This window comes from Burkholderia anthinoferrum, assembly GCF_002925705.1.
Lineage (GTDB): Bacteria > Pseudomonadota > Gammaproteobacteria > Burkholderiales > Burkholderiaceae > Burkholderia > Burkholderia semiarida.
The window spans coordinates 1-97,342 of the sequence record NZ_LFZP01000006.1 but is presented as its reverse complement, the minus strand read 5'-3'; the positions used below and the strand labels follow the sequence as shown (position 1 = coordinate 97,342).

87 protein-coding genes and 5 pseudogenes are annotated in these 97,342 nt (G+C 68.5%); 56 read left to right on the top strand and 36 right to left on the bottom strand.

Translation table 11 applies throughout. The features are described 5' to 3' along the window. The 5 genes and pseudogenes from C5F75_RS03010 to C5F75_RS02985 all read right to left on the bottom strand — a co-directional run. A pseudogene (locus C5F75_RS03010) lies at window positions 1-160 on the bottom strand (ferritin-like domain-containing protein); the annotation flags it as partial. Window positions 161-626: 466 nt separating this feature from the next. Next, on the bottom strand, window positions 627-1,853 hold the full coding sequence (locus C5F75_RS03000; RefSeq protein WP_059641366.1) for a patatin-like phospholipase family protein: 1,227 nt from the start codon (window positions 1,851-1,853) through the stop codon (window positions 627-629). A gap of 24 nt (window positions 1,854-1,877) precedes the next feature. Then, window positions 1,878-2,624 carry a PhaM family polyhydroxyalkanoate granule multifunctional regulatory protein gene (locus C5F75_RS02995; protein ID WP_104011856.1) on the bottom strand — a complete coding sequence of 249 codons (747 nt, stop codon included), beginning with the start codon at window positions 2,622-2,624 and terminating at the stop codon, window positions 1,878-1,880. A 78-nt stretch (window positions 2,625-2,702) separates the two neighbouring features. Then, window positions 2,703-3,530 carry an enoyl-CoA hydratase/isomerase family protein gene (locus C5F75_RS02990; protein WP_059837340.1) on the bottom strand — a complete coding sequence of 276 codons (828 nt, stop codon included), beginning with the start codon at window positions 3,528-3,530 and terminating at the stop codon, window positions 2,703-2,705. Between the two features lie 118 nt (window positions 3,531-3,648). Further along, a complete protein-coding gene (locus C5F75_RS02985) occupies window positions 3,649-4,641 on the bottom strand; it encodes a fumarylacetoacetate hydrolase family protein (protein WP_059585383.1) in 993 nt (330 codons plus the stop codon). Between the two features lie 129 nt (window positions 4,642-4,770). Here C5F75_RS02985 and C5F75_RS02980 point away from each other — a divergent pair, with 129 nt between their 5' ends. From C5F75_RS02980 to C5F75_RS02950, 6 genes are all read left to right on the top strand, one after another. Continuing rightward, entirely contained in the window at window positions 4,771-5,637 is an 867-nt protein-coding gene (locus C5F75_RS02980; RefSeq protein WP_059585384.1) for an IclR family transcriptional regulator, read from the top strand. A gap of 114 nt (window positions 5,638-5,751) precedes the next feature. Further along, window positions 5,752-6,999 (top strand): DUF3108 domain-containing protein, encoded by a 1,248-nt coding sequence (locus C5F75_RS02975; protein ID WP_104011859.1) that lies wholly within the window; start codon window positions 5,752-5,754, stop codon window positions 6,997-6,999. A gap of 248 nt (window positions 7,000-7,247) precedes the next feature. Further along, on the top strand, window positions 7,248-7,505 hold the full coding sequence (locus tag C5F75_RS02965; protein ID WP_006477667.1) for a BTH_I0359 family protein: 258 nt from the start codon (window positions 7,248-7,250) through the stop codon (window positions 7,503-7,505). Between the two features lie 200 nt (window positions 7,506-7,705). Further along, window positions 7,706-8,773 (top strand): homocysteine S-methyltransferase family protein, encoded by a 1,068-nt coding sequence (locus tag C5F75_RS02960; protein WP_089465184.1) that lies wholly within the window; start codon window positions 7,706-7,708, stop codon window positions 8,771-8,773. A gap of 41 nt (window positions 8,774-8,814) precedes the next feature. Further along, window positions 8,815-11,532, top strand: a complete 2,718-nt coding sequence (gene metH, locus C5F75_RS02955) for a methionine synthase (RefSeq protein WP_181035361.1) — start codon at window positions 8,815-8,817, stop codon at window positions 11,530-11,532. Between the two features lie 288 nt (window positions 11,533-11,820). Next, window positions 11,821-12,264: a hypothetical protein gene (locus C5F75_RS02950; RefSeq protein ID WP_258048540.1), complete on the top strand. Its 444-nt coding sequence runs from the start codon at window positions 11,821-11,823 to the stop codon at window positions 12,262-12,264. A 314-nt stretch (window positions 12,265-12,578) separates the two neighbouring features. Here the strand turns inward: C5F75_RS02950 and C5F75_RS02945 are convergent, their stop codons facing one another. After that, a complete protein-coding gene (locus C5F75_RS02945) occupies window positions 12,579-12,902 on the bottom strand; it encodes a DUF1840 domain-containing protein (protein WP_006489103.1) in 324 nt (107 codons plus the stop codon). Window positions 12,903-13,102: 200 nt separating this feature from the next. Here C5F75_RS02945 and argS point away from each other — a divergent pair, with 200 nt between their 5' ends. The 6 genes from argS to C5F75_RS02910 all read left to right on the top strand — a co-directional run bounded on the left by argS (window position 13,103) and on the right by C5F75_RS02910 (window position 21,258). Beyond that, complete coding sequence (gene argS / locus C5F75_RS02940) at window positions 13,103-14,884, top strand: arginine--tRNA ligase (protein WP_104011855.1); 1,782 nt, start codon at window positions 13,103-13,105, stop codon at window positions 14,882-14,884. Between the two features lie 120 nt (window positions 14,885-15,004). Then, on the top strand, window positions 15,005-15,904 hold the full coding sequence (locus C5F75_RS02935) for an SPOR domain-containing protein (protein WP_104011854.1): 900 nt from the start codon (window positions 15,005-15,007) through the stop codon (window positions 15,902-15,904). Window positions 15,905-15,974: 70 nt separating this feature from the next. Then, entirely contained in the window at window positions 15,975-16,613 is a 639-nt protein-coding gene (locus C5F75_RS02930) for a thiol:disulfide interchange protein DsbA/DsbL (protein WP_011694426.1), read from the top strand. A gap of 19 nt (window positions 16,614-16,632) precedes the next feature. Next, a complete protein-coding gene (locus C5F75_RS02925; RefSeq protein ID WP_059585389.1) occupies window positions 16,633-17,406 on the top strand; it encodes an SDR family oxidoreductase in 774 nt (257 codons plus the stop codon). 420 nt (window positions 17,407-17,826) lie between these two features. Then, on the top strand, window positions 17,827-19,422 hold the full coding sequence (locus C5F75_RS02915; protein ID WP_059585391.1) for an ABC transporter substrate-binding protein: 1,596 nt from the start codon (window positions 17,827-17,829) through the stop codon (window positions 19,420-19,422). Between the two features lie 192 nt (window positions 19,423-19,614). Beyond that, window positions 19,615-21,258 carry an ABC-F family ATP-binding cassette domain-containing protein gene (locus C5F75_RS02910; protein WP_104011853.1) on the top strand — a complete coding sequence of 548 codons (1,644 nt, stop codon included), beginning with the start codon at window positions 19,615-19,617 and terminating at the stop codon, window positions 21,256-21,258. 16 nt (window positions 21,259-21,274) lie between these two features. On the opposite strand, the gene C5F75_RS02905 is transcribed toward C5F75_RS02910, so the two are convergent. Continuing rightward, window positions 21,275-22,354, bottom strand: a complete 1,080-nt coding sequence (locus C5F75_RS02905) for an MBL fold metallo-hydrolase (RefSeq protein ID WP_104011852.1) — start codon at window positions 22,352-22,354, stop codon at window positions 21,275-21,277. Between the two features lie 303 nt (window positions 22,355-22,657). Here C5F75_RS02905 and aceK point away from each other — a divergent pair, with 303 nt between their 5' ends. The 12 genes from aceK to C5F75_RS02840 all read left to right on the top strand — a co-directional run bounded on the left by aceK (window position 22,658) and on the right by C5F75_RS02840 (window position 35,118). Next, on the top strand, window positions 22,658-24,475 hold the full coding sequence (gene aceK / locus C5F75_RS02895) for a bifunctional isocitrate dehydrogenase kinase/phosphatase (RefSeq protein ID WP_059585394.1): 1,818 nt from the start codon (window positions 22,658-22,660) through the stop codon (window positions 24,473-24,475). A 55-nt stretch (window positions 24,476-24,530) separates the two neighbouring features. Further along, on the top strand, window positions 24,531-25,301 hold the full coding sequence (can, locus tag C5F75_RS02890; RefSeq protein WP_059585395.1) for a carbonate dehydratase: 771 nt from the start codon (window positions 24,531-24,533) through the stop codon (window positions 25,299-25,301). A gap of 102 nt (window positions 25,302-25,403) precedes the next feature. Further along, window positions 25,404-26,081 carry an SDR family oxidoreductase gene (locus tag C5F75_RS02885; protein ID WP_059585396.1) on the top strand — a complete coding sequence of 226 codons (678 nt, stop codon included), beginning with the start codon at window positions 25,404-25,406 and terminating at the stop codon, window positions 26,079-26,081. A gap of 39 nt (window positions 26,082-26,120) precedes the next feature. Beyond that, window positions 26,121-26,558, top strand: a complete 438-nt coding sequence (locus C5F75_RS02880) for a YchJ family protein (RefSeq protein ID WP_104011851.1) — start codon at window positions 26,121-26,123, stop codon at window positions 26,556-26,558. A gap of 106 nt (window positions 26,559-26,664) precedes the next feature. Further along, window positions 26,665-27,936: a dienelactone hydrolase family protein gene (locus tag C5F75_RS02875; protein WP_059585398.1), complete on the top strand. Its 1,272-nt coding sequence runs from the start codon at window positions 26,665-26,667 to the stop codon at window positions 27,934-27,936. Between the two features lie 148 nt (window positions 27,937-28,084). Continuing rightward, window positions 28,085-28,474: a helix-turn-helix domain-containing protein gene (locus C5F75_RS02870; RefSeq protein ID WP_226094041.1), complete on the top strand. Its 390-nt coding sequence runs from the start codon at window positions 28,085-28,087 to the stop codon at window positions 28,472-28,474. After that, the gene (locus C5F75_RS02865) at window positions 28,474-29,823 is read left to right on the top strand and encodes a type II toxin-antitoxin system HipA family toxin (RefSeq protein WP_059585399.1); all 1,350 of its coding nucleotides are present in this window, start codon (window positions 28,474-28,476) and stop codon (window positions 29,821-29,823) included. Before C5F75_RS02870 ends, C5F75_RS02865 begins: the two co-directional genes overlap by 1 nt. A gap of 384 nt (window positions 29,824-30,207) precedes the next feature. Next, window positions 30,208-31,554, top strand: coding sequence for an adenosylmethionine--8-amino-7-oxononanoate transaminase (gene bioA, locus C5F75_RS02860; RefSeq protein ID WP_059585400.1), 1,347 nt, complete (start codon window positions 30,208-30,210; stop codon window positions 31,552-31,554). Next, complete coding sequence (bioF, locus tag C5F75_RS02855; RefSeq protein ID WP_059585401.1) at window positions 31,551-32,738, top strand: 8-amino-7-oxononanoate synthase; 1,188 nt, start codon at window positions 31,551-31,553, stop codon at window positions 32,736-32,738. Before bioA ends, bioF begins: the two co-directional genes overlap by 4 nt. Then, on the top strand, window positions 32,735-33,454 hold the full coding sequence (gene bioD / locus C5F75_RS02850) for a dethiobiotin synthase (protein ID WP_059585402.1): 720 nt from the start codon (window positions 32,735-32,737) through the stop codon (window positions 33,452-33,454). The genes bioF and bioD overlap by 4 nt, the downstream gene beginning before the upstream one ends. A gap of 41 nt (window positions 33,455-33,495) precedes the next feature. Further along, on the top strand, window positions 33,496-34,515 hold the full coding sequence (bioB, locus tag C5F75_RS02845) for a biotin synthase BioB (protein WP_059585403.1): 1,020 nt from the start codon (window positions 33,496-33,498) through the stop codon (window positions 34,513-34,515). A gap of 201 nt (window positions 34,516-34,716) precedes the next feature. After that, window positions 34,717-35,118 carry a hypothetical protein gene (locus C5F75_RS02840; protein WP_059585404.1) on the top strand — a complete coding sequence of 134 codons (402 nt, stop codon included), beginning with the start codon at window positions 34,717-34,719 and terminating at the stop codon, window positions 35,116-35,118. 29 nt (window positions 35,119-35,147) lie between these two features. Here C5F75_RS02840 and C5F75_RS02835 read toward each other — a convergent pair whose 3' ends face one another. Together C5F75_RS02835 and C5F75_RS02830 are read right to left on the bottom strand one after the other, a co-directional pair. Beyond that, window positions 35,148-35,873, bottom strand: a complete 726-nt coding sequence (locus C5F75_RS02835) for a copper homeostasis protein CutC (RefSeq protein ID WP_104011850.1) — start codon at window positions 35,871-35,873, stop codon at window positions 35,148-35,150. Window positions 35,874-36,070: 197 nt separating this feature from the next. Further along, window positions 36,071-37,357: a sensor domain-containing phosphodiesterase gene (locus tag C5F75_RS02830; protein ID WP_059641320.1), complete on the bottom strand. Its 1,287-nt coding sequence runs from the start codon at window positions 37,355-37,357 to the stop codon at window positions 36,071-36,073. Between the two features lie 308 nt (window positions 37,358-37,665). Between C5F75_RS02830 and C5F75_RS02825 the strand changes: the two genes are divergently transcribed. Then, a complete protein-coding gene (locus C5F75_RS02825) occupies window positions 37,666-39,333 on the top strand; it encodes a Na+/H+ antiporter (protein WP_060010340.1) in 1,668 nt (555 codons plus the stop codon). A gap of 92 nt (window positions 39,334-39,425) precedes the next feature. Here the strand turns inward: C5F75_RS02825 and C5F75_RS02820 are convergent, their stop codons facing one another. The 5 genes and pseudogenes from C5F75_RS02820 to C5F75_RS02805 all read right to left on the bottom strand — a co-directional run bounded on the left by C5F75_RS02820 (window position 39,426) and on the right by C5F75_RS02805 (window position 46,554). Next, entirely contained in the window at window positions 39,426-42,998 is a 3,573-nt protein-coding gene (locus C5F75_RS02820) for an indolepyruvate ferredoxin oxidoreductase family protein (protein ID WP_104011849.1), read from the bottom strand. 426 nt (window positions 42,999-43,424) lie between these two features. Beyond that, entirely contained in the window at window positions 43,425-43,655 is a 231-nt protein-coding gene (locus tag C5F75_RS36160) for a hypothetical protein (protein WP_146075163.1), read from the bottom strand. A gap of 1,537 nt (window positions 43,656-45,192) precedes the next feature. Then, a pseudogene (locus C5F75_RS02815) lies at window positions 45,193-45,330 on the bottom strand (acyltransferase); the annotation flags it as partial. A gap of 49 nt (window positions 45,331-45,379) precedes the next feature. Next, window positions 45,380-45,823, bottom strand: coding sequence for a lysozyme inhibitor LprI family protein (locus tag C5F75_RS02810; RefSeq protein WP_104011848.1), 444 nt, complete (start codon window positions 45,821-45,823; stop codon window positions 45,380-45,382). Further along, window positions 45,811-46,554, bottom strand: coding sequence for a LysM peptidoglycan-binding domain-containing protein (locus C5F75_RS02805; RefSeq protein ID WP_104011847.1), 744 nt, complete (start codon window positions 46,552-46,554; stop codon window positions 45,811-45,813). Before C5F75_RS02805 ends, C5F75_RS02810 begins: the two co-directional genes overlap by 13 nt. A gap of 365 nt (window positions 46,555-46,919) precedes the next feature. Here C5F75_RS02805 and C5F75_RS02800 point away from each other — a divergent pair. Further along, window positions 46,920-47,530, top strand: a pseudogene (locus tag C5F75_RS02800) (glutathione S-transferase family protein); the annotation flags it as partial. A 35-nt stretch (window positions 47,531-47,565) separates the two neighbouring features. On the opposite strand, the gene C5F75_RS02795 reads toward C5F75_RS02800, so the two are convergent. Together C5F75_RS02795 and C5F75_RS02790 are read right to left on the bottom strand one after the other, a co-directional pair. Further along, complete coding sequence (locus tag C5F75_RS02795; protein ID WP_104011846.1) at window positions 47,566-48,528, bottom strand: ion channel; 963 nt, start codon at window positions 48,526-48,528, stop codon at window positions 47,566-47,568. 164 nt (window positions 48,529-48,692) lie between these two features. Further along, window positions 48,693-49,712: a sulfate ABC transporter substrate-binding protein gene (locus tag C5F75_RS02790; protein WP_104011845.1), complete on the bottom strand. Its 1,020-nt coding sequence runs from the start codon at window positions 49,710-49,712 to the stop codon at window positions 48,693-48,695. 451 nt (window positions 49,713-50,163) lie between these two features. Between C5F75_RS02790 and dapA the strand changes: the two genes are divergently transcribed. Next, window positions 50,164-51,057 carry a 4-hydroxy-tetrahydrodipicolinate synthase gene (gene dapA, locus C5F75_RS02780; RefSeq protein ID WP_104011844.1) on the top strand — a complete coding sequence of 298 codons (894 nt, stop codon included), beginning with the start codon at window positions 50,164-50,166 and terminating at the stop codon, window positions 51,055-51,057. 56 nt (window positions 51,058-51,113) lie between these two features. On the opposite strand, the gene C5F75_RS02775 is transcribed toward dapA, so the two are convergent. The 3 genes from C5F75_RS02775 to C5F75_RS02765 all read right to left on the bottom strand — a co-directional run bounded on the left by C5F75_RS02775 (window position 51,114) and on the right by C5F75_RS02765 (window position 52,871). Next, a complete protein-coding gene (locus tag C5F75_RS02775) occupies window positions 51,114-51,494 on the bottom strand; it encodes a type II toxin-antitoxin system VapC family toxin (RefSeq protein WP_059583178.1) in 381 nt (126 codons plus the stop codon). Next, window positions 51,494-51,703 (bottom strand): hypothetical protein, encoded by a 210-nt coding sequence (locus C5F75_RS02770; protein WP_060010352.1) that lies wholly within the window; start codon window positions 51,701-51,703, stop codon window positions 51,494-51,496. Before C5F75_RS02770 ends, C5F75_RS02775 begins: the two co-directional genes overlap by 1 nt. A gap of 115 nt (window positions 51,704-51,818) precedes the next feature. Next, on the bottom strand, window positions 51,819-52,871 hold the full coding sequence (locus C5F75_RS02765) for a LysR substrate-binding domain-containing protein (RefSeq protein ID WP_104011843.1): 1,053 nt from the start codon (window positions 52,869-52,871) through the stop codon (window positions 51,819-51,821). Between the two features lie 106 nt (window positions 52,872-52,977). Between C5F75_RS02765 and C5F75_RS02760 the strand changes: the two genes are divergently transcribed. After that, the gene (locus C5F75_RS02760) at window positions 52,978-54,246 is read left to right on the top strand and encodes an MFS transporter (RefSeq protein ID WP_104011842.1); all 1,269 of its coding nucleotides are present in this window, start codon (window positions 52,978-52,980) and stop codon (window positions 54,244-54,246) included. A 42-nt stretch (window positions 54,247-54,288) separates the two neighbouring features. On the opposite strand, the gene C5F75_RS02755 is transcribed toward C5F75_RS02760, so the two are convergent. Together C5F75_RS02755 and C5F75_RS02750 are read right to left on the bottom strand one after the other, a co-directional pair. Beyond that, a complete protein-coding gene (locus C5F75_RS02755; RefSeq protein ID WP_059641292.1) occupies window positions 54,289-56,490 on the bottom strand; it encodes a TonB-dependent receptor in 2,202 nt (733 codons plus the stop codon). A 138-nt stretch (window positions 56,491-56,628) separates the two neighbouring features. Then, on the bottom strand, window positions 56,629-57,276 hold the full coding sequence (locus C5F75_RS02750; RefSeq protein WP_059641289.1) for a glutathione S-transferase family protein: 648 nt from the start codon (window positions 57,274-57,276) through the stop codon (window positions 56,629-56,631). A 112-nt stretch (window positions 57,277-57,388) separates the two neighbouring features. Between C5F75_RS02750 and C5F75_RS02745 the strand changes: the two genes are divergently transcribed. After that, window positions 57,389-58,309, top strand: coding sequence for a LysR substrate-binding domain-containing protein (locus tag C5F75_RS02745; RefSeq protein ID WP_089465195.1), 921 nt, complete (start codon window positions 57,389-57,391; stop codon window positions 58,307-58,309). Between the two features lie 9 nt (window positions 58,310-58,318). Here C5F75_RS02745 and C5F75_RS02740 read toward each other — a convergent pair whose 3' ends face one another. The 3 genes from C5F75_RS02740 to C5F75_RS02730 are packed head-to-tail and all read right to left on the bottom strand — an operon-like array spanning window position 58,319 to window position 62,316. Continuing rightward, on the bottom strand, window positions 58,319-60,544 hold the full coding sequence (locus C5F75_RS02740; protein ID WP_104011841.1) for a xanthine dehydrogenase family protein molybdopterin-binding subunit: 2,226 nt from the start codon (window positions 60,542-60,544) through the stop codon (window positions 58,319-58,321). Further along, window positions 60,541-61,542 (bottom strand): FAD binding domain-containing protein, encoded by a 1,002-nt coding sequence (locus C5F75_RS02735; protein ID WP_104011840.1) that lies wholly within the window; start codon window positions 61,540-61,542, stop codon window positions 60,541-60,543. Before C5F75_RS02735 ends, C5F75_RS02740 begins: the two co-directional genes overlap by 4 nt. An 18-nt stretch (window positions 61,543-61,560) precedes the next feature. Then, window positions 61,561-62,316, bottom strand: a complete 756-nt coding sequence (locus C5F75_RS02730) for a (2Fe-2S)-binding protein (protein WP_104011839.1) — start codon at window positions 62,314-62,316, stop codon at window positions 61,561-61,563. 556 nt (window positions 62,317-62,872) lie between these two features. On the opposite strand from C5F75_RS02730, the gene C5F75_RS02720 reads away from it, so the two are divergent. Further along, window positions 62,873-63,160: a hypothetical protein gene (locus C5F75_RS02720; protein ID WP_104011838.1), complete on the top strand. Its 288-nt coding sequence runs from the start codon at window positions 62,873-62,875 to the stop codon at window positions 63,158-63,160. A gap of 222 nt (window positions 63,161-63,382) precedes the next feature. Here C5F75_RS02720 and C5F75_RS02715 read toward each other — a convergent pair whose 3' ends face one another. After that, a complete protein-coding gene (locus tag C5F75_RS02715; RefSeq protein ID WP_104011857.1) occupies window positions 63,383-64,006 on the bottom strand; it encodes an RBBP9/YdeN family alpha/beta hydrolase in 624 nt (207 codons plus the stop codon). A 346-nt stretch (window positions 64,007-64,352) separates the two neighbouring features. Here C5F75_RS02715 and C5F75_RS02710 point away from each other — a divergent pair, with 346 nt between their 5' ends. From C5F75_RS02710 to C5F75_RS02695, 4 genes are read left to right on the top strand one after another with little or no spacing between them, the layout of a single operon-like run. Further along, a complete protein-coding gene (locus C5F75_RS02710; RefSeq protein ID WP_104011837.1) occupies window positions 64,353-65,294 on the top strand; it encodes a 2-hydroxyacid dehydrogenase in 942 nt (313 codons plus the stop codon). 32 nt (window positions 65,295-65,326) lie between these two features. After that, window positions 65,327-66,259, top strand: a complete 933-nt coding sequence (locus tag C5F75_RS02705) for a hydroxymethylglutaryl-CoA lyase (protein WP_104011836.1) — start codon at window positions 65,327-65,329, stop codon at window positions 66,257-66,259. 26 nt (window positions 66,260-66,285) lie between these two features. Next, window positions 66,286-66,792, top strand: a complete 507-nt coding sequence (locus C5F75_RS02700) for a YbaK/EbsC family protein (RefSeq protein WP_059641268.1) — start codon at window positions 66,286-66,288, stop codon at window positions 66,790-66,792. Beyond that, entirely contained in the window at window positions 66,789-66,995 is a 207-nt protein-coding gene (locus tag C5F75_RS02695; RefSeq protein ID WP_060317100.1) for a DUF1289 domain-containing protein, read from the top strand. Before C5F75_RS02700 ends, C5F75_RS02695 begins: the two co-directional genes overlap by 4 nt. 243 nt (window positions 66,996-67,238) lie before the next feature. Here the strand turns inward: C5F75_RS02695 and C5F75_RS02690 are convergent, their stop codons facing one another. Beyond that, complete coding sequence (locus C5F75_RS02690; protein WP_059576451.1) at window positions 67,239-68,141, bottom strand: DMT family transporter; 903 nt, start codon at window positions 68,139-68,141, stop codon at window positions 67,239-67,241. Window positions 68,142-68,253: 112 nt separating this feature from the next. On the opposite strand from C5F75_RS02690, the gene C5F75_RS02685 reads away from it, so the two are divergent. After that, a complete protein-coding gene (locus tag C5F75_RS02685) occupies window positions 68,254-68,745 on the top strand; it encodes an Lrp/AsnC family transcriptional regulator (RefSeq protein ID WP_059576448.1) in 492 nt (163 codons plus the stop codon). 100 nt (window positions 68,746-68,845) lie between these two features. Here the strand turns inward: C5F75_RS02685 and C5F75_RS02680 are convergent, their stop codons facing one another. Then, window positions 68,846-69,742: an alpha/beta fold hydrolase gene (locus tag C5F75_RS02680; RefSeq protein ID WP_060966569.1), complete on the bottom strand. Its 897-nt coding sequence runs from the start codon at window positions 69,740-69,742 to the stop codon at window positions 68,846-68,848. 240 nt (window positions 69,743-69,982) lie between these two features. Here C5F75_RS02680 and C5F75_RS02675 point away from each other — a divergent pair, with 240 nt between their 5' ends. Then, window positions 69,983-70,942 carry an NAD(P)H-dependent flavin oxidoreductase gene (locus tag C5F75_RS02675; protein ID WP_059576442.1) on the top strand — a complete coding sequence of 320 codons (960 nt, stop codon included), beginning with the start codon at window positions 69,983-69,985 and terminating at the stop codon, window positions 70,940-70,942. 126 nt (window positions 70,943-71,068) lie between these two features. Here C5F75_RS02675 and C5F75_RS02670 read toward each other — a convergent pair whose 3' ends face one another. From C5F75_RS02670 to C5F75_RS02660, 3 genes are all read right to left on the bottom strand, one after another. Next, complete coding sequence (locus C5F75_RS02670; protein ID WP_104011835.1) at window positions 71,069-72,031, bottom strand: LysR family transcriptional regulator; 963 nt, start codon at window positions 72,029-72,031, stop codon at window positions 71,069-71,071. 194 nt (window positions 72,032-72,225) lie between these two features. Continuing rightward, on the bottom strand, window positions 72,226-73,302 hold the full coding sequence (locus C5F75_RS02665; protein WP_059641258.1) for a porin: 1,077 nt from the start codon (window positions 73,300-73,302) through the stop codon (window positions 72,226-72,228). Between the two features lie 344 nt (window positions 73,303-73,646). Beyond that, entirely contained in the window at window positions 73,647-74,129 is a 483-nt protein-coding gene (locus C5F75_RS02660; protein WP_060317111.1) for a hypothetical protein, read from the bottom strand. A 346-nt stretch (window positions 74,130-74,475) separates the two neighbouring features. Between C5F75_RS02660 and C5F75_RS02655 the strand changes: the two genes are divergently transcribed. From C5F75_RS02655 to C5F75_RS02630, 6 genes are all read left to right on the top strand, one after another. Further along, entirely contained in the window at window positions 74,476-75,507 is a 1,032-nt protein-coding gene (locus C5F75_RS02655) for a bile acid:sodium symporter family protein (RefSeq protein ID WP_104011834.1), read from the top strand. A 217-nt stretch (window positions 75,508-75,724) separates the two neighbouring features. Then, complete coding sequence (locus tag C5F75_RS02650) at window positions 75,725-77,569, top strand: EAL domain-containing protein (RefSeq protein ID WP_060010414.1); 1,845 nt, start codon at window positions 75,725-75,727, stop codon at window positions 77,567-77,569. Window positions 77,570-77,939: 370 nt separating this feature from the next. Next, window positions 77,940-78,959, top strand: coding sequence for a LacI family DNA-binding transcriptional regulator (locus C5F75_RS02645; RefSeq protein ID WP_059576424.1), 1,020 nt, complete (start codon window positions 77,940-77,942; stop codon window positions 78,957-78,959). Continuing rightward, window positions 78,956-80,236, top strand: a complete 1,281-nt coding sequence (locus C5F75_RS02640; RefSeq protein WP_059576421.1) for an AGE family epimerase/isomerase — start codon at window positions 78,956-78,958, stop codon at window positions 80,234-80,236. Before C5F75_RS02645 ends, C5F75_RS02640 begins: the two co-directional genes overlap by 4 nt. Beyond that, window positions 80,233-81,141 (top strand): carbohydrate kinase family protein, encoded by a 909-nt coding sequence (locus C5F75_RS02635; RefSeq protein ID WP_059576418.1) that lies wholly within the window; start codon window positions 80,233-80,235, stop codon window positions 81,139-81,141. Before C5F75_RS02640 ends, C5F75_RS02635 begins: the two co-directional genes overlap by 4 nt. A 120-nt stretch (window positions 81,142-81,261) precedes the next feature. Continuing rightward, on the top strand, window positions 81,262-81,483 hold the full coding sequence (locus tag C5F75_RS02630; protein WP_059576415.1) for a hypothetical protein: 222 nt from the start codon (window positions 81,262-81,264) through the stop codon (window positions 81,481-81,483). Between the two features lie 58 nt (window positions 81,484-81,541). Here the strand turns inward: C5F75_RS02630 and C5F75_RS02625 are convergent, their stop codons facing one another. Then, window positions 81,542-81,736: a DUF2905 domain-containing protein gene (locus tag C5F75_RS02625; RefSeq protein ID WP_011546377.1), complete on the bottom strand. Its 195-nt coding sequence runs from the start codon at window positions 81,734-81,736 to the stop codon at window positions 81,542-81,544. A 44-nt stretch (window positions 81,737-81,780) separates the two neighbouring features. Continuing rightward, window positions 81,781-82,971: a class I SAM-dependent methyltransferase gene (locus C5F75_RS02620; protein ID WP_059576412.1), complete on the bottom strand. Its 1,191-nt coding sequence runs from the start codon at window positions 82,969-82,971 to the stop codon at window positions 81,781-81,783. Window positions 82,972-82,984: 13 nt separating this feature from the next. On the opposite strand from C5F75_RS02620, the gene C5F75_RS02615 reads away from it, so the two are divergent. From C5F75_RS02615 to C5F75_RS02575, 9 genes and pseudogenes are all read left to right on the top strand, one after another. Beyond that, window positions 82,985-83,728, top strand: a complete 744-nt coding sequence (locus C5F75_RS02615) for an SDR family oxidoreductase (RefSeq protein ID WP_059576409.1) — start codon at window positions 82,985-82,987, stop codon at window positions 83,726-83,728. A 75-nt stretch (window positions 83,729-83,803) separates the two neighbouring features. After that, window positions 83,804-84,208 carry a dihydroneopterin aldolase gene (locus C5F75_RS02610; RefSeq protein WP_059576406.1) on the top strand — a complete coding sequence of 135 codons (405 nt, stop codon included), beginning with the start codon at window positions 83,804-83,806 and terminating at the stop codon, window positions 84,206-84,208. After that, on the top strand, window positions 84,205-85,200 hold the full coding sequence (ttcA, locus tag C5F75_RS02605; RefSeq protein WP_059576403.1) for a tRNA 2-thiocytidine(32) synthetase TtcA: 996 nt from the start codon (window positions 84,205-84,207) through the stop codon (window positions 85,198-85,200). Before C5F75_RS02610 ends, ttcA begins: the two co-directional genes overlap by 4 nt. 135 nt (window positions 85,201-85,335) lie before the next feature. Then, on the top strand, window positions 85,336-86,697 hold the full coding sequence (glmU, locus tag C5F75_RS02600; protein WP_059576400.1) for a bifunctional UDP-N-acetylglucosamine diphosphorylase/glucosamine-1-phosphate N-acetyltransferase GlmU: 1,362 nt from the start codon (window positions 85,336-85,338) through the stop codon (window positions 86,695-86,697). A gap of 54 nt (window positions 86,698-86,751) precedes the next feature. Next, window positions 86,752-88,569, top strand: a complete 1,818-nt coding sequence (glmS, locus tag C5F75_RS02595; protein WP_059576396.1) for a glutamine--fructose-6-phosphate transaminase (isomerizing) — start codon at window positions 86,752-86,754, stop codon at window positions 88,567-88,569. Between the two features lie 131 nt (window positions 88,570-88,700). Then, window positions 88,701-88,946: pseudogene (locus C5F75_RS02590) on the top strand (type II toxin-antitoxin system RelE/ParE family toxin); the annotation flags it as partial. Then, complete coding sequence (locus tag C5F75_RS02585; protein WP_059576393.1) at window positions 88,942-89,262, top strand: helix-turn-helix domain-containing protein; 321 nt, start codon at window positions 88,942-88,944, stop codon at window positions 89,260-89,262. The pseudogene C5F75_RS02590 and the gene C5F75_RS02585, both read left to right, overlap by 5 nt. 69 nt (window positions 89,263-89,331) lie before the next feature. After that, window positions 89,332-89,784: a hypothetical protein gene (locus tag C5F75_RS02580; RefSeq protein ID WP_059576388.1), complete on the top strand. Its 453-nt coding sequence runs from the start codon at window positions 89,332-89,334 to the stop codon at window positions 89,782-89,784. Then, on the top strand, window positions 89,784-90,002 hold the full coding sequence (locus C5F75_RS02575; protein ID WP_006477594.1) for a hypothetical protein: 219 nt from the start codon (window positions 89,784-89,786) through the stop codon (window positions 90,000-90,002). The genes C5F75_RS02580 and C5F75_RS02575 overlap by 1 nt, the downstream gene beginning before the upstream one ends. A 115-nt stretch (window positions 90,003-90,117) precedes the next feature. Here the strand turns inward: C5F75_RS02575 and C5F75_RS02570 are convergent, their stop codons facing one another. Beyond that, window positions 90,118-90,954 carry an FTR1 family iron permease gene (locus tag C5F75_RS02570; protein WP_059576386.1) on the bottom strand — a complete coding sequence of 279 codons (837 nt, stop codon included), beginning with the start codon at window positions 90,952-90,954 and terminating at the stop codon, window positions 90,118-90,120. A 12-nt stretch (window positions 90,955-90,966) separates the two neighbouring features. Continuing rightward, window positions 90,967-91,299 carry a cupredoxin domain-containing protein gene (locus tag C5F75_RS02565; RefSeq protein ID WP_006488047.1) on the bottom strand — a complete coding sequence of 111 codons (333 nt, stop codon included), beginning with the start codon at window positions 91,297-91,299 and terminating at the stop codon, window positions 90,967-90,969. A gap of 331 nt (window positions 91,300-91,630) precedes the next feature. Between C5F75_RS02565 and C5F75_RS02555 the strand changes: the two genes are divergently transcribed. Next, complete coding sequence (locus C5F75_RS02555; RefSeq protein WP_059576472.1) at window positions 91,631-91,831, top strand: heavy-metal-associated domain-containing protein; 201 nt, start codon at window positions 91,631-91,633, stop codon at window positions 91,829-91,831. Between the two features lie 58 nt (window positions 91,832-91,889). Here the strand turns inward: C5F75_RS02555 and C5F75_RS02550 are convergent, their stop codons facing one another. Together C5F75_RS02550 and C5F75_RS02545 are read right to left on the bottom strand one after the other, a co-directional pair. Continuing rightward, on the bottom strand, window positions 91,890-93,380 hold the full coding sequence (locus tag C5F75_RS02550) for an aldehyde dehydrogenase (protein ID WP_059576383.1): 1,491 nt from the start codon (window positions 93,378-93,380) through the stop codon (window positions 91,890-91,892). Window positions 93,381-93,468: 88 nt separating this feature from the next. Further along, a complete protein-coding gene (locus C5F75_RS02545) occupies window positions 93,469-94,020 on the bottom strand; it encodes a cupin domain-containing protein (protein ID WP_059576469.1) in 552 nt (183 codons plus the stop codon). 434 nt (window positions 94,021-94,454) lie between these two features. Here C5F75_RS02545 and C5F75_RS37080 point away from each other — a divergent pair, with 434 nt between their 5' ends. The 4 genes and pseudogenes from C5F75_RS37080 to C5F75_RS02520 all read left to right on the top strand — a co-directional run. Then, window positions 94,455-94,637 (top strand): hypothetical protein, encoded by a 183-nt coding sequence (locus C5F75_RS37080; protein WP_059576381.1) that lies wholly within the window; start codon window positions 94,455-94,457, stop codon window positions 94,635-94,637. A gap of 283 nt (window positions 94,638-94,920) precedes the next feature. Continuing rightward, window positions 94,921-95,706 carry a gamma-glutamyl-gamma-aminobutyrate hydrolase family protein gene (locus tag C5F75_RS02530; RefSeq protein ID WP_059576375.1) on the top strand — a complete coding sequence of 262 codons (786 nt, stop codon included), beginning with the start codon at window positions 94,921-94,923 and terminating at the stop codon, window positions 95,704-95,706. Between the two features lie 28 nt (window positions 95,707-95,734). Then, complete coding sequence (locus C5F75_RS02525; protein WP_059576368.1) at window positions 95,735-97,072, top strand: glutamine synthetase family protein; 1,338 nt, start codon at window positions 95,735-95,737, stop codon at window positions 97,070-97,072. 34 nt (window positions 97,073-97,106) lie between these two features. After that, window positions 97,107-97,342: pseudogene (locus C5F75_RS02520) on the top strand (aspartate aminotransferase family protein); the annotation flags it as partial.

The window sequence follows — 97,342 nt, the reverse complement described above, 5'->3', positions numbered from 1 at the left end:
GCAGCGCCGACCATTCGGTGATCGCGTTCATCTTGATCGTCTTCGCCTGCTCGTCGGTGAGCAGCGAAGCGTCGAACTTGTCCCACGGAATGTCCTTCTCCATGTCCCAGCGGACAGCTTCGAGCGACCTGTAAAGTTCCGGATAAAGCATGGTGTTCATGATGGTCCCACCCCTGTTCTGCGCAATGCGACTTCTCTAAACGTGACTGTTGCCGCGCAAGCGCGCCACGCGCGCTTTTTGCAGCCAAGACTCTAATTTTACGCGGGAAACCGGCCCGCCGGACGCTGATTCCTCGTCCGGCCGCCGGGCGGCCGCGTCGCCGCCGTTGGGCATGCCGCAACCCGCTCCGTTCGGACGGAGCCGGCCGCGCTTGCCTGAGTGGGGGGCCGGCGCTGGCCGGCTCGTTGGCGCGCCCGTCCCCTGCCCCAGGCGGGTTCCCCGAAAGGTCCCGTGCGGATGCCGGATCGGCGGGCTGCTCGATATGGTGTATACGGCGGCGGCCATGATAGCACGCGTGCATGACGCTTCCGAGACGCCGGCCCGGTCGCGCGCCGCCAACCGGAATGCGGCGATCGGTCGCGGCCGGCCGTCGCGAAAACGCAACCTTGCATTGCGCCTGCGCGTGTCAGACCCGTATTTCGTCGGTCGCGAGGCCGTCTTCGGGCGGCGTGCCGGCCGCCGGCGCGCTGCTGCCGTCCGCCTGCGCGATCCAGCCGGCGAGCGTCTCGCGCTGCGCGCGGCCGTCGCGGTAGCCGAGTTCGATCAGCTCGCGCGTGAAGGCTTCCTCGAACAGCAGGTAGCTGGCGAACGACGCGCCGGCCGGCTGGCTGCCGCCGATCGCGCCGAGCAGCCCGCGCATCGTCGCCGGCATCTGCTTGAGGTGCTTCGCGGCGATCAGCTCGATGCGCTCGGACGGCGCGATCGCGAGCACGTCGACGTGCCGCCAGCCGCTGTCGATCTCGACCTGGTGCGGCAAGTGCTCGATCATCCGGTTGATGTGCTCGATCCGTTCGATGTCCGAGCCGATCGAGTCGAGGAACACGCTCGCGAGCACCTGCTGGCCGATCTGCGCGGGCGTCGGGTAGCCGCGCGCCCGGCCCGCGCCGTTCGCGGCCGGAATCTCGGGCCGCGGGTCGGCGGCGCCCACGACGACGATCCGGTCCGCGCCGAAGTGGATCGCCGGCGACAGCGGCGCGATCTGCCGGATCGAGCCGTCGCCGAAGTACTCGACCTGTCCGTCGAGCACGAGCGGCACGGCGGGAAACACGAACGGAATGGCCGACGACGCGAGCAGGTGCGACGCCGACAGATCGACGAGCCGCGCGGTGCGCTGCGCGCGCCGCCACGCCTGGATCGGCTCGGCGGCCTGGTAGAACGTGAGGTGCCGGCCGCTCGAATAGCTGAGTGCGGTGACCGCGAGCGCGTGCAGCAGGCGCGCCTCGAGCATCTGCTCGATCCGGTGGAAGCTCAGCTCGCGCTGCAGCAGGTGCGCGAGCGGCGTGTTGTCGAGCAGCCCGCGCGGCGAGCGGCGGGCCGCCCAGCCGAACGTCATCGTCGCGAGCCAGCGCGCGCCGGCGCCCGCGATGCCGAGCCAGTCGGTGCGATACACGTAATCGGCGCGCAACGGCTCCCAGAATTCGAGCAGGCGCCGCACGCCATGGGAAAAATCGTCCGCGTGGCTCGCGATCGACGTCGCGTTGATCGCGCCGGCAGACGAACCGCATACGACCGTGAACGGCACCGTGTGCCGCCGCGGATCGGCCTCGCGCGCGATCTCGGCCAGCGCCTTCAGCACGCCGACCTGGTATGCGGCGCGCGCGCCGCCTCCCATCAGAACGAGCGCGAGTCGCATGATCGACCTGCTACCTGCGCCGCATCACGTCGAGCGCTTCGGCGGACGCGTTTCGGGCGACGAAGCGGCCGCCGCGCGCGCCGCGGCCGAACCGGACGGCTTCGCGGCGCGCTTGGCCGCGGGCTTGCGCGGCGCGGCGGCGGCGGGCTTCGCGACGGGTTCCGGCGCGGCGGCGGGCTCGGGCGACGCGGCGCCCGGCGCCGCAGGCTGCATGCCCGGCTGCGCCATCGCGAGGCTCGCGAGCTGGTTGAATTGCGTCTGCAGCAGGTTCCACCAGCCGGCCGGATCGAACGGCTGCTGCGCGGGGTCGCCTTCCGGCGCATCCGCCGCCGGAGCCGCCGCATCCGGTGCGGGCGCGGCCTCGCCCGCCGAGGTTTTCGCGGCCTGCGCGGCGGCGACCGCCGCGTCCTCGGCCGCCGACATCGAGCTCTGCGCGAACGCGCCGAACGCGCGCAGCGTCGCGAGCGTCGCGCGCTGCACCTCGAGCGCCTGGATCGCGGACTGCAGCATCCCGAGATTGAGCTTCAGCCACTGCTCGACCGCGCGCAGATCGGTGATCCGCTTGTCGAGCTCCTCGACGCTCGTGAGCGGCGACATCATGTCGGACATGCTCGACAGCGACGGCGGCAGCCCGTGCGCGGCGCTCGGAAAGGGCGCCATCCCGCCGAACGGCGACATCCGGATCATGTCCCACATCCGGTCCATCATGTCGGCGGGCTGGAACCCGGCAAAGCCGGCGAAAGGGTTGGCGCCGGAGGCATCGGTCGTCATACGGGCATCCTGGTTGACTGGGGGAGCGAGGCGGCCGTGCGTCGCGCGGCCGCCCATGATTCGATCATAGCGCGCGCGTCAGAACGGCGCGTCGCCGGGAAACGCGGGCGGGCGCCGCTCGCGCAGCGAGCGGATGCCTTCCTGCACGTCGGGCCCCGAAAAGCCCATGAATTCGAGCGCGAGCGACGTATCGAAGGTCGGCCCGGCCGTGCGCAGCCAGTTGTTCAGCGCGTACTTGGTCCAGCGGATCGCCGACTGCGAACCGTGCGCGAGCCGTTCGGCCACGTCGTACGCCTTCGGCAGCAGGTCGGCGGGCTCGACCGCGAGCGAGACCAGCCCGATCCGTTCGGCCTCCTCGCCGCTCACGGGCTCGCACAGCATCAGGTAGTACTTCGCCTTCGCCATCCCGCACAGCAGCGGCCACACGATCGCCGCGTGGTCGCCGGCCGCGACGCCGAGCCGCGTGTGGCCGTCGATGATGCGCGCATCCTTCGCGGCGATCGAGATGTCGGCGAGCAGCCCGGCGACGAGCCCCGCGCCGACGGCCGGGCCATGCATCGCCGACACGATCGGCTTGCTGCAATTGATCACGTTGTAGACGAGGTCGCGCGCCTCGCGCCACACGCGGGCGCGCACGTCGAAATCGTTCGCCATGTCCTCGACGAGCGCGAGATCGCCGCCCGCCGAAAAGCCCTTGCCTTCGCCGCGGATCACGGCGACGCGCGTGTCGGGATCGCGATCGACGTCGCGCCAGATGTCGGCGAGCTCGCGATGCATGCGCGCGTTCGCGGTCGCGAGGCCGCTGCGGTTCGCACCCTCGCCGCTCATCACGATATCGAGCACGCCATGATCGCGGCGCGTCACCTTCAGTGCTTCGTAACCGCCGTACGCGGCGAGATCGGCCATCTGCTGCTCCTTGTTCGAGGCGCTCGAACGCTTGAATCGAGTGTAGCCAAGCCCGCGCGGTCAAACATCGGGCGAAACCCGGCGCGCGGGCCGAGGCCGGGTGCCGCCGCCGCGTTGCCTATGCCGCGCCGTCGGGTGGGGAAACCGACTGCTCGATCGCGCCGAAGATCGACTTGCCGGCCGCATCGAACATCTCGATGCGCACGGTATCGCCGTAACGCATGAATTCGGTCTGCGGCGCGCCGTGCTCGATCGTCTCGAGGCAGCGCTTCTCGGCGATGCAGCAGTAGCCGCGCTTCGCATCCTTGTTCGATACCGTACCGGAGCCGACGATCGAGCCGGCACGCAGGTTGCGCGTCTTCGCCGCGTGCGCGATCAGCTGGCCGAAGTGGAACACCATGTCGGTGCCCGCATCGGGCTGCCCCACCTTCTTGCCGTTCCAGTGGACGATCATCGGGCGGTGCACGCGGCCCTCGCGCCATTCGTCGCCGAGCTCGTCCGGCGTGACGGCGACCGGCGCGAACGCGGTGGCGGGCTTGCTCTGGAAGAAGCCGAAGCCCTTCGCGAGTTCGGCCGGAATCAGGTTGCGCAGCGACACGTCGTTCGCGAGCGTGACGAGCCGCACGGCCTTCAGCGCGGCGTCGGGCGACGCGCTCATCGGCACGTCGCCGGTGATCACCGCGACTTCGGCCTCGAAATCGATGCCCCATTCCTCGGACGGGCACACGACGTCGTCGCGCGGCCCCAGGAAATCGTCGCTGCCGCCCTGATACATCAGCGGATCGGTCCAGAACTCGGGCGGCATCTCCGCGCCGCGCGCGCGGCGCACGAGCTCGACGTGGTTCACGTACGCGGAGCCGTCGGCCCACTGGAACGCGCGCGGCAGCGGCGCCATGCAGTTGGCCGGATCGAACGCGAACGCGTTGCGCGCGCGACCGTGGTTCAGTGCGTCGTACAGGTCGCGCAGTTGCGGCGCGTAGAACGCCCAGTCGTCGAGGACGCGCTGCAGCGTCGGCGCGACCGCATCGGCGATCGCCGCGGTGTGCAGGTCGCGCGACACGACGATCAGCTGGCCGTCGCGCGTGCCGTCCTTCAGCGAAGCAAGTTTCATAGGGGGGATCTGCCGTTGTAGTGACGATGGAGGGAATCTATTTTACGATGGTGAATCCATGCGGCGCGCCCCGATCGCGCGCGCCGTTTTCACCCCGTTTCCTGCCGCATTTTCGCGCACCCGTTGCCCATGCCCGCCAGCCCGCTTCCCGACGACGATCTCACCGACTCCGATACCGACGACACCGCGTCCGGCGAACACGGCGAGAAGGTCCGTTCCGGCATCCAGTCGATCGAGGTCGGCTTCCGCCTGCTCGACGTGCTGACGAGCGAGCCGCGCGCGATGATGCTGCGCGATCTCGCGCAGCGCGCGGGCATGAGCCCGGCGAAGGCGCACCGCTACCTGGTCAGCTTCTCGCGGCTCGGCGTCGTGTCGCAGGATCCCGTCTCGGGCCGCTACGAGCTCGGCGGTTTCGCGCTGCAGATGGGCCTCGCGCGGCTCGCGCGCGTCGACGGCGTGAAGCTCGCGCGGATCGCGCTGACCGAATTCCGCGACCGCCTCGACCAGACGGTCGGCATCGCGGTATGGGGCAACCAGGGGCCGACGATCGTGCACTGGATGGAATCGAGCCATCCGGCGAAGGCGTCGCTGAAGCTCGGCGACGTGATGCCGCTGCTCGGCTCCGCGACGGGCCTGCTGTTCGCCGCGTACCTGCCGCGCAGCAAGACCGCCGCGATGCTCGAGCGCGAACTCGCCGATACGCGCCGCTCGCCGCACCACGGCGGCCCGCGCACGCTCGACGAAGTCGACGCGGTGCTCGCCGACGTGCGCCGGCACGAGGCCGCGCGCGTCGAGGGGATGCTGCTGCCGACGATCCACGCGTTCTGCATGCCGGTGTTCGACGCGGTCGGCGAACTCGCGCTCGCGATCGTCGCGCTCGGCCAGGAAGGCTCGTTCGACATCGCGTGGGGCGGCGAGATCGACACGGCGCTGCGCGCGTGCGCGCGGAAACTGTCTTACGAACTCGGCTATAGTCCCGACGCACGCGACGCCTGACGCCTCCGGCTCACCCCACGTCACGCGTCGCGAACGCGCGGCGCATCCGGCGGTCCGATTCCTGTGGCGCGCGCCGCGCGCCCGACGTCACGCACGCGCCCCGACCCCGTTCCGATGCCCATGCAGCCTGCCGACCTTCGCCCGAGTTACGCCCCGCCCCGCCGCTGGCTGCGCGTGGGCGTCGCGCTCGTCGCCGTGCTGGTGCTGCACGCGCTCGCGGGGTTCTGGCTGATGCGCAACCGCGAATCGTTCACGCCGCCGCCGCCCGCCGACATCCCCGTGCAGATCGAACTGCTGAAACCGCGGCCGATCGAACGCCAGCCTGCGCCGCCAGCGTCGAAGCCGGTCGAACGTCCGGCCGCACCCGCCGCGCCGAAGGCGGCCCCGCCGAAACCCGCGCCGCCGGACGAACCGGTCCTCACGTCGACGCAGACGGCCGAGCACGGCGAACCGCCGGCTGCCGCCGCGTCCGCCGCGAGCGGCGTACCGGGCGCGTCGGGCGCGCACGCCGCGCCGGCCGCCGGCGCCAGCGCCGCGACGCCGGGGCCTGCCGCGAGCGGCGTGAAGTTCGCCGCGCCGCCGTCCGGCGACCTGCAGTACGACACGTTCTACAACGGCATGCAGAACATGATCGGCACGATCCGCTGGCGCACCGACGGGCACACCTACGACCTGTCGGTGTCGATGCCCGTGCCGTTCGTCGGCCCGTTCGCCTATCGCAGCGAAGGCCGCATCGATGCATTCGGCGTCGCGCCCGACCGTTACGTCGAGAAGCGGGGCAAGCGGCCGGAGGACATCGCGATCTTCAACCGCGAGATCCGGCAGGTCGTGTTCACGCGCACGCCGAACAACGCGCCGCTGCCCGATGGCGTGCAGGACCGCTTCAGCATGCTGATGCAGTTGTCGGGGCTCGTGCGCGGCAATCCTGCCGCCTACAAGCCGGGCGTCACGCAGCAGTTCTTCGTGATCGACAACAACAGCGGCGAGACCTGGCCGATCACCGTGATCGGCGACGAGCAGGTGCAGACGCAGGCCGGCATCATCGCCGCGCGGCACTTCATGCGCCTGCCGCGCCGCGACGGCGACACGCGCCGCATCGACATGTGGCTCGCGCCGTCGCTCGGCTGGCTGCCCGCGCGGCTCGTGCAGACCGAGCCGAACGGCGCGCAGATCGAGCTGCTGTGGCACGGCCGCCTCGCCGCACCGGACGTGCCTGCGGATGCCGCACCGCCCGGCGGCGCAACGAGCGCGCCCGACGCCGCACCGGCGCCCGATGTGCCGGCCGCGCCGCCCGCGCAAGCGGCGCCGTCCACGCCCGCTGCAACCGTGCAACCACCGGCCTCCTCGGTTGTCACACAGTAAAAAACATGCACGAATCGGCAATTTCGACCGATTACAGTTTTCCCGGAAATGGCCGATGACACTCTTTAACAACTATTTCAGTCCACCGGCTCACAATGAGAAACGTTTGACAGATATCGGCTTCTAACCGATACACCCCACGCGAACGGGAGGAACGGGGTGTGCAGCGCAAGCCCCTTGAAACCGGCAAGGCTTGCCCCACCTAGGGGACAACAAGGCCAGATGCCACTGCGAAGAGGAGTGCCGCCATGCAAATGATCTACAACAGCCCCAACTACTGCGTCGTCGAATTTGCGCCGCAGGCCGGCCATCACCTGATGAATGCCGGCGGATATGAAATCGTCGACAAGAACGCGCAGCGCGAGATCTTCATCGACGGCGAACTTGCCGAACGATTCCGCGCGCACGTGAAGCAGTTGATCGAGGATGAACCGTCGCTCGACGAAGTCGACGAATTCCTCGGACAATTCGACAGCCTGATGATGATGCCCGTCGTGCTGCACTGACGACTCGCGGCCCGGCGCGCCACGCGGCCGGGCCATTCGCCGCGCATCGACGCGGCGCCGCGTGCACTCCGATCCTGCCCCCGTCCGGCTCGCCGGCGGGGGCTTTCATTTGGCGGCCGCCCGGCCGGCGCGGCCAGGGCGGCGACCGCTTGACGCACCGGCTACAATGACGGTTTTCCGTCTTCGCCGGTCTTCCGCCCATGTCTGCGACTCCTCTCGCCGCTTCCGTCCCGCTCGACGCGCGCTACACGCGCGGCGCCGCCCTGCCCGCGCTGCTCAAATCGCGCATCCTGATCCTCGACGGCGCGATGGGCACGATGATCCAGCGCTACAAGCTCGACGAGGCCGCGTATCGCGGCGAGCGCTTCAAGGATTTCCCGCGCGACATCAAGGGCAACAACGAGCTGCTGTCGCTCACGCAGCCGCAGATCATCCGCGAGATCCACGACCAGTACTTCGCGGCCGGCGCCGACATCGTCGAAACCAACACGTTCGGCGCGACGACCGTCGCGCAGGCCGACTACGGGATGGAAGATCTCGTCGTCGAGATGAACGTCGAATCGGCGAAGCTCGCACGCGAATCGGCCGCGAAATACGCGACGCCGGACAAGCCGCGCTTCGTCGCGGGCGCGATCGGGCCGACGCCGAAGACGGCCAGCATCTCGCCGGACGTCAACGATCCGGGCGCCCGCAACGTCACGTTCGACGAGCTGCGCACCGCGTACTACCAGCAGGCGAAGGCGCTGCTCGACGGCGGCGTCGACCTGTTCCTCGTCGAGACGATCTTCGACACGCTGAACGCGAAGGCCGCCCTGTTCGCGCTCGACGAGCTGTTCGAGGACACCGGCGAGCGCCTGCCGATCATGATCTCGGGCACCGTCACCGATGCGTCCGGCCGGATCCTGTCGGGCCAGACCGTCGAGGCGTTCTGGAATTCGCTGCGTCACGCGAAGCCGCTCACGTTCGGCCTGAACTGCGCGCTCGGCGCGGCGCTGATGCGTCCGTACATCGCCGAGCTCGCGAAGCTGTGCGACACCTACGTGTCGTGCTACCCGAACGCGGGCCTGCCGAACCCGATGAGCGACACCGGTTTCGACGAAACGCCCGACGTCACGTCGGGCCTGCTGAAGGAATTCGCGCAGGCCGGGCTCGTGAACCTCGCGGGCGGCTGCTGCGGCACGACGCCCGAGCACATCGCCGAGATCGCGAAGGCGCTCGCCGACGTGAAGCCGCGCCGCTGGCCGAACCAGTACAGCGACAACGCCTGACCCGCCTGCCCCACGTCCTTCATCACCAAATTCGCACCGCCATGACCGATCACATGATGCGCCTTGCCGGCCTCGAGCCGTTCAACGTCACGCCCGGGACGCTCTTCATCAACGTCGGCGAACGCACCAACGTCACCGGCTCGAAGGCGTTCGCACGGATGATCCTCAACGGCCAGTTCGACGAGGCGCTCGCCGTCGCGCGCCAGCAGGTCGAGAACGGCGCGCAGGTGATCGACGTCAACATGGACGAGGCGATGCTCGATTCGAAGGCGGCGATGGTGCGCTTCCTGAACCTGATCGCATCCGAGCCGGACATCGCGCGCGTGCCGATCATGATCGACTCGTCGAAGTGGGACGTGATCGAAGCCGGCCTCAAGTGCGTGCAGGGCAAGGCGATCGTGAACTCGATCTCGCTGAAGGAAGGCGAGGACGCGTTCCGCCACCACGCGAACCTGATCCGCCGCTACGGCGCGGCCGCGGTCGTGATGGCGTTCGACGAGACCGGCCAGGCCGATACGTACGAACGCAAGACCGAGATCTGCAAGCGCTCGTACGACTTCCTCGTGAACGAAGTCGGCTTCCCGCCGGAAGACATCATCTTCGACCCGAACATCTTCGCGGTCGCGACGGGCATCGAGGAGCACAACAACTACGCGGTCGACTTCATCGAGGCGACGCGCTGGATCAAGCAGAACCTGCCGTACGCGAAGGTGAGCGGCGGCGTGTCGAACGTGTCGTTCTCGTTCCGCGGCAACGACCCGGTACGCGAGGCGATCCACACCGTGTTCCTGTATCACGCGATCCAGGCCGGGATGGACATGGGCATCGTGAACGCGGGCCAGCTCGGCGTGTACGCCGATCTCGACGCGGAGCTGCGCGAGCGTGTCGAGGACGTGATCCTGAACCGCCGCGCGGATTCCACCGATCGCCTGCTCGAGATCGCCGACAAGTTCAAGACCGGCGCCGCGAAGAAGGAAGAGAACCTCGAATGGCGCAACCAGCCGGTCGAGAAGCGCCTCGCGCACGCGCTCGTGCACGGCATCACGACCTTCATCGTCGAGGACACCGAAGAAGCGCGCGCGAAGATCGCCGCGGCCGGCGGCCGTCCGATCAACGTGATCGAAGGGCCGCTGATGGACGGGATGAACGTCGTCGGCGACCTGTTCGGCCAGGGCAAGATGTTCCTGCCGCAGGTGGTGAAATCGGCGCGCGTGATGAAGCAGGCGGTCGCGCACCTGATCCCGTTCATCGAGGAAGAAAAGCGCCTGCTCGCGGAAGCGGGCGGCGACGTGCGCGCGAAGGGCAAGATCGTGATCGCGACCGTGAAGGGCGACGTGCACGACATCGGCAAGAACATCGTGTCGGTCGTGCTCCAGTGCAACAACTTCGAAGTGGTCAACATGGGCGTGATGGTCCCGTGCAACGAGATCCTCGCGAAGGCGAAGGTCGAAGGCGCGGACATCATCGGGCTGTCGGGCCTCATCACGCCGAGCCTCGAGGAAATGGCGTACGTCGCGTCCGAAATGCAGCGCGACGACTACTTCCGCGTGAAGAAGATTCCGCTGCTGATCGGCGGCGCGACGACGTCGCGCGTGCACACGGCCGTGAAGATCGCGCCGCACTACGAAGGCCCGGTCGTCTACGTGCCCGATGCGTCGCGCTCGGTGTCGGTCGCGTCGAACCTGCTGTCCGACGAAGGCGCGGCGAAGTATCTCGACGAGCTGAAGTCCGACTACGAGCGAATTCGCGACCAGCACGCGAACCGCAAGGCGCAGCCGATGGTCACGCTCGCCGAGGCGCGCGCGAACAAGACCAAGGTGGACTGGGCCGGCTACCAGCCGGTGAAGCCGAAGTTCATCGGCCGCCGCGTGTTCAGGAACTACGACCTGAACGAGCTCGCGAACTACATCGACTGGGGCCCGTTCTTCCAGACCTGGGATCTCGCCGGCCCGTACCCGGCGATTTTGAATGACGAGATCGTCGGCGAATCGGCGCGGCGCGTGTTCTCCGACGCGAAGTCGATGCTCGCGCGCCTGATCCAGGGGCGCTGGCTGACCGCGAACGGCGTGATCGCGCTGCTGCCGGCGAACACCGTCAACGACGACGACATCGAGATCTACAGCGACGAGTCGCGCTCCGAGGTGCTGCTCACGTGGCGCAACCTGCGCCAGCAGAGCGTGCGCCCGGTGGTCGACGGCGTGATGCGGCCGAACCGCTCGCTCGCCGACTTCATCGCGCCGAAGGAATCGGGCGTCGCCGACTACATCGGGATGTTCGCGGTGACGGCCGGCCTCGGCGTCGACGCGAAGGAAAAGCAGTTCGAAGCCGATCACGACGACTACAGCGCGATCATGCTGAAGGCGCTCGCCGACCGCTTCGCGGAAGCGTTCGCCGAAGCGATGCACGCGCGCGTGCGACGCGAGCTGTGGGGCTATGCGAGCGGCGAGACGCTCGACAACGACGCGCTGATCGCCGAGAAATACGCGGGCATCCGCCCGGCGCCCGGCTACCCGGCCTGCCCCGACCACCTCGTGAAGCGCGACATGTTCGACGTGCTGCACGCGGACGAGATCGGCATGAGCGTGACCGACTCGCTGGCGATGCTGCCGGCGGCGAGCGTGTCGGGCTTCTACCTCGCGCATCCGGACAGCCGTTACTTCTCGGTCGGTAAAATCGGGCAGGATCAACTCGAGGACTATGCACGGCGCATGGCGCTGTCGCTCGACGACGCACGCCGCGCGCTCGCGCCGCAGTTGTAATCGAGCCGCGGCGCGCAGCCGCGACTTACCGTCACGCGCCCCGATCTCGGGGCGCGTTGTCTACCCCACCACTTATTCAGGATAACTAATCTGAATATTCGTCGATCAACGCTGCAATCTCTCGACCCGACACCCCCGCAGCCATGCCTTCCTTCGAGATCAGGATCACCGAAACACCGCTCGACGCCGCCACCCCGTTCCCGCCCACCCGCTATCGCGGCGAAAGCTGGGACCTGAGCCACTTGCGCCCGTTGACGTTCACCTGCGATCTGGAAAACCGGCTTCGACGTGACGGTTCTGGTCCTGTTCTCCTGTCACTGCTTCACACGCAGCCTCAAATGGGACGGGCGGACCCGCGACACCATTCCAGACGACGAGATCTACGACGACGGCCGCGAGACACGCGTGCTCTGCGCGGACCGGTATCGCGCGTCACGGCAGCTGTTGCGCGGCGTGATCGTCGGGCTGGCGACGCGGCGGATCGTTGTCGTGGATGAACGGCAGCCCAATTTCGTGACGGTGGAAGAGGTCGCGTCAGACGGCACGCAGCGCGTGTATGCCGTGTTCTTCGAGGTGGCGAAGGACCGGATCAGGAAACGCCGGCTCATCCTGCGCGTGCAGTCGGCCTACGTGCTGGAGGGCGGACTCACCCGACGCCAGCGGGAAGCCCGGAAAGTCGCGTTGCGCACGTTGCTGCGCGCGAGCCTGGAAGGCCGCAAGATCCGGGCGTAGAAAAACCAACGGCCGCCTTTCGGCAGCCGTCGCATGCGGGATTCTCTTTCCGTCTTTCGACGAAATACCCACTCCAGGTGGGACCCGGTTGCCCGGGCGGCGCTATGTTTTCGCACCCGCTTCCACATAGTCTTGCATTGAATTATAAGGAATTTCACCTATCGGTCAAGGCAGGCCCGCACTGACGCCCCATTTCGTCGCGCCCGCCTTCTGCCCCGTCGCCATTTCATCAGACAAAATAAAAAGCCCGCTCGAAAGCGGGCTTTTTCCTGTCTGGCCGACCGTTCGATCCGCCGGGCAAGGAAGAAGGAAGCTCAGAAGCCCCAGTGCACGTCGGCTTGGCCGGCCTTCGCTTCGCGCAGCATCGTCAGGAACGGCGCGACGCGCTGCGCCAGGCTCGGCGGCACTTCGTGGTGCGCGTGGTCGGCTTCGTCCTCGTGGAAATGGCCGGCGTGCTCGGCGCGCTCCTGCTTGGCCTGCGCGACCGCGCCTTCCAGCTTGGCGATCGCGTGGTCCAGTTCGTCGTGCGTAATGACACCGCGCTCGCCCAGCTGCTTGCCGACGAGACCCAGCACATACACGGCGAAATCCTTCAGCACGTCGAGATCCTGTGCCGCCTTGCTCTTGAACGTAATCATGACAATTCCCTTTTCATCTTGTTGTGCCTGCGCGGCGAGGTTGGGGAACGCCGGCAGACCGGCGTCCGGCCTCGCGGACGCGGGCCGCCTGAGCGGCATATTAGCACCTGTTAAAATTCTGCGATCCCTGAAACGCGCGCTTAAAAAGCGCGCCGGCGGGCCGGCATTTCCGGCCGCCACCAACGAAGCCTTCTACCAGCATGCTGCCAGCACACAAACAGACCCTCGAAGCCCTGCTCGCGGATAGCGTCAAGCAGGTCGCACACGCGCTGAAAGGCGCCGACGCAGCATTCGTCGCCCCGACCATCACGCTGGAGCGCCCGAAGGTCGCCGCGCACGGCGACGTCGCGTGCAACGTCGCGATGCAGCTCGCGAAGCCGCTCGGCACGAACCCGCGCCAGCTCGCCGAACGGATCGTCGCCGCGCTCACCGCGCAGCCGGCCGCGCAAGGCCTCGTCGAAGCCGCCGAGATCGCCGGCCCCGGCTTCATCAACCTGCGCCTGTCGGCGGCCGCGAAGCAGGCGGTGATCGCCGCCGTGTTCGAGCAGGGCCGCGCGTTCGGCACGTCGGATCGCGAGAAAGGCAAGCGGGTGCTGCTCGAATTCGTGTCGGCCAACCCGACCGGCCCGCTGCACGTCGGCCACGGCCGCCAGGCCGCGCTCGGCGACGTGCTCGCGAACGTGATCGCGAGCCAGGGCTACGCGGTGCACCGCGAGTTCTACTACAACGACGCCGGCGTGCAGATCGGCAACCTCGCGATCTCGACGCAGGCGCGCGCCCGCGGCCTGAAGCCGGGCGACGCGGGCTGGCCGGAAGCCGCGTACAACGGCGAGTACATCGCCGACATCGCGCGCGACTACCTGAACGGCGAAACGGTCGCCGCATCGGACGGCGAGCCGGTCAAGGGCGCGGGCGACGTCGAGGATCTCGACGCGATCCGCAAGTTCGCGGTCACGTACCTGCGTCGCGAGCAGGACATGGACCTGCAGGCGTTCGGCGTGAAGTTCGACCAGTACTACCTCGAGTCGTCGCTGTACAGCGAGGGCCGCGTCGAGAAGACGGTCGACGCGCTGGTCAAGGCCGGCATGACCTACGAGCAGGACGGCGCGCTGTGGCTGCGCACGACCGACGAAGGCGACGACAAGGATCGCGTGATGCGCAAGTCGGACGGCACGTACACGTACTTCGTGCCGGACGTCGCATACCACGTGACGAAGTGGGAACGCGGCTTCACGAAGGTGATCAACATCCAGGGTTCGGACCACCACGGCACGATCGCGCGCGTGCGCGCCGGCCTGCAGGGGCTGCACATCGGGATCCCGAAGGGCTATCCCGACTACGTGCTGCACAAGATGGTCACCGTGATGCGCGACGGCCAGGAAGTGAAGATCTCGAAGCGCGCGGGCAGCTACGTGACGGTGCGCGACCTGATCGAATGGTCGGGCGGCGCGGCGGCGGGCCAGGAAGCAGCCCCCGACCTGATCGACGAAGCAACCATCACGCGCGGCCGCGACGCGGTGCGTTTCTTCCTGATCTCGCGCAAGGCCGATACCGAGTTCGTGTTCGACATAGATCTCGCGCTGAAACAGAACGACGAAAACCCGGTCTATTACGTCCAGTACGCGCATGCGCGGATCTGCTCGGTGCTCAACGAACTGAAGTCGCGCTACAACGTCGACGTCGCGCAACTGCCGGGCGCCGACCTGTCGCAGTTGACGAGCGCACAGGCGGCATCGCTGATGCAGAAGCTGGCCCAGTATCCGGACATGCTCACGCACGCGGCGAACGAGCTGGCGCCGCACGCGGTCGCGTTCTACCTGCGCGATCTCGCTGGCGAATTCCACTCGTTCTACAATGCGGAGCGCGTGCTGGTCGACGACGAAGCGCCGCGCAATGCGCGCGCCGCGCTGCTCGCCGCGACCCGGCAGGTGCTCGAGAACGGCCTGACGGTGCTCGGCGTGTCCGCCCCCGCCAAGATGTAAGGATGTCCGCGCGGCCCGAACCGGGCCGCGACTGGCTGCGGCAACGCCCGCCGTCGGATTGCCCGCCGTCGGGCGCCCGTCGCAGCCCTCTCACGATTCTTTTTGCAGGTGACTCAAGCAATGGCACAACCACGCCGAACTTCGAAGCAATCGAAACAAGCCGGAGGGACATTTCTTGGAATCGTACTGGGCCTGATCGTCGGCCTCGCGATCGCCGTGGTGGTGGCGCTCTACATCACGCGTTCGCCGTCGCCGTTCGTGTCGAAGGTCGCGCCGCCGCAGGCCGACAACGGCGCGAGCCAGCCGCAGCAGTTCGACCCGAACCGCGCGCTGCAGGGCAAGACGCCCGGCCAGCCGGTGCCGCAGGCCGCGCAATCCGCACCGCCGAACACCGCGCCCGGCCAGGCCGCGAACCAGACTCAGGGCGGCGGCCTGCTGCCCGAGCCGCAGATCGTCGAAGTGCCGCCGTCGGGCAACGCGAACGGCGCCGCTGGCTCGAGCAACGCCACCGCGTCGAACAATCCGTCGTCGGGCAACGGCGTCGCCGTCGCACCGAAGCCGGCCGACACCACGCCGCCGCCGAAGAAGACGCAACAGGCGCAGCAACAACAGCAGCAAGGCGGTGAGGACGACCTCGCACGCTTCGCCGCGCAGAAGCAGGCGCAGCAGGCCGCCGCGCAAAAGCAGCAGCAACAGCAGCAGGCCGCGAACACGCCGAAGCCGACGTCGTCGGCCGCCGCCGCGGCGGCAGCGGCGAAGCCGCCGACCGCGAACGACGCGAACACCGGCTACTTCCTGCAGGTCGGCGCGTACAAGACGGAAGGCGATGCCGAACAGCAGCGTGCGCGCCTCGGCTTCCAGGGCTTCGAGTCGAAGGTGTCGAAGCGCGACGTCAGCGGCGTGACCTATTTCCGCGTGCGCGTCGGCCCGTTCTCGAAGTTCGAGGATATGAACTCGGCCCGTCAGCGCCTGTCCGATGCAGGTGTCGACACGGCGGTGATCCGCTTCACGAAGCAGTAAGCCAACCGGCCGCGCCCACGCAGAACCCGTTACGTTCCGTAACCCGAGCAACCGATTCGACGTTCACAACATGAAAAAACTGCTTAGCACGCTCCTTCTGTCCCTGGGCCTGGCCGCCGGCCTCGCCCAGGCTTCGCCCGCCGCGCCGGCCGCCGGCAAGGATTTCGAGGTGATGAAGTCGCCGCAGCCGGTGTCGGCGCCGGCCGGCAAGGTCGAGGTGATCGAGTTCTTCTGGTACGGCTGCCCGCACTGCTACGAATTCGAGCCGACGATCGAGGCCTGGGTGAAGAAGCAGGGCAACAACATCGACTTCAAGCGCGTGCCGGTCGCATTCCGTGACGATTTCCTCCCGCACTCGAAGCTGTTCTACGCGGTGTCCGCGCTCGGCATTTCGGAGAAGGTCACGCCGGCGATCTTCAACGCGATCCACAAGCAGAAGAACTACCTGCTGACGCCGCAGGCGCAGGCCGACTTCCTGGCCACGCAGGGCGTCGACAAGAAGAAGTTCATGGACGCGTACAACTCGTTCAGCGTGCAGGGCGAGGTGAACCAGTCGGCCAAGCTGCTGAAGGACTACGCGATCGACGGCGTGCCGACGGTCGTCGTCCAGGGCAAGTACAAGACGGGCCCCGCTTACACGAACAGCATCCCGGGTACCGCCCAGGTGCTCGACTTCCTCGTGAAGCAGGTTCAGGACAAGAAGCTCTGATCCCCGCCCGCGCGCCGGCATGACTACTCCGCTGAAGGTCTTCATCACCGGCGCGTCGAGCGGCCTCGGCCTCGCGATGGCCGAGGAATACGCCCGCCAGGGCGCCACGCTCGCGCTCGTCGCGCGCCGCACCGATGCACTCGATGCGTTCGCGCGGCGGTTCCCGAAGCTGTCCATCTCCGTCTATTCCGCCGACGTGCGCGACGCCGATGCGCTGGCCACCGCCGCCGCGTCGTTCATCGCCGCGCACGGCTGCCCCGACGTCGTGATCGCGAACGCGGGCATCAGCCAGGGCGCCGTCACGGGCCAGGGCGACCTCGCGACGTTCCGCGACGTGATGGACATCAACTACTACGGGATGGTCGCGACGTTCGAGCCGTTCGTCGGCCCGATGACGGCCGCGCGCCACGGCACGCTGGTCGGCGTCGCGAGCGTCGCCGGCGTGCGCGGGCTGCCCGGCTCCGGCGCGTACAGCGCGTCGAAATCGGCCGCGATCAAGTATCTCGAATCGCTGCGCGTCGAGTTGCGCCCGGCCGGCGTCGGCGTCGTGACGATCGCGCCCGGCTACATTCGCACGCCGATGACCGCGCACAACCCGTACCGGATGCCGTTCCTGATGGACGCCGACCGCTTCGCCGCGCGCGCGGCGCGGGCGATCGCCCGGCAGCACGCGTTCCGCGTGATTCCGTGGCAGATGGGCGTCGTCGCGAAGGTGCTGCACGTGCTGCCGCGCTGGCTGTACGACCGCCTGTTCGAGAAGGCGCCGCGCAAGCCGAAGGCCGGCGCGCACTAAGTGCGCCGTGGATCCGGCGAGCGCCTCGCCGGGTCGCTGTCGGGCCTTGGCCCGGTCTGCCTCGCCATACCGCGCGAATCCGCGCGGGCCTCTACCTTCGTGTCGCGCCACATACCGCGCACCGCTGCCGCGATCCTGTCCGTTCCGTCGCTCGCGCCGCGCATTCGCATTCGCATTCGCAGCCGCCCGCCTCGCCCCTCGCCTTCCGCGCCGCGCTCGCCCTCTCCGCACGGCCGCATCAACACCCGTTCCGTCGCCATCGCAGCCGTTTTTCGGTCAATTCGTCGCGTTCCGGCGCCTTTTTCCACGCGTCGCGCGCTTTGACGGTATCCTATTCGCCAGCCGCGCCGGCCCTGCCCGCTGCCGGGCCGCGCCCGCCTCCGTCATCCAGCGAAAAACACAAGCAACGTGGGAGATCCTATGCACGTCAAGCTATTCGCCGCGGCCGCCGTGGCCGCGGCCCTTGCCGCTCCCGGCCTCGCCGCCGCCAAGCCGCTCACCGTCTGCACGGAATCGAGCCCGGACGGCTTCGACGTCGTGCAGTACAACTCGCTCGTCACGACCAACGCGTCGGCCGACGTGATCTTCAACACGCTCGTGTCCTACGACGAAGCCGCGAAGAAGGTCGTGCCCGCGCTCGCGGACAAATGGGAAGCAAGCGCCGACGGCCTCACGTACACGTTCCACCTGCGCCCGAACGTCGCGTTCCAGACCACCGACTACTTCAAGCCGGGCCGCCCGCTGAACGCCGACGACGTCGTGTTCACGTTCACGCGGATGCTCGACGATGCGAATCCGTGGCACAAGGTGGCCGGCGCGAGCGGCTTCCCGCATGCGCAGTCGATGGGCCTCGTGAAGCTCGTGAAATCGGTGACGAAGGTCGACGACAGCACGGTGAAGTTCGTGCTGAACGAGCCGAACGCGACGTTCGTGCCGATCCTGACGATGGGCTTCGCGTCGATCTACTCGGCCGAGTACGCGGACCAGTTGCTCAAGGCCGGCAAGCAGGCCGACCTGAACGCGAAGCCGGTCGGCACCGGCCCGTTCGTGCTGAAGAGCTATACGAAGGACGCACTGATCCGCTACGACGTGAACCCGACCTACTGGGGCGCGAAGCCGAAGGTCGATCGATTGATCTACGCGATCACGCCCGATGCATCGGTGCGCATGCAGAAGGTGAAGGCCGGCGAATGCCAGATCGCGCTGTCGCCGAAGCCGCAAGACGTGCTCGCCGCGAAGGGCGACAGCGCGCTGAAGGTCGTGCAGACGCCTGCGTTCATGACCGCGTTCGTCGCGCTGAACACGCAGAAGAAGCCGCTCGACAACGACAAGGTGCGCGAGGCGCTGAATCTCGCGTTCGACCGCGCGACCTACCTGAAGGTCGTGTTCGACAACACCGCGACGGCCGCGAACAATCCGTATCCGCCGAACACGTGGAGCTACGCGAAGGACATCGCGCCGTATGCGTACGATCCCGCGAAGGCGAAGCAGCTGCTCGCGCAGGCCGGCTTCCCGAACGGCTTCTCGACGACGATCTGGACGCGCCCGACCGGCAGCGTGCTGAACCCGAATCCGAAAGCCGGCGCCGAACTGCTGCAGGCCGACCTCGCGAAGATCGGCGTGAAAGCGGAAGTGAAAGTGATCGAATGGGGCGAACTGATCAAGCAGGCGAAGCTCGGCCAGCATGACATGCTGTTCATGGGCTGGGCCGGCGACAACGGCGATCCGGACAACTACCTGTCGCCGCTGTTCAGCTGCAACGCGGTGAAGTCGGGCATCAACTTCGCGCGCTTCTGCGATGCGCAGCTCGACAAGCTGATCGCCGACGGCAAGGCGACCGCCGACCAGGCCAAGCGCGCGAAGCTGTACGAAAGCGCGCAGAAGATCATCCACGACCAGGCGCTGTGGATTCCGCTCGGCTACCCGACCGCGGCCGCGCTGACGCGCACGAACGTGAGCGGCTATCACGTGAGTCCGTTCGGACGGCAGAACTTCGCGACGGTCGCGGTGCAGTAACCTCGCGTGGCGCGCAAGCGACGGCGCACATGCCGCTCGCTTGCGGCCCGCGCGCCGCGCTTGCTACACTGCGCGCTCATTCCTCATACCGGACGCCGGCCAAAGTGAACAACTAAGCCTTCCCGAAATGTTTTCGCCGCCCGTGCCACGCACGCCGCGCGCGAAGGTCTTCACGCATTTTTGGAGGTGCTTATGGCTGCAGCCACTCCCACCGGCGCGCTCGTCGCGCTTCATCACGTTTCCTTCCGCTTCGACGACGGCGTCACGCTGTTCGATTCGCTCGACCTGTCCATCGATCGCACGCCGACCGGCATCGTCGGCCGCAACGGCGTCGGCAAGAGCGTGCTCGCGCAACTGATCGCGGGCCGCCGCGCGCCGAGTGCGGGGACGGTCGAGCGACATGCGCAGGTCGTCTACGTCGCGCAGCAGCACGACCACGACGCCACGGCCGCCCCGCGATCCGTCGCGCAGATCGCCGCGCTCGATGCGCCGCTCGGCGCGCTCGCGCGTCTCGCGGACGGCCGCGCGGCGCCGCACGACTTCGACCTGATCGGCGATCGCTGGGATCTCGCGGAGCGGCTGCGCGCGGCGCTCGACGCGGCCGGCCTGCACGATGTCCGCGCCGACACGCCCGCGCACACGTTGAGCGGCGGCCAGCTCGCGCGCGTCGCGTTGATCGGCGCGCTGCTGTCCGGCGCCGGCCTGCTCGTGCTCGACGAACCGACCAATCATCTCGACGCACCGGGCCGCGCGTGGCTGCGCACGGCGCTCGACGGCTGGCGCGGCGGCGTGGTCATCGTGAGCCACGACCGTGCGCTGCTCGCCGGCGTGCAGCGCATCGTCGAGCTGACGCCGCACGGCGCGCGCTCGTACGGCGGCAACTACGCGCTCTACCGTGCGCAGCGCGACGCGCAACAGGAAGCCGCGCACGCGGCGCTCGACCATGTGCGCAGCGAGCGCGAGCGCGTGCGGCGCAGGCTCGAACAGGAACACGACACGATCCAGCGCCATGCGGCCGCGTCGCTGCGCGACGCGAAGACGGCCAACCTGTCGTCGATGGCGCGCCAGCGCCGCAAGGGCGCCGCGCGCGCCATCATGGGGACGGTCCGGCGTCATCAGAGCGACTTCAAGGCGACGCTCGACACGCGCGTGCAGGAAGCGGCCGCGCGCGTCGAGACCGACGCGCCCGTACTGGTGTCGCTGCCGGGCACGGAGGTCAGCGCGCGCCGCCAGCTGTTCACGCTCGAACGCGCGCAACTGCCGTGGCGCGTCGCGGGCGACGCCGACGCGATCACGTGGTCGGCCAGCGGCGCCGTGCGCATCGCGCTGACGGGCCCGAACGGCTGCGGCAAGTCGACGTTGCTGAGGATGCTCGCGGGCGAGCTGGCGCCGCGCTCAGGCACTTGCACGACGCACGTGAGCGCCGCGTATCTCGACCAGCGGCTCGCACTGCTCGACCCGGAGCGCTCGATCGTCGAGCAACTCGGGCTGCTCGATACGCCGCTCGCCGAAGGCGACCTGCGCAGCCGTCTCGCGCTGCTGCAGCTCGACGCGACACGTGCGACGCAACCGGCGCGGCAACTGAGCGGCGGCGAACGGCTGAAGGCCGCGCTCGCGTGCGCGTTGTGGCGCGGCACGCCCGCGCAACTGCTGCTGCTCGACGAGCCGACCAATCACCTCGATCTCGAATCGGTGCGTGCGATCGAAGCCGCGCTGGCGGGTTTCCCGGGCGCGCTCGTGGTCGCGTCGCACGACGCCGCGTTTCTCGCGGCGCTCGAACCGACGCACACGATGCAGTGGCATCGCGACGGATGGCGTTACGAACCCGTCGTGTAACGATGACGAAGCGCGCTCAGCTGGCGGCGCGGAACCGCAGCACGCCGTCGTCACCCTGCTCGCGCACGAGTTCGCCCGCGAGCCACAGCAGGTTCAGGTGCGCGAGCGCCTCGCCGAGCGCGAACGTCATCTGGTGGATGTCGAGCTCGCGGCGGCGGAACATGATCGGCACGATGTCGGCCGCGCTCATCGGCTTTTCCGCGCACGCGACGCGCACTTCGGCCAGGCGCGCATCGTGGTGTTCGCGCAGTTGCGCGATGCGCGTGCGCACGCCGCGGAACGGCTTGCCGTGCGACGGCAGCACGAGCGTGTCGGGCGACATCGTCTCGTAGCGGCCGAGCGATTCCAGGTACAGCGCGAGCGGGTTCGCTTCGGGCTCGAGGTCGAACACCGACACGTTCGTCGAGATGCGCGGCAGCACCATGTCGCCGGAAATCAGCACGCCGTCGGCTTCGCTGTGGAGCGCGCAATGTTCAGGCGAATGGCCGAAGCCGGTGACGACGCGCCACGTGCGCGCGCCGATCGTCACCGCGTCGCCTTCGCGCAGGCGCCGGTAGCGCGGCGGCACGGCCGGCACCAGATCCGAGTAGTAGCTGCGGCGGTTGCGCAGCTTGTCGAGCGCGGCGGGATCGGTCAGCCCGTGGCGCGCGAAGTGATCGGCGGCGGCCGCGCCGCCCGCGTTCGACCCGTTGCCGGCCGCCATCAGGCAGCCGAACAGGTATTCGCCGAGCGTCATCCACAGCCGCACGTTCCAGCGGCCCTTGTCGCCGCCTTCGCACAGCCAGTTCGCGAGGCCGAAGTGATCGGGGTGACAGTGCGTGACGAGCACGCGCAGCACGGGCAGGCCGTCGAGCTGCGTGTCGAAGATGTGCTCCCAGTGCGTGCGGATCGCGTCCGACGCGATCCCGCAATCGACGACCGTCCAGCCGGCCTGCCCGTCGATCTCGTCGCGCAGCAGCCAGAGATTGATGTGATCGAGCGAGAACGGCAGCGGCATGCGCAGCCAGCGCACGCCGGGCGCGACCTCGAACGTGTCGCCCGCGGCGGGCAGCGTATCGGCGAAGGGGTAGTCGAGTTGGTGTTCCAGGGCATTCATCGGTGGGGCGTCTCGTCGTTATCGGTGCGAAGGCGCGCCGGCGGCACGGCGCGGCGGGCGGTGCGTCGATTCTATCGCCGTCGCGCGAAACACGTGCCCGGCCCCTGCCGACGCGCCAAAAAAAGTTCGTGTCAGAATCGGTTCCGTACCCGTATCTTTACGCGAAGATGCGTCGAACGGCGCCCAACGGCGACCAACACGCCGATAGACGACCATTCGCGCATCACCGCGAAAGTCATTGAAACGCCGACTTGGGCGCTAAAATGGCGAGTGCTTACAGCCCCTTGAACGAGCCTGCACGCGATGAATCACTTCCCCAAACTGCTGTCGTCGCAGATCGGTTTCGACGTCGCGCAAACGATGCTCGAATACTTCGATCGCCATTACCGGATCTTCCGCGAAGCGGCGGTCGATGCGAAGACGCTGTTCGAGCGCGGCGACTGGCACGGGCTGCAGCGGCTCGCGCGCGAGCGGATCACGTCGTACGACGATCGCGTGAAGGAATGCGTCGAGGTGCTGGAAGACGAATACGACGCGGAGAACATCGACGACGAAGTGTGGCAGCAGATCAAGCTGCACTACATCGGCCTGCTCACGTCGCACCGCCAGCCGGAGTGCGCGGAAACCTTCTTCAATTCGGTGTGCTGCAAGATCCTGCACCGCTCGTATTTCAGCAACGATTTCATCTTCGTGCGCCCGGCGATCTCGACCGAGTATCTGGAGAACGACGAGCCGGCCGCGAAACCGACGTACCGCGCGTACTATCCGGGCACCGACGGGCTCGCGGCCACGCTCGAGCGCATCGTCACGAATTTCCAGCTCGAGCCGGCGTTCGAGGATCTCACGCGCGACATCGGCTGCGTGATGCAGGCGATCGACGATGAATTCGGCCACTTCGACGAAGCGCCGAATTTCCAGATCCACGTGCTGTCGTCGCTGTTCTTCCGCAACAAGAGCGCGTACATCGTCGGCCGCATCATCAACGCCGACCGCGTGCTGCCGTTCGCGGTGCCGATCCGCCACGTGCGCCCGGGCGTGCTCGCGCTCGATACCGTGCTGCTGCGCCGCGAGCAGCTGCAGATCATCTTCAGCTTCTCGCATTCGTACTTCCTCGTCGACATGGGCGTGCCGTCCGCGTACGTGGAGTTCCTCTGCACGATCATGCCGGGCAAGCCGAAGGCCGAGATCTACACGTCGGTCGGGCTGCAGAAGCAGGGCAAGAACCTGTTCTACCGCGACCTGCTGCACCATCTGTCGCATTCGAGCGACCGCTTCATCATCGCGCCCGGGATCAAGGGCCTCGTGATGCTCGTGTTCACGCTGCCGTCGTTCCCGTACGTGTTCAAGATCATCAAGGATCAATTCCCGCCGCCGAAGGAAACGACGCGCGCGCAGATCATGGAGAAGTACCAGCTCGTGAAGCGCCACGACCGCCTCGGGCGAATGGCCGACACGCTCGAGTATTCGAGCGTCGCGCTGCCGCTCGCGCGGCTCGATCATGCGCTCGTGCGTGAACTCGAGAAGGAAGTGCCGTCGCTGCTCGAGTACGAGGACGACAAGCTCGTGATCAAGCACCTGTACATCGAGCGCCGGATGACGCCGCTGAACCTGTACCTGCAGAACGGCAGCGACGCGGACGTCGAGCATGGCGTGAAGGAATACGGCAACGCGGTGAAGGAGCTGATGAAGGCGAACATCTTCCCCGGCGACATGCTGTACAAGAACTTCGGCGTCACGCGCCACGGCCGCGTCGTGTTCTACGACTACGACGAGATCGAGTACCTGACCGACTGCAACGTGCGGCGCGTGCCGCCGCCGCGCAACGAGGAAGACGAGCTGTCCGGCGAACCGTGGTATACCGTCGGCCCGCACGACATCTTTCCGGAGACCTACGGGCCGTTCCTGCTCGGCGACCCGCGCGTGCGCAGCGTCTTCATGAAGCATCACGCGGACTTTTTCGATCCGGCGCTGTGGCAGGCGAGCAAGGACAAGCTGATGCAGGGCGAATTGCCCGATTTTTATCCGTACGATGCGGCCCTGCGCTTTAGCGTGCGCTACCCTGCGCGCTTCGGCGCGACGGGCCTCGACGACGGCGCGGGCGACGCACAGCGCGCCGCCTGACGCCGGCAACACCGAATCCGATATCGACCGATTTCCGCCAACGGAAGCCACACCGATGACTACTCAAGACAATCCGCTTTCACATCTGTTCGACAACAACGATGCCTGGGTCAAGCGCCAGCTCGCCGACGATCCCGATTTCTTCGCACGACTCGCCGACCAGCAGGCGCCGGAATATCTGTGGATCGGCTGCTCGGATTCGCGCGTGCCGGCGAACCAGATCATCGGCCTGCCGCCGGGCGAAGTGTTCGTGCACCGCAACATCGCGAACGTGGTCGTGCACAGCGATCTGAACTGCCTGTCGGTGATCCAGTTCGCGGTCGACATCCTGCGCGTCAAGCACATCATGGTCGTCGGCCACTACGGCTGCTCGGGCGTGAACGCGGCGCTGCACAACCGCCGTGTCGGCCTCGCGGACAACTGGCTGCATCACGTGCAGGACGTACGCGAGCGCCATGCGGCGCTGCTCGACGAATGGCCGGTCGGCGAAGCGCGTTACCGTCGCCTGATCGAGCTGAATGCGATCGAACAGGTCGTCAACGTGTGCCGCACGACGATCGTCAACGACGCGTGGGCGCGCGGCCAGTCGCTCACCGTGCACGGGCTCGTGTACGGCGTGCATGACGGCCGGATGCGCAACCTCGGGATGGCCGTGTCGAACTTCGACGCGCTCGACTCGACTTACCGGCGCTGCGTGGCCGCGCTCACCGCCGGCGGCGAGCATGCGCCGGACAACGACATGGTCGCGGCGGACGCCGCCCGGCTCGAAAGCGTCGCGCAGGCGGTCGCCGCGACGCTCAAGCCGTGCGACGACGCGCAGCAGTAACGCGCCAGCCGCCGGGCGGCGGCTGCGACGCGGCCGCGGCACGCGTCGAACGGATCTGACAACGGCACTGCCTCGGTGGCGCCACCGCAAGGAGCGACAGGCATGAAAACCGTATTGATCGTCGGCGCATCGCGCGGCCTCGGCCGCGAATTCGTCCGGCAATACCGGCGCGACGGCTGGAACGTGATCGCCACCGCGCGCGACGCGGCGTCGCTCGATGCGCTGCGCGCGCTCGGCGCGCAGCCGCATGCGCTCGACATCGCGCAGCCCGAGCAGATCGCGGCGCTCGGCTGGAAGCTCGACGGCGAGCGGCTCGATGCGGCCGTGCTCGTGTCCGGCGTGTACGGGCCGCGCACCGAGGGCGTCGAGACGATCACCGCCGAGGATTTCGACGCGGTGATGCACACGAACGTGCGCGGGCCGATGCAGCTGCTGCCGATCCTGCTGCCGCTCGTCGAGGACGCGCGCGGCGTGCTGGCCGTCGTGTCGAGCCGGATGGGCAGCATCGCCGAGGCGACCGGCACGACCGGCTGGCTGTACCGCGCGAGCAAGGCCGCGCTGAACGACGCGCTGCGCATCGCTTCGCTGCAGACGCGCCATGCCGCGTGCATTTCGCTGCATCCCGGCTGGGTGCGCACCGACATGGGCGGCGCGCAGGCCGCGATCGACCCGGAAACGAGCGTGACCGGCATGCGTCGCGTGATCGCCGAATCGGGTTCCGACGTGTCCCAGGCGAACGGCCGGTTCTTCCAGTACGACGGCGTCGAGCTGAGCTGGTGAGCGGCACCGGCAACCGATCGTTGTTAATTCACATTTCGCATGATTTTGAACCGACCTGACGCGTGCCCGTGCGGCGGCGCGTCTCCCGCGCCCGCCCGCAAAGCCCCGGCGCCGCGCTACGCGGCCTGCTGCGGCCGTTTCATCGACGGCGGCGAGGCCGCCGCCACCGCACTCGAATTGATGCGTTCGCGGTATAGCGCGTACGTGCTCGGCGCGACCGATTACCTGCGCGCGACGTGGGCCGCGCGCACCTGCCCGCCCGATCTCGACACCGCCCCGGAAGCACCGGACGCGCCGCGCTGGCTCGGCCTCGCGGTCAAACGCCACGTGCCGCTCGACGAGCGGCACGCGGAGGTCGAATTCGTGGCGCGCTACAAGGTTGGCGGGCGCGCTTACCGGCTCCACGAGACGAGTCGTTTCGAGCGCGACGAGCACGGTTTCTGGCGCTATGTCGACGGCGAAGTAAGTGAACGCTGACAAATAGTTGCCATGTCAGACGCCGGGTAATTCCCGCATTGCACAACCTGATTTTGTCGGGCTACGATGGCCTCGGATTGGTCATGTTGCGTGGCAGGGCTTACGGATGGCGTTCAGCAAGGTATTGGTGGGATGGATGGCGGCCTGTGCGCTGTCGGCCGCTCAGGCCGGTACGCTGCCGGGCGCCGCTACGGGGGCGGGCGCCAGCGGATCGCTCGCGCACGCCGAGCGCTTCGACTACGCCGACGCGAACCTGCCGCAGGTCGCCGCCGACCTCAACGAACAGATCCTGCGCATTCCGGCCGATGCTTCGGGCGCCGTCACGCTCGAGGCGACGCTCTTCAAGCCGAACGGCCCCGGCCCGTTCCCGCTCGTCGTCTTCAACCACGGTAAAAATACCGGCGATCTCCATCTGCAGCCGCGCAGCCGGCCGCTCGCGTTCGCGCGCGAATTCGTGCGGCGCGGCTATGCGGTGATCGCGCCGAATCGCCAGGGCTTCGCCGGTTCGGACGGCACGTACCGGCAGGAAGGCTGCAACGTCGGCAAGAACGGGCTCGCGCAGGCCGCCGACGTCGACGCGACGGTGCGCTACATGTCGCGCCAGCCGTACGTCGATGCGTCGCGCATCGTCGTCGCCGGCACGTCGCATGGCGGGCTCGTGTCGGTCGCATACGGCACCGAAGCGGCAGCCGGCGTGCGCGGCATCATCAACTTCTCCGGCGGGCTGCGCCAGGACCTGTGCGACGGCTGGCAGCGCAACCTCGTCGACGCGTTCGACCAATACGGCGCGCATACGGCCGTGCGGTCGCTGTGGCTGTACGGCGACAACGATTCGGTATGGACGCCCGCGCTCGTCGCGCAGATGCACGATGCGTACGTGTCGCACGGCACGCAAGCCCGCTTCATCGATTTCGGCCGCTACAAGGACGACGCGCACCGGCTGATCGTCGATCGCGACGGCGTGCCCGTGTGGTGGCCGGCCGTGAACGCATTCCTCGCCGAACTGAACCTGCCGACCGCGGTGCGCTATGCGGTCGCGAACCCGCACGAGCCGAAGGCCAGCGGCTATGCGTCGATCGATGCGGTCAACGCGGTGCCGTACGTCGACGAAGCCGGCCGCGAAGGCTACCGCCGCTTCCTGAGCCAGCATCCGAGCCGCGCGTTCGCGGTGTCGTCGGAAGGCGCGTGGTCGTGGGCCGAAGGCGGCGACGACCCGATGGCGCTCGCGCTCGACAACTGCGCGAAGCAGGGCGCGGGCGCGTGCCGGCTGTACGCGGTCAACGACCGCGTCGTGTGGAACGCGAGCCCGACGCAGACGGCCGACAACGGCGACGATCACATCCGCGACACCGATACGCGCGCGCTGGCTTCGCGCTGACGCGCGGCTGTCGTTCTTCCCGCCTCGCACGCCCAGTCCTTTCAAGGTCATCGCGGCACGCCCCCGCCTGCTCGTCAAATCGAGCACTCACCGCGTAATGCTCGTTTTTACGCGCAATCGGCTTGAATTCGAGCTGGCATGATCTATCATGATCGTTATTTCGATCATAATCGACTTAACGATCGATTTTACGAGCATGAAGGTCAATCAAGCTGCGGCCGCCAGCCCCACCGTTCTCGCGGAAGCCGCGCGTGTCGGAAAAGCGCTCGCCCGTCTGCGCATCTCGCGGCGCATCCAGCAGAGCGAGGCGGCCACCCGGGCCGGGCTTTCACGCAATACCGCCTATCGCATCGAGAAAGGCGATCCTGGCGTCGCGCTGGGACAGTGGCTGCGGTATCTCGACGCGATTGCACCGGAAACGACCCTGCTGGAACTGCTCTCCGGAACAGACCCGTCGCTCAAGGCACAGGCGGCCCGCGAACGCAGTCGACGCGTACGATCTCTCACGGACAACGAACTCAAGGATCTTGATTTCTGATGGTCGCCGTCGTCAAAAGACTCGCCGTGTTTGCCTATCTCGACGATGACTGGGCACCCGCGGGCCTGCTTCAAATGACCGAAGACGGTGCGGATCTACAGGCATCGAGCTTCGCGTACGGGTTGCGCTATATCGATCGGCCCAACGCCATCGAAATCGACCCGGTGAGCCTGAGTCTGGCGAGAAAGAACGAGACACGCGGCAAGATGAACTTCCCGGCGGGCGGGTTGACGCAGTTCGGCGGGATTCGCGACGCCGCGCCCGATGCATGGGGACGGCGTGTCATCGAAGCCAAACTCAAAGTCCGGGCCAACACACTGCCCGAATCCACCTATCTCCTCCACGCGGGCAGTCAGCGGATTGGTGCGCTCGATATCCGGGCGAATCTGGACACCCCTCCAGGCCCGCAAGCCGGCAATGGCCTGCACAGGCTCGAATATCTGATCGATTCGGCAGCGCGCATCGAGGAAGGCGAGCCCGTGCCGGCCGAACTCGAAGCCATCTTCGTACAGGGCAGCGGTCTCGGCGGCGCCCGGCCAAAGGCTACGGTGCGGGACGAAAACGGCGTGCTTTGGCTGGCCAAATTCCCGAGTCGTAGCGACCGGCTGAACGTGACGGTCATCGAAGAGGCCACGCTTCGTCTTGCGGCCCTGTGCGGCATTCGGGTCCCACCTACCCGCATCGTCGACGTCGGCGGCCGACAAGTCATGTTGATCCGCCGATTCGACCGGTACTGGACTCACCCCGAATTCGACGCCCTTCGAGGGGACGACGCGCTCTATCTGCCTCCCCGTGCCGGGGCAACCGAGCGAAGAGTGCCCTTCGCGAGCGCATTGACGCTGGTCGGCTATTCCGAGATGGAATCGATGGAGAAAAGTTATCAGGACGTGGCTCACGCGATCCGGCAGCACGGGCACGTGGACGCAATTCGAGCCGACAACCGGGAACTGTTCAAGCGGATGGTCTTTAACATCCTCGTGAGCAACGACGATGACCATTTGCGCAACCACGGATTCATTCGCGACCCGCGTCTCCCCGGCTGGCGTCTCAGCCCGTTATACGACGTTCTGCCCCGGCCGAGCAGTGCACACGAGCGCTATCTCCACCTCGGCATCGGCCCGCAGGGGCGGCTCGCCACCCTGGATAACGCGTTCAATGCCCGGGATGCATTCGGCCTTTCGAAATCGGACGCCGGACTCGCGATTGCTGAAGTCTGGCAACCGACACGCGAATGGAAGACGTGTTTCGAAGAGCATGGCGTGCCTGACAAGGAAGTCGACAAGATTGCGCCGGCGTTCCGTCACATCGACCACGTGGCCGACGCGGCACTTCGCAAAGCATTGCCCTGAACCTGCCCGCTCGATTTCGCTCAATGGTCCGGCATTGCACCACCCGGTCGATCGACCCTGCGCGCAGCAAGTTCGGCCCCTTGTCGCCGCCAACACCGCACCATCATCCTTCCCCATATTTCGCCACCCGGCCGCCCCCCGCCCCGCGATTTTTTTCTGTCGGGGGGTGTCACTCGACCGTCGTCATCTGCGTGCATTTCGGCCGATCCGCCGCGTTCCGTTCCGAGCCCCCCCGAACTGCGCCGAACTCCCGCCCAGCAAGGCTGTGCGGCGTTTGTAACCGCTAGTGCAACGTCCGGCGGAACACGCTAATCTCTGCGCGTTTCGTATCCCGCCGCGCGGCGCCCGTCGATACAGCGCGGCCGTTTTACCCCCGGAGTCGCCTTGAGTACGCCAGCCACCGACGACTGGGTCGCGCGCAGCCTGCGCGCGGTCTGGCACCCCTGCACCCAGATGAAGCATCACGAGCGCCTGCCGCTCGTCCCCGTCGCGCGCGGCGCGGGCGTGTGGCTGGTCGACCGTGACGGCCGCCGCTACTTCGACGCGATCAGCTCGTGGTGGGTCAACCTGTTCGGCCATGCGAACCCGGACATCAACGCGGCGCTGAAGGACCAGCTCGACACGCTCGAGCACGCGATGCTCGCCGGCTGCACGCACGAACCGGCGATCGAGCTCGCCGAACGGCTGCACGCGCTGACCGCCCGCACGCTCGGCCATGCGTTCTTCGCGTCGGACGGCGCGTCGGCCGTCGAGATCGCGCTGAAGATGAGCTTCCACGCGTGGCGCAACCGCGGCCGCGCGAACAAGCAGGAATTCGTCTGCGTCGCGAACAGCTATCACGGCGAGACGATCGGCGCGCTCGGCGTGACCGACGTCGCGCTGTTCAAGGATGCGTACGACCCACTGATCCGCCACGCTCACGTGGTCGCGTCGCCCGATGCGCGCGGCGCGCTGCCGGGCGAGACGGCCGCCGACGTCGCGGGCCGCGCGCTCGCGGACGTGCGGCGCCTGTTCGTCGAACGCGGCGACCGGATCGCCGCGCTGATCGTCGAGCCGCTCGTGCAGTGCGCGGCCGGCATGGCCATGCACGATCCGTCGTACGTGCGCGGGCTGCGCGCACTGTGCGACGAATTCGGCGTGCACCTGATCGCCGACGAGATCGCGGTGGGCTGCGGCCGCACGGGCACCTTCTTCGCGTGCGAACAGGCGGGCGTCTGGCCCGATTTCATGTGCCTGTCGAAAGGGATCAGCGGCGGCTACCTGCCGCTGTCGCTGGTGCTCACGCGCGACGACGTGTTCGCGGCGTTCTACGACGACGACACGACGCGCGGCTTCCTGCACTCGCATTCGTACACGGGCAACCCGCTCGCGTGCCGCGCGGCGCTCGCGACGCTCGACCTGTTCGCGCGCGACGACGTGCTCGCGAGCAACGCCCGCAAATCGGCGACGCTGCGCGCGGCGCTCGCACCGCTGGGCGCCCATCCGCACGTACGCCACCTGCGCGAGCGCGGCACGCTGTTCGCGTTCGACGCCGCGCTCGACGGCGACGCGGCGCGTGGCTTCTCGCGGCGCTTCTTCGAGCGCGCGCTCGAACGTGAACTGCTGCTGCGCCCGATCGGCACGACCGTGTACCTGATGCCGCCGTACGTGATGAGCGACGACGACATCGCGTGGCTCGCGCGGCGCACGCGCGACACGCTCAACGCCACGCTGGAGGATCTCGGCCGATGAGCCTGCTCGACACCCTGCAACGCGGCCTCGCCGACCTCGACGCGCAAGGGATGCGCCGCGTGCGCCGCATCGCCGACACCGCGTGCGACGCGCGCATGACTGTGAACGGCCGCGAGATCGTCGGCTTCGCGAGCAACGACTACCTCGGCCTCGCCGCGCATCCGGCGCTCGTCGCCGCGTTCGCGGAAGGCGCGCAGCGCTACGGCTCCGGCAGCGGCGGCTCGCACCTGCTCGGCGGCCATTCGCGCGCGCACGCCCGGCTCGAGGACGAACTCGCGGGCTTCGCGGGCGGCTTCTCCGACGCGCCGCGCGCGCTGTACTTCAGCACCGGCTACATGGCGAACCTCGCGGCGATGACCGCGCTCGCCGGCAAGGGCGCGACGATCTTCTCCGACGCGCTGAACCATGCGTCGCTGATCGACGGCATGCGGCTGTCGCGCGCGAACGTGCAGGTCTATCCGCACGCCGATACCGCCGCGCTCGCCGCGCTGCTCGACGCATCGGATGCGGAAACGAAGCTGATCGTCAGCGACACCGTGTTCAGCATGGACGGCGACATTGCGCCGCTCGCCGAACTCGTCGCGCTGGCCGAACGCCACGGCGCGTGGCTCGTCGTCGACGATGCGCACGGCTTCGGCGTGCTCGGCCCGCAGGGTCGCGGCGCGCTTGCGGCCGCCGCGCTGCGTTCGCCGCATCTCGTGTACGTCGGCACGCTCGGCAAGGCGGCCGGCGTCGCCGGCGCGTTCGTGATCGCGCACGAAACCGTGATCGAATGGCTGATCCAGCGCGCGCGCAGCTACATCTTCACGACGGCCGCGCCGCCGGCCGTCGCGCACGCGGTATCGGCAAGCCTGAAGGTGATCGCCGGCGACGAAGGCGACGCGCGCCGCGCGCACCTCGCCGCGCTGATCGAACGCACGCGCGCGCTGCTGCGCAACACGCGCTGGCAGCCGGTCGATTCGCACACGGCCGTGCAGCCGCTCGTGATCGGCAGCAACGACGCGACGCTCGCCGCGATGCGCGCGCTCGACGCGCACGGCCTGTGGGTGCCCGCGATCCGGCCGCCGACGGTGCCGGCCGGCACGTCGCGGCTGCGCGTGTCGCTGTCGGCCGCGCATTCGTTCGACGATCTCGCCAGGCTCGAAGCCGCGTTGATCCACGCCAGCGAGGAGGCTGCAGCATGACCGCCCCGCTCTCCGTCTTCGTGACCGGCACCGACACCGAAATCGGCAAGACCTTCGTGTCGGCCGCGATGCTGCACGGCTTCGCGCGGCACGGGCTGCGCGCGGCCGCGCTCAAGCCGGTCGCGGCCGGCGCGTACGAACGCGACGGCGTGTGGCGCAACGAGGACGCCGACCAGCTCGACGCCGCCGCGAACGTCGTGCTGCCGCCCGAGCTGCGCACGCCGTTCCTGCTGAAAGCGCCGGCCGCGCCGCATATCGTCGCCGCGCGCGAAGGCGTGACGCTCGACCTCGACACGATCGTCGCGTGCCATCGCGAAGCGCTGACGCGCGCGGACGTCGTCGTCGTCGAAGGCGTCGGCGGCTTTCGCGTGCCGCTGAACGACACGCAGGACACCGCCGATCTCGCGGTCGCGCTCGGCCTGCCCGTCGTGCTCGTCGTCGGCGTCCGGCTCGGCTGCATCAGCCACGCGCTGCTGACGGCCGATGCGATTCGCCAGCGCGGCCTCACGCTCGCGGGCTGGGTCGCGAACCACGTCGACCCGGCGATGTCGTTCGCCGACGAGAACGTCGCGACGATTGGCGACTGGCTCGCGCGCGAGCACCGCGCGCCGCTGATCGGCCGCATCGCGCACCTGACGCCGGCCGCCCCCGAATCCGCCGCGGCGATGCTCGACATCGCCGCGCTCGTCGAGTCGCTGCGCGCCGCGCGGCCTTGACCCAACCGATCCCCCAATCCCGCCCAGGACAGGAAAAAGAAATGACCCAAGCCCAGACCGCCGCCGTGCAACCCGACGCGATCCCCGTGGCCGCTCCGGCGCCGCAGCGCTGGCGCGTCGCCGACGTCGTCGCGCTGTTCGAGCTGCCGTTCAACGACCTGATGTTCCGCGCGCAGCAGGTGCATCGCGAGCACTTCGACGCGAACGCGGTGCAACTCTCGACGCTGCTGTCGATCAAGACGGGCGGCTGCGAGGAAGATTGCGGCTACTGCTCGCAGTCGTCGCATCACGACACGGGCCTGAAGGCCGAGAAGCTGATGGACGTCGACGCGGTGCTCGACGCCGCGCGCGCGGCGAAGGCGAACGGCGCGAGCCGCTTCTGCATGGGCGCCGCGTGGCGCAACCCGAAGGAGCGCCACATGCCGGCGCTGACCGAGATGGTGCGCGGCGTGAAGGAGCTCGGCCTCGAGACCTGCATGACGCTCGGCATGCTGGAAGACGAGCAGGCCCGGCAGCTCGCCGACGCGGGCCTCGACTACTACAACCACAACCTCGACACGTCGCCGGAGTTCTACGGCCAGGTGATCTCGACGCGCACGTACCAGGACCGCCTCGACACGCTCGACCGCGTGCGCGACGCGGGCATCAACGTGTGCTGCGGCGGCATCATCGGGATGGGCGAGTCGCGCCGCGAACGCGCGGGGCTGATCTCGCAGCTCGCGAATCTGAACCCGTATCCGGAGTCGGTGCCGATCAACAACCTCGTCGCGATCGAAGGCACGCCGCTCGAAGGCACCGCGCCGCTCGATCCGTTCGAGTTCGTGCGCACGATCGCGGTCGCGCGCATCACGATGCCGAAGGCCGTCGTGCGCCTGTCGGCCGGCCGCGAGCAGCTCGACGACGCGATGCAGGCGATGTGCTTCCTCGCCGGCGCGAACTCGATGTTCTACGGCGACCAGTTGCTGACGACCAGCAACCCGCAGACGCAGCGCGACCGCGCGCTGTTCGAGCGCCTCGGCATCCGCGCGAGCCAGGCCGACGCGCTGGCGGAACACGCGTAAGCGGTAGCAAGTGGGACGCGTACTGTGCGCAAATGGAGAAGCCGGGCGCGCCCCGGCTTTTTTCATGCTTTGTCAAATTGCGTTACCGATCGCGAGCAGCGACGCAAACTTCGCACTAACATTGCGTCTCCGCTGCGATCGCCGGGTGCAACGAATACCCGTCGGCCGTGCGGGTATCCAGTTACATCCGGGGAAACAGGAATGAAGAAAACAGCACTGACGCTGCTCGCCCTCGTCGCCACGACCGCGCATGCCGCGGCACCGAAATGCTCGACGCAGACGCTGAACGGACACACCAGCGAACTATGCGTGACCAGCGTACCGTTCCAGCATGACTACTACACGCTCAAGGTCGACCGCGCGCTGATCTTCGTCTTGCCGGACGACTATATCGAAGACGTTGCCCTCACGCACACGATCCCGAAGGATGCGGCGATCGAATTCCCGCTGTCGCAGCAAGGCACGCCCACCGTGAAAATCTCCGGCGGCTGCACGCCGGTCAGCGAAACACAGGACGGCCACGCGATCGAAGTCGGTCGACGCTGTTCGTTCAAATGGGGCAACGTCGAAATCCTGAAGGATCTGGCGATTCGTTACGACTGATACACGCCGTCGAGTGCGTCGCGGCGGCATCACACGTGCGACGCCGCGCCGTCGAGCGCCGCGCGCACGCGCTCGACGCGCTGCCCGTCGACGGGCGCCAGCACCTCGCCGCGCGGCCGCACGCCCGAGCCGAAATGCACCGCGCGCACGCCGGTGGCGCGAACGAAATCGCCGACCGCATCGATCGTGAGCCCCGAACCGGCCAGCACCGTGCAGGTCGTGCCTGTCGCCTGCCGCACGAGCCGCGTGATCGTCGCGGCCGCGTCGAGTACCGACGGATGGCCGCCCGACGTCAGCACGGACGTGACGGCCGGCACGCGCAGCAGCGCATCGAACGCGGCGTTCAGGTCGCGCGCGACGTCGAACGCACGGTGGAACGTGAGCGGGCGCCCGTCCGCGGCGGCCGCGACGCGGGCCAGCGCGCCGAGATCGATGTCGCCGCGCGCGTCGAGCGCGCCGAACACGACGCCGTTCGCGCCGGCCGCGACGGCAGCACGCACGTCGCGCTCGATCGCGCGCATGTCGTCGGCGTCATAGACGAACGAGCGGCTGTGCGGACGCACGATCACGTTGACGGGAATCGGCACGGCGGCCACGACGGCCTCGATCAGGCCGACGCTGGGCGTCAGCCCGCCTTCGGTGATCGCGGTCACGAGTTCGAGGCGGTCGGCGCCCGCGCGGGCGGCGGTCCTTGCATCGCCGACGGTCGTGGCGATCACTTCGAGGAGGACGGAAGAAGCAGCGGGTCGGTTCATGGCGGCTTGCGAATCGTCAGGACAATTCGCGCATCCTAGCCGAGCCGCGTGACGGACGCCAGCGTGCCGGCGGCCGCGTACTTCCGCCGCGTATTTCAGCCGCGCCGCACGCGCCACACGCCGACGCGCGCGGACACCGCCGTGGCGGGCACGAACCTGAACGGCGCGGCCGCTCGCCGCGTGCGAGCCGCACCTCGCTACGCGACTTGCGCGTCCTCGTCGATCCAGTCGATGTCGCCGCACAGCACGCGCTGCGCGTCGCCGACGCGCACGGCCACCGACAGCGTCACGCACGGCTGCGCCTCGTTGATCGACAGGTACGGCCGCGTGACCTGCACGCGCCCCGGTTCGGCGATCGCCGAGCGGAAATACGGCCGGCGCAGCCAGTTCGCGCCCTGCGCGTCGGCCAGCGGCGAAAAGCGCGCCTCGGCCAGCGCGCGATCGGCGCGCAGCACGACGTTGCGGCCCGACTGCCGGCCGTGCGCATCGAGCAGGAAGCAGCGCGCGGCCGCGTCGAGCGCGAGGAAGTTCCAGCACACCTCGTCGAGCGGCTCGCCGGCCTCGAGGCGCTCGGCGGCCCGTTCGAACGCGCGCAGGTACGGTGCGAGCCGCTGCGCGTCGCGCCGCTCGCGCGCTTCGGTCTGCTGACGATAGCGCTCGGTCAGCTCGCCGATGCAGCCGGTCGCGGTCGCGCTGTCGGGCAGCCCCGGCGCCGGGCGGCCGAAGTAGTAGCCCTGCACGAAGTCGGCCTCGCACGACAGCGCGATCTGCGCTTCGTGCTCGGTCTCGATCCCTTCGACGAGCACGAGCTTGCCGGCCTCGTGCAACAGCGTCACGAGCCCGTGCAGGATCGCGGTGAGCCCCGTACGGTGCGCCGCGTGCGACAGCATGATCCGGTCGAGCTTCACGATGTCCGGGTTCAATTGCCAGATCCGCTCGAGATTCGAGTGGCCCGCGCCGAAATCGTCGAGCGCGATCAGGAAGCCGTGCGTGCGGAACTCGCGCACGGCCTCCGCGAGCCGCTCGACGTCGTCCGCGCGCTGTTCGAGCACTTCGAGCACGATGCGCCGCGGCGGCATGCCGAGCCGCTTCAGGTTCGCGAGCAGCGCGGCCGCCTGGAACGGATCGGTGAGCACGCCCGGGTGGACGTTGAGAAACAGCCACTCGCGCTCGGCGCCGAGCAGCGCGAAGTTCTCCAGATGCAGCGCCTGCGCGAGCCGGTCGAGTTGCAGCAGTTCGCCCTGGCGCGCGGCTTCGCCGAACACGTCGAGCGGCGACACGGCGCGGTCGAGCGCATCGTGCGCGCGCAGCAGCGCCTCGTAGCCGACCGCGCGCTGGTGCGACAGGCTGAATATCGGCTGGAACACGGTCGTGAGCGTCAGGTCGCGGTGCTGCGTCGCGAGCCGTTCGAAGCCGGAGCTCATCTCCCGCTCGAACCGGTACGGCGACGCGGCGGCCGGACGCTCCTGTTGCGCGATCGTCATGCCTTCCTCCTGGTGGTGCAGTCGAACGCGACGTCCGGCGTCATGGACGACGACCGGGACGGCGCGCGCAATGTCATGGTTGGACCCTCGGTTGCCCGGCACGTGCCGGGCGGCTGCCCACCTTCAAGCAAGCTCCGTGCAAGGCGTGCGGAACCCATGCGCCGCATGGCCGCGCCGCGCCGCCGCACCATCGTGGCGCGCCATCCGCGCACCGTTTCCGTGCGCACGCACCGGCCGCTCGAACGCATCCGTTACGTCGGCACGCTACACTCCGTACGATCGTTTCATTCCCCGCATCCGCCGTCTCGATGGAAATCGTCTTCACCGTCCTCATTCTGCTGCTGACCGTCGCGCTGTCCGGCGCCGTCACGCGCATCCTCCCGTTGCAACTGCCGCTGCCGCTGATGCAGATCGCGTTCGGCGCGATGCTCGCGTGGCCGAAGCTGAACCTGCACGTCACGTTCGACCCCGAGATCTTCATGCTGCTGTTCATCCCGCCGCTGCTGTTCGCGGACGGCTGGCGGATTCCGAAGCGCGAGCTTTACCTGCAGCGCCGCGCGATCCTGATGCTCGCGTTCGGGCTCGTGTTCATGACGGTACTCGCGGTCGGCTACTTCGCACACTGGCTGATTCCCGAGTTGCCGCTGCCGATCGCGTTCGCGCTCGCGGCCGTGCTGTCGCCGACCGACGCGGTCGCGCTGTCGGGCATCGCCGGCAAGGGTCGCATTCCACCGCAACTGATGCACATTCTCGAAGGCGAGGCGCTGATGAACGACGCGTCGGGCCTCGTCGCGCTGAAGTTCGCGATCGCGGCCGCGCTGACGGGCGTGTTCTCGCTGCGCGCCGCGTCGGTCACGTTCGTGATCGTCGCGGCCGGCGGGCTCGCGACGGGGGCGATCGTCGCGTGGTTGTTCAGCGCGCTGTCGACGCGCTTCCTGAACGCCGAGCAGGAAGGCGACCCGGCGCCCGGCATCGTGATGACGCTGCTGGTGCCGTTCGCGGCCTACCTGTTCGCCGAGCATCTCGACCTGTCGGGCGTACTCGCGGCCGTGTCGGCCGGGATGATGATGAACTACACGAGCTTCTCCCGCAAAAGCACCGTCGCGTCGCGCGTGCGTGCCGAAAGCACGTGGGCGATGATCGAGTTCGTGTTCAACGGCATGGTGTTCATCATGCTCGGGCTGCAGTTGCCGCACATCATCGGCCGCGCGCTCGTCGACGCGCACCACACGAGCGACGTGCTGGTCGGCCGCATGATCTTCAACGTGGGCGCGATGATGCTCGCGCTGTACGCGATCCGCTTCCTGTGGGTGTGGCTGCTGCGCTGGTTCGCGAGCCGCCGCGCCGCGCGTCGCGGCCTCGCCGGCACGATGGCCGGCGTGCGCACGATCGCGGTGATGACGGTGGGCGGCGTGCGCGGCGCGGTCACGCTCGCCGGCGTGCTGTCGATCCCGGTCGCGCTGTCCGACGGCGCACCGCTACCGGGCCGCGACACCGCGATCTTCATCGCGTCGTCCGTGATCCTCGGCTCGCTGATCGTCGCGGTGATCGGCCTGCCGCTGCTGCTGCGCGGCGTGCGCTCGTCGCGCAACCCGCTCGGCGACGAGGAGCGCATCGCTCGCTCGGCCGCCGCGCAGGCCGCGATCCGCGCGATCGATTCGTCGCACGATGCCATTTCGGCCGAGCTCGACGAATCGGGCGCGGCCCGCTGCGCCGACATCTCCGCACGCGTGATGGACCAATATCGCCGCCGGCTCGCCGCGCTCGCCGACGACGGCCCCACGCCGCGCGCGGAAGCGAAGCAGGCCGAAACGATGGAATTGCAGATGCGGATCGCGGCCGTGCGCGCGGAACGCTCGGCGCTGTACCGGCTGCGCAGCGACAGCAAGATTTCCGACGAAACGCTGACGAAGCTGCTTCGCGAGATCGATCTGTCGGAAACCGCGCTGTCGACGCGCAAGAAAGGCATTCTTTGAAGGATCGACCGCGGCCCGCGCGCAGCTGCCGACGGGCATAAAAAAACGGCGACGCACCCGCGTCGCCGTTTTCACGTCCACTCACGCTCGCGTTACTTCGCGACGACGACCGGAATCCCCTTCAGCATCCCCGCGCCCTTCATCTCGTCGAGCGCATGCTGCACGGCCGCGCTCGTCGCCGCGTCGATGCCGAGCTGCAACGCGAGCTCGCGTTCCGCGCGCTTCACGCCGGCCAGATTGCGCACCTTCACGTGGCCGAAGCCGCGCACGCGGGCGTGCAGGTCGGCCAGTTGCACGACCTGCGTGGCATTGCCGGGGGTCATCGCGGCGAACGCACGCGTGAGCGTGGTCTCGTAGTCGTCGGCCAGCGCGCGCTCCATCTTCCGCTCGACCGTGCGGCCGAACGGATCGAGCCACGTGCCGCGCACGCCGCGCACGCGCGCCAGCATGCCGAGCACCGGCCACATCCACTGGCCGAACACGCGCTTCTTCGGCGTGCTGCCGTCGCTGCCGGCCTTCGCGACCGCGGGCGGCGCCAGGTTGAACTTCACGCGGTACGTCTGGCCCGGCACGCCTTCGAACTGCGCTTCGAGCGCCGTGCGGAACGCGTCGTCCGCGTACAGCCGCGCGACTTCGTATTCGTCCTTCACCGCGAGCAGCCGGTAGAACGTCGTCGCGACCGCGCGCGTCAGCGTGTCGTCGCCCTTCGCCTGCGCCGCGTTCACCAGCGCGCGGTAGCGCTCGACGTAGCGCGCGCCGCCGTACGCGTCGAGACGCGCTTCGCGATCGGCGATCAGCTCGGCGAGCGTCTCCGGCGCGGCGTGCGCGGCCACCGCATGACGCGCGTTCCACAGCGCGTCGAGACCGGCCGCATCGCCGGCCGCCATCCGGCCGATCGAGAACGCGAGCTTGTTCATCGGCACCGCGACGTTGTTCAGCTCGATCGCGCGCATCATCGCGGCGAGCGACACCGGCACGAGGCCGAGCTGCCACGCGTAGCCGAGCATCAGGATGTTCGCGCCGATCGAGTCGCCGAGGAACTTCGCGGCGAGCGCCTGCGCGTCGCAGCTCGACAGGTAGCCGTCGCCGGCCGCGTGATGCATCTTCTCGAGCAGCGCGTCCGCATGCAGGTTCGCGTCGGGGTTCTGCACGAACGATGCATTCGGGATCCGGTGCGTGTTGACGACGATCCGCGTGCGCGCGTGGCGCACCGTCTGCAGCGCCTCCGCGCTCGCCCCGACGACCATGTCGCACGCGAGCAGCACGTCGGCCTGCTGCGTGTCGATGCGCACCTGGTTCAGCCAGCGGTCGCTCGACGCGATCCGCACGAACGACAGCACCGAGCCGCCCTTCTGCGCGAAGCCCATGAAGTCGAGCACCGATGCGCTCTTGCCTTCGAGGTGCGCGGCCATGCTGATCAGCGCGCCGACCGTCACGACGCCGGTGCCGCCGACGCCCGTCACGAGCATGTCGAACGGCGCCGCGTCGAGGTGCGTCGCCGGCACCGGCAGCGCGTCGACGCGTGCGGCGAGCGCCGCTTCGTCGAACGCGGCGCCGGCCGCCTTCTTCAGCGCCGCGCCCTCGACCGTCACGAAACTCGGGCAGAAGCCGTTCACGCACGAATAGTCCTTGTTGCACGACGACTGGTCGATGCGGCGCTTGCGGCCGAGCGGCGTCTCGAGCGGCTCGACCGACAGGCAGTTCGACTGCACGCCGCAGTCGCCGCAGCCTTCGCACACCGCGTCGTTGATGAACAGACGCTTGTCCGGGTCGGGGAATTCGCCTTTCTTGCGGCGGCGGCGCTTCTCGGCCGCGCAGGTCTGGTCGTAGATCAGCACGGTGACGCCCGGCGTCTCTCGCAATTCGCGCTGCACCGTATCGAGTTCGCTGCGGTGATGGAACGTCGTGCCGGTCGGGAACTGCCCGTGATGGCCGTCGTACTTCTCCGGTTCGTCGGACACGACGACGAAGCGCGACACGCCTTCGGCCTCGACCTGCCGCGCGATCTGCGGCACCGAGATGCTGCCGTCGACCGGCTGGCCGCCCGTCATCGCGACCGCGTCGTTGTAGAGGATCTTGTACGTGATGTTCGCCTTCGCGGCGACCGCCTGGCGGATCGCGAGGATACCCGAGTGGAAGTAGGTGCCGTCGCCGAGGTTCTGGAACACGTGCTTCGTGTGGGTGAACATCGCGTGCGCGGCCCAGTCGACGCCCTCGCCGCCCATCTGGATCAGGCCGGTGGTATCGCGCTCCATCCACGACGCCATGAAGTGGCAGCCGATGCCGGCCTGCGCGATCGAGCCTTCGGGCACCTTCGTCGACGTGTTGTGCGGGCAGCCCGAGCAGAAGTACGGCGTGCGCTTCACCGCGTCGGCCTCGTTCGACAGGATCCGCGGCGCGACGAGATCGACGACGCGCTCGCGGCGGTCGAGCGCCGGCTTATGCCGCGCGAGCCAGTCGGCGAACACCGGCAGGATGCGCGACGGACGCAGTTCGCCGAGCTCGGACAGCAGGCACGCGCCGGCCGCGTCGTGCTTGCCGAGCACGCGCGGGCGCGCGCCTTCGGTGCGGTTGTACAGGTGATCCTTGATCTGCTGCTCGATGACCGGGCCCTTCTCCTCGATCACCAGCACTTCGGCGAGCCCGTCGACGAAGGTCTCGATGCGCGTCATTTCGAGCGGATACGACAGGCCGACCTTGTAGATCCGCACGCCGGCCGCGTCGAGATCGGCCACCGTCAGGTCGAGCCGGCGCAGCGCTTCCATCAGGTCGAGGTGCGCCTTGCCGCAGGTGACGATGCCGACGTTCGCGTGCGTGCTCGGCGCGATCCACTTGTCGATGCTGTTGGCGCGCGCGAAATGGCGGACCGCGTCGAGCTTCGCCGCGAGGCGCGCCTCGATCGTCAGGCTCGGCAGGTCGGGCCAGCGGTTGTGCAGGCCGCCCGCCGGCGGCGTGAAGCCTTCCGGCGCCGGCCAGCGCGTCTGCAACGCATCGAGGTCGACGGTGGAGCCCGATTCGACCGTTTCCGAGATCGCCTTGAAGCCCACCCACGCGCCCGAGTAACGCGACAGCGCCCACCCGTACAGGCCGAATTCGAGCATGTCGGCGATGTTCGACGGGTTCACGACCGGCATGTGCCACGCCATCATCGCGAAATCGCTCTGGTGCGGCATCGACGACGACACGCAGCCATGGTCGTCGCCCGCGACGACCAGCACGCCGCCGTGCGGCGACGAACCGTATGCGTTGCCGTGCTTCAGCGCGTCGCCCGCGCGATCGACGCCGGGGCCCTTGCCGTACCACATCGCATACACGCCGTCGACCGTGCGCTCGGGGTCGGCCTCGACCCGCTGCGTGCCGAGCACGGCCGTGCCGCCGAGTTCCTCGTTGATCGCCGGCAGGAAGCGCACGCCGCTGGCGTCGAGCAGTTTCTTCGCCTTCCACAGCTGCTGATCGACCATGCCGAGCGGCGAGCCGCGATAGCCGCTGACGAAGCCGGCCGTGTCGAGGCCCTGTTCGGTATCGACCGTGCGCTGCATCAACAGCAGGCGGATCAGCGCCTGCGTGCCGGTCAGGAAGATCCGGCCGCGCGTCGCGGTCAGGTTGTCGGTCAGGCGGTAGTCGGACAGGGCAGGCGCGCCGTCGACGGGCAGGCGGGCGGTCATGGGGGGAAGTCTCCGGATAGTGCTGTTCTGGGCCGTGCGCGGCGGGGCGCCGGGTGACGCATGAGTGCGGCAGCGAATGGCTCTATTTTTTCGCGCGCGGCCGAGAATGTTTTTCCTCATCTTGCTCGGACCGGCGCACGGCGAGAAAAACCGCGCAGGTTTTTGCCGGGATTTGAGAGAGTTTTCGCGCGGGGTGGCGGGTGGCGGTCCGGGGTTGGGCGGGATGGGGGAGCGCTTGCGTCGACATCGCGGGTGACGAGCGGGACGCCGGCCGCAGGCCCGGCGGCGCTCGCTCGGGGCCCGTGCGACAAGGGTTGGGGCCGGGAAACGGCGGCGCGCTCACCGATGGAATGCACAGCGTTTGGAGTGAGTGAGGGCGCGGGATGTCCACAATGCCGGGACTGTCGGCCGAGCGGGTGATCGCGCTCACCGTTCGATCGCACAGGGTTTCGAGTCGCGTCGGGCGCCGGATGTCCACACCTCGATCTGTCCGCCGCTCATGCGGACGGCGACGCTCACCGTCGAAATCCACAGCGCGACGAGTCGATGCCGGCAGGAGATATCCACACCGCCGGATCCCTGCGTCGCCGCCGCGACGTTGGCGCTCAGCTCCCTGATGCACAGGCGCGCGAGTCGGCTCGGCGGCAGGATATCCACATGTCCGTCCCTTCGTGCGTGCCTCGTGTGCCGTGGGGTAGTCGAACGAGAGGTCGGTACGGGTGTGGATATCACCCACCCGCAGACACTCAAAGCCCTGTGAATTTCGACGGTGAGTGATGGCACGCGCTCGAACGACGGTGCCGATTCGGGGGTGGGCAGCCCGATCCGCGACGACTCCAAACGCTGTGAATTCCAATGGTGAGCATCGACAGCGCACGAACAACGGCGCCGATTCAGGCGTGGACCGCCCGCGCCACGACGACTCCAAACACTGTGAATTTCAACGGTGAGCAACGGCGCGCGTTCGAACAAGGGGGCCAATTCGGGCGTGGATTGCCCGCTCCACGACGACTCCAAACACTGTGAATTTCAACGGTGAGCAACGGCACGCGCTCGAACAAGGGTGCCAATTCGAGCGTGGACCGCCCGATCCACGACAACTCTGAACACTGTGAATTTCAATGGTGAGCAGCGGCACGCGCTCGAACAAGGGTACCCATTCGGATGTGGACAGATCGCCCCGAGACGACCCTGAACACTGTGAATTTCGGTGGTGAGTGACGGCAAACGATTAGACGAGTGCGCCGGCTCGGGCGCGAATCGCTCGACCCTGCGACGACACCGAACACTGTGAGTTCCAGCGGTGAGCGAGGCGCGACGATCCAACCAGGGTGCCGATCCGAGTGTGGACAACCGCGCCCGAGGCCAGTCGAGACGCTGTGAAATTCAACGGTGAGCATGGGCGTCCGGTCGCACGAAGGCGGCGCCTCGGCGCGAACAGCCGCGCCCCCGCCCACGCTGCGCTCCGTGGACCGGGATCCGCGCACACGCGGCCGCGCCGCATGCGCGCGCCCCCCTCACCGCTGAAATACACAGCAGGTCGACTGGCTTCGGCGACCGGCTATCCGCATCGGTGCACGAACTCGAACGGAACGCGCGATCGCATGTGCGGTTAGAATGCGCAACCGCTCGAAGCGGTGCCGAAGATCACGAACGGACACGCCATTCGGTCGTCCCTCCGACGCTCACCATTGAAATACACAGCGTTGCGAGTGAATTCGGCCACGAGATATCCACACCGCGATACGCATCCAGATCTATCGCCGACCCGCGCGTGCCGTTAGAATGCGCGGCGCCCCCGCATTCCCGCGCGACGCGCGCTCGACGCCCGGAAATCCGCACCAGGCAAGCCTCACCCGCAATCGGTCGCCGACACTCACCCTTCGAAAGCACAGCATTTTTCGTCGTTCAGGGCGCGGTTGTCCACACCCTGCATCGCGCTCACCGATGGAAAGCACAGCGTGGCGAGTGATTCGGGGCCGGGATATCCAGAACCGACGCCGCGCAGGAATGTGCGGCCAGCGCATCGGCAACGTCGGCTCATGCGTCTGCCCTCGATCGGTGTCGAATGCCGGGAAGTCCCGCCAATGCTGGCTCCAGCCATACACTCACCGTTCGCATCCACAGCGTTCAGAGTGGTCGGCGGGCCGGTTGTCCACATTCACGTCGCCGCTGAAGAGGCCGTCAGCCATCGTCACTCGGTAATCGATCGAATGATCTGCGCCGGATTTCCACCGAGCAGCGTATCCGGCGGAACCTCCCGCGTCACGACCGAACCCGCGCCGACCACGGCGTTCTCGCCGACCGTCGCGCCGCCGCCGATCGTCGCACCGGTCCGTTCGCATGTCGTCCGGCCGGGCTGGCCGGCGTAAGCTTCGGCGCTACTTCGACGGCAAGTCGGATACGGCGTTGCGCAGTTGCTCAACGCGTGCGCCGTTGAGTGCCGCGACACAGGCCAAGCGCCCCATCTCGTGGGCGTTACCCGCTCCACCGCCGCTCAGCGAAGCGGAGAATTCACATTGAGCCGCGCGATACTTTGCGAATTCCTTGTTCGATGCCGCCAAAGCCACCTCGGATGCATGAATATATTTATTACCCTCATCCCATTTTCTTATGACAGCGAGCGCATCGTCTTCGGCCTTTTTTAAATACTCTCGACTTTCACTGGCCTTCTTCGCAAGACAATCCTTCATTCCAGCCTGCGAATAAGCACCGCACTGCTCGTACAGCCCCTTCTCGGTATTGATGGTGTTGTCAGATGCGGCGATCGAGAGTAACGGAAACGATAGCGCAAGCCCAAAGCCGATACTTCTTATTGTACGCATGAAGTCTCCTGTCCCTTTCGCACGATGTCCCATGCAAAATCCAGTTTCCTTGCATAGTTCGGATCTCGACGCATTGAATTGTAACGTAACGCCACTGATGTCGCAGAGAACGGCCGCCATCCTGTAATGACACGTTGAATCGACGCCTTCTGATACTTTAAGACTTGCCCTGGTCGCAACACCGTGATCATCGGATTCATTTTCTTCAGCACGTCGGTTGTGCTGCCATGTACTTTCGCGATTTTATCGAAGCTATCGCCCGGCTTGACTGTGACGTCATACACCCTAGCGTCTGCACTGGGCACACTACGGTGCTCAAAGATTGCCATGCGCATCAGCAGATAGCCGATTCCTGCCCTGAGATTATGCGCAGGGTTCGTTCTCGCCGATCCCACAGTCAGTTGCGCTCTCCACACGGAAGGCAGAATCAAGTCCCCGCCTTCTTCGCCCGAAAGAAACGACGTCAAACCCGGGTCACCCGATACGCCAATCTGCAATGGTTTGATCTTCCACTCCGAGCTATTTGCCCCGGTTTCAATCCACAGCATTGCCTTGATCAGAAGCCAATCCAGCGGCCTGTAGCCGGCAGCGCCTGACAAATGTCGATTGTATTCGCTCACTGCCATCTGAATTTCGCAATCCCATATATCCCATTTGACATCGCCAACAGCCGCGCCAATACCATCCTGCCATTTTTCGAAGCCGTTCTTCGCTGGCTCTTGAACCGGCATATTTTCACCTTCCGATTGAATTGGTTATGTTGTTCGCGTCCAGCACAAGACAGGTAGTTGCATACGCGTTCGACCCATACCCGACACGTCAGCACCGAAATAAAACGCTAGAAACGATGCACGGTCGCCGTTTGTATTTCAATTTTCGAGATAGCTTTTAAACAACAGAACGACAGCGAGAAAGCACTCAAAGCCAGATAGACGCGAAAAAAAAGTTGCAAAACGTCAACAGCCGTTGCCCGGTAGCGATACCCAAGCGGCGCGCGTTCCACCGAACGCGTCGCACACTCGGTCACATAACGAACGACACATTCGGCGAACCGACTCGACTACACTGGACCGTCACCGCATATAGGGCGCACGCGATGAAGCTCTACTACTGGTCGACGACCGGGCATTCCGGGCGCTGTGGATGCTCGAGGAAATAGGCGTGGGGTACGAACTGGTGCCGATCGACTTGCGCTCGCACGAACAGGGCAGCGACGCGTTCGTGCAGGTCAACCCGATGGCCAAGCTGCCCGCGCTCGACGACGGCGGCGCCCGGTTCGCCGAATCGGGCGCCGTGCTGCTCCATCTCGCCGACCGTTGCCCGCGCGCCGGGCTCGGCGTCGCGCCCGACGATCCGCTGCGCGGCCGTTTCCTCCAGTGGATGTTCTTCACGCCGACCTGCCTCGAACCGGCGATGGTCGAGAAATTCACCGGCGCGTCGGGCAATCCGGTCGCGTTCGGCTGGGGCAACATCGCGCGCGTGCAGTGCGCCCTCGCGCAGGCGCTCGCCCACGGCCGCCGGCTCGTCGGCGAGCGCTTCACCGCGGCCGACCTGCTGCTCGCGAGCACTCTGAAGATCGCGTTCGACGCGCATCTGCTGCCGCACGAAGGCGTGCTCGGCGACTACGTCGCGCGCGCCGAGGACCGCGACGCGTTCCGCCGCGCGGTCGCGATCGAACAGCGCGAAGCGTCACGCCCGCTGCACGCTCGACGCGCAACGGGGCGGCGCCCGGCCAACGTCGATCACGCCTGTGCGTCCGGCCCCGGCGCACCCGCGTCGATCACCACGCCCGGCGAACCGCGCTCGTCGGTATCGGCGTCGATCGGCACGACGTCGTGAAAATGCGTGTAATCGATGTGCGTGATGCCGTCCTCGTCGTGCATCAGGTCGACGTAGCGGTGATGCCAGCGGATGTCGCCATGCACCCACACATGGCGCGCCTGCATGACCTGGGCGGTCGTCTCGTCCGATCCCTCGATCGTGATCAGCAATTGCGCATCTCGCGCGGCGAGCGATTCGGGCGTCTCGTCGAACAGCGCGCTCGACTCGTCGATCACGTGCATCAGGTTCCAGCCGAGCAGGAAGATCGGATGCTCGTTGCGCACGAGCGGCAGGTCGTGAATCTTGCGCAGCGAGTAGCCCTCGTGCGTGCCTTCGACGCGCATCAGCCGCAGTTTCGCCTGCGCCTCGGCAATCACGTTCTGGCGGGCATTCGCGGCGCGCACCATCAGCGTCATCCGGCCGTTCAGCGGCCGCACGATCGCGTGGCGCGCGAACAGGATCTTCGCCTGCGGCCGAGAAAACCGCGCGAACACGAGCCCCGTGGCGAGCGCGATGCTCGACATCCCGACGAAGATCTCGAACGTCGCGACGAGGTGCGCATAAACGGTCTGCGGATGCATGTCGCCGTAGCCGACGGTCGCGAGCGTCTCGACGCTGAAGAAGAACGCGCCGCCGAAGCCGGCCGGCGACTGGTTCGCGATCGGCGCCTGGCCGAGCAGGTAGAGCGCCGCGAAGCCGCTGTTGAGCAGCAGGAACAGCACCGCGAGCGACAGGAAGAACACGGGCCAGCTCACCGTCAGCGCGCGGTGATAGAAATCGCGCCAGCCGAGCGGCGGCATCCCGTACGCGATCACCGGGCGGGTGCCCGACCAGATCTTGCGGCCACGGCCGCGGGAGGCTGGGGAGGACGAATCGACGTTCATCGCGCGGCGCCGGTTGCAGGAAGGCGATGAGCGTAGCACGCGCGGCGGCGGCCGGGAATGCGGACCGGTTCGGCACGGCAATCCGCCGCGTCGTCATAAAAAAACCGGCCGCACATGCGGCCGGCTGCGTCGTCATGCGAGCCCGCGCGTGGCGCGCGCCGCGCTCACTTGCGGTCGACGATTACCTGGTCGAACGTGCCGCCGTCGGCGAAATGGGTCTTCTGCGCGTTCGCCCAGCTGCCGAAAACCTGCTCGACGCTGAACGTCTTCAGCGCCTTGAACTCGGCCGCATGCTTCTGCAGCACGGCCGCGTCGCGCGGGCGCAGATGATGCTGCGCGATGATCTCCTGCGCTTGCGGCGTGTACAGGTAGTCGAGATACGCCTGCGCGACCTTGCGCGTGCCTTTCTTGTCGACCACCTTGTCGACGACGGCGACGGGCGGCTCCGCGAGGATGCTCGCCGACGGATACACGGCGTCGAACTGCGCGCCCGACGCGCCCGTGTCCATCAGCGCGACCTCGTTCTCGAACGTGACGAGCACGTCGCCGATGCCGCGCTGCGTGAACGTGGTCGTCGCGCCGCGGCCACCCGAATCGAGCACCGGCACGTTGCGGAAGATCGCCTTCTCGAAGTCGAGCGCCTGCTGGTCGGTCGCGCCCTTCTGCTTCTGGAAGCCCCACGCGGCGAGATACGCGTAGCGGCCGTTGCCCGACGTCTTCGGGTTCGCGATGATCACCTGCACGCCCGGCTTCGCGAGATCGCTCCAGTCCTTGATCGCCTTCGGGTTGCCCTTGCGCACGAGGAACACCATCGTCGTCGAGTACGGCGAGCTGTTGTCCGGGAAGCGCGCGCGCCAATCCTTCGGCAGCAGCTGGCCGCGCTCGGCGAGCAGGTCGATGTCATTCGGCTGGTTCATCGTCACGACGTCGGCCTGCAGCCCTTGCAGCACCGACAGCGCCTGCGCGCTCGACGCGCCGTGCGACTGCTTGATCGTGACCGACTCGCCTGTCTTCTGCTTGTAGGCGGCGGCAAAGCTCGCGTTGATGTCCTTGTACAGCTCGCGCGTCACGTCGTACGACACGTTCAGGATCGACGTGTCCGCGTGCGCGGCGGTCGCCGCCACGACCAGCGCCGCCGTCGCGCCCGTGTGCAGCCAGCGGCCGATCCCCTTGATGCTTGCCATCGTGATATGCCCCGTTTCCAGTGGTGGTGAATGTGCGTGACCGTACGTGTACGTGCTGTCATCGAAACGTAAGCGGGCATTCTAGCGGCCGGCCGCAGCGCGCCTTCCAATCAGTCGTGGAAAGCAAATCTCGAATTCTGCTAAACGGCGGCCGCGGCTCGCGCGCGCCGCCGCTCCGGTGTTAAGATCGCCGCTCAGCCCATTCACGGTTCATCCATGTCCGCTACCCTGCGCTCGCCCTCGATCCTCGCCGCCGTCGCGGCAGGTGCGCGCGCGGCCGGGCTGAAACTGAAAAAACGACTCCTCGACTGACGGGGACGTCGCGTCCCGTCAGGCGAATGCCGGACGGGATGCCCGCAGGTCGTTTCTTTCTCCTTGCATGCACGCCTCGCTCCGGCACGCCGCCAGCGGAACGGTTCCTTCCCACTCCGTTTCCACCATGAGGCTTTGCATGAACACACGTTTCGAAGGTATCTGGCTGCCGATCATCACGCCGTTCCACCGCGGCGAGGTCGACCATGCGGCGCTCGCGCGGCTCGCGCGCCACTATGCGGGCGCCGGCATCGCGGGTTTCGTCGCGGGGGCGACGACCGGTGAAGGCGTGCTGCTCGACGCGCGCGAACAGGACGCGGTGTTCGCGACGCTGCGCGACGCGGCGCCCGGGCTGCCGATCGTCGTCGGGCTGACCGCGAGCGCGACGCACTTCGCGGCCGCCCGCGCGCGCGAATTCGCGGCGCTGCGCCCCGACGGGCTGCTCGTCACGCCGCCCGTCTACGTGCGGCCGACGCAGGACGGCGTCCGCCGCCATGTCGAAGCGATCGTCGACGCGGCCGACCTGCCGGTGCTCGTCTACAACATCCCGTACCGCACGGGCGTGAACGTCGAACTGGACACGCTGCAGGCGCTCGCGCGCGACTCGCGCGTCGCCGGCATCAAGGAATGCGGCGGCACGCTCGACCGGATGAGCCGGCTCGTGCACGACACGCCGCTCGCGATCCTGTCCGGCGACGACAACCAGAACTTCGCGGCGATGTGCGCGGGCGCGCACGGCGCGATCGCGAGCAGCGCGCACGTGCTGCCCGAATGGCACGTGCGGATTCACGCGTGGCTGCGCGACGGGCGGCTCGCCGACGCGCGGCGCCTGGCGGTCGCGCTGCAGCCGCTCGTCGCGGCGCTGTTCGCGGAACCGAACCCGGCGCCGGTGAAGGCCGTGCTCGCCGCGCAAGGATGGTGCGAGGACGGGTTGCGGCTGCCGTTCGTGCCGGCCAGCGAGGGATTGCGGGCGCGACTGGCAGCCATTTCCGCGGAACTGCATGAAATCGAGCCGGACATCGCCGTCGCATGAACCGCAACGCTACGTGACGTGCAGGCGACCGATGGATCGCGCACCGACAGATTGCTTCAAACTGTCAAAACGAGAGACAGGTCATACCGTGCAAGATGAGCGTCGGCCGTCACGAGCTGAAGCGGCTCGAGCCGCGCCTGGGCAACCAGCAAACGATCGAAGGGATCACGATGGTGATGCGGCAAATCGCGGACCGCGGCCCCATGCGCCGCCCGAACCGGCAGTTCGCGGATCCCGCTCGGCCCGATCGCCCGCATCAGCTCGCCGACGTCGATATCGAGCTTGCCCAGTCCGGCCTTGATGGCAGCCTCCCAGATACTTGCGCTGCTGACGAAACGCTCGTCGGCGGCCGAGATCACGCTGCGCGCTCGTGCGCTGAGCTTGGGGTCATTCGTCACGATCCACAAAAATATGTGCGTATCGAGCAACAGCCGCATCAGCGCCCTTCGAATGCATCCAGCAAGCCATCGGGCAGCGGGGCATCGAAGTCGTCCGCGATCCACGCCTGCCCTTGCAGGACACCGAACCGAACGGGCGGATTGACGGGCACGGGGCAATCGGCTGACGGCCCGCCGTCGCGGATCGAGGCTTCCGCCCTTTGCGCCGGATCGACCGCGCTGGCGCCCGGTGTATTTGCGTTTTGCATGATGACCTCCGTTTCAAGTGATCATCACTGTAGTCAGGTTTGCCCGATCGATCCATTCGGCCGATCGGCAGAGGAACGACCGAACCGCGGCCCGCGACGGCAATCGAGCGTTTCATCACGCCGCCACCGCCCCCTCCGTCGCCCCCCGCACCGCCTGCGTGACGATCCGCGCGAGCCGATCGACCGTCGGCGTCGCCGACGACGTACGCCGCAGCAGGATCAGCGGCAGGCTCGGCAGCGCCGGCAGCCCGCACGACGCCGCATCGAGCCCTCGCACGGACGCGGGCAGCCCGTAATGCGAGCGCACCGTGAGCCCGAGGCCGGCCGCCGCGGCCGCCCATAGCCCGGCCAGGCTCGGCGTCGTGAACGCGACGCGCCACGGCACGCCCGCGCGGTCCAGCGCATCGGTCGCCGCGCCGAAGAACCGGCACGGCCGGTCGAACACGACGAGCGGCAACGGCTCGCCCGCCGCGCGCACGGCGCGATCGCGCGTTTCGTCGCCGCCGCTCGCGCCGCCCCGCGCGCCCGCGTCCCCGCCGCCATCCGGCACGCCGAGACCACCGCCCGCCGCCGCGCCGATCCACTGCATCGGCACGTGCGCGATCGCTTCGCTGTCGATCCCCGCCCGCGACACGAGCGCCGCCGACGCCGGATCGCCCCATACGAGCGCCAGATCGAGCTGGTTCGCATCGAGCCGGTCGAGCAGATCGGCGTTGCGCGCCACGCGCGCCTCGATCTTCACCTTCGGATGCGCGCGCGCGAAGCGCCCGAGCACGTCGGGCAGGATCGCTTCACCGAAATCCTCCTGCAACCCGACCCGTACCCAGCCGTCGAGATTCACGCCGCGCACGGCCGCGGCCGCCTCGTCGTTCAGCTCGATCATCCGCCGCGCGTAGCGCAGCATCGCGTCGCCGGCGTCGGTCAGCGCGAGCCCGCGCCCGGCCTTCACGAACAGCGGCGTGCCGGCCTGCTCCTCGAGCTTGCGGATCTGCGCGCTCACCGCCGACGACGAGCGCGCGACGCGATCGGCCGCCTTCGCGAAACTGCCGAGATCCACGCCCGCGACGAGGCTGCGCAACGCCGCGACGTCGAAGTTGGGCCGCGCGAGCGCGGCATCGGCGCCCGCGACGGCCTCGCCGCCATCGCGCGAAGTGTCTTGTCCGGCCATCTCAACTATCCTGATTTATCGAACGATTCATCAAAAACTTTCCGATTTTCAGGATGAATGTAGAACGCCAGACTGTGGACGTCAACTTCGAACCGGGCCTGCCGTCATGGATACCTCGTGCATCGCTTCCCCCTCTTCGCCTGCCCGCGACGGGCGCGGGCCGGCCCATCGCTGGCGCGTGCTGGCCGCCGGCGTCGCCGCGAACATGAGCTTTTCGGCCGCCGCGGCCGGCATCCCGACCACGGCCGTCTGGATGCGCGCCGCGTATCACCTCGACAACGGCGCGCTCGGCCTCGTGCTCGGCGCGCTCGGGTTCGGCGTCGCGCTGTCCGAGCTGCCTTGGGGAATCGCCGCCGACCGCTTCGGCGACCGCCGCGTGCTGCTGACCGGGCTCGTCGCGACGGCCGCGATGCTCGCGCTGATGGTGGGCACGATCGTCCCGACCGCGCACGCGGTGCCGCCGCTGATGCGGGTCGTCGCTGCCATGTGCTGCGTCGGCCTGCTCGGCGGCAGCGTGAACGGCTCGAGCGGACGTGCGGTGATGCGCTGGTTCGGCGAGCGCGAACGCGGGCTCGCGATGAGCATCCGCCAGACGGCCGTGCCGCTCGGCGGCGGCCTCGGCGCGGCGCTGCTGCCGTCGCTTGCGTCGCATGCGGGCTTCGCCGCGGTGTACGGCGCGCTGATGCTGCTGTGCGCCGGCTCGGCCGCGTTGACCTGGCGCTGGCTGCACGAGCCGCCCGATGCGACGACTGCGACGCCCGCCACCGCAGGCCGCCCCCTCGCGCCGCCACCGCCGGCCGCACCGATGCGCAGCCCGCTCGCGAGCGGCCGCGTGTGGCGCATCGTGCTCGGCATCGGCGCGCTGTGCGCCCCGCAGTTCGCGGTGCTCACGTTCGCGACCGTGTTCCTGCACGATTTCGGCCGGCTCGGCCTCGCCGGCATCAGCGCGGCAATGGTCGCGCTGCAGGTCGGCGCAATGGTGATGCGCGTGTGGAGCGGCCGCCATACCGACCGGTACGGCAACCGGCGTGCGTACCTGCGCGGGTCGGTGTGCGTCGCGGCCGGGTCGTTCGCGCTGCTCGCGGCCGCGACGGCCGGCAGCCCGCACGTGCCGCTCGCGGCGATCGTCGCGATTCTCGTGTTCGCGGGCATCTGCGTATCGGCGTGGCACGGCGTCGCGTACACCGAGCTCGCAACGCTCGCGGGTGCGAACCACGCCGGCACCGCGCTCGGGATGGCGAATACGGTCGTGTATCTCGGCCTGTTCGCGACGCCGCTCGCGATTCCGCCGCTGCTGGCCGTCAGTTCGTGGAGCGTGGTGTGGCTCGCGACCGCGCTGATCGCCGCCGCGACCTACCCGCTGTTCGCGCGATAGCGGGCCGACGCGGCGACGTTCGCGGCAGCGTGCGCGAGACGGTCAGAACTTGTACACGGCCGACAGCATCGCCGAACGGCCGTCGCCGAACTCGACGGCCGACGATCGCGACTCGCTTCCCAACACCTGCCGCACGCGCTCGACATACGCGCGGTCGAACAGGTTGTCGATATTCAGCTGGAAACGCAGCCGGCGGTTCACTTCGTAGCCGGCCATCAGGTTGTGCACCCAATACGCGCCGAGCTGGCTGCCGCCTTCGGACGTCACGTTGCGCCGGCCGACGAAGTGCGAGCCGTAGCCGATCGTCCAGCCTGCCGGCAGCCGATAGGTCGTCCACAGGTTGAGCGCGTGCCGCGGCGTGTTGCCGAGCGCCTGCCCATCGCGGCGCGGCGTGGCCGGCGAACTGAGCGTGACGCTCGCCAGGTACGTGTAATTCGCGAACACGTCCCACTGCGGCGTCACCTTGCCGGCCGCGCCGAGCTCGATGCCGCGCACGCGCTGCCGGCCCACGAGCGCGTAGCTGCCGTCGGCCATGCGCTCGCGCGCGTTTTTCTTCTCGGTCTGGAACAGCGCGCCGTTCAGCGCGATGCCGGCCAGCCCTTCCCATTTCGTGCCAAGCTCGAAGCTCTCGTTTTTCTCGGGCGCGAGCGACTCGGTCGCCGCGTTGAGGCCCGAGCCGTTGCTCACGAGAAATTCGGCGGACGGATTGAACGACGTGCCGTACGAGAAATACACGCGGCCGTTGTCCGTCGGCTTGAACACGAGCCCCGCGCGCGTGCTCAGATGGCGGTCGCTGTTCGCCGCGCGCTCGGTCGGCTTGCCGGCCGGCGTGCTTTCGGCCCAGCCGTCGATCCAGTCGTGACGCAGCCCGACGTCGATGTCCCAGTAGCGGCCGAGCGAGAGCGTGTCGAACGCGTACAGCGCCTTCACGATGAGCTCGGTATCGCTGCGCGCGCTGTTCTCGCGCTTCGCGGGGCCGAGCCACACGCCGGGCGGCGCGGTGAGCGCGAAACCGTTGGCCGGATAGAAACGGTTGAGCCCGTAGGAATACGTGGTGCGACCGTACGTTTCCCGCGAAATTTCGAAGCCCGTGACGAGCGTGTGCCCGATGCCGAACGTCGCGAATTCGCTCGTGACGTTGGTCTGGTTCGCCCACATCGCCGTCGACGCATCGCGGCCGTAGCCCTGCGGCCCGGCCGGCTTGTAGCGCCCCGGCGGCAGCCCCTGCAGATTCACGTGCGACGCGGACACCACAGTATCGCGATTCAGGTGCGTGTAGCGGCTCAGGTTCTGCACCTTCAGGTGCGGCGACACGTCGTGCTCGGCCTTGACGGTGAACGTGTCGGACATGATGCGTTCGCGATCGAGATTGCGCCAGCCGAAGTAGCTGTCGCGCGACACGCCGGCCAGCACCTGCCCGTCGCGCGCGGGCAGCCCGTAGTCGGGCAGGTTGTTGTCGTACTGATGGAAATAGCCGAGCGTGACGCGCGTCGGCGTGCCGAGGCCGAACGCGAGCGACGGCGCGACGCCCCAGCGCCGCTTGCGGATGTCGTCGCGGCCCGGCACGTCGTTGATGTGCGCCATCGCGTTCAGGCGGAACGCGGCCTTGCCGTCGGCGCCGGGCAGCGGCTGGTTCGTATCGAGCGTCACGCGGCGGTAGTCGGACGTGCCGAGCACCGCGCCGGCTTCGGTCAACGCGCCGGCCTTCGGCGTCTTGCTGACCAGGTTCACCGAGCCGCCCGTGGTGCCGGCGCCGCCGAACACCGAGTTCGGCCCCTTGATCACCTCCACCGCGTCGATGTTGAACAGGTCGCTGCGATTGTTCTGCGCGCTGTCGCGCAGCCCGTCGAGCTGCATGTTCGCGTTCGCGCCGAAACCGCGGATATTGAAACTGTCGCCCGAGCCCCCGCCGCCCTCGCCGGCGTTGAACGTGATGCCGGCGACGTTCGACAGCGCTTCGCGCAGGCTCAGCGCCTGCTGTTCGTCCAGCACCGCGCGCGGCACGACGGTGATCGTCTGCGGCACGTCGAGCAGCGGCGTCGCATATTTGGCCGAGCCCGACCGATCGACGCGCGAGCCTGCGTCGTGCGCGCCGCGAACGAAGATCGGATCGAGGTGCGGCGCCTGCCCCGGCTCGCCTTCTTCCGCACACGCCGGCGCGGCCGCACAGGCGATCATCGCGAACGCGACGGACGCGGTCGCGCGACGCGGCGGCGTCGCGCTCGACAAAATGCAACTGCTCATGCTCACTCCATTCCATTGATGAGAATAATTCTCATTTAAATGGAATGGCGTCGACGCCGCAATTGGACACGTCCGAACTTCGCGGTCCGAACGAACGCGCGACCGAAACGCCGGAGCAGCGCGTCGCGCGTCGGCCGCTCAGGTCGCTTGCGCGGCCTCGCGCGCCAGCGCGCGCCGCGCGGCCGGCCGTTCGGCCTCGCGCTGCGCATGCGCGGTCCATGCGGGATGCCGCGTCATGTCGAGCCCGATCGCGACGCCCCAGCGATACAGCACGAGCAGGAACGGATCGACGATCGAATGCGCGCCCGGCTCGGCCCACGTGCGGCCGTCGGCCAGCAGGGCTTCGATCGACGCGTTCGCGGCCTCGATCGTGCTGCGCCCATGCGCGCTGATCGCGCCGTGCAGCGCCGGATCGTCGATGAAACGGCCCGGCCGCCACAGCGCGCCGTAGCCGACGCCGTGCACCCAGCCGACCAGCCAGGCGAGCCATTCGTGGCAGCGCGCCTCGCGCAGCGGATCGTCGAGCGGCAGCAATTGCGCGTCCGGATAGCGGCGCGCGAGATACGTGAGGATCGCCGGCGTTTCGGTCAGCACGCGCGGCTCGCCCGGGATCGCGAGCACGGGCACGCGCGCCTTCGCGTTGATCGCGAGGTAGCGCGCTTCGAGGTTCTGCCGCTGCTTCACGGAGACGATCTCGACGTCGAACGGCGCGCCGGTTTCCTCCAGCGCGATGTGAGCGGCGAGCGAGCAGGCGCCCGGCGAAAGATAGAGACGATAGGCGTTCATGGCGGTGGGGCCCGACGGGGCTGTGGAAGACGGAACCGAGTGTAGGAACGCATGCCGGCGCGCGGCAAACGATGAATTGTCGTGCTCGAGCATTAGTGTTACTAATACCCGCATGCGACGCATCCATCTCCCTCCGCTGCAGACGCTGCGCGCGTTCGAAGCCGCCGTGCGGCTGCAGAGCTTCACGCGCGCGGCGGACGAGCTCGCGCTCACGCAAGGCGCGGTCAGCCAGCACATCCGCGCGCTCGAGGCGCAGCTCGGCTATCCGCTGTTCACGCGCGAACGCAACGGCGCGACGCCGACGCACGCCGCGCACGCGCTCGCGCTGCAGGTGCGCCAGGGCCTGAGCGTGCTCGAACGCGCGTTCGAGCCGGCGCTGGCGGTGCGCCGCCGCCCGCGCACCTGCGACGCGACGCTGAACGTGAGCGTGCTGCCGAGCGTCGCCGAGCGCTGGCTCGCGCCGCGCCTGCCGCGTTTCTCGGCCGCGCATCCGCATATCTCGATCGTGCTGCATCCGGACGTGGCGCTCGCGCCGCTGCGCAAGCGCGACCGCATCGACGTCGCGCTGCGCTACGGGCCCGGCACGTGGCCCGGTGTGGTCGCCGAGAAGCTGATGAACGAGACGATCTTTCCGGTCGCGAGCCCCGCGTACCGCAATCGCGACGGCGTCGCCCCGCGTGCGCCGGCCGACCTCGTGCGCGCGACGCTGCTGCGCCATCCCGCGCAACCGTGGGAACCGTGGTTCCAGGCCGCGCGGCTCGACCTCACCGAATCCGCGCGCGCACCGCGCTTCACCGATGCGAACGCGCTGATCGCCGCGGCGCTGCAAGGCCGCGGCGTCGCGCTCGCGCGCCGCTCGCTGATCGAACCCGAACTCGCGAGCGGCACGCTCGTGCGTGTGTCGAGCGTGCGCATCACCGACGTGTATGCGCACTACGTCGTGTGGCGCCCCGGCCATCCCCGCGAAGCGGCGATCCGCACGTGGCTCGACTGGCTGCGCAGCGAAGTGCGGCGCAGGACGCCGCGGCGCTGACGCCGGCGCTCACGCGCGCACCGGCATCGCCACCTTGTCGAGCGTGATCGGCAGATCGCGCACGCGCACGCCGGTCGCGTGATAGACCGCGTTGGCGATCGCGGCCGGCACGCCGGTGATCCCGATCTCGCCGATGCCGCGAATGCCGAGCGGATTGAAATGCGTGTCGCTTTCGTCGACGAATCTCACGTCGAGCTCGCCGATGTCCGCGTTGACGGGCACGTGGTATTCGGCGAGATTCGCGTTCGTGAAGCGGCCGTGCCGCACGTCGAGATGCGAGCCTTCCTCGAGCGCGGTGCCGAGCCCCCACACCACCCCGCCGATCAACTGGCTGCGCGCGGTCTTCGCGTTGAGCAGGCTGCCGACGCTGTAGACGCCGACGATGCGCGGTACGCGAATCGTGCCGAGCTCGGCGTCCACGTGCACTTCGGCAAACACCGCGCCGAACGAATGGGACGCATAGCGCGACTTCTCGTCGCCGGGCTTCGCCGTCGCCTGCGCGTCGATCGGCTGGCCGCCCGCCCGCGCGATCACCGCCGCGGCCGGATCGCGCCGCGACGGCTCGCCGCGATGCACGACCCAGCCGTTGTCGACCGTCACGTCGTCGGCCGCGGCGCCGTGCAGCGGCGAGCCGGGATCGGCGATCGCCAGCGCGATCAGCTTCGCACGCGCCTGCAGCGCGGCCTCGCGCACGGCGGGCGCCACGCTCGCGGCCGACTGCGAGCCGCCCGATACCGGCGCGCGCGGCAGGCTGGAATCGCCGAGCGCGAAGCGCACGTTCCGCGGCGCGAAACCGAGCGCGTCGGCCGCGACCTGCGTCATCACCGTATAGGTGCCGGTGCCGATGTCCTGCGTGCCCGACGCGACTTCGGCCGTGCCGTCCGGCAGGATGCGCGCACGCGCGGACGCTTCGCTGCGGTTCGCCGGATACGTGGCGGCCGCCATCCCGAGACCGATCAGCGTGTCGCCGTCGCGCATCGTGCGCGGCATATCAGTGCGCCTCGACCAGCCGAAGCGCCGCGCGCCGACCTCGTAGCACGCGCGCAGCTTGTTGCTCGACCACGGCTTGCCGTCCTGCGGATCGACCTCCGCGTAGTTCGCAAGCCGCAGCGCGACCGGGTCCATGCCGAGTTGCCATGCGAGCTCGTCCATCGCCGATTCCAGCGCGAACGAGCCGGACGCCTCGCCGGGTGCGCGCATGAACGTCGGCGTACCGACGTTCAGCGACACGATCCGGTGCGTGGTCGCGTGGTTCGGCACCGCGTACATGATCCGCGACGGCATCCCGCACATCTCCATCCAGTCCTCGAACGTCGACGTGGTGGCGATCGTGTCGTGGCGCATCGCGGTCAGTCTGCCGTCGCGACGGGCGGCCAGCACGACGCGCTGTTCGGTGAACGGCCGCCCGCCGACCGGGCCGAACATCTGCGGCCGCGTCAGCGCTAGCCGGACCGGGCGCCCCACCTGCTTCGCCGCCATCGCGCACAACGACACGTGCGACCACGACGAACCCTTGCAGCCGAAGCCGCCGCCGAGGAACGGCGAAATCACGCGCACGTGTTCCGGCGCGATGCCGAACACGGCGGCCACGGCCGTGCTCGCGCCCGACACGCCCTGCGTCGCATCGTGCAGCGTGAGCGTCGGGCCGTCCCAGCGCGCCATCGTCGCGTGCGGCTCGATCGGGTTGTGGTGCTGCATCGGCGTCGTATAGGTTGCGTCGACGCGCACCGCGCCTTCGCGCAAGCCGGCATCGACGTCGCCGCGCTGCGTGTCCATCGCGCGGCCCTGCTGCTTCGGCGGCACGCGCGCGCCGCGCTTCGCGTGCGCGAAATCCACTACGGCATCGCTCGCGCGATAGCGCACCTGCACGGCATGCGCGGCGTCGGTCGCCTGCTCCAGCGTTTCGGCCACGACGACCGCGACGGGTTCGTTGCTGTAGCGCACCGTGTCGTCCTGTAACAACGTGAGCCGGCGCCCCGCGGGCGGCGACAGCGGCGGCCGGCCGCCGTTGGGCAGCCGCATCGCGTTCTCGTGCGTGATCACGAGCAGCACGCCGGGCATCGTGCGCGCACGCGCCGTGTCGATCGACTCGATGCGGCCGGATGCGATGGTGCTCGTCACGAGCACCGCGTGCGCGAGCCGCACATCGGGGAACTCGGCCGCGTAGTGCGCGCCGCCCGTCACTTTCAGTACGCCGTCGACGCGGTCGAGCGGCTGTCCGGTCAGCGTGTTCATGCGGTACCTCCGGTCGGTCCGGCGGCGGTCTTCACCGCACGCACGATCGCGCGCTGCGCGAGCGCGACCTTGAAGCCGTTGCCGTCGAGCGGCGTGGCGTCGCGCAGCGCGAGCGCGGCCGCTTCATTCAGCGCGGCATCGCTCAACGCGTGCCCGGCGAGATGCTGCTCCGCGGCCGTCGCGCGCAACGGCTTGTGCGCGACGCCGCCGAGCGCGATCCGCGCATCGGCGATGCGCGGGCCGTCCATCCGCAGCGCGGCCGCGACCGACACCAGCGCGAACGCGTAGCTCGCGCGGTCCCGCACTTTCAGATAGTGCGCATGGTCGGCGAAGCGCGGCGGCGGCAAGTCCACCGCGGTGATCAGCTCGCCCGGTTCGAGCGTCGTGTCGAGATCGGGACGATCGCCCGGCAAGCGGTGAAACGACGCGATCGGAATCTGCCGCGCGCCGCGCGGGCCGCTCACCTGCACGACGGCGTCGAGCGCGGCGAGCGCGACGCTCATGTCCGACGGGTTCGCCGCCACGCATTGCGGGCTCGCGCCGAGGATCGCGTGCATCCGGTTGTGGCCGCCGATCGCCGCGCAGCCGCTGCCCGGCTCGCGCTTGTTGCACTGCGCGAACGCGGGATCGTAGAAATACGGGCAGCGCGTGCGCTGCATCAGGTTGCCGCCGACGGTCGCCATGTTGCGCAATTGCGCGGACGCGCCGGCGAGCAGCGCCTGCGACAGCAGCGGATAGTCGGCGCGCAGGCGCGGATGATCGGCCGCATCGCTGTTGCGCACGAGCGCGCCGATGCGCAAGCCGCCGTCGGGCAGCGCATCGACGGCGTCGAGGCCCGCGATGCGCGTGATGTCGATGAGCGCGACGGGCCGCGCGACGCCGCCCTTCATCAGGTCCAGCAGGTTCGTGCCGCCGCCGATGAAGGCCGCGCCGGGCCGCTGCGCCGCGCGCACGGCGCCGGCGACGTCCATCGCGCGTTCGTAGGAGATCGCTTCCATTGCGGTGCCCTCCGTCGGCTAGCCATGCGCCGCATGCGCGGCGCGCACGGCGGCGACGATGTTCGGGTACGCGCCGCAGCGGCACAGGTTGCCGCTCATGCGCTCGCGGATCTCGTCGTCCGACAGATGCGCGGGGCGGCGCCGCACGTCGCCGGTGGCGGCGCTGCCGGCGCCCGCCGCGAACTCGTCGAGCAGCGCGGTCGCCGAGCAGAGCTGGCCGGACGTGCAATAGCCGCACTGGAACGCATCGTGTTCGACGAACGCGCGCTGCACCGGGCTCAGCTCGCCGCCGCGCGCCAGCCCTTCGACGGTCGTGATCCGCTCGCCTTCGTGCATCACCGCGAGCGTCAGGCATGCGTTGATGCGCCGCCCGTCGACGAGCACCGTGCATGCGCCGCACTGCCCGCGATCGCAGCCCTTCTTCGTGCCCGTGAGGCCGGCGTATTCGCGCAGCGCGTCGAGCAGCGTGACGCGCGGTTCGAGCTGCAGCGTGTACGCCCGCCCGTTGATGTCGAGATGCACGGGCCGCGCCGGCACCGAATCGCGGCGGGGCGCGGCAGGTGCGGCTGCCGCGTACGGCGGTTGCGGATGAACGTGCGAGGCGGCGCTGACGGTCGCGGCAGCCGCCGCGGATTGCAGGAAGCGGCGCCGCGCGGCGCTGGGCGGCGTATCGTGCGGCGACGGCGGCGCCGCTGACTGGCCGGGCCCGCGCGGCGCCGGGGCGGCGTCGCGCGCCGGCTCGGCGGACGGAGAATCGGATCGATCGCTGGACATGGCTTCTGCTCGCTCCATGGTTGATGGACGCGGATGTGCCGCCCGCGCCCGGAGGGCGGCGCGGTCGGCACGCGCATCGCGCAAAGAGCAATTCCGGTGCCGCGAAACGGGGGAGCAGCGCCCATGTGCAATGCCGGCCCCGCCTCGTGGCGCGCACCGGGCGGCAAACGGGTCGGGTCGTCGCTGACTGCGCGTCCATGACGCCACGCTGGCGCACGGCTGGCCGTTCGCTGACGAAGCGGCAATAACGCCCGGATTTTTCGACGTGACCGGCAACGTATCGGTCACAAATTGCCGGCCGCATGTGCCGTGCCGCGCATGGCGTCCGCGTCGCCACGGCCGGGCCGCGGCGTTGCGCGCCGTGTAAATGCGCGCAGCATCCGCGTTCGCTGGAAAATTCCGCCATGCGTGCCGCGGCCGATTACCGCGAAGGCATCCGGTCAGCGTGACGAAAACATGTCGCGATGCCGCCGGAATCGCAAACGATTCACCGAAACGTCGCATCGCGGCGGCATACTCGAAAACGTTTCACGATCAGCCTGCCAGGAGAGAAGTCATGCGTCGCGTTTTCGTCGCCGTCGTTCTGTGTGCCGCCGTGTACGTCGCCGCCTGCAGCGACGACGCACCGCACGACGCCAACGCGACCGATGCCGCCGCGCCGCAGGCCGGCGCATCGAACGGCGCCGCCAGCGCGTTCAACAGCGACGCGAGCGCGAACGCCGCCGCGTCGGATGCCGCACCGCTCGCGCCGCCCGTCGTGCACTACCCGCCCGATGACGACGACGATGCGAAGCCCGCCACGAACGCGGCCGCGTCGAGCGCCGCCGCGTCGATGCCGGGCTGATCCCGCTGTCGCCTGACAGGAGTCGGTACTGCTCGGGGAGAGCGGTGGGCGCTCGCGTCGCGCCGCCACCGGCATGACGACACGGTGGATGGCGGCGTGAACGGCACGGTGCCGCGCCGCTTCGCGGGCCGTGTCGAGCATGGCCGCGCCGCTGTTCGGCCCCGGCCGCCGCCGGGCCCGTTTCCGCGCCGTAGGCGCGACAGCCACCGCGCGGCCTGCGCGTCAGACCGCGTGCGCGAGCGCGCGGTCGACGCGCGCGGCCTCGAAGCCGTCGTCCGCGTCGCGAAAGCGCAGCGGCGCCGCGCAATGCACGAGCGTGTCGATGAAGTACTTCGCGCGCGGCCACGGCCCGTAGCCGGCCGCCGTGTTGATGTGCCCGGCATCGCCGAGGTTCACGAACGCGCTGCCCAGGCGCTGCGCGAGCGCGCGCGCATCGGCGAGCGGCATCCACGGATCGGTCTCGCTGCCGATCACGATCGACGGCACCGCGAGCCGGCGCGCGTCGAACGGTCCGGCAAACGTGAATTTCTTCGGGCTGGCCGGCGCGACGAACAGCACGCCCGCCACATCGCCCACGTGCGGCCACTGCGCGAGCGCATGCGCGGCCGCGAGGCAGCCGAAGCTGTGCGCGGCGAGCACGAACGGGCCGCGCTCGCGATCGAGCAGCGCGCGCACCGATTGCGCCCAGCCCGCGAGATCGGGCGCGTCCCAGTCGTGCTGCTCGACGCGCAACGAGCGCGGGAACTGCCGCTCGAGCCAGGTCTGCCAGTGGGCGCCTTCGCTGCCGTGCAGGCCCGGAACGGTAACGAGCCGCGGCGGCCACGCCGATTTGCTGCATGCGCGCATGATTGCCCTCGCTTGCTTGAACACGAGGTTCGATTGTGGCGTCGGGTACGCGGCGACCGAACCAATATTTTGTGCTTTGCTTTTGCGCGGGGCGACGACCGGCGGCGGCCCGGCCAGCGCGTGACGACGGCCCGCATCGGCCGCACGCTCCGTGCGGCGGCGCAATGTGCGGCGAAACCGTAGAATGTGGGCTTCCCGTCAGCTTCACACGGAACCGGGCCCCGCGCCGACGCGCCGGGCCGTCCGTCAGGAGACGCCCGATGTCCGCCATGTCCGCCGGCGCGCCGCGCCCGGCTCCGCTCGCCGTTCCCGTGACGCGCCTCGCCGGCGCGCGCGCCCTCGCGCAATGAAGATCCTGTTCCATTCACCGCATCAGGAAGCCGACGCATGGCGCGACGAGATCGCGCGGGCGCTGCCGGAAGCCGAACTGCGCGCGTGGCAGCCGGGCGATACGGCCGCCGCCGACTACGCGCTCGTGTGGCGCGCGCCGCGCGCGTTCTTCACGCCGCGCGACGGCCTGCGCGCGATCTTCAACCTCGGCGCGGGCGTCGATGCGCTGCTCGCGCTCGAGCACGCCCATCCGGGCACGCTGCCCGCGCACGTGCCGCTGGTGCGGCTCGAAGATTCGGGCATGGCGCGGCAGATGGTCGAATACGTGACGCACGCGGTGCTGCGCTACCTGCGCCGCTTCGACGAATACGACCTGCTCCAGCGCGAACGCCGCTGGCAGCCGCTCGAACCGCACGCGCGCGCAAGCTTCACCGTCGCCGTCCTCGGGCTCGGCGTGCTCGGCGCGCAGGTCGCCCGCGCGCTCGCCGCACTCGGCCTGCCGGTGCGCGGCTATAGCCGCAGCGTGAAGCAGCTCGACGGCGTCACCACGTTCGCCGGCGACGGCGCGTTCGACGCATGCATCGACGGCGCGAAAGTGCTCGTCAATCTGCTGCCGAGCACGCGCGACACCGACGGCATCCTGTCGGCGCACGCATTCGCGCGGCTCGCGCGCGGCGCATACGTCGTCAACGTCGCGCGCGGCGCGCATCTCGTCGAAGCCGACCTGCTCGACGCGCTCGCGAGCGGCCAGGTCGCCGCGGCCACGCTCGACGTGTTCCAGCACGAACCGCTGCCGGACGACCATCCGTTCTGGCGCGCGCCGCGCGTCACGATCACGCCGCACAGCTCGGCCGAGACGCTGCGCGCGGAAGCCGTCGAGCAGATCGCCGGCAAGATCCGCGCGTTCGAGCGCGGCGCGCCCGTCAGCGGCATCGTCGACTACGCACGCGGCTACTGAATTCCGCCACAAAGAGAAACCAGGAGACAACCATGACGTTCCCCACCGCCGTCAAGATCGTCGAAGTCGGCCCGCGCGACGGCCTGCAGAACGAGAAGACCTTCGTGCCGACCGACGTGAAGATCGCGCTCGTCGACCGGCTGTCGCGCGCCGGTTTTCGCAACGTCGAGGCCGCGTCGTTCGTGTCGCCGAAATGGGTGCCGCAGATGGCCGACGGCGCCGACGTGATGGCCGGCATCGAGCGCCGCGCGGGCACCGTGTACTCGGTGCTCACGCCGAACCTGAAGGGCTTCGAGCATGCGCTCGCCGCCCGCGCGGACGAAGTCGTGATCTTCGGCGCGGCGAGCGAGGCGTTCTCGCAGCGGAACATCAACTGCAGCATCGCGGAGAGCATCGCGCGCTTCGAGCCCGTCGCGAAGGCCGCGAAGGATGCGGGCCTGCGGCTGCGCGGCAGCGTGTCGTGCGCGCTCGGCTGCCCGTACCAGGGCGAGGTGCCGGTGGCGTCGGTGGTCGACGTCGTCGAGCGGTTCGCCGCGCTCGGCTGCGACGAGATCGACATCGCCGACACGATCGGCGTCGGCACGCCGAAGCGCACGCGCGAAGTGCTCGCGGCGGTGACGCGCGTGTTCCCGCGCGAACGCCTGTCGGGCCATTTCCACGATACCTACGGCCAGGCGCTCGCGAACATCTACGCGGCGCTGTTCGAAGGGATCGAGATCTTCCACGCGTCGGTTGCGGGCCTCGGCGGCTGCCCGTACGCGAAAGGCGCGACCGGCAACGTCGCGACCGAGGACGTGCTGTACCTGATGCAGGGCCTCGGCATCGAGACCGGCATCGATCTCGCGCAGGTCGTCGCCGCCGGCGACTTCATCTCCAACGCGATCGGCCGCGCGAACGTGTCGCGCGCCGGTCGTGCACTGCTCGCCAAGGCGCAGAGCGCGGCTGACGCCGCGAACTGCGCCTGATCGCGCCACTCCACGGATTCTCCAACATGACGACACCCGCTTCATTCGATTCCCTGCCCGACTCCGCGCGACGCGTCGCGCTGCTGCTGCGCGAGCGCGGCCATGCGAAAGGCATCGTGATGCTCGCCGAAACCGGCAAGACGTCGGCCGAGGCCGCGGCCGGGCTCGGCTGCTCGGTCGCGCAGATCGCGAAGTCGATCCTGTTTCGCCGGCAGGCCGACGACGCGCCCGTGCTCGTCGTCGCGAGCGGCGTCAACCGCGTCGACGAAAGGAAGGTCGCCGCGCAAGTCGGCCCGGTTGGCCGCGCCGATGCGAAGTTCGTGCGCGACAACACCGGCTACGCGATCGGCGGCGTCTGCCCGATCGGCCATCTGGTCGAACCCGTCACGCTGATCGACGCCGACCTGCTCGCGCTCGACAGCCTGTGGGCCGCCGCCGGCCATCCGCACGCGGTGTTCAACCTGTCGCCGCACGAGCTCGTGTCGCTGACAGGCGCGCCCGTCGCGGACGTCGCGTTGCGGGAGCCCGCATGAGCGACGCGACGATGCCGGTCGCGACGGTCGCGTCGCCGTGCACCGACGTCTGCCGGATCGATCCGCGCACCGACTGGTGCGCGGGCTGCCTGCGCACGCGCGGCGAGATCAAGGGATGGCGTACGTCGGACGACGACGCGAGACGCGCGCTGCTCGCGCAGCTCGACGCGCGGCGGCGCCTGATCGCGGGCAGCGAGACATAAAAAAAAGCCGTTCAGCCTCACGGGCGAACGGCGTCGAGATCGGAATCCTGTGAACGTGATCAACGTCACAGCCCGCATCATACGAGCGACGCGGCCGCATCGCATCGGGTGTTTCCCTACAACTTCCTGCCGCGCTTTTCGCGGCTGCACGCGACGCCCTCTCGCGCGCAATCGCCGTTCCCGACACGCGCAGTCGGCGCGCCGCGGCGCGACCGCGCAGCCGCGCCGAATCGTCCGACCGTATCAGTTACCGACCGCCTCGCGACGCGCGGGCACGATGCGCCAGCCGAGGTTCACGCCGGCCGCCGCGAGCAGGATCAGCAGCGCGCCGAACATCTGCGTCCACGCGAGCGTCTGCCCGAACGCGATGCGATCGACGGCGATCGCGACGACCGGATAGACGAACGACAGCGCGCCCGTCATCGCGGTCGGCAGCTTCTGCACCGCGCCGTACAGCAACACGTACATCAGCCCCGTGTTGACGATGCCGAGCACGATCAGGTCGGCCCATTGCCCGGCCGTCGCCGGCAACGTGTCGAAGTGCGCGAACGGCGCGAGCAGCACGATGCCGAGGCCGACCTGCAGCAGCGCGAGCAGATGCGGCGGCGTGCCCTTCAGGTGCTTCGTGATGATCGACGAGATCGCATACAGGAACGCCGCGCCGAGCGACAGCGCGACGCCTTCCAGATATGCGCCGGGCACCGCGAGCACGGCCGGCTCGACGCGCACCACGAACACGAGCCCCGCGAACGCGAGCACGAGCCACGCGACCGTCGACGCGGTGATCCGCTCGCGGAACACGATCGCGCCGAGCGCGACCAGCATGAACGGCTGCGTGTTGTAGACGGCGGTCGCCATCGAGATCGACGCACGCGAATAGGCGGCGAAAAGCAGCAGCCAGTTCGCGACGATCGCGAGGCTGCCGAGCGTCACGAGCACGAGCATCCGCGGCGAGAACAGCGAGCGGCGCAGGAAGCCGAACGCCGCGCAGACGATCGCGAGCGTCGCCGTGCCGAATACGCAGCGGAAGAACACGACATTGGTCAGCGGCTGCTGCGACGACATCACGAGCCAGCCGATCGTGCCGGACATCAGCATCGCGACGATCATCTCGGCGGCGCCGCGGCGAATTTCATTCGTGGCCATCATGGATTCCGTTGAAGAGAGGGGACGACTTCGATTCTAGAAACTTGCCTTCGCCACAACCACGGCTAAACTGAAGCGAATCAGCCGATTCACCTTCGAAACCAAAGCGATCATGCCGAAACGCCTTTCCCCGCCCGCCGTCGCGTCGCTCGACGCGACCGACCGCGCGATCGTCGCCGCGCTGGCCGACGACGCACGCATCGCGACCAGCGAACTCGCCCGGCAGATCGGTCTGTCGGCGCCCGCCACCGCCGACCGCGTGCGGCGGCTCGAGGCGCAAGGCGTGATCGCCGCATTCACCGTCGAGCTCGACCCGCGCGCGCTCGGCTATACGCTGCAGGCGATCGTCCGCGTGAAGCCGCTGCCGGGCCAGTTGCATCTGGTCGAGGAGTTGCTGCGGCGGATTCCGGAATTCGTCGAATGCGACAAGGTCACCGGCGACGACTGCTTCATCTGCCGGCTCTACCTGCGCACGATCGAGCACCTCGACGACATCCTCTCGAAGGTGACGGAGCGCGCGGAGACGAGCACCGCGATCGTGAAATCGACGCCCGTGCCGCGCCGCCTGCCGCCGCTCGTCGAAGACGACCACGCGCGCCGCTAAGCCGCTGGCGGCGCACACCGCCGAGCCGCTGGCGGCGCAGACCGCCGAGCCGCTGGCGGCGCACACCACTGAACCGCGGGCGGCACGCCCGCACGCACCGTCACGCGGCTGGGTCGCGCGCCTCGAAGAACGCGAGCAGTTCGTCGATCAGCGCGGCCGGCGCCTCTTCCGCAATGTAGTGCCCGCAGTCGAGCGCGCGGCCGCTGACGTCGCGCGCGACGCGCCGCCATTCGTCGAGCGGATCGAAGCAGCGGCCGACGACCCCGTGCTCGCCCCACAGCACGCGCAGTGGGCACGCGACCTTGTTGCCGCGTTCGAGGTCCGCACGGTCGTGCTCGAGATCGATCGTCGCCGACGCGCGGTAGTCCTCGCACATCGCATGCACGGCGCCCGGCTGCGCGAGCGCCGCCCGGTACGCGTCGAGCGCCTCGGGCGCGAACGGCGCCAGCCCGGCCGAGCGGTTGCCCATCACGCGTTCGATGTACGCATCGGTGTGCGCGCCGATCAGCGTCTCGGGCAGCGGCTCGGGCTGGATCAGGAAGAACCAGTGGAAATACGCGGTCGCGAACGCGCGATCGGTTTTCTCGTACATCGCGAGCGTCGGCGCGATGTCGAGCAGCATCATCCGCTCGACGGCATCCGCGTGATCGAGCGCGAGCCGGTGCGCGACCCGCGCGCCGCGATCGTGCGCGCACACGTGGAAATGCTCGAAGCCGAAATGCCGCATCACGGCGACCTGGTCCGCCGCCATCGCCCGTTTCGAATACGGCGCGTGCCGCGCGTCGCTCGGCGGTCGGCCCGATGCGCCGTAGCCGCGCAGGTCGGTGGCGATCACCGTGAAGTGATTCGCGAGCGTCGCGGCAACGCGATGCCAGATCATGTGGGTCTGCGGATGGCCGTGCAGCAACAGCAGCGGCGGCCCTGCGCCTCCTTTGACACCGAAGATGTCGGTGTCCTGCACCGTCACGCGAAACGATGCAAACGCGTCAAACGACATGGTTTGTTTCTCGTTGGTTTGTTATGGCGGCTATTTTAAAAGTGCCGGCGCGTCTTCACAGCGAGGTCACCACCCGAAACCGTAGAAAGAGAACACTCACTCGATTGCCGGCCTACCGCGCCTTTTGCTAAGCTCGCGTAGAATCGCACGACCGTTCGTATTAATATGCCCGAATGCGTTCCGCGGCTACACTCGAAGCACCGTTCGACCGCCACGCCCCCCGGAGACTGGAGACATCACATGGCATTGCCCACCGTCCTGCAGAACCTGACGCTCCCCGTCATCGCGTCGCCGATGTTCATCGTCAGCTACCCCGAACTCGTGCTCGCGCAATGCAAGGCGGGCATCGTCGGTTCGTTCCCCGCGCTCAATGCGCGCCCGGCCGAACTGCTCGACGAGTGGCTCACGCAAATCCAGTCGGAACTCGCCGAGCACAAGGCGAAACATCCCGACGCGGTGATCGGCCCGATCGCGGTCAACCAGATCGTCCACCAGTCGAATGCACGGCTCGAGCACGACGTGCGCGTGTGCGTCGAGCACAAGGTGCCGATCTTCATCACGAGCCTGCGCGCACCGGCGCGCGAGATCGTCGACGCGGTGCACGGCTACGGCGGCATCGTGCTGCACGACGTGATCAACCTGCGCCACGCGCAGAAGGCGCTCGAAGCGGGCGTCGACGGGCTGATCCTCGTCGCGGCCGGCGCCGGCGGCCACGCGGGCACGACATCGCCGTTCGCGCTGGTCGGCGAAGTCCGCAAGATCTTCGACGGCCCGATCGTGCTGTCCGGCTCGATCGCGAACGGCGGCTCGATCCTTGCCGCGCAGGCGATGGGCGCCGACTTCGCGTACATGGGCACGCGCTTCATCGCGACGCAGGAAGCGCACGCGATCGACGACTACAAGCACGCGATCCTGAACGCGAAATCGTCGGACATCATCTACACGAACCTCTTCACGGGCGTGCACGGCAACTACATCCGCGAGAGCATCGAGAAGGCCGGCCTCGATCCGGACGCGCTGCCGGAATCCGACAAGACCAAGATGAATTTCGGCAGCGACAAGACCAAGGCGTGGAAGGACATCTGGGGCGCCGGCCAGGGCGTCGGCCTGATGGACGATCTGCCGAGCGTGGCTGCGCTCGTCGAGCGGCTCAAGCGCGAGTACGACGACGCGAAGGCGCGGCTCGGCATCCCGCGCTGACGGATGCGGCGGCCGTGGTGGCCGCCATCGGCCGCCATCGGCGCGAGATCGTCGCCCCAACGAAAAAAGCGCGAACCGCAGCGGTTCGCGCTTTTTTATTGCCCCGCCGCGGCGGAACGACGCGGCTCAGCTCGCGCGCTTCATCCGCGTGATCGGCAGCACGCGCAGGCGCGATTCGATCGACGGGCACAGCGACTGCCCTTCGAAACGCGCGGCGAGGAAGTCGACGAACGAGCGCACCTTCGCGGACACGTGGCGACGGCTCGCGTACACCGCATAGATCGGCGCCTCGTGCGGCGGCACCGAATCGAGCAGCACCGGCACGAGCCGGCCCGCTTCGATGTCGTCGCCGACCACTTCGGTGCCGAGCAGCGCGATGCCCGCGCCGGCGAGCACGGCCGCGCGCAGCCCTTCGAGATGGTTCACGATCAGGTTGCCGTTCAGGCTCACGCGCGACGCGGCGGCCGCGTCGATCACCAGCGAATCGAGCATCGTCGAATTCGAATCGCGCCGCAGGTAGTTGTGATTCGCGAGATCGGCGATCGTCCGGGGCGTGCCGTGCTTCTCCAGATACGCAGGCGACGCGACCAGCAGGATGTGCGCGGTCGCGATCTGGCGCGCGACCAGCGACGACGATTTCAATCCGTTCGGCGCCGCGCGCACCGCGACGTCGTAGCCTTCCTCGATCAGGTCGACCACGCGATCGGACAGCGTCATGTCGACGGTCACGTCCGGGAACCGGCCCGCATAATCGGTGACGGCCTGCATCACGTGCCGCAGCCCGAACGCGGACAGCGACGTCACGCGCAGCCGGCCCTGCGGCACCACGCTCGCGGCGCCGACGGCCTGCCCGGCTTCGTCGAGTTCGGACAGCGCCTGCACGAGGCGCTCGTAGTATTCGCGTCCCGCCTCGGTCGGCGCGACGCGTCGTGTCGTGCGATGCAGCAGCCGGGCGCCGAGCTGCTGCTCGAGGTGCATCACGTGCTTGCTCGCCATCGCCGCCGACATCTGCATGCGCTCCGCCGCGCCGACGAAGCTGCCCACTTCGACGACGTAGCGAAACACATTCATGCTGACGAGGGTATCCATCGAACTAGCTCGCAATCCCGGGAAATCGACCAATTACGAGATAGGGTAACAAAGGCGGGGAAACAGAAAGGTCAAGAAAGGCAAAACGGCGCCGCGGGTGGCGGCGCCGCTTCGGACTGAAAATGACGGGCAGGAAAACATGCAGCCGAAACGCGCGATTGACGCGCGGCCGGCGCACCGATCGCGCGTGCGCGTCAGAACTTCGCGCGGATGCCCGCGCCGAACGTGTTGCCGGTCGACAGGCCGCTGATGTGGTCGTTCATGTAGGCCGCGTAGACGTCGGTGCGCTTGGACAGCGGATAGTCGTAGCCGACGGCCCAGGTCTGGCGCGTCTGGTCGAGGCCGCCCGCGTCGCGCGAGTACGCATACGACGCCATCGCGTTGCCCACGCCGATCGGCACCGACACGCCGCCCTGCGCGGTGTTCACGTGCCAGCTGCCCGCGACCTGGTCGTTCTTCGTATACATGTACTGGCCGAACAGCTTCACGAGCTTCAGGTCGTAGGTGGCGCCGACCAGCGCGATGCCCTGGCTCTTCATGCCGGTCACGAGCGCGCTCAGGTCCTGCGGGCCGTTGTTGAAGTTCACGTACTGATACACGGCGGTCGCCGCGAACGGGCCGTTCGCGTAGTTGAACTGCGCGCTCCACTTCTTCGAACGGTTGTCGCCGGCCTGGTTGCCGAGCGCGTACATCGCGCCGAAGTTCAGGCCCCCGAACGAAGGCGACGTGTAACCCAGCGCGTTGTTCCAGCCCGAATCGCCCACCGCGCCCTGATCGCTCGGATAGGTCGGGAACGTGCCGAGGCCGAGGAACACGTGATACACCATCGGCGAGAAGGTGTACGAGTCGTAGAACGGGTTGAACAGGATCGTCGACAGGAACAGGTGCGTCGTCAGGCGGCCCGCCGTCACCGTGCCGTACGGCGAGCTGATGCCGACGTATGCGTTGCGCGCGAAGAACGTGTCGCCCTGGAAGCGGCCGTACTGGCCGTTCTGCGCACGGAAGAAGCTCTCCAGCGTGAAGATCGCCTTGTAGCCGCTGCCGAGATCCTCGGCGCCGTGCAGGCCCCAGTACGACGTCGACATGCCGCCGCCCGACACGTTCCACGCGCGATCGCCGCCCGGGAACTTGGTGGCGCCGACCCATTCGTCAACCTGCCCGTAGAGCGAGACGCTCGACTGCGCATGGACGGGTGCGGCAGCCGCCACGCAGGCGGCTGCGGCGATCAGCTTGACGGACGTGCGCGACGCACGGCGGGCGAATGCTTTCATGGGATCTCCAGGTTTTGTCGAATAGTCGATAAGTGGCGCGAGCGTTGTTGTATGGAGCCGAGTGCTTGCGTCGTATGGGGCGCAGCCATCTTTACGGATCATTCGTCCGGTCAAAATTGCGCACGCTTATTGCGGGTATAGCGTCGGCATTAACTTCGCGGCAGGTATCCATGGCCGCACGCACGGCGGCGGCCCGGCACGAACGCGGTCGCACGGGCGGGCGGCGGCGCGGCATGGCGTGCCGGGCGCGAAAGATAGCGCAATGCGGCGGGAAAATCAGCGGGAATCTGCGCGCGACTGTGGCGAATTCGCATCAGCCGGCAAGGGGACGAGCGCCGGGGCGCTCAGTTTCGGTAGAACGGGGAGAAAAACGGCGAGTGCGCAGGCTCTTCCTGCGAGCGGGGCGGCGGCATCGGGCGGCCGCCGCGCTCCTCGTTGTAGCGCGCGACGTCGGCGCGGATCGAGCCGGCTCGCAGCGGGACGTTGCCGCCGCCCGGCGGGCGCGGCATCTGGCGGACTTCGGCGTTGATCGGCCGATACGGGCTTTGCGCGGCGTAATGGCCGTACGACGGTGTCGGGCGCAGCCCCCAGCGGGAGCCGGCGCCGCTCACGCCGCCGGGACGCACGCCGGCAGACGGCGGCACGCGACGCCACACCGGCGCGCCGCCGGCGGGCTGACCGTACGCGCGCATGTCGCCGCCGCCGAAGCCGTGGCTGCCGAACCCGTGACCGCCGTGGGGAGGCTGGGCGAGCGCGAGCGGCATCAGCAGCGTGCCGAGCACGCCTGCCACCCATCGTCCGATCTTCCGTTTCACCCGTTCCGTCATCGTTCCGTGCCCATCGACGCCCGCCGCCGGCTCCTTTCGGCCGACCCAAGGCTTTCAGCAGTAATTTATGAGCGGGGGGAAAGCGTGTCGAGCCAAAAAGTGTTATGTCGCCGGCATCGGTGTAACACCATGTTACTGCTAGGTTTTTTCACTTCCGGGCGCGATCGCGACGGAACGTTCTTCCGCGGTTTTGGCGGCGGGCGGCCCTGGACGGCGGCCACCGTTGCATGCCATCGATTCATCAATCGATTCGCACAATGAATTTGTGTAGTGAATCGTCAACCGGGACAATAACGCCATCCGCGCGCGCGACGCGCGCCTTCGTCGTTTCCGAATCGAGTTCCCGATGGCCCGTCCCCGTTTTCTTCCCGACAACTTCACGCTCGCGCTCGTCGGCACCGTCGTGCTCGCGAGCCTCGTGCCGTGCCGCGGCCCGGCCGCCCATGCGTTCAACTGGGCGACCAACATCGCCGTCGGCCTGCTGTTTTTCCTGCATGGCGCCAAACTGTCGCGCGAAGCCGTCGTCGCGGGCGCGACGCACTGGCGGCTGCACGCGCTCGTGCTGCTCAGCACGTTCGCGCTGTTCCCGCTGCTCGGCCTCGCGCTGAAACCCGTGCTGCAGCCGCTCGTCACGCCGACGCTGTACGCGGGCGTGCTGTTCCTCTGCACGCTGCCGTCGACGGTCCAGTCGTCGATCGCGTTCACGTCGATCGCGAAGGGCAACGTGCCGGCCGCCGTGTGCGCGGCCTCCGCGTCGAGCCTGCTCGGGATCTTCGTCACACCGGCGCTCGTCGGGCTGATGATCACGTCGCAGTCGGCCGCGGCCGCGTCGCCGTGGAGCACCGTCGGCAGCATCGTGATGCAACTGCTCGTGCCGTTCATCGCCGGCCAGTTGCTGCGGCCCGTGATCGGCGGCTGGATCGACCGCAATCGCGGCGTGCTGCGCTTCGTCGACCAGGGCTCGATCCTGCTGGTCGTCTACGTCGCGTTCAGCGAGGCCGTCAACGAGGGGCTGTGGCACCAGATTCCGCCGCGCGCGCTCGGCGGCCTGCTCGTCGTCAACCTCGTGCTGCTCGCGATCGCGCTGCTGCTGACCGCGTTCGTCAGCAAGCGGCTCGGCTTCAACCGTGCCGACCAGATCACGATCATCTTCTGCGGATCGAAGAAGAGCCTCGCGGCCGGCGTGCCGATGGCGAAGGTGATCTTCTCGGCGAACGCGGTCGGCGCGATCGTGCTGCCGCTGATGCTGTTTCACCAGATCCAGCTGATGGCGTGCGCGGCGCTCGCGCAGCGCTGGGGCGCGCGCGACACGAGCGGCGAGCACGACGAGCGCGCCGCGACGGCCGCATCCGGCGCGCTGAGCGCGGGCAAGCGCTGACGCGTCCGGGGGCGCGATGGCCGCCGCGGGCGGCTTTCCGCTTTCCGCTTTCCGCTCATCGCCCCCCGTTTTCGGTCCCTCGCCACTTCCGGCCACGCGCCGATGCGCATCCGGCGCGATGCACCGGCAACGCCGGTCATGTCACGAAATCTTCATTCAATTCTCCGCGCGCGATGCCGTTAAGCCGGACGTCCCGTCGATTCGGCTGCCCTCGCCCATGCCCGCGCCCCACTCCGGTTCCGCCGCCACCCGCACCTCGCGCCTGATCGCGGATCGCGCGCTCGCCGCCGTCTTCCAGCCGATCGTCGACCTCGGGTCGGGGACGGTCGTCGGTTACGAAGGGCTGATCCGCGGCCCGCGCGGCACCGACCTCGAGCCGCCCGCCGCGCTGTTCGCGCAGGCCGCGCGCGAAGGCGAAACCATCGCGCTCGAACGGGCGGCCGCGCTCGCCTGCCTCGACGCGTTCGCGGCGCTCGGCTGCGACGGCAAGCTGTTCCTCAATTTCAGCGCGGGCACCATCCTCACGCTCGCCAGCGAACGCGAGCGCGCATGCCAGTTCCTCGGCCGCGCGCACATCGGCGCCGAACGCATCGTGATCGAGCTCACCGAGCAGAACGCGATTCCCGATCTCGCGGACATCGGGCCGGCGGTCGCGTCGCTGCGCGACGCCGGCATCCAGTTCGCGCTCGACGACTACGGCACCGCGAACGCGAGCATGAACCTGTGGCTGCGCCTGCACCCGGACCTCGTGAAGATCGACCGCTTCTTCATTCACGACATCGCGCGCGACCCGCTCAAGTTCGAGGCCGTGAAGGCGATGCAGCACTTCGCGCAGGCGAGCGGCGCGAAGCTGATCGCGGAAGGCATCGAGAACGAATGCGACCTGATCGTCGTGCGCGACATGGGCATCTGCTGCGTGCAGGGCTTCCTGCTCGGCCGGCCGAACGCGCAGCCGTCGCGGGTGGTCGCGCCGGCCGCGCGCGACGCGATCCGCGCGCCGCACATCGCGGTGTTTCCCGGCATGACGCGCGCGGTGCGGCCGGCCGGCACGATCGCCGGGAAGATGCTCGTGCCCGCCCCGGCGCTGCCGCGCGACGCGACCAGCAACGACGTGCTCGACCTGTTCAACCGGATGCCCGACCTGCACGCGGTCGCGCTCGTCGAGCGCGGGCGGCCCGTCGCGCTCGTCAATCGTCGCGGCTTCATCGACCGTTTCGCGCTGCCGTATCACCGCGAGGTGTTCGGGAAGAAGCCGTGCCTGCAGTTCGCGAACGATGCGCCGCTGATGATCGACAACGCGACGACCTTCGAGCAACTCGCGCTGCTGCTCGCGAGCCACGACCAGCGCTATCTCGCGGACGGCTTCGTGATCACCGAACACGGCCGCTATGTCGGGCTCGGCACCGGCGAGAGCCTGGTGCGCACGGTGACCGAAATGCGCATCGAGGCCGCGCGCTACGCGAATCCGCTGACCTTCCTGCCCGGCAACATCCCGATCAGCGCGCACATCGACCGCCTGCTCCAGCGCGACGCCGGCTTTCATGCGTGCTACGTCGACCTGAACCAGTTCAAGCCGTTCAACGACCAGTACGGCTACTGGCAAGGCGACGAAGTGCTGAAGTTCGCCGCGACCGTGCTGGCCGGCGTATGCGACCCGCAGCGCGACTTTCTCGGCCATGTCGGCGGCGACGATTTCCTGGTGCTGTTCCAGCGCGACGACTGGCGCGAGCGCGCCGCCGACGCGATCGCGCGCTTCAACGACGGCGCGCGGCTCTTCTACACGCAGGCCGACCGGCAGGCGGGCGGGCTGCATGGCGAGGACCGCCACGGCAACCCGGCGTTCTTCGGCTTCGTGACGATGGCGATCGGCGCGGTGGGCGTGCCGGCCGGCGCGCACGGCGCGAAACGCTACGGCAGCGACGAGATCGCGTCGGTCGCCGCGCTCGCGAAGCGGCGGGCGAAGCAGCAGCCGGACGGGCTCGCGGTCGTCGATCTCGATGCCGGCCGCGCCGCGCTGCGGCATCGCGGCGAACCGCCGGCCGTGGCGGTGGCGGCCGGCTGAACGACGGACGGTCGCCCGCGACGCACGGAAAACCGGCGCACCATGCGAGGGGGCCGATGCCCGGCCGCTGCAACGTTCGGCTGTCGCGCAACGGCCTCTCATCGTCATCGGTCACGGCCACGGCGCCTCCACGCTCGCACGGGCGCGCGGTCCGACTGCCCATTTTGCGGCGCTGCGTCGGCACCGCCGGACACCCGCACGCCCACCTTGCCTTTTTCGCGTTTTGTTTAGTATTTTTAGTAACGGCGTTTTCGCAGATTAGCGCTTAAAAATCCGCTATTTGCGGGTATTCCCCGGTTATCCGGCCCGAATTCCGCGATACGTTTTACTATACAATCGCCTCCACCCTAAACAAACCGGACCCCGAACGATGGGTACGACCATTCGCGATGTGGCGCGGGCGGCTGAGGTTTCGATCGGCACCGTCTCCCGCGCGCTGAAAAACCAGCCCGGCCTGTCCGAAGCCACGCGCGCGCGCATCGTCGGGATCGCGCAGCAGCTCGGCTACGATCCCGCCCAGCTGCGGCCGCGCATCCGCCGGCTCACGTTCCTGCTGCACCGGCAGCACAACCGCTTTCCCGCGAGCCCGTTCTTCTCGCACGTGCTGCACGGCGTCGAGGACGCGTGCCGCGAGCGCGGCATCGTCCCGACGCTGCTCACGGTCGGCCCGAACGACGACGTGCTGCGCCAGATGCGCCCGCACGCGCCCGACGCGATCGCGGTCGCCGGCTTCATCGAGCCCGAGACGATCGAGGCGCTCGCCGCCACCGGCCGGCCGCTCGTGCTGATCGACCTGTGGGCGCCCGGGCTGCGCTCGGTCAACATCGACAACGCGACCGGCGCGGCACTCGCGATGCGCCACCTGCTCGCCACCGGCCGCTCGCGGATCGCCTTCATCGGCGGCTCGGCCGCGCACTACAGCATCGCGCAGCGCGCGATCGGCTATCGGCGCGCGTTCTTCGAAGCCGGGCGGCTGTTCGATCCCGCGTACGAAGTGACGATCGACGCCGGGCTCGACCCCGACACGGGCGCCGCGCGTGCGATGGAGCAACTGCTCGACGCGCCGGGCCCGCGGCCCGAAGCCGTGTTCGCGTACAACGACGCAGCCGCGCTGGCCGCGCAGCGCGTGTGCATCGCGCGCGGGCTGCGGATTCCGGACGACATCGCGATCGTCGGCTTCGACGACATCCCGGCCGCCGCGCACGCGAGCCCGCCGCTCACGACGCTCGCGGTCGACAAGGAAGCGCTGGGCCGCCGCGGCGTCGAGCTGCTGCTCGCCGAAGCGCCCGAGCGCACCGAGATTTCCCTGCCCGTCGAGCTGATCGTGCGGGCCAGCAGCCAGCCCGCCGGCTCCCCGGCACTCGATACCGCCACGGTCCAAGAATCATGAACATGCCTCCGGTCCAACCCCGCGCCGCCGCGCCGGCCGGCCACGCGCCAGCCGCACCGTTCGTCGCGAGCTTCCGCGATCCGTCGTTCCTGCTGTCGCACGTCGAAGACACGCTGCGCTTCTACGCGGCCAACGCATTCGACCCGACGGGCGGCTTCTACCACTACTTCCGCGACGACGGCAGCATCTACAACCGCACGTCGCGCCATCTCGTCAGCAGTTGCCGGTTCGTCTTCAACTACGCGATGGCGTACCGGCATTTCGGCGATCCGCGCCACCTGGAATACGCGCGCCACGGGCTGCGCTTCCTGCGCGACGCGCACTGGGACGACGCGCTGCAGGGCTACGACTGGGAGCTCGACTGGCGCGACGGCGCGAAGCGCGCGACGCTCGACGGCACGCGCCACTGCTACGGCCTCGCGTTCGTGCTGCTCGCGGCCGCCCACGCGACGATGGCCGGCATCGACGAAGCGCGCCCGCTGATCGCGGCCACCTACGAGCTCGCCGAGCACCGCTTCTGGGATGCGGCCGCGGGCCTCTATGCGGACGACGCGACGCCGAACTGGAACGTATCGACGTATCGCGGCCAGAACGCGAACATGCACATGACGGAAGCGCTGCTCGCCGCCTACGAGGCGACCGGCCACCTCACGTACCTCGATCGCGCGGAAAAGCTCGCCACCCACATCACGCAGCGCCAGGCCGCGCTGTCGGGCGGGCTCGTGTGGGAGCACTACCATGCGGACTGGTCGGTCGACTGGGACTACAACAAGGAAGACAGCTCGAACATCTTCCGCCCGTGGGGCTTCCAGCCCGGGCACCAGACCGAATGGGCGAAGCTGCTGCTGATCCTCGAGCGGCACCGCCCGCTCGACTGGCTCGTGCCGCGCGCGACCGAGCTGTTCGACGCGGCGCTCACGCACGCATGGGACGCCGATCACGGCGGCCTCTGCTACGGCTTCGGCCCGGACTTCACGATCTGCGACCACAACAAGTATTTCTGGGTGCAGGCGGAGACCTTCGCGGCGGCCGCGATGCTCGGCGCGCGCACCGGCAGCGAGCGTTTCTGGGACTGGTACGACGAGATCTGGCGCTACAGCTGGGCGCACTTCGTCGATCACCGCTACGGCGCGTGGTACCGGATCCTCACCTGCGACAACCGCAAGTACAGCGACGAGAAGAGCCCGGCCGGCAAGACCGACTATCACACGATGGGCGCCTGCTACGACGTGCTCGCGACCCTCGCGCGCGCGCAACGCAGCGAGCCGACGCAATGAGCGGCGGCACGTTTCCGGCTTTCGTGTCGGCGGGCGACATCCTGACCGACATGGTGCGCGCGGGCGACGCGCAGTGGACGTCGGTGCCGGGCGGCGCCGGCTGGAACGTCGCGCGCGCGGTCGCGCGGCTCGGCGTGCCGAGCGCGCTCGCCGGCGCGATCGGCGAAGACTGCTTCTCCGACGTGCTGTGGCGCGCGAGCGAAGCGGCCGGCCTCGACCTGCGCTTCCTGCAGCGCGTCGCGCGGCCGCCGCTGCTCGCGATCGTCCACGAGACGCGCCCGCCCGCGTACTTCTTCATCGGCGAAGCGAGCGCCGATCTCGCGTTCGATCCGGCACGGCTGCCGGCCGGCTGGACCGATCATGTGAAATGGGCGCATTTCGGCTGCATCAGCCTCGTGCGCGAACCGCTCGCGAGCACGCTGGCCGCGCTCGCGGCCGACCTGCATGCGCGCGGCGTGAAGATCAGCTTCGACCCGAACGTGCGGAACCTGATGACGGCCGCGTACCGGCCGACGCTGGAGAAGATGGCCGCCCTCGCCGACCTGATCAAGGTGTCCGACGAAGACCTGCGGCACCTGTTCGGCGGCGATGGCCCCGACGCGATCGCGGCGGTGCGCGCGCTGAACCCGCGGGCGGCCGTGCTCGTCACGCGCGGCGCGCAGGCGGCCACGCTCCATGCGGACGGCGACGTGCACGAAGCCAGCCCGCCGCGCGTCGAGGTGGCCGACACCGTCGGCGCGGGCGACGCGTCGATCGGCGGCCTGCTGTTCAGCCTGATGGCCGCGCCGCGGCGCGGCTGGCGCGAGCATCTCGCGTTCGCGGTGGCGGCCGGCGCCGCCGCGTGCCGGCATACGGGCGCGCACGCCCCGGCGCTCGACGAGGTCGTCGCGCTGCTTGAAGGGTGAAGGCACGCTGAAAAGGCGAAGAAGGAACGGTGGCCGGCCGCCGATCGGTCACCGATAAACCGCATTCACCATGCTGCGCCGCAGTGCTACGATGAAGCGTCCTATTGCGGGAGAGGCACGATGGACACGAACACGTTCACCAAAGGCATCTACACGGCCAAGGCGCATACGCACCGCTCGGACAACGGCGAGTTTCAGGGCTACGTGATCCTGGCGCGGGACGACGGCGACGAGACGGAAAACATGCGCTACGACGTCCACACGACGAGTTCGAGCGAGGAAGAAGCGTTCGAGGAAGCCAAGGCGCTCGCGCACCGGATCCTCGGCGAGATCGAGCTGTGACGCGCAGCACCCTCACGCGCGCGCCGCGGTGCGACCGCGACGCGCCGTCCCGCTCGATTCAGAGCAGCCGCGCCACCATCGATACCAGCATCGTCAGCACCAGCGTCGACATGAACGGGAACGGGTAGCGCCGCCCGCCGAGCGTCAGCGTGACGTCGCCCGGCATCCGCCCGATGCCGAGCTTGCCGAGCCACGGCCAGCAGCGCGTGAGGATCATCACCGCGATGAACGTCGTCAATAGCCAGCGCAGCATGCCTGAGGCCCGTTTACATGGGGAACGTACATGTGTCGCGCCCGTCAGAGCGCGTGCGAACGGTCGCCGCGCGCGAACGCGTCGAGCGTGCCGTCGATCCCGCGCGAAAACGCGATCACCTTGAACAGCTCGCCCATCTCGGCCTCCGAGATCAGCTTCTGCACCGCGTTCGCGGCCGGCAGGAACGCGTGGACGTCGGACGGATCGATCGCGGCCAGCGCGTCGGTGATGCCCGCGTTCAACAGGAAGCGCGCCTGCGACGTGTAGCCGAGCAGATCGGCGCCGGTCGCGACGCCCGCGTCGTAGATGCCGGTGAATTCGACGTGCGCGGTGATGTCCTGCAGGCCCGGGTACACGAACGGGTCGTCGTGCGCGTGGTGGCGGTAGTGGCACATCAGCGTGCCGCGGTCGCGCTGCGGGTGGTAGTACTCGTGCGCGGGGAAACCGTAGTCGACCAGCAGCACCGCGCCGCGCGCGAGCATCGTGCAGACGGTGCGCGTGAACGCCAGCGCGGCCTCGTGCGTTTCGGTCACGTAGCCGTCGCCGACGTCCAGCCCCGCGAGCACCGCCGGCAACGCGGCCGCGCCGACCGGCCGGTCGTCGAACACGAACGCCTGCCGCGCGTCGAGCGCGACGCCGCGCTCGCGCCACGCGCCGTCCGCCTTCGCGAAGAGGCGCACCGGCATCGCGTCGAGCACCTCGTTGCCGACCACGACACCCTCGAACCGCTCGGGCAGCGCGTCGAGCCAGCGCACCTTCGCGGCCCGCGCCGGCACCGCGGCTTCGATCGTGTCGCGCTGCCGTTCGCGCAGTTCGCCGGACAGGTCGACGATCAGGTATTCGTCGAGTTCGACGCCCGGCGCGTCGAGCGCCGCGAGCAGCCCGGCCGCGAGCTTGCCCGTGCCGGCGCCGAACTCCATCACGCGGCGCGTGCCGCTCGCCGCCAGTGCTTCGGCGACCGGATTCGCGAGCGTCTGCGCGAATAGCGGCGACAGCTCGGGCGCGGTGACGAAGTCGCTGCCGTCGTCGGCGCGACGCCCGAACTTGCGCGCGCCGCCGCTGTAATAACCGAGGCCCGGCGCATACAGCGCGCGCTCCATGAAGCGGTCGAACGGCAGCCAGCCGCCGGCCGTCGCGATCTCGTCGCGCAGTTGCGCGGCGAGGGTTTCGGACTGCGCGAGCGCGTCAGGGCCGGGAGCAGGTAAACTAGCGGGTTCGTGAGCTTTCGGGTTCATCCCGGCATTGTAAATGACCGTTTCAGCCGATACGTCGACCCCACGCGTGGTGCTCGTCACGGGCGCCCTGGGCAGCGCGGCCGACGCCGCGTCGATCGGCCGTGCGCTCGCGACGGGTTTCGCCCGCCGCGGCTGGGACGTCGCGCTGCAGCGCGGCCACGGCGCGCCGCGCGCGGCCGCCGACGCGCTCGTCGCCGAAGTCGCGGCGCTCGGCCGTCGCGCGGCCGTGCTCGACGCCGATCTGGCCCTGGAAACCGATGCGGCCGCGCTCGTCGCCGCGTGCGGCGAAGCGCTCGGCCGGCCCGCGTGCGCGGTGTTCGTCAGCGCCAGCGCCGGCGCCGACGACGCGCACACGGTGGACGGCGCGTCGCTCGCTGCTGCGCTCGCACGCAACGTGACGGCGCCGCTCGCTGTGGCGCGCGCACTCGCCGACGCGACGCCCGACGCCGCGCGCGACGACGAAACGCTGCGCGCGTGCGCGATCCACGTACTGGATCAGGCCCTGTTTCACCCGGCACCGGCGCAACTGTCGCACGCGCTGATGCAGGCCGCACTGAACCGCGCGACGTCGGCGCTCGCGCTGGCGCTCGCGCCGAAGGTGCGGGTCGCGGCGCTGGTGCGCGGCCACGCGCCGCACGCGGACGACATCGCGGCGGCCGCCTGCTATCTCGCGAGCGCGCCCGGCGTCACCGGCGCGACACTGACCGTCGACGGCGGCGAGCACCTGGTGCCGCCGGCCGCCGGCCCGAATGAATGAACCGCGCGGGCGCGGCCTGAGAGCCGCCGCCCGCGCCGCTTTGCGTGCGCGCACGCCAATTTGACTGGGACGACCATGTTTTCCGCTCTCCTGCACCCCCGCCTCGCGGATTGCCGCAGGCTCTACCTGCGCGACTACGAGGTGCACATCAACATCGGGGCCTTCGAACACGAGAAGCGCGGCGAACAACGCGTCGTCATCAACATCGACCTGTTCGTGCCGCTCGCGCTGTCCACCCCCGTCGACGACCGGCTGCACGAAGTCGTCGACTACGACCTGATGAAGCAGAGCGTCGCGCAGTGCCTGGCGCGCGGCCACATCCACCTGCAGGAAACGCTGTGCGATTCGATCGCCGCGCACCTGCTGGCGCACGACACCGTGCGCGCGGTACGCGTCCGTACCGAGAAACCGGACGCCTATCCGGACTGCGACGCCGTCGGCGTCGAAGTCTTTCGCATCAAGGACGAGGAGCGCGCATGAACGCCCCCCACATGAACGACACGGCGGCCGACGCCGCCACGCTGGACGACGCCGCCGCGTCGGCCGGCCGCCCCGCGCTCACGCGCCGCGAGCAGAAGGAAGCGTACGAGAACAACAAGCTGTTCAAGCGGATCGTGCGCCAGGTCGGCCAGGCGATCGGCGACTACAACATGATCGAGAATGGCGACAAGGTGATGGTGTGCCTGTCGGGCGGCAAGGACAGCTACGCGATGCTCGACGTGCTGCTGCGGCTGCGCGAGCGCGCGCCGATCGACTTCGACATCGTCGCGGTGAACCTCGACCAGAAGCAGCCGGGCTTCCCCGAGCACGTGCTGCCCGAATATCTGACGCAGGTCGGCGTGCCGTTCCACATCGAGAACCAGGACACCTACAGCATCGTCAAGCGGCTCGTGCCGGAAGGCAAGACGACCTGCTCGCTGTGCTCGCGGCTGCGCCGCGGGATCCTGTACCGCGTGGCCGGCGAGCTCGGCGCGACCAAGATCGCGCTCGGCCATCACCGCGACGACATCGTGCAGACGCTGCTGCTGAACATGTTCTACGGCGGCAAGCTGAAGGGGATGCCGCCGAAGCTGCAGTCGGACGACGGCAGGAACATCGTGATCCGCCCGCTCGCGTACGTGAAGGAAACCGATCTCGAGAAATACGCGGAATTGCGCGAATTCCCGATCATCCCGTGCAACCTGTGCGGCAGCCAGCCGAACCTGAAGCGCGCGGAAATGAAGGCGCTGATCCGCGACTGGGACAAGCGCTTCCCGGGCCGCGTCGACAACATGTTCAACGCGCTCGCGAAGGTCGTGCCGTCGCACCTGATGGACACGACGCTGTATCCGTTCCAGTCGCTGCGCGCGACGGGCGAGGCCGACCCGCAAGGCGACATCGCGTTCGACGAGGAACCGTGCGCGTCGGGTGACGAGTCGGCGGCGCCGGGAGCCGCCCGGCCGATCTCGATCGTCCAGTTCGACGACCTGTAAGCAGGGGCGGAACACCCGCCGGAACCGGGCGCCGGCCGCCCTTTCCGGCGCCGTCGCCCCGCCGCGACAGGCCCGGAGCGCCAGGGGCCGCATGCTAAAATGGACGGCTTCGAACTCCTCTGACAAGCTGGCGCCATGAATATCGTGATTTTGGCGGCAGGCACCGGCAAGCGCATGCGCTCCGCGCTGCCGAAAGTGCTTCACCCCCTGGCCGGCAGGCCGCTCCTCTCCCACGTCATCGACACCGCACGCACGCTGCAGCCGTCCCGGCTGGTCGTCGTCGTCGGTCACGGCGCCGAGCAGGTCCAGGCCGCCGTCGCCGCGCCCGACGTCCAGTTCGCGGTGCAGGCCGAACAGCTCGGCACCGGCCACGCGGTGCGCCAGGCGCTGCCGCTGCTCGATCCCGCGCAACCGACGCTCGTGCTGTACGGCGACGTGCCGCTCACGCGCGCGTCGACGCTGCGGCGTCTCGTCGACGCCGCGCGCGAGGGCCGCTACGGGATCCTGACCGTCACGCTCGACGACCCGACCGGCTACGGCCGGATCGTGCGCGACGCGTCCGGCTTCGTCACGCGCATCGTCGAGCAGAAGGATGCATCGCCGGAAGAGCTGAGGATCGCCGAGATCAACACCGGCATCATCGTCACGCCGACGGCCCAGCTGTCGATGTGGCTCGGCGCGCTGAAGAACGAGAACGCGCAGGGCGAGTACTACCTGACCGACGTCGTCGAACTCGCGATCGAGGCCGGCTTCGAGGTCGTCACGTCGCAGCCCGACGAGGAATGGGAAACGCTCGGCGTGAACAGCAAGGCGCAGCTCGCGGCGCTCGAGCGCATTCACCAGCGCAACGTCGCCGATGCGCTGCTCGTCGACGGCGTCACGCTCGCCGATCCGGCGCGCGTCGACGTGCGCGGCGCGCTGCGCTGCGGCCGCGACGTATCGATCGACGTGAACTGCGTGTTCGAAGGCAACGTGACGCTCGCCGACAACGTGACGATCGGCGCGAACTGCGTGATCCGCAACGCATCGATCGGCGCGGACACGCGCATCGACGCGTTCACGCACATCGACGGCGCCACGCTCGGCGCGAACACCGTGATCGGCCCGTACGCGCGGCTGCGCCCCGGCGCGCAGCTCGCTGACGAAGCCCACGTCGGCAACTTCGTCGAGGTGAAGAACGCGGTGATCGGCCACGGCTCGAAGGCGAACCATCTCACGTACATCGGCGACGCCGACATCGGCGCGCGCGTGAACATCGGCGCGGGCACGATCACCTGCAACTACGACGGCGCGAACAAGTTCCGCACCGTGATCGAGGACGACGTGTTCGTCGGCTCCGACACGCAGCTCGTCGCGCCCGTGCGCGTCGGCCGCGGCGTGACGATCGCCGCCGGCACGACGATCTGGAAGGACGTCGCCGAAGGCGTCCTCGCGTTGAACGAGAAGACGCAGACCGCGAAGAGCGGCTACGTCCGCCCGGTCAAGAAGAAGAGCTGAACCTTTTGCGGGCGCCCGCGCGGCGCCCGCGTCGACTTACAGGACTGACCATTCATGTGCGGCATTGTCGGCGCAGTTGCGCAGCGTAATATCGTTCCGGTGCTGATCGAAGGATTGCGGCGCCTCGAATACCGTGGCTACGACTCGTGCGGCGTCGCCGTGCTCGAGCCCGACGCACCGAAGCGCGCGCGCAGCGTCGCGCGCGTCGCCGATCTCGATGCGCAGGTGCGCGAGACGCACCTCGAAGGCTCGACCGGCGTCGCGCACACGCGCTGGGCTACGCACGGCGCGCCCGTCACGCACAACGCGCACCCGATCTTCTCGTCGAACGCGCTCGCGCTCGTGCACAACGGCATCATCGAGAACTTCGAGACGCTGCGCGAAACGCTGCGCGCGAAGGGCTACGAATTCGTGTCGCAGACCGACACCGAAGTGATCGCGCACCTCGTGCACAGCCTGTACCGCGGCAACCTGTTCGACGCGGTGCGCGAAGCCGTTCACCAGTTGCACGGCGCGTATGCGATCGCCGTGATCCACAAGGACCAGCCGCACACCGTCGTCGGCGCGCGCCAGGGTTCGCCGCTCGTCGTCGGTCACGGCGACGGCGAGAACTTCCTCGCGTCCGACGCGCTCGCGCTCGCGGGCAGCACCGACCGCTTCACGTTCCTCGAGGAAGGCGACGTGTGCGAGCTGTCGCTCGACGGCGTGACGGTCGTCGATCGCCACGGCGCCACCGTGCAGCGCGAGATCCGCGTGGTCAGCGCGTACGGCGGCGCGGTCGAGCTCGGGCCCTATCGCCATTTCATGCAGAAGGAAATCTTCGAGCAGCCGCGCGCGATCGGCGACACCGTGCCGCAGACGGAAGCCTTCGACGCGACGCTGTTCGGCGATGCCGCACCCGCCGCGTTCGCCGAGATCGACAGCCTGCTGATCCTCGCGTGCGGCACGAGCTACTACTCGGGCCTCACCGCGAAGTACTGGCTCGAATCGATCGCGAAGATCCCGACCCAGGTCGAGATCGCCAGCGAATACCGCTACCGCGAGTCGGTGCCGAACCCGCGCCAGCTCGTGCTCGTGATCTCGCAATCGGGCGAGACGGCCGATACGCTCGCGGCGCTCAAGCATGCGCAGTCGCTCGGCCATACGCATACGCTCGCGGTGTGCAACGTCGCGACGAGCGCGATGGTGCGCCTGACCGAGATGCAGTTCCTGACGCACGCGGGCACCGAGATCGGCGTCGCGTCGACGAAGGCGTTCACCACGCAGCTCGTCGCGCTGTTCGTGCTGGCCGCGACGCTCGGCAAGCTGCGCGGGCACGTGGACGCCGCGCAGGAAGCGCAATTCGTGAAGGAGCTGCGCCACCTGCCGGCCGCGCTGAACAGCGTGCTCGCGCTCGAGCCGCAGATCATCGCGTGGTCGGAGGAATTCGCGCGCAAGGAAAACGCACTGTTCCTCGGCCGCGGGCTGCACTACCCGATCGCGCTCGAAGGCGCGCTGAAGTTGAAGGAAATCTCGTACATCCACGCCGAAGCCTATCCGGCCGGCGAGCTGAAGCACGGGCCGCTCGCGCTCGTCACCGAAGCGATGCCGGTGGTGACGGTCGCGCCGAACGACACGCTGCTCGAGAAGCTGAAGTCGAACATGCAGGAAGTGCGCGCGCGCGGCGGCGAGCTATACGTGTTCGCGGATGCCGACACGCAGATCGTCAACGACGACGGCCTGCACGTGATCCGGATGCCGGAACACTACGGCCAGTTGTCGCCGATCCTGCACGTCGTGCCGCTGCAACTGCTCGCGTATCACACCGCGTGCGCGCGCGGCACCGACGTCGACAAGCCGCGCAACCTCGCGAAATCGGTGACAGTGGAGTAATGCCGCGCGACGGGATGGCCCCCTCGCCGGGCCGTCCCGACCGCGTGCGCGCGCAAGGCAGGCCATTCGGCCAGGTCGAAATATGTACCACGTAGTGGTATATAATCCGGTGCTGACTCGACCGGCTCGACATGCCTGCATCCGTACGACGCGTGTTCAAGACGAAGGGGTTTCACCAGGCAGCCGGGAAAGCGGGAATCGCCGATGGCGAGCTCTGCCGCGCGGTGCGGGAACTGGCCCGCGGCCAGGGCGTCGATCCCGGCGGCAATGTCTGGAAGAGGCGCCTCGGAAAGCTCGCCGCGGACGTAGGTCGACACACCGACAGCGACATCGCGACGCCGGTCGCACTGAAAGCGCTTGTGGAGATTTGCAATGGCCAAGGGTCGATTCAAGAGCGACGCAACGGAGGCGATCCACAGCGCCGCGTCGGGGCTTTATCGCGCCAACCTGCTCGACAAGAAGACGATGCGGGAATACGACGATCTCTGCATCGAAGCCGCGCCGCAATTCGATCCGGAAGCGATCGCCCGCATCCGCAAGTCGGTCAACGTCAGCCAGAGCGTGTTCGCGCTCTACCTGAACACGACGACGTCGACGATCCGCCAATGGGAACAGGGCGACAAGCGGCCGAGCGGCATCGCCGCGCGCATGCTTCAGATCGTCGAAAAACACGGGCTCGAGGTGTTCTCCTGAGCCGGCTTCCCCGACTGCCCATGCACGGCCCGGCCGCACGCGCGCCGCAACGAATGTGACGGAGAGACAATGGTAAGACTGTTTGGATGCGGATTGCTGGCGCTGACGTTCGCGTCGACGAGTTGGGCCGCCGAGCACTATGTCGAGGTCTGGAACCCGCCCGAGGCGCGGCAACCCGCGGCTCGCACGCCGGCTGCGCGCCCGGGCGCCGACGCGCGTACCGGCAAGAGCGCGGAGAAGCACGCGAGCGCCACGCCGAAAGCCGCCGCGAAACCGCACAAGCGCCGCGTCGCGCAGGCCGTGAAAGCCGGCCCGCACCGCCCGGCCGCCACCGCGACCGACACGCCGGCCGCCCCGCGCCCCGTGGCGCAACCCGCGCCGGGGCATCTCACGGTGATGCAGCCGGGCGCACCGGACGCGACGCATGCGCTCACGTTCTCCGACATCCCGCGTCAATACACGCCGGACGGCAACGTGCTGCAGGTCGGCACGCACGGCCGCTCCGCGGAGGTGACTCGATAATGGAAGCGCAGACCTACCACGGCTACCAGATCTGGGGCCACGCGATCCTGCAGCAGGACGAGATCATGCAGCCCGAGCGCTTCGCGGCGAGCGGCACGATCACGCAGAACAACCGGCTGGTCGAGGCGTCGGGCGTGCTCGGCGTATTCGACACCGAAGACGACGCGCGCGATGCAGGGCTCGAATGGGCGCGCGCGTGGATCGACAACCACAGCTGACCGAACGCAAGCGCGCATCCACGGCCGTCACCGATGAGGCCGCGCAGGTGCGGCGCGCACCGCAAATGAAGAAGGGGCGTCCGCGACGCCCCTTCTTTCATTCGAACCCCTCGACTCACGCCGCGGCGTGCGGCGGCCTCACCGTCTCCCGCGGCCGGCCGACGAGCCGTGCCAGCACGACGATCGCCACCAGCGTCGCGACGTACACGGCGATCTGGATACCCGCCGGGCGCGCGGTATAGCCGACGAGCGTATGCAGCGCCTTGCCGACGATGCTCGATTCCTTGAGCAGCCACGACGTGTCCCACACCGCATCGCCCCACGACGGCACGAGGCCCGCGGCCAGCAGGAAGCCGACGCACTGGCTTGCCATGCCCGCCGCCAGCAACACGATCAACCCGTTGGTGACGGAGAACAGGCGCTTGAGCGGAATCTGCAGCAGGCCCGCATACATCGCATAGCCGAGGCCCGCGCCGCCGAGCACGCCGAGCAGCCCGCCCGCGATCATCTGCGGCGTCTGCCCCGGGTCTCCCGCCGCGATCCCGTACAGGAACAGCACGGCCTCGGAACCCTCGCGCAGCACCGCGACCCCGACCACGATCGCGAGCCCGGTCAGCGGCCGGCGGCCGGCCGCGACCGCGCGGCCGACCTCGCCCATGTGCAGCGCCATTTCGCGGCCGTGCCGGCTCATCCAGATGCAGTGCCACGCGAGCATCAGCGTCGCGACGAACATCACGCCCGCGTTGAAGACCTCCTGCCCCATGCCGGACGCCCATTGCGAGATCACGTCGGCGAACGCCGCGATCAGGCCGGCGCCGACCACGCCGCCGACCAGCCCGCCGCCCACCCACCAGCCGCGCCGCGGCACGCCCTTCGTGGCGGCCATCACGATCGAGACCACCAGCGCGGCCTCGAGCACTTCACGAAAGACGATCAGGGCAGTGGACAGCATGTCGGTATCGGCTTACTTGACGGTCAGATGCGTCTTCGACTGCGCTTCGTGATACTCGTCGTGGAACTCGTAGGTCCCGGCCTTCAGCGGCCCGACGAGGATCTCGACCGACTTGCCGGCCGGCACGACCTTCTCCGCCTTGAAGTCGTCGCTCTCGAATTCGGCGGGCGTCGCGTCGAGGTTCTTCACGACGAATTTCACCTTCTTGCCGGCAGGAATCGTCACGCCGTCCGGCGAAAACTTGTGGTCCTTCAGCGTGAGGTTGACGACGTCGTCGGCAGCGAAGGCGGACGTGGCCGACGCGCCCAGCAGGGCCAGTGCGAAACCGATAGCGAAACGGGTCATGTGCGTAATCGTTTGAAATATGGAAGGGAATCGATACTAAGATCGATTCGCATTTTCACCCCGAAGTACCCTTACTCGCGGCATGGAGATCGTGCACCGTCGATGCGACGCGCGCGTTGCCGCGCAAGGCTTTGCCGGGTTTTTCCGGCAATGCACGGCCGTCAATCGGGAAAGATTCGGACTGACGCACGCATGCAAATGCCCATTCGTCAGACCTCAGCATTACAAATGGCTGATGCGATGCCCACCGCCGTATGCGGCGCTTGACCTTCCTACCGTGGCAAGCTTCATGCTGAACGTATTCGTCAACCACCAATCCGGAGAACACACGATGGAATTCGAAGTCCAGGACATGACCTGCGGCGGTTGCGCCAACGCGATCACGCGCGCGGTGACGGCCGCCGATCCCGCCGCGAAGCTCGACATCGATGTCGCGGCGAAGATCGTCAAGGTCGAGTCGGCGCAAGGCGCCGAACGCGTGCGGTCGATCATCGAAGCCGCCGGCTTCCATCCCGCGCTGCGCAGCGCGTAACGCGCTTGCGATCGCCGGCGCACCGCCGAACGGCGAGGCGCCGGCAGCCGGCCACACGTCAGCGCAGCCGGATCAGCGTCGACTTCAGTTCGGTGTACTTCTCGAGCGCGTGCAGCGACTTGTCGCGGCCGTTGCCCGACTGCTTGTAGCCGCCGAACGGGAAGTTCATGTCGCCGCCCTCGTCATAGCAGTTCACCCACACGGTGCCCGCGCGCAGCCGGCGCGACACGTCGTGCGCGGTCGTCAGGTTCGACGTCCATACGGCCGCGGCCAGCCCGTACTCGGTGTCGTTCGCGATCCTGACGGCCTCGTCGACGTCGTCGAACACGATCACCGACAGCACGGGCCCGAAGATTTCCTCGCGCGCGATCTTCGCATCGGGCTTCACCTCGAACACCGTCGGCTCGACGTAGAAGCCGCCCGTTTCCGCATGCACGCGTGCGCCGCCGGTAACGAGCCGGCCTTCGCCGCGCCCCGCCTCGATGTAACCGAGCACGCGCTCGAGCTGGATGCCGTCGACGATCGCGCCCATCGACACCGACGGATCGAGCGGATTGCCCGGCACGTAGGCGCGCGCGGCCGCGACGAGCTTCTCGATGAACGCATCCTTGATGTCGCGATGCACGAGCAGCCGGGAGCCCGCCGTGCACATCTCACCCATGTTGTAGAAGATCGCGCCGGCCGCCGTCTGCGCCGCGCGGTCGAGATCGGGGCAGTCGGGCAGCACGATGTTCGGCGACTTGCCGCCGAGCTCCAGCCACGCGCGCTTCAGGTTCGACTGCGCCGCGTACTGCATGATCAGCTTGCCGACCGCCGTCGAGCCCGTGAACGCGATGCAGTCGACGTCGCGATGCAGCGCGAGCAGCTTGCCCGGCTCGCCCGCGCCCGGCACGACGTTGAACACGCCGGCCGGAATGCCGGCTTCGAACGCGAGCTGCGCGACGCGGATCGCGGTCAGCGGCGATTTCTCCGACGGCTTCAGCACGACGCTGTTGCCTGCCGCGAGCGCGGGGCCGAATTTCCACGCGGCCATCAGGATCGGGAAGTTCCACGGCACGACGGCGGCCACCACGCCGACCGGCTCGCGCGTGACGAGACCGACGAGATGGTGATCGGCCGGCGCGACCTCGCCGCCGACCTTGTCGATCGCTTCTGCGAACCATTCGACGCAGTACGCGGCGCCCGGCACGTCGACCGTCGTCGTGTCGCCGATCGGCTTGCCCGCGTCGAGCGTCTCGAGCAGCGACAGTTCGTCGAGATGCGCGCGCATCAGCGCGGCCCAGCGCAGCAGCACGGCCTTGCGTTCGCGCGGGTTCAGGCCGGCCCATACCCCTGCGTCGAACGCGCGCCGTGCGGCCGCGACGGCCGCGTTCACGTCCGCTTCGCCGCAGTCGGCGACCTTCGCCAGCACGCGGCCGTCGATCGGGCTCACGCAGTCGAACGTCTTGCCACCGTGTGCGTCGCGCGACGCGCCATCGATGAATGCGCGCCCTTCGATCTCGAGCGACGCCGCCTTGCGTTGCCAGTCAGCCAAAGTCAACTTGTTCATCGGGATACCTCAATGTTGTGGCATTCGCGATGCGGCACGCCGCGCGCGTGGCACGCGGCCGGCCTGCAGCGAATGCGGTGACGCGCGGTCAGAAGGTCGCCGGCGAATTGGCCGAGACGACCTCGCAGATCAGTTCCGCGCTGGGATTGCGAAAACGATGCGGCAAACGGCTTTCGAAGTAGTAGCCGTCTCCGGGGTCGAGCAGCCACGTCACGCCGTCGACGGTCAGCTCGAGCCGGCCCGACACGACGACGCCGCCCTCGTGCCCCGCGTGCACCAGCATCTCGGGGCCCGTGTCGGCCAGCGGCTGATAGGTTTCGCGCAGGATGCACATGTTGCGGTCCTTCACGTTCGCGCCGACGAGCTGAAACGCGAGCGACTCGTTGCCGAGGTTCGGCATCTCGTCGCGACGCGACACGATCGCGCGCGATTCGACGAGCTCGAACGTGAAGAACTCGGCGAGACTCATCGGAATGCATTCGAGCAGTTTCTTCAGCGAGCCGACCGACGGGCTCACGCGCCCCTGTTCGATCAGCGAGATCGTGCCGTTGGTGACGCCGGCGCGTTTCGCGAGTTCGCGCTGCGACAGGCCATGCTTGTTGCGCACGAAACGCAGGCGCTCGGCGACTTCGGTGGACATCGATTCGGTTTCGGACACGATAAGTGCGATGACAAAGTGAAACGACGCATTGGACAGCCGTTGAATATTCTAATCACTTTATGACGCACATCAGCGGGGAAAACCCTGAAAGGCGTTCGAAATAATGGACGGCGCGCCGACTATTCCCTTTACGAATCTTTTATTCATACTGCTCGGGAAAGCCCTGATGCAGGACCATTAAAAAACATTTGACGCCGTTATTGGCTCGTATATGCTGGCTCTCAGGTCAGCGTCAAAGCGGCATCGCAATGCAGCAATCGATGCCCGTCAATGTTGAATGACGCAGGGCCGGCGCCTCGATTATTTTAAACGCCCCGCGCGTCGAAACGATCAGGTGTTCAATACTTTCAACAAACCAGTCGAGTGTAATCGTGAGAGTCCGTGGCCCTCTGGTGAGGTGGGATCGAGGCGATGTGCGAAGTTTGCGCAGCGCCGGTCCCGCTTCCGACGGCAGTTGCGGCTGGCATAGTCCTCGCCTGCTTCACCTGTCGATCTACACCATCCTGTCCCGTCGTTCCGTTCGGCGCCACAACGCCGTTTCCGCACGCGCATTCGTCGCCGTCGATACCGACGAAGTGGCGTCGCTGCTGCCGTAGCGCCTCTCCTTTCTTTACGCCGTTCGTTTCGTCCGCCGATTCGCCAACCGCATCGTCCATGCGGTGACGGAACGCGTGCGCGCATGCGTTGCCGCGTCGCGCATCGCGATGAACCGAACGACGGCCTGACCGTCGCGCGCAGCGCGGATCACCACGCCATCCCGTTGCGCCCATTCACCAGCGGCCGTGCGCCTCGCGCCCGGCTGCGGGGTCGTGTCGCGCCCGCGTTTTGCCGCATTCGGCTCGAGGCACGTCACGTCCCTACGGATTACTGATTGACGTCATGGAAAGGAAACCTCTCGTCGGCATCACCGCCGACCTCACCCAGATCGGCGCCCACGCGTCGCATACGGTCGGCGACAAGTACGTCGCCGCGATCGTCGACGGCGCGCAGGCGCTCGCGATGGTGCTGCCGGCCCTCGGCGAGCGCCAGTCGACCGACGACGTGCTCGACGCGGTCGACGGGCTGCTGTTTACCGGCAGCTACTCGAACGTCGAGCCGCATCTGTATGGCGGCGAACCGAGTGCGCCGGGCACGAAGCACGACCCGGCGCGCGACGCGACGACGCTGCCGCTGCTGCGTGCGGCCATCGTCGCGGGCGTGCCCGTGCTCGCCGTATGCCGCGGCTTCCAGGAGCTGAACGTCGTCTTCGGCGGCACGCTGCACCAGCACGTGCACGACGTGCCCGGCCTCGCCGATCACCGCGAGGACGACGACGCGCCGCTGGACACGCAATACGGCCCGGCGCACGTCGTGCGCCTGACGCCCGGCGGCAAGCTGCATGCGCTCGCCGGCGGCCGCGACGAAGTGCACGTGAACTCGCTGCACAAGCAGGGCATCGCGCGGCTCGGCGCGGGCCTCGCGATCGAGGCCGTCGCGCCGGACGGCCTGATCGAGGCCGTGAGCGTCGCCGACGCGCCGGCATTCGCGCTCGCCGTGCAGTGGCATCCGGAATGGCGGCACGCGCAGAACCCGCTGTCGAGCGCGATCTTCCGCGCGTTCGGCGACGCCTGCCGCGCCCGCCGCGCCGCCCGCACGCGGGCCACGGCCGCCGCCGCGCTCGCCTGAGCGCGCCCACCAGACAACGAGAACAGACATGCAAGACATCGAAGGCTTTCTGAAGCAGCACCGGATCACCGAGATCGAAGCGATCATTCCCGACATGGCCGGCATCGCGCGCGGCAAGATCACGCCGCGCAACAAGTTCACGTCCGGCGAATCGATGCGCCTGCCGCAGGCCGTGATGGTGCAGACCGTCACCGGCGACTATCCGGAAGACGGATCGCTCACCGGCGTGACCGACCCCGACATGGTGTGCGTGCCCGACACGTCGACGATCCGCCTGATCCCGTGGGCCGTCGACCCGACCGCGCAGGTGATCCACGACTGCGTGCATTTCGACGGCTCGCCGGTCGAGATCTCGCCGCGCTACGTGCTGCGCCGCGTGCTCGACCTGTACAAGGCGAAGGGCTGGAAGCCCGTCGTCGCACCCGAGCTGGAGTTCTACCTGGTCGACATGAACAAGGACCCCGACCTGCCGCTGCGCCCGCCGGTCGGCCGCACGGGACGCCCGGAAACGGGCCGCCAGTCGTATTCGATCGAGGCCGTCAACGAGTTCGACCCGCTGTTCGAGGACATCTACGAGTACTGCGAAGCACAGAACCTCGACATCGACACGCTGATCCACGAAGTCGGCGCCGCGCAGATGGAGATCAACTTCATGCACGGCGACGCGCTGTCGCTCGCCGACCAGGTGTTCCTGTTCAAGCGCACGGTGCGCGAGGCCGCGCTGCGTCACAACATGTACGCGACGTTCATGGCCAAGCCGATGGAGGATGAACCGGGCTCGGCGATGCACGTGCACCAGAGCATCGTCGACGAGGAAACGGGCCAGAACCTGTTCACGTCGCAGGAGACGGGCGGCGCGACGTCGATGTTCTACAACTACCTCGCGGGGCTGCAGAAGTACACGCCGGCGCTGATGCCGATCTTCGCGCCGTACATCAACTCGTACCGCCGCCTGTCGCGCTTCATGGCCGCGCCGATCAACGTGCAGTGGGGCTACGACAACCGCACGGTGGGGTTCCGCATTCCGCATTCGGGCCCGGCCGCGCGCCGCATCGAAAACCGCATCCCGGGCGTGGACTGCAACCCGTACCTCGCGCTCGCCGCGACGCTCGCGGCCGGCTACCTCGGCATGACGCAGCGCCTGGAGCCGACCGAGCCGCTGGTGAGCGACGGCTACAGCCTGCCGTACCAGTTGCCGCGCAACCTCGAGGAAGGGCTGACGCTGATGGCCGCGTGCGAGCCGCTCGGCGAAATCCTCGGGCCCAAGTTCCTGAAGGCGTATTTCGCGCTGAAGGAAACCGAATACGAAGCGTTCTTCCGCGTGATCAGCTCGTGGGAACGCCGCCATCTGCTGCTGCACGTGTAAGCGTGCCAACCGCATACGGAATCACGGAGGAAACATGACTTACCGCAACGAATCTGCCTGGATCCAGCCGGCCGCGCCGAGCGCCACGGCCGCCGCGCCGCGCGCGACGCAGGCGCGCTCGACCGCCGAATATCGCGCGCTCGACGCCGCGCACCACATCCACCCGTTCTCGGACATGGGCGCGCTCAACCGCGCCGGCAGCCGCGTGATCGTGAAGGCCGACGGCGTCTACCTGTGGGATTCGGACGGCAACAAGATCATCGACGGGAT

Excerpts from the sequence above, each read along its gene's own strand:
- C5F75_RS02790 (WP_104011845.1), bottom strand. The coding sequence starts at position 49,712 with ATGGCAAGCATCAAGGGGATCGGCCGCTGGCTGCACACGGGCGCGACG.
- C5F75_RS02685 (WP_059576448.1), top strand. The coding sequence starts at position 68,254 with ATGCCGAAACGCCTTTCCCCGCCCGCCGTCGCGTCGCTCGACGCGACC.
- C5F75_RS02645 (WP_059576424.1), top strand. The coding sequence starts at position 77,940 with ATGGGTACGACCATTCGCGATGTGGCGCGGGCGGCTGAGGTTTCGATC.
- C5F75_RS02805 (WP_104011847.1), bottom strand. The coding sequence starts at position 46,554 with ATGCCGGTTCAAGAGCCAGCGAAGAACGGCTTCGAAAAATGGCAGGAT.
- ttcA (WP_059576403.1), top strand. The coding sequence starts at position 84,205 with ATGAACGCCCCCCACATGAACGACACGGCGGCCGACGCCGCCACGCTG.
- C5F75_RS03000 (WP_059641366.1), bottom strand. The coding sequence starts at position 1,853 with ATGCGACTCGCGCTCGTTCTGATGGGAGGCGGCGCGCGCGCCGCATAC.
- C5F75_RS02870 (WP_226094041.1), top strand. The coding sequence starts at position 28,085 with ATGATCGTTATTTCGATCATAATCGACTTAACGATCGATTTTACGAGC.
- C5F75_RS02975 (WP_104011859.1), top strand. The coding sequence starts at position 5,752 with ATGCCCATGCAGCCTGCCGACCTTCGCCCGAGTTACGCCCCGCCCCGC.
- C5F75_RS02880 (WP_104011851.1), top strand. The coding sequence starts at position 26,121 with ATGATTTTGAACCGACCTGACGCGTGCCCGTGCGGCGGCGCGTCTCCC.
- C5F75_RS02795 (WP_104011846.1), bottom strand. The coding sequence starts at position 48,528 with ATGAACGTCGATTCGTCCTCCCCAGCCTCCCGCGGCCGTGGCCGCAAG.
- C5F75_RS02550 (WP_059576383.1), bottom strand. The coding sequence starts at position 93,380 with ATGAACAAGTTGACTTTGGCTGACTGGCAACGCAAGGCGGCGTCGCTC.
- C5F75_RS02690 (WP_059576451.1), bottom strand. The coding sequence starts at position 68,141 with ATGGCCACGAATGAAATTCGCCGCGGCGCCGCCGAGATGATCGTCGCG.
- C5F75_RS02620 (WP_059576412.1), bottom strand. The coding sequence starts at position 82,971 with ATGAACCCGAAAGCTCACGAACCCGCTAGTTTACCTGCTCCCGGCCCT.
- C5F75_RS02630 (WP_059576415.1), top strand. The coding sequence starts at position 81,262 with ATGGACACGAACACGTTCACCAAAGGCATCTACACGGCCAAGGCGCAT.
- C5F75_RS02640 (WP_059576421.1), top strand. The coding sequence starts at position 78,956 with ATGAACATGCCTCCGGTCCAACCCCGCGCCGCCGCGCCGGCCGGCCAC.
- C5F75_RS02625 (WP_011546377.1), bottom strand. The coding sequence starts at position 81,736 with ATGCTGCGCTGGCTATTGACGACGTTCATCGCGGTGATGATCCTCACG.
- C5F75_RS02655 (WP_104011834.1), top strand. The coding sequence starts at position 74,476 with ATGGCCCGTCCCCGTTTTCTTCCCGACAACTTCACGCTCGCGCTCGTC.
- C5F75_RS02670 (WP_104011835.1), bottom strand. The coding sequence starts at position 72,031 with ATGGATACCCTCGTCAGCATGAATGTGTTTCGCTACGTCGTCGAAGTG.
- C5F75_RS02660 (WP_060317111.1), bottom strand. The coding sequence starts at position 74,129 with ATGACGGAACGGGTGAAACGGAAGATCGGACGATGGGTGGCAGGCGTG.
- C5F75_RS02885 (WP_059585396.1), top strand. The coding sequence starts at position 25,404 with ATGAAAACCGTATTGATCGTCGGCGCATCGCGCGGCCTCGGCCGCGAA.
- C5F75_RS02980 (WP_059585384.1), top strand. The coding sequence starts at position 4,771 with ATGCCCGCCAGCCCGCTTCCCGACGACGATCTCACCGACTCCGATACC.
- C5F75_RS02610 (WP_059576406.1), top strand. The coding sequence starts at position 83,804 with ATGTTTTCCGCTCTCCTGCACCCCCGCCTCGCGGATTGCCGCAGGCTC.
- C5F75_RS02745 (WP_089465195.1), top strand. The coding sequence starts at position 57,389 with ATGCGACGCATCCATCTCCCTCCGCTGCAGACGCTGCGCGCGTTCGAA.
- C5F75_RS02710 (WP_104011837.1), top strand. The coding sequence starts at position 64,353 with ATGAAGATCCTGTTCCATTCACCGCATCAGGAAGCCGACGCATGGCGC.
- C5F75_RS02675 (WP_059576442.1), top strand. The coding sequence starts at position 69,983 with ATGGCATTGCCCACCGTCCTGCAGAACCTGACGCTCCCCGTCATCGCG.
- C5F75_RS02775 (WP_059583178.1), bottom strand. The coding sequence starts at position 51,494 with ATGCGGCTGTTGCTCGATACGCACATATTTTTGTGGATCGTGACGAAT.
- C5F75_RS02985 (WP_059585383.1), bottom strand. The coding sequence starts at position 4,641 with ATGAAACTTGCTTCGCTGAAGGACGGCACGCGCGACGGCCAGCTGATC.
- C5F75_RS02580 (WP_059576388.1), top strand. The coding sequence starts at position 89,332 with ATGGTAAGACTGTTTGGATGCGGATTGCTGGCGCTGACGTTCGCGTCG.
- metH (WP_181035361.1), top strand. The coding sequence starts at position 8,815 with ATGACCGATCACATGATGCGCCTTGCCGGCCTCGAGCCGTTCAACGTC.
- C5F75_RS02915 (WP_059585391.1), top strand. The coding sequence starts at position 17,827 with ATGCACGTCAAGCTATTCGCCGCGGCCGCCGTGGCCGCGGCCCTTGCC.
- C5F75_RS02995 (WP_104011856.1), bottom strand. The coding sequence starts at position 2,624 with ATGACGACCGATGCCTCCGGCGCCAACCCTTTCGCCGGCTTTGCCGGG.
- C5F75_RS02585 (WP_059576393.1), top strand. The coding sequence starts at position 88,942 with ATGGCCAAGGGTCGATTCAAGAGCGACGCAACGGAGGCGATCCACAGC.
- C5F75_RS02840 (WP_059585404.1), top strand. The coding sequence starts at position 34,717 with ATGAAGAAAACAGCACTGACGCTGCTCGCCCTCGTCGCCACGACCGCG.
- C5F75_RS02720 (WP_104011838.1), top strand. The coding sequence starts at position 62,873 with ATGCGTCGCGTTTTCGTCGCCGTCGTTCTGTGTGCCGCCGTGTACGTC.
- C5F75_RS02530 (WP_059576375.1), top strand. The coding sequence starts at position 94,921 with ATGGAAAGGAAACCTCTCGTCGGCATCACCGCCGACCTCACCCAGATC.
- glmS (WP_059576396.1), top strand. The coding sequence starts at position 86,752 with ATGTGCGGCATTGTCGGCGCAGTTGCGCAGCGTAATATCGTTCCGGTG.
- C5F75_RS02930 (WP_011694426.1), top strand. The coding sequence starts at position 15,975 with ATGAAAAAACTGCTTAGCACGCTCCTTCTGTCCCTGGGCCTGGCCGCC.
- C5F75_RS02925 (WP_059585389.1), top strand. The coding sequence starts at position 16,633 with ATGACTACTCCGCTGAAGGTCTTCATCACCGGCGCGTCGAGCGGCCTC.
- C5F75_RS02755 (WP_059641292.1), bottom strand. The coding sequence starts at position 56,490 with ATGAGCAGTTGCATTTTGTCGAGCGCGACGCCGCCGCGTCGCGCGACC.
- C5F75_RS02570 (WP_059576386.1), bottom strand. The coding sequence starts at position 90,954 with ATGCTGTCCACTGCCCTGATCGTCTTTCGTGAAGTGCTCGAGGCCGCG.
- C5F75_RS02770 (WP_060010352.1), bottom strand. The coding sequence starts at position 51,703 with ATGCAAAACGCAAATACACCGGGCGCCAGCGCGGTCGATCCGGCGCAA.
- C5F75_RS02875 (WP_059585398.1), top strand. The coding sequence starts at position 26,665 with ATGGCGTTCAGCAAGGTATTGGTGGGATGGATGGCGGCCTGTGCGCTG.
- C5F75_RS02910 (WP_104011853.1), top strand. The coding sequence starts at position 19,615 with ATGGCTGCAGCCACTCCCACCGGCGCGCTCGTCGCGCTTCATCACGTT.
- C5F75_RS02945 (WP_006489103.1), bottom strand. The coding sequence starts at position 12,902 with ATGATTACGTTCAAGAGCAAGGCGGCACAGGATCTCGACGTGCTGAAG.
- C5F75_RS02830 (WP_059641320.1), bottom strand. The coding sequence starts at position 37,357 with ATGACGATCGCGCAACAGGAGCGTCCGGCCGCCGCGTCGCCGTACCGG.
- C5F75_RS02765 (WP_104011843.1), bottom strand. The coding sequence starts at position 52,871 with ATGGCCGGACAAGACACTTCGCGCGATGGCGGCGAGGCCGTCGCGGGC.
- C5F75_RS02905 (WP_104011852.1), bottom strand. The coding sequence starts at position 22,354 with ATGAATGCCCTGGAACACCAACTCGACTACCCCTTCGCCGATACGCTG.
- C5F75_RS02935 (WP_104011854.1), top strand. The coding sequence starts at position 15,005 with ATGGCACAACCACGCCGAACTTCGAAGCAATCGAAACAAGCCGGAGGG.
- can (WP_059585395.1), top strand. The coding sequence starts at position 24,531 with ATGACTACTCAAGACAATCCGCTTTCACATCTGTTCGACAACAACGAT.
- bioF (WP_059585401.1), top strand. The coding sequence starts at position 31,551 with ATGAGCCTGCTCGACACCCTGCAACGCGGCCTCGCCGACCTCGACGCG.
- C5F75_RS02835 (WP_104011850.1), bottom strand. The coding sequence starts at position 35,873 with ATGAACCGACCCGCTGCTTCTTCCGTCCTCCTCGAAGTGATCGCCACG.
- C5F75_RS02760 (WP_104011842.1), top strand. The coding sequence starts at position 52,978 with ATGGATACCTCGTGCATCGCTTCCCCCTCTTCGCCTGCCCGCGACGGG.
- C5F75_RS02695 (WP_060317100.1), top strand. The coding sequence starts at position 66,789 with ATGAGCGACGCGACGATGCCGGTCGCGACGGTCGCGTCGCCGTGCACC.
- C5F75_RS02810 (WP_104011848.1), bottom strand. The coding sequence starts at position 45,823 with ATGCGTACAATAAGAAGTATCGGCTTTGGGCTTGCGCTATCGTTTCCG.
- C5F75_RS02825 (WP_060010340.1), top strand. The coding sequence starts at position 37,666 with ATGGAAATCGTCTTCACCGTCCTCATTCTGCTGCTGACCGTCGCGCTG.
- C5F75_RS02665 (WP_059641258.1), bottom strand. The coding sequence starts at position 73,302 with ATGAAAGCATTCGCCCGCCGTGCGTCGCGCACGTCCGTCAAGCTGATC.
- C5F75_RS02555 (WP_059576472.1), top strand. The coding sequence starts at position 91,631 with ATGGAATTCGAAGTCCAGGACATGACCTGCGGCGGTTGCGCCAACGCG.
- C5F75_RS02740 (WP_104011841.1), bottom strand. The coding sequence starts at position 60,544 with ATGAACACGCTGACCGGACAGCCGCTCGACCGCGTCGACGGCGTACTG.
- C5F75_RS02705 (WP_104011836.1), top strand. The coding sequence starts at position 65,327 with ATGACGTTCCCCACCGCCGTCAAGATCGTCGAAGTCGGCCCGCGCGAC.
- argS (WP_104011855.1), top strand. The coding sequence starts at position 13,103 with ATGCTGCCAGCACACAAACAGACCCTCGAAGCCCTGCTCGCGGATAGC.
- C5F75_RS02990 (WP_059837340.1), bottom strand. The coding sequence starts at position 3,530 with ATGGCCGATCTCGCCGCGTACGGCGGTTACGAAGCACTGAAGGTGACG.
- C5F75_RS02575 (WP_006477594.1), top strand. The coding sequence starts at position 89,784 with ATGGAAGCGCAGACCTACCACGGCTACCAGATCTGGGGCCACGCGATC.
- C5F75_RS02730 (WP_104011839.1), bottom strand. The coding sequence starts at position 62,316 with ATGTCCAGCGATCGATCCGATTCTCCGTCCGCCGAGCCGGCGCGCGAC.
- C5F75_RS02735 (WP_104011840.1), bottom strand. The coding sequence starts at position 61,542 with ATGGAAGCGATCTCCTACGAACGCGCGATGGACGTCGCCGGCGCCGTG.
- C5F75_RS02525 (WP_059576368.1), top strand. The coding sequence starts at position 95,735 with ATGCAAGACATCGAAGGCTTTCTGAAGCAGCACCGGATCACCGAGATC.
- C5F75_RS02715 (WP_104011857.1), bottom strand. The coding sequence starts at position 64,006 with ATGCGCGCATGCAGCAAATCGGCGTGGCCGCCGCGGCTCGTTACCGTT.
- C5F75_RS02545 (WP_059576469.1), bottom strand. The coding sequence starts at position 94,020 with ATGTCCACCGAAGTCGCCGAGCGCCTGCGTTTCGTGCGCAACAAGCAT.
- glmU (WP_059576400.1), top strand. The coding sequence starts at position 85,336 with ATGAATATCGTGATTTTGGCGGCAGGCACCGGCAAGCGCATGCGCTCC.
- C5F75_RS02615 (WP_059576409.1), top strand. The coding sequence starts at position 82,985 with ATGACCGTTTCAGCCGATACGTCGACCCCACGCGTGGTGCTCGTCACG.
- C5F75_RS02965 (WP_006477667.1), top strand. The coding sequence starts at position 7,248 with ATGCAAATGATCTACAACAGCCCCAACTACTGCGTCGTCGAATTTGCG.
- C5F75_RS02960 (WP_089465184.1), top strand. The coding sequence starts at position 7,706 with ATGTCTGCGACTCCTCTCGCCGCTTCCGTCCCGCTCGACGCGCGCTAC.
- C5F75_RS02565 (WP_006488047.1), bottom strand. The coding sequence starts at position 91,299 with ATGACCCGTTTCGCTATCGGTTTCGCACTGGCCCTGCTGGGCGCGTCG.
- C5F75_RS02820 (WP_104011849.1), bottom strand. The coding sequence starts at position 42,998 with ATGACCGCCCGCCTGCCCGTCGACGGCGCGCCTGCCCTGTCCGACTAC.
- C5F75_RS02650 (WP_060010414.1), top strand. The coding sequence starts at position 75,725 with ATGCCCGCGCCCCACTCCGGTTCCGCCGCCACCCGCACCTCGCGCCTG.
- dapA (WP_104011844.1), top strand. The coding sequence starts at position 50,164 with ATGAACACACGTTTCGAAGGTATCTGGCTGCCGATCATCACGCCGTTC.
- C5F75_RS02750 (WP_059641289.1), bottom strand. The coding sequence starts at position 57,276 with ATGAACGCCTATCGTCTCTATCTTTCGCCGGGCGCCTGCTCGCTCGCC.
- C5F75_RS02700 (WP_059641268.1), top strand. The coding sequence starts at position 66,286 with ATGACGACACCCGCTTCATTCGATTCCCTGCCCGACTCCGCGCGACGC.
- bioB (WP_059585403.1), top strand. The coding sequence starts at position 33,496 with ATGACCCAAGCCCAGACCGCCGCCGTGCAACCCGACGCGATCCCCGTG.
- bioD (WP_059585402.1), top strand. The coding sequence starts at position 32,735 with ATGACCGCCCCGCTCTCCGTCTTCGTGACCGGCACCGACACCGAAATC.
- C5F75_RS02680 (WP_060966569.1), bottom strand. The coding sequence starts at position 69,742 with ATGTCGTTTGACGCGTTTGCATCGTTTCGCGTGACGGTGCAGGACACC.
- aceK (WP_059585394.1), top strand. The coding sequence starts at position 22,658 with ATGAATCACTTCCCCAAACTGCTGTCGTCGCAGATCGGTTTCGACGTC.
- C5F75_RS02865 (WP_059585399.1), top strand. The coding sequence starts at position 28,474 with ATGGTCGCCGTCGTCAAAAGACTCGCCGTGTTTGCCTATCTCGACGAT.
- C5F75_RS02635 (WP_059576418.1), top strand. The coding sequence starts at position 80,233 with ATGAGCGGCGGCACGTTTCCGGCTTTCGTGTCGGCGGGCGACATCCTG.